The 81,182-nt window shown below is 63.5% G+C and carries 72 protein-coding genes and 2 rRNA genes; 25 read left to right on the forward strand and 49 right to left on the reverse strand.

Annotated features, from left to right (window positions below; translation table 11 throughout):
* Together FFS45_RS25985 and rrf are read left to right on the forward strand one after the other, a co-directional pair.
* Positions 1–2,334: ribosomal RNA gene (locus FFS45_RS25985) — 23S ribosomal RNA — on the forward strand; the annotation flags it as partial.
* Between the two features lie 198 nt (positions 2,335–2,532).
* Positions 2,533–2,646, forward strand: a 5S ribosomal RNA gene (gene rrf, locus FFS45_RS25990).
* Between the two features lie 96 nt (positions 2,647–2,742).
* Here rrf and FFS45_RS25995 read toward each other — a convergent pair.
* From FFS45_RS25995 to FFS45_RS26005, 3 genes are all read right to left on the reverse strand, one after another.
* Positions 2,743–3,393 (reverse strand): hypothetical protein, encoded by a 651-nt coding sequence (locus FFS45_RS25995; protein ID WP_137957505.1) that lies wholly within the window; start codon positions 3,391–3,393, stop codon positions 2,743–2,745.
* A 5-nt stretch (positions 3,394–3,398) separates the two neighbouring features.
* A complete protein-coding gene (locus tag FFS45_RS26000) occupies positions 3,399–4,793 on the reverse strand; it encodes a selenium-binding family protein (RefSeq protein ID WP_137957506.1) in 1,395 nt (464 codons plus the stop codon).
* 150 nt (positions 4,794–4,943) lie between these two features.
* Positions 4,944–5,984: a LysR family transcriptional regulator gene (locus FFS45_RS26005; protein WP_137957507.1), complete on the reverse strand. Its 1,041-nt coding sequence runs from the start codon at positions 5,982–5,984 to the stop codon at positions 4,944–4,946.
* 274 nt (positions 5,985–6,258) lie between these two features.
* Here FFS45_RS26005 and FFS45_RS26010 point away from each other — a divergent pair, with 274 nt between their 5' ends.
* From FFS45_RS26010 to FFS45_RS26020, 3 genes are all read left to right on the forward strand, one after another.
* A complete protein-coding gene (locus FFS45_RS26010) occupies positions 6,259–8,379 on the forward strand; it encodes an FUSC family protein (RefSeq protein WP_249362931.1) in 2,121 nt (706 codons plus the stop codon).
* 155 nt (positions 8,380–8,534) lie between these two features.
* Positions 8,535–8,765: a hypothetical protein gene (locus tag FFS45_RS26015; protein ID WP_137957509.1), complete on the forward strand. Its 231-nt coding sequence runs from the start codon at positions 8,535–8,537 to the stop codon at positions 8,763–8,765.
* A gap of 165 nt (positions 8,766–8,930) precedes the next feature.
* On the forward strand, positions 8,931–10,445 hold the full coding sequence (locus tag FFS45_RS26020; protein WP_137957568.1) for an acetyl-CoA hydrolase/transferase family protein: 1,515 nt from the start codon (positions 8,931–8,933) through the stop codon (positions 10,443–10,445).
* 83 nt (positions 10,446–10,528) lie between these two features.
* On the opposite strand, the gene FFS45_RS26025 is transcribed toward FFS45_RS26020, so the two are convergent.
* The 4 genes from FFS45_RS26025 to FFS45_RS26040 form a co-directional block, all read right to left on the reverse strand.
* Positions 10,529–10,783: a GlsB/YeaQ/YmgE family stress response membrane protein gene (locus FFS45_RS26025; protein ID WP_137957510.1), complete on the reverse strand. Its 255-nt coding sequence runs from the start codon at positions 10,781–10,783 to the stop codon at positions 10,529–10,531.
* A gap of 483 nt (positions 10,784–11,266) precedes the next feature.
* On the reverse strand, positions 11,267–11,974 hold the full coding sequence (locus FFS45_RS26030; protein ID WP_137957569.1) for an MgtC/SapB family protein: 708 nt from the start codon (positions 11,972–11,974) through the stop codon (positions 11,267–11,269).
* A 424-nt stretch (positions 11,975–12,398) separates the two neighbouring features.
* Complete coding sequence (locus FFS45_RS26035; RefSeq protein ID WP_137957570.1) at positions 12,399–14,813, reverse strand: glycoside hydrolase family 31 protein; 2,415 nt, start codon at positions 14,811–14,813, stop codon at positions 12,399–12,401.
* 43 nt (positions 14,814–14,856) lie between these two features.
* Positions 14,857–16,125, reverse strand: coding sequence for an MFS transporter (locus tag FFS45_RS26040; protein ID WP_137957511.1), 1,269 nt, complete (start codon positions 16,123–16,125; stop codon positions 14,857–14,859).
* Between the two features lie 575 nt (positions 16,126–16,700).
* Here FFS45_RS26040 and FFS45_RS26045 point away from each other — a divergent pair.
* Positions 16,701–17,207, forward strand: coding sequence for a copper-binding protein (locus FFS45_RS26045; protein WP_137957512.1), 507 nt, complete (start codon positions 16,701–16,703; stop codon positions 17,205–17,207).
* 4 nt (positions 17,208–17,211) lie between these two features.
* Here the strand turns inward: FFS45_RS26045 and FFS45_RS26050 are convergent, their stop codons facing one another.
* On the reverse strand, positions 17,212–18,375 hold the full coding sequence (locus FFS45_RS26050; RefSeq protein WP_137957513.1) for a metallophosphoesterase: 1,164 nt from the start codon (positions 18,373–18,375) through the stop codon (positions 17,212–17,214).
* 418 nt (positions 18,376–18,793) lie between these two features.
* Between FFS45_RS26050 and FFS45_RS26055 the strand changes: the two genes are divergently transcribed.
* Entirely contained in the window at positions 18,794–19,105 is a 312-nt protein-coding gene (locus FFS45_RS26055) for a hypothetical protein (RefSeq protein ID WP_137957514.1), read from the forward strand.
* Between the two features lie 22 nt (positions 19,106–19,127).
* Here the strand turns inward: FFS45_RS26055 and FFS45_RS26060 are convergent, their stop codons facing one another.
* Positions 19,128–19,712 carry a malonic semialdehyde reductase gene (locus tag FFS45_RS26060; protein ID WP_137957515.1) on the reverse strand — a complete coding sequence of 195 codons (585 nt, stop codon included), beginning with the start codon at positions 19,710–19,712 and terminating at the stop codon, positions 19,128–19,130.
* Positions 19,713–19,853: 141 nt separating this feature from the next.
* Here FFS45_RS26060 and FFS45_RS26065 point away from each other — a divergent pair, with 141 nt between their 5' ends.
* Entirely contained in the window at positions 19,854–20,444 is a 591-nt protein-coding gene (locus FFS45_RS26065; RefSeq protein WP_137957516.1) for an alpha-ketoglutarate-dependent dioxygenase AlkB, read from the forward strand.
* Between the two features lie 5 nt (positions 20,445–20,449).
* Here FFS45_RS26065 and FFS45_RS26070 read toward each other — a convergent pair whose 3' ends face one another.
* The 9 genes from FFS45_RS26070 to FFS45_RS26110 form a co-directional block, all read right to left on the reverse strand.
* The gene (locus FFS45_RS26070) at positions 20,450–20,884 is read right to left on the reverse strand and encodes a universal stress protein (protein WP_137957517.1); all 435 of its coding nucleotides are present in this window, start codon (positions 20,882–20,884) and stop codon (positions 20,450–20,452) included.
* A 479-nt stretch (positions 20,885–21,363) separates the two neighbouring features.
* Positions 21,364–22,302 carry a malonate decarboxylase subunit epsilon gene (gene mdcH / locus FFS45_RS26075; RefSeq protein WP_137957571.1) on the reverse strand — a complete coding sequence of 313 codons (939 nt, stop codon included), beginning with the start codon at positions 22,300–22,302 and terminating at the stop codon, positions 21,364–21,366.
* Positions 22,302–23,072 (reverse strand): malonate decarboxylase holo-ACP synthase, encoded by a 771-nt coding sequence (locus FFS45_RS26080; RefSeq protein ID WP_212745761.1) that lies wholly within the window; start codon positions 23,070–23,072, stop codon positions 22,302–22,304. Before FFS45_RS26080 ends, mdcH begins: the two co-directional genes overlap by 1 nt.
* A complete protein-coding gene (gene mdcE, locus FFS45_RS26085) occupies positions 23,072–23,887 on the reverse strand; it encodes a biotin-independent malonate decarboxylase subunit gamma (RefSeq protein WP_137957519.1) in 816 nt (271 codons plus the stop codon). The genes FFS45_RS26080 and mdcE overlap by 1 nt, the downstream gene beginning before the upstream one ends.
* Complete coding sequence (locus tag FFS45_RS26090) at positions 23,884–24,768, reverse strand: biotin-independent malonate decarboxylase subunit beta (RefSeq protein WP_137957520.1); 885 nt, start codon at positions 24,766–24,768, stop codon at positions 23,884–23,886. Before FFS45_RS26090 ends, mdcE begins: the two co-directional genes overlap by 4 nt.
* Positions 24,765–25,070, reverse strand: coding sequence for a malonate decarboxylase subunit delta (locus FFS45_RS26095; protein ID WP_137957521.1), 306 nt, complete (start codon positions 25,068–25,070; stop codon positions 24,765–24,767). The genes FFS45_RS26090 and FFS45_RS26095 overlap by 4 nt, the downstream gene beginning before the upstream one ends.
* Positions 25,058–26,128: a triphosphoribosyl-dephospho-CoA synthase gene (locus FFS45_RS26100; RefSeq protein ID WP_137957522.1), complete on the reverse strand. Its 1,071-nt coding sequence runs from the start codon at positions 26,126–26,128 to the stop codon at positions 25,058–25,060. The genes FFS45_RS26095 and FFS45_RS26100 overlap by 13 nt, the downstream gene beginning before the upstream one ends.
* 2 nt (positions 26,129–26,130) lie before the next feature.
* Positions 26,131–27,810, reverse strand: a complete 1,680-nt coding sequence (mdcA, locus tag FFS45_RS26105) for a malonate decarboxylase subunit alpha (RefSeq protein WP_137957523.1) — start codon at positions 27,808–27,810, stop codon at positions 26,131–26,133.
* A gap of 8 nt (positions 27,811–27,818) precedes the next feature.
* Complete coding sequence (locus FFS45_RS26110) at positions 27,819–28,598, reverse strand: GntR family transcriptional regulator (RefSeq protein ID WP_137957524.1); 780 nt, start codon at positions 28,596–28,598, stop codon at positions 27,819–27,821.
* Between the two features lie 82 nt (positions 28,599–28,680).
* Between FFS45_RS26110 and FFS45_RS26115 the strand changes: the two genes are divergently transcribed.
* The 4 genes from FFS45_RS26115 to FFS45_RS26130 are packed head-to-tail and all read left to right on the forward strand — an operon-like array spanning position 28,681 to position 30,830.
* Entirely contained in the window at positions 28,681–29,979 is a 1,299-nt protein-coding gene (locus tag FFS45_RS26115; protein ID WP_171029758.1) for an MFS transporter, read from the forward strand.
* A gap of 8 nt (positions 29,980–29,987) precedes the next feature.
* Positions 29,988–30,233 carry a hypothetical protein gene (locus FFS45_RS26120; RefSeq protein ID WP_137957526.1) on the forward strand — a complete coding sequence of 82 codons (246 nt, stop codon included), beginning with the start codon at positions 29,988–29,990 and terminating at the stop codon, positions 30,231–30,233.
* Between the two features lie 41 nt (positions 30,234–30,274).
* Positions 30,275–30,568, forward strand: a complete 294-nt coding sequence (locus FFS45_RS26125) for a type II toxin-antitoxin system prevent-host-death family antitoxin (protein ID WP_137957527.1) — start codon at positions 30,275–30,277, stop codon at positions 30,566–30,568.
* Entirely contained in the window at positions 30,525–30,830 is a 306-nt protein-coding gene (locus FFS45_RS26130; RefSeq protein WP_137957528.1) for a Txe/YoeB family addiction module toxin, read from the forward strand. The genes FFS45_RS26125 and FFS45_RS26130 overlap by 44 nt, the downstream gene beginning before the upstream one ends.
* Before the next feature lie 84 nt (positions 30,831–30,914).
* On the opposite strand, the gene FFS45_RS26135 is transcribed toward FFS45_RS26130, so the two are convergent.
* Positions 30,915–33,059, reverse strand: a complete 2,145-nt coding sequence (locus FFS45_RS26135; protein WP_137957529.1) for a TonB-dependent siderophore receptor — start codon at positions 33,057–33,059, stop codon at positions 30,915–30,917.
* 458 nt (positions 33,060–33,517) lie between these two features.
* Positions 33,518–34,441 carry a DMT family transporter gene (locus FFS45_RS26140; RefSeq protein WP_137957530.1) on the reverse strand — a complete coding sequence of 308 codons (924 nt, stop codon included), beginning with the start codon at positions 34,439–34,441 and terminating at the stop codon, positions 33,518–33,520.
* Positions 34,442–34,544: 103 nt separating this feature from the next.
* Here FFS45_RS26140 and FFS45_RS26145 point away from each other — a divergent pair, with 103 nt between their 5' ends.
* Positions 34,545–35,492 carry a LysR substrate-binding domain-containing protein gene (locus FFS45_RS26145; RefSeq protein ID WP_137957531.1) on the forward strand — a complete coding sequence of 316 codons (948 nt, stop codon included), beginning with the start codon at positions 34,545–34,547 and terminating at the stop codon, positions 35,490–35,492.
* Here the strand turns inward: FFS45_RS26145 and FFS45_RS26150 are convergent.
* The 6 genes from FFS45_RS26150 to FFS45_RS26175 form a co-directional block, all read right to left on the reverse strand.
* Positions 35,477–36,535: an ABC transporter ATP-binding protein gene (locus tag FFS45_RS26150; RefSeq protein ID WP_137957532.1), complete on the reverse strand. Its 1,059-nt coding sequence runs from the start codon at positions 36,533–36,535 to the stop codon at positions 35,477–35,479. The two genes, FFS45_RS26145 and FFS45_RS26150, sit on opposite strands and share 16 nt — an antisense overlap.
* Before the next feature lie 36 nt (positions 36,536–36,571).
* Positions 36,572–38,176: an iron ABC transporter permease gene (locus FFS45_RS26155; RefSeq protein ID WP_137957533.1), complete on the reverse strand. Its 1,605-nt coding sequence runs from the start codon at positions 38,174–38,176 to the stop codon at positions 36,572–36,574.
* A complete protein-coding gene (locus FFS45_RS26160) occupies positions 38,177–39,208 on the reverse strand; it encodes an iron ABC transporter substrate-binding protein (RefSeq protein WP_137957534.1) in 1,032 nt (343 codons plus the stop codon). It lies immediately after the preceding gene.
* Between the two features lie 165 nt (positions 39,209–39,373).
* Complete coding sequence (gene efeB, locus FFS45_RS26165; RefSeq protein ID WP_137957535.1) at positions 39,374–40,681, reverse strand: iron uptake transporter deferrochelatase/peroxidase subunit; 1,308 nt, start codon at positions 40,679–40,681, stop codon at positions 39,374–39,376.
* Positions 40,682–40,683: 2 nt separating this feature from the next.
* Positions 40,684–41,850 carry a hypothetical protein gene (locus FFS45_RS26170; RefSeq protein WP_137957536.1) on the reverse strand — a complete coding sequence of 389 codons (1,167 nt, stop codon included), beginning with the start codon at positions 41,848–41,850 and terminating at the stop codon, positions 40,684–40,686.
* A 77-nt stretch (positions 41,851–41,927) separates the two neighbouring features.
* Positions 41,928–43,463, reverse strand: coding sequence for a carbohydrate porin (locus FFS45_RS26175; protein WP_137957537.1), 1,536 nt, complete (start codon positions 43,461–43,463; stop codon positions 41,928–41,930).
* Between the two features lie 646 nt (positions 43,464–44,109).
* Here FFS45_RS26175 and FFS45_RS26180 point away from each other — a divergent pair.
* The 8 genes from FFS45_RS26180 to hutC (FFS45_RS26215) all read left to right on the forward strand — a co-directional run bounded on the left by FFS45_RS26180 (position 44,110) and on the right by hutC (FFS45_RS26215) (position 51,921).
* Positions 44,110–44,931, forward strand: coding sequence for an arylamine N-acetyltransferase (locus FFS45_RS26180; protein ID WP_137957572.1), 822 nt, complete (start codon positions 44,110–44,112; stop codon positions 44,929–44,931).
* A gap of 84 nt (positions 44,932–45,015) precedes the next feature.
* The gene (locus FFS45_RS26185; protein ID WP_137957538.1) at positions 45,016–45,693 is read left to right on the forward strand and encodes an isoprenylcysteine carboxylmethyltransferase family protein; all 678 of its coding nucleotides are present in this window, start codon (positions 45,016–45,018) and stop codon (positions 45,691–45,693) included.
* Positions 45,694–46,043: 350 nt separating this feature from the next.
* Positions 46,044–46,904: a transporter substrate-binding domain-containing protein gene (locus tag FFS45_RS26190; protein ID WP_137957539.1), complete on the forward strand. Its 861-nt coding sequence runs from the start codon at positions 46,044–46,046 to the stop codon at positions 46,902–46,904.
* Between the two features lie 180 nt (positions 46,905–47,084).
* Positions 47,085–47,807 carry an ABC transporter permease subunit gene (locus FFS45_RS26195; protein ID WP_137957540.1) on the forward strand — a complete coding sequence of 241 codons (723 nt, stop codon included), beginning with the start codon at positions 47,085–47,087 and terminating at the stop codon, positions 47,805–47,807.
* Positions 47,808–47,824: 17 nt separating this feature from the next.
* The gene (locus FFS45_RS26200; RefSeq protein ID WP_137957541.1) at positions 47,825–48,586 is read left to right on the forward strand and encodes an ABC transporter permease subunit; all 762 of its coding nucleotides are present in this window, start codon (positions 47,825–47,827) and stop codon (positions 48,584–48,586) included.
* Positions 48,587–48,620: 34 nt separating this feature from the next.
* Positions 48,621–49,412, forward strand: coding sequence for an ATP-binding cassette domain-containing protein (locus FFS45_RS26205; protein WP_137957542.1), 792 nt, complete (start codon positions 48,621–48,623; stop codon positions 49,410–49,412).
* A gap of 8 nt (positions 49,413–49,420) precedes the next feature.
* On the forward strand, positions 49,421–51,046 hold the full coding sequence (gene hutH / locus FFS45_RS26210) for a histidine ammonia-lyase (protein WP_137957543.1): 1,626 nt from the start codon (positions 49,421–49,423) through the stop codon (positions 51,044–51,046).
* Positions 51,047–51,135: 89 nt separating this feature from the next.
* The gene (gene hutC, locus FFS45_RS26215; RefSeq protein ID WP_137957573.1) at positions 51,136–51,921 is read left to right on the forward strand and encodes a histidine utilization repressor; all 786 of its coding nucleotides are present in this window, start codon (positions 51,136–51,138) and stop codon (positions 51,919–51,921) included.
* Between the two features lie 34 nt (positions 51,922–51,955).
* Here hutC (FFS45_RS26215) and hutC (FFS45_RS26220) read toward each other — a convergent pair whose 3' ends face one another.
* From hutC (FFS45_RS26220) to FFS45_RS26240, 5 genes are all read right to left on the reverse strand, one after another.
* Positions 51,956–52,831: a histidine utilization repressor gene (gene hutC, locus FFS45_RS26220; protein WP_249362930.1), complete on the reverse strand. Its 876-nt coding sequence runs from the start codon at positions 52,829–52,831 to the stop codon at positions 51,956–51,958.
* Entirely contained in the window at positions 52,828–53,694 is an 867-nt protein-coding gene (locus FFS45_RS26225; RefSeq protein WP_137957544.1) for an amino acid ABC transporter ATP-binding protein, read from the reverse strand. Before FFS45_RS26225 ends, hutC (FFS45_RS26220) begins: the two co-directional genes overlap by 4 nt.
* A gap of 19 nt (positions 53,695–53,713) precedes the next feature.
* Positions 53,714–54,376 (reverse strand): amino acid ABC transporter permease, encoded by a 663-nt coding sequence (locus FFS45_RS26230; RefSeq protein WP_137957545.1) that lies wholly within the window; start codon positions 54,374–54,376, stop codon positions 53,714–53,716.
* 23 nt (positions 54,377–54,399) lie between these two features.
* Positions 54,400–55,050: an amino acid ABC transporter permease gene (locus FFS45_RS26235; RefSeq protein WP_137957546.1), complete on the reverse strand. Its 651-nt coding sequence runs from the start codon at positions 55,048–55,050 to the stop codon at positions 54,400–54,402.
* 73 nt (positions 55,051–55,123) lie between these two features.
* Complete coding sequence (locus FFS45_RS26240; RefSeq protein ID WP_137957547.1) at positions 55,124–55,948, reverse strand: transporter substrate-binding domain-containing protein; 825 nt, start codon at positions 55,946–55,948, stop codon at positions 55,124–55,126.
* 300 nt (positions 55,949–56,248) lie between these two features.
* On the opposite strand from FFS45_RS26240, the gene FFS45_RS26245 reads away from it, so the two are divergent.
* The gene (locus tag FFS45_RS26245) at positions 56,249–57,232 is read left to right on the forward strand and encodes a 2-oxoglutarate and iron-dependent oxygenase domain-containing protein (protein ID WP_137957548.1); all 984 of its coding nucleotides are present in this window, start codon (positions 56,249–56,251) and stop codon (positions 57,230–57,232) included.
* Positions 57,229–58,641, forward strand: coding sequence for an FAD-binding oxidoreductase (locus tag FFS45_RS26250; protein WP_137957549.1), 1,413 nt, complete (start codon positions 57,229–57,231; stop codon positions 58,639–58,641). The genes FFS45_RS26245 and FFS45_RS26250 overlap by 4 nt, the downstream gene beginning before the upstream one ends.
* Here the strand turns inward: FFS45_RS26250 and FFS45_RS26255 are convergent.
* The 3 genes from FFS45_RS26255 to FFS45_RS26265 all read right to left on the reverse strand — a co-directional run bounded on the left by FFS45_RS26255 (position 58,631) and on the right by FFS45_RS26265 (position 63,973).
* On the reverse strand, positions 58,631–59,416 hold the full coding sequence (locus FFS45_RS26255) for a hypothetical protein (RefSeq protein ID WP_137957550.1): 786 nt from the start codon (positions 59,414–59,416) through the stop codon (positions 58,631–58,633). The genes FFS45_RS26250 and FFS45_RS26255 overlap by 11 nt on opposite strands.
* A 163-nt stretch (positions 59,417–59,579) precedes the next feature.
* Positions 59,580–63,002: a GMC family oxidoreductase N-terminal domain-containing protein gene (locus tag FFS45_RS26260; RefSeq protein ID WP_137957551.1), complete on the reverse strand. Its 3,423-nt coding sequence runs from the start codon at positions 63,000–63,002 to the stop codon at positions 59,580–59,582.
* A 179-nt stretch (positions 63,003–63,181) separates the two neighbouring features.
* Entirely contained in the window at positions 63,182–63,973 is a 792-nt protein-coding gene (locus FFS45_RS26265) for a hypothetical protein (protein WP_137957552.1), read from the reverse strand.
* A 368-nt stretch (positions 63,974–64,341) separates the two neighbouring features.
* On the opposite strand from FFS45_RS26265, the gene FFS45_RS26270 reads away from it, so the two are divergent.
* Positions 64,342–66,174: a hybrid sensor histidine kinase/response regulator gene (locus FFS45_RS26270; protein WP_137957553.1), complete on the forward strand. Its 1,833-nt coding sequence runs from the start codon at positions 64,342–64,344 to the stop codon at positions 66,172–66,174.
* Between the two features lie 13 nt (positions 66,175–66,187).
* Here FFS45_RS26270 and FFS45_RS26275 read toward each other — a convergent pair whose 3' ends face one another.
* The 9 genes from FFS45_RS26275 to FFS45_RS26310 all read right to left on the reverse strand — a co-directional run bounded on the left by FFS45_RS26275 (position 66,188) and on the right by FFS45_RS26310 (position 73,451).
* The gene (locus FFS45_RS26275) at positions 66,188–66,988 is read right to left on the reverse strand and encodes a response regulator transcription factor (protein ID WP_137957554.1); all 801 of its coding nucleotides are present in this window, start codon (positions 66,986–66,988) and stop codon (positions 66,188–66,190) included.
* Positions 66,989–67,372: 384 nt separating this feature from the next.
* Positions 67,373–67,549 (reverse strand): hypothetical protein, encoded by a 177-nt coding sequence (locus tag FFS45_RS41880; RefSeq protein ID WP_171029757.1) that lies wholly within the window; start codon positions 67,547–67,549, stop codon positions 67,373–67,375.
* Entirely contained in the window at positions 67,524–68,528 is a 1,005-nt protein-coding gene (cydB, locus tag FFS45_RS26280; RefSeq protein ID WP_137957555.1) for a cytochrome d ubiquinol oxidase subunit II, read from the reverse strand. The genes FFS45_RS41880 and cydB overlap by 26 nt, the downstream gene beginning before the upstream one ends.
* A gap of 26 nt (positions 68,529–68,554) precedes the next feature.
* A complete protein-coding gene (locus FFS45_RS26285; RefSeq protein ID WP_137957556.1) occupies positions 68,555–69,973 on the reverse strand; it encodes a cytochrome ubiquinol oxidase subunit I in 1,419 nt (472 codons plus the stop codon).
* A 355-nt stretch (positions 69,974–70,328) separates the two neighbouring features.
* A complete protein-coding gene (locus FFS45_RS26290; protein WP_137957557.1) occupies positions 70,329–70,616 on the reverse strand; it encodes a helix-turn-helix transcriptional regulator in 288 nt (95 codons plus the stop codon).
* Complete coding sequence (locus FFS45_RS26295; protein WP_137957558.1) at positions 70,603–70,935, reverse strand: type II toxin-antitoxin system RelE/ParE family toxin; 333 nt, start codon at positions 70,933–70,935, stop codon at positions 70,603–70,605. The genes FFS45_RS26290 and FFS45_RS26295 overlap by 14 nt, the downstream gene beginning before the upstream one ends.
* Before the next feature lie 487 nt (positions 70,936–71,422).
* Positions 71,423–71,614, reverse strand: coding sequence for a 4-oxalocrotonate tautomerase (locus FFS45_RS26300; protein WP_283204774.1), 192 nt, complete (start codon positions 71,612–71,614; stop codon positions 71,423–71,425).
* A 69-nt stretch (positions 71,615–71,683) separates the two neighbouring features.
* Positions 71,684–72,460, reverse strand: a complete 777-nt coding sequence (locus FFS45_RS26305) for a class II aldolase/adducin family protein (protein ID WP_137957560.1) — start codon at positions 72,458–72,460, stop codon at positions 71,684–71,686.
* A gap of 64 nt (positions 72,461–72,524) precedes the next feature.
* Positions 72,525–73,451 (reverse strand): urea transporter, encoded by a 927-nt coding sequence (locus FFS45_RS26310; RefSeq protein ID WP_137957561.1) that lies wholly within the window; start codon positions 73,449–73,451, stop codon positions 72,525–72,527.
* A 262-nt stretch (positions 73,452–73,713) separates the two neighbouring features.
* On the opposite strand from FFS45_RS26310, the gene FFS45_RS26315 reads away from it, so the two are divergent.
* Complete coding sequence (locus tag FFS45_RS26315) at positions 73,714–74,268, forward strand: putative glycolipid-binding domain-containing protein (RefSeq protein ID WP_137957562.1); 555 nt, start codon at positions 73,714–73,716, stop codon at positions 74,266–74,268.
* Here the strand turns inward: FFS45_RS26315 and FFS45_RS26320 are convergent.
* The 6 genes from FFS45_RS26320 to FFS45_RS26345 all read right to left on the reverse strand — a co-directional run bounded on the left by FFS45_RS26320 (position 74,243) and on the right by FFS45_RS26345 (position 81,060).
* Positions 74,243–75,196 (reverse strand): alpha/beta fold hydrolase, encoded by a 954-nt coding sequence (locus tag FFS45_RS26320; RefSeq protein WP_137957563.1) that lies wholly within the window; start codon positions 75,194–75,196, stop codon positions 74,243–74,245. The two genes, FFS45_RS26315 and FFS45_RS26320, sit on opposite strands and share 26 nt — an antisense overlap.
* Complete coding sequence (locus FFS45_RS26325) at positions 75,193–76,071, reverse strand: metal-dependent hydrolase (protein WP_137957564.1); 879 nt, start codon at positions 76,069–76,071, stop codon at positions 75,193–75,195. Before FFS45_RS26325 ends, FFS45_RS26320 begins: the two co-directional genes overlap by 4 nt.
* A 27-nt stretch (positions 76,072–76,098) precedes the next feature.
* Positions 76,099–77,022: an SDR family NAD(P)-dependent oxidoreductase gene (locus FFS45_RS26330; protein WP_137957565.1), complete on the reverse strand. Its 924-nt coding sequence runs from the start codon at positions 77,020–77,022 to the stop codon at positions 76,099–76,101.
* A 22-nt stretch (positions 77,023–77,044) separates the two neighbouring features.
* Positions 77,045–78,649 (reverse strand): NAD(P)/FAD-dependent oxidoreductase, encoded by a 1,605-nt coding sequence (locus tag FFS45_RS26335; protein WP_137957566.1) that lies wholly within the window; start codon positions 78,647–78,649, stop codon positions 77,045–77,047.
* 227 nt (positions 78,650–78,876) lie between these two features.
* Positions 78,877–79,776, reverse strand: coding sequence for a mechanosensitive ion channel domain-containing protein (locus tag FFS45_RS26340; RefSeq protein WP_137957567.1), 900 nt, complete (start codon positions 79,774–79,776; stop codon positions 78,877–78,879).
* A gap of 345 nt (positions 79,777–80,121) precedes the next feature.
* On the reverse strand, positions 80,122–81,060 hold the full coding sequence (locus tag FFS45_RS26345) for a sulfonate ABC transporter substrate-binding protein (RefSeq protein WP_249362932.1): 939 nt from the start codon (positions 81,058–81,060) through the stop codon (positions 80,122–80,124).
* Positions 81,061–81,182 lie beyond the last annotated feature (122 nt).

The raw sequence follows: 81,182 nt of genomic DNA on the forward strand, positions 1-81,182 counted from the left end.
GGGTGACGGCGTACCTTTTGTATAATGGGTCAGCGACTTACATTCAGTGGCAAGCTTAACCGATTAGGGCAGGCGTAGCGAAAGCGAGTCCGAACAGGGCGTCCAGTCGCTGGGTGTAGACCCGAAACCAGGTGATCTATCCATGGCCAGGATGAAGGTGCGGTAACACGTACTGGAGGTCCGAACCCACTAACGTTGAAAAGTTAGGGGATGAGCTGTGGATAGGGGTGAAAGGCTAAACAAACCTGGAAATAGCTGGTTCTCTCCGAAAACTATTTAGGTAGTGCCTCGTGTATCACCTTCGGGGGTAGAGCACTGTCATGGTTGAAGGGTCCATTGCGGATTACTTCGCCATAGCAAACTCCGAATACCGAAGAGTGCAATCACGGGAGACAGACATCGGGTGCTAACGTCCGGTGTCAAGAGGGAAACAACCCAGACCGCCAGCTAAGGTCCCCAAATATGGCTAAGTGGGAAACGAAGTGGGAAGGCTAAAACAGTCAGGAGGTTGGCTTAGAAGCAGCCATCCTTTAAAGAAAGCGTAATAGCTCACTGATCGAGTCGTCCTGCGCGGAAGATGTAACGGGGCTAAGCCATATACCGAAGCTGCGGATGCGAGCTAGTCTCGCATGGTAGGAGAGCGTTCCGTAAGCCTGCGAAGGTGCACTGGAAAGTGTGCTGGAGGTATCGGAAGTGCGAATGCTGACATGAGTAGCGATAAAGGGGGTGAAAGGCCCCCTCGCCGTAAGCCCAAGGTTTCCTACGCAACGTTCATCGGCGTAGGGTGAGTCGGCCCCTAAGGCGAGGCAGAAATGCGTAGCTGATGGGAAGCAGGTTAATATTCCTGCACCATTGTTGAATGCGATGGGGGGACGGATCGCGGAAGGTTGTCCGGGTGTTGGAAGTCCCGGTCCTTGCATTGGAGAAGGCGCCTTGGCAAATCCGGGCGCAGGATTCAAGGGTGCGAGGCCAGCAGCTTAGGCTGCGAAGCAATCGGAAGTGGTTCCAGGAAAAGCCTCTAAGCTTCAGTTCAACAAGACCGTACCGCAAACCGACACAGGTGGGCGAGATGAGTATTCTAAGGCGCTTGAGAGAACTCGGGAGAAGGAACTCGGCAAATTGGTACCGTAACTTCGGGATAAGGTACGCCCCTGTAGCTTGAGCCCCCTGCGGGGTGAGGGTGAAGGGGTTGCAATAAACTGGTGGCTGCGACTGTTTAATAAAAACACAGCACTCTGCAAACACGAAAGTGGACGTATAGGGTGTGACGCCTGCCCGGTGCCGGAAGATTAAATGATGGGGTGCAAGCTCTTGATTGAAGTCCCGGTAAACGGCGGCCGTAACTATAACGGTCCTAAGGTAGCGAAATTCCTTGTCGGGTAAGTTCCGACCTGCACGAATGGCGTAACGATGGCCACACTGTCTCCTCCCGAGACTCAGCGAAGTTGAAGTGTTTGTGATGATGCAATCTCCCCGCGGCTAGACGGAAAGACCCCATGAACCTTTACTGTAGCTTTGCATTGGACTTTGAACCGGTCTGTGTAGGATAGGTGGGAGGCTATGAAGCGTGGACGCCAGTCTGCGTGGAGCCATCCTTGAAATACCACCCTGGCTTGTTTGAGGTTCTAACCTTGGCCCGTGATCCGGGTCGGGGACAGTGCATGGTAGGCAGTTTGACTGGGGCGGTCTCCTCCCAAAGTGTAACGGAGGAGTACGAAGGTACGCTAGGTACGGTCGGAAATCGTGCTGATAGTGCAATGGCATAAGCGTGCTTAACTGCGAGACCGACAAGTCGAGCAGGTGCGAAAGCAGGTCATAGTGATCCGGTGGTTCTGTATGGAAGGGCCATCGCTCAACGGATAAAAGGTACTCTGGGGATAACAGGCTGATACCGCCCAAGAGTTCATATCGACGGCGGTGTTTGGCACCTCGATGTCGGCTCATCTCATCCTGGGGCTGTAGCCGGTCCCAAGGGTATGGCTGTTCGCCATTTAAAGAGGTACGTGAGCTGGGTTTAAAACGTCGTGAGACAGTTTGGTCCCTATCTGCCGTGGGCGCTGGATATTTGAAGGGGGCTGCTCCTAGTACGAGAGGACCGGAGTGGACGAACCTCTGGTGTACCGGTTGTCACGCCAGTGGCATCGCCGGGTAGCTATGTTCGGAAGAGATAACCGCTGAAAGCATCTAAGCGGGAAACTCGCCTTAAGATGAGATATCCCCGGGGCTTCGAGCCCCTTGAAGGGTCGTTCAAGACCAGGACGTTGATAGGTCAGGTGTGGAAGCGCAGTAATGCGTTAAGCTAACTGATACTAATTGCCCGTAAGGCTTGATCCTATAACCGGTGTGTTTTGCGATGACCGTTGGTGCTTCAGCACTTATGGGCATCCCACCCCCGCAGGGGGTAAAGGACACGCAGACGGTTGAGTGATCAGTGTTGTGCCAGAAACAACACAACCCAGCGAGAGGCATCCTCTCAGCTACTTCTTCCAGATTGGCTGTGCTGTCCCAAAGACGCCACAGCAACCAGTCATGCCTGATGACCATAGCGAGTCGGTCCCACCCCTTCCCATCCCGAACAGGACCGTGAAACGACTCCACGCCGATGATAGTGCGGATTACCCGTGTGAAAGTAGGTAATCGTCAGGCTCCCTAGCAGCAACAGAAACCCCACCCCAACCGGTGGGGTTTCTGCGTTTACGCGTCCGGAAAACGCACCAGCGGGTTTCGCCTCATCAACACTCCTCACAGCGACAACTGCATCACCCCACACGCTGCCAGCGTCCCGGTCCATAGCAGATCAAAGTTCAGCCATCTGGTACGCAGACCGCCGACGCCGAAGTGATCGTACACAGCCACGGCGATCACACCTGTCGTCAGCAGCATGGCCGCACTGTGCAAGCACAGCGCGATTGCCGCGATCGTCGCGGTGGGCCCGGCATCGAGCGCTGACGCACCCGACACGTGAGACAACGCACTGCATATCGGCATCAGCGCCGGAATCAACATAAGCCCCGCGCCGTGCGAACCCGCCATCGCAAACGACCACACCGTCAGCCCGGCATAGCCCGTCTGCATGCCCACGCGCGGTCGCATTCGATGGCCGCGGACTACATGCCATCCCGCCCAACCGATCAGCAGTCCGCCACACACGCGATTCAAGACGGAATGGTCGATTACCATCCCGAGCGATAGCCCGGCGATCAACATGCTGCCGGCCGCCAATGCATGTCCGAGTGCGATTGGTAACAGCGAGAGCAAAACCACTCGGCGGCTGCGTCGGTACATTCCTAACGCAACCGCGAACAGCCAGCCCATCGCCGGGTTGATCCCGTGGAAAATTCCGAGCCCGGCAACCGCGAGCCATGTCCACCAGGAAGAGGTCGATGGGCTCATACCCGTCACGGATAGCAGTACGAATCCGACGAACAGTCACCGCCTTGCAGACGGATCTGATGCGGCCGATGACCTTCCGGCCACGCCAGAAAGAACTTCTCATCGAACGACAGGCCGCCTTCCTGACCCGTATCGAGCTTGACCATCCATCCGTCAATGCCATCGGGGTAGAACTGCGGATCGACGGCGCCGTACAGCGAGTTCGTAAAGTAGATCCGCTTGCCGTCACGGCTCACTTCCACCATCTGAGGGCCGCCATTCAGGGCGCCGTTCGATGCGCCCGGATGGCTTGCCCGCGAGACGATGCCGCCAATGCGCACTTTCCCCGTCAGCTTCGGCGCAAACGGATCGGACACGTCGTATTGCAGCAGGTCGCCCGTGCCCCAGCAGGACACGTAGAGAAAGCGGTCGTCGAGCGACAGGGCGATGTCGGTCACGAGCGGCGGCACCGCGCCGAACGATTTGAGCACCGGCGGAAGCAGCGCCGGGTCGGCGGGCTCGGCGGGAATGTCGATGATCTTGCGGACCGCCCACTTGTCCTTGTCGCGATACCAGGTCCAGATAGACGACGACAAATCCTTCAGGCTAATCACGCAATTGACGAATCCATGCGCTTTGGTGGGATCGTGTGCCGGACGCAGCTCGAAAACAAGCTGATATTCCGGCCCGAAATCGATCTCCTGCAGATGCTTGCGGCGCGTGAAATCCCAGAAGTGCAGGCGACGACCGTAACGCGCACCCAGCAATATCTCGGGAATCAGGCCATTCTCGAAGGTATCAGGCGTACCCCATTCGCTGGTCACGAGCGTGTCGTAGCCGAGGTGCCACCAGCCATCGTAGGCGAGTTGCTGCGGCCCGCGCTCCACCTCCCAGCGCCCGAGAGGCTCGAAGCTTTCCGGATCCAGCAGGAAAATCCCGCCGGGTGCGCCGCCCTCCGCATTGCCGAGCGCACTCACATAGATGCCGCCTGGCCCGCAATGCACGGTGTGCGGCCGGCTATAGCCGGTGCGGCTCGCGATCGTCGCCGGCTCGATCACCTTGGCGATAACCGGATTGCGCGGATCGGGCTTGGTATCGAGGATATAGATGCGCGACGAGCGCAAGCCCGGCACGACGAGGTAGCGCCGCTCGGTATGCGGATGCGGTGCGTTAGGGCAAAGGCAGGACGAGCACGCATTCCAGCCGAAGTGGTGCAGTTCGTCGCCGGCATGCGACATGGCCAGATTGCCGACGATGCTTGCGTAATCCGGCGAGGCCGGGTCCACGTCGACCACCGCGATCTCATCCGGCCGCGTGCGATCAGGATCGAACGCGGCCACATAAGCGAGCTTTTCTGCCGGCGCTTGCGCAGCCTGGCCAGGTGACGGGTAAAAGCTCGGGTCCGGCTTCCAGATGCCCATGGTGCTCCCCCTCCGTATCAATGCCACTCGGGACGACACAACCAGTCATCAGGAACTTTACTTGTTTTAACCCGGGCCCAAAGCTCGATAAGGAATAAGCAAATTCTTTGCAGTAATAGGGCGAAAGGGGGAAGGCGTGCCGGCCTCGCCTCAATGCTCCAGTTGCCGACCGGGATGAGCGGGATGAGCCGGATGAGCCGGATGAGCTGAATCGGCGACAGATCCCGGATGCGCCGGCAAAATTGTCTCGAGCGGATCGATCAGCCCCATCTCGGCGAGCAGTGCTTCATCGCGAGCAATGACCTTCGGCATATGCGTGCGCAGGAACTCGACCCATGTGCGGGTTTTGGCGTCGATGAATTTGCGCGACGGATACAGCGCGTAAATATTCATGCGCTGGAGCGTATGTTGCGGCAGAACCCGCACCAGCGAGCCGTCGCGCAGTCCGTCGATCGCAGCGTAGAGCGGCAACATGCCGATCCCCATGCCTTCGCGAATCGCCACCACCAGCGACTCCGCAATATTGACCTGCACAGGCCCGCTGACCTGCATCAGCTCGCTGCCGTTGGGGCCTTCGAGCAGCCAGTCGTTGGTCGGGAACGCGGGCGTCTGCAAGATCAGGCACTCGTGATGGGCGAGATCGCGTGGTTGCTGCGGTGCGCCATGGGTGCGCAGATAAGCGGGGGATGCGCACAGGATGTTGAACGTAGCGCCCAACAGCAGCGAAACCAGATCCGAGTTAGGCAAGCTCGACGCCGTGACCACGGCCACGTCGCTGCTGCCTTCGAACAGGTCCGGCATGCGCTGCGACAGGGTCAGTTCGACTGTCACCTCGGGGTAGAGCGCGCGATAACGCGAGATGGCAGGCAATACGTAATGTTGCCCGATGCTGGCGAAGCTATGCATGCGCAATGCGCCGCTGGGCCGTTCGTGCGCGCAACTGGCTTCCTCTTCCGCCGTGCCGACGTCAGCCAGAATCTGCTGGCACCGTTTCAGATAGCGTTCACCCGCCGTTGTGAGCGCGAGGCGCCGCGTGGAGCGGTTCATCAAGCGGGTCCGCAGGTGGGTTTCGAGCTCGGAAACCGCCCGCGACATCGCGCCGGTCGTCGAATTGAGCGATTGCGCTGCGGCCGTGAAGCTGCCGGCTTCCACCACGCGGACGAACACCCGCATGTTCTGTAATGTATCCATCAGACTTTCTTGTTCGACGTATTCGAGAGAGAACCCATATTGTCCGCCTGTCCGGCATCCCGATTGTTGTTCGATCTGGAAGAAATGTTCCCGGCCCGGCGCATTAATCGATGCCTGCGCGGCTTCTACAATCGGCCCCTTGCCAGCCGGTGCGCGCAGTGCGGCCTCCGGCGCCTTCCAGCATTCGAGTCACCATCCGGGGCGCGGTTTTCTTTCCATGAAACACCAGCATCTGATCCAACGCAGGTCCGATTTTCGTCGGCGCCGGGGTGTGATGCTGAGTGCAATGGCTGCGGCCGGCCGAGACTGGGTGACGAGCGACGGCCTCGTCTGGCTGCATCTGTTCAAAACCGTGACGGCGGCGTTGCTCGCACTGGGCATCGCCATGCTGCTCGATCTGCAGCAGCCTCGCACTGCCATGACCACGGTGTTCGTGCTGATGCAGCCGCTCAGCGGCATGGTGCTCGCGAAAAGCTTCTACCGGATCATCGGGACCCTGGTGGGGACGCTGGCCGCGCTCCTGCTGGGGGCCGTGTTCGTCCAGCAGGCCGAGCTCTATATGCTTGGGCTGACATGCTGGGTGGGCGCCTGTATTGCCGCCGCAGTCCGGTACCGGCATTTCCGCTGGTATGGCTTTGTGCTGGCGGGATATACCGCAGCCCTGATCGGCGTTCCGGCCGTCATGGAGCCGAACACGCTGTTCCTCGCGGCGCTGACTCGCGCCTCGGAGGTCGCGCTTGGCATCGTATGCTCGAGCGCCGTGAGTGCCTTGATCGTGCCGCAGAGGTCGAGCCTCGCGCTGCAACAGGAGCTGCGCAAACGATATGCCGATTTTGCAGCGTTCGCCGCGCAGGTGTTGGTGGGCCAGATCGAGCGCGGCGCGTTCGAAGCGCGTTTTGCCGACCTGGTGGATGGGATTGTCGGCTTCGAGGCGACCCGTACGTTTGCCGCCTTCGAAGACCCGGGCACGCGTTCGCGCAGCCGGCGCCTCGCTCGCCTGAACAGCGAGTTCATGGACGCCTGCGCCCGTCTGCATGCGCTGCGCCAACTCATCAGGCGGCTGCAGGCGGGCGGCCTGAACGCGGTCATGCAAGCAATCACGCCGTATTTTGAAGAGCTGTCGCGCCTCCTGGTCCGGCAGACGGCTCAGACTCGCGACATCACGCATGCGGCGCGCGTGGCTGTCGAACTGCGCGCTTTTCAGGCGGTGCTGCCGCGCCGTGTGCGCGAGATACGCCGCCCGCTCGAAACGGTGGCGCCAGACCTGCTGGCCGATTTCGATACGTCGGCTGAGCTGCTGTATCGCTTCGTGGACGAATTTATCCGCTATACGGACACCTACACATCGCTAGAGCAGGGCAAGCCTGTCAGGGAGCGGCAGGTCGTGCGCTACGTCAGCAAAACGAACCGGTATGTGGTCGGCCTCACGTTTTTGCGTACGGTGGTTGTGATGGCGATGGTCGGCGCCTTCTGGATCGAAACCGACTGGCCGAGTGGCGGGCTCGCCGTAATCGGAGCGGCGCTTGCGTGTGCACTGACCTCGACGGCACCCAACGCCTCGAAACTGACCTTGCAACTTGCCGTTGGCGCGGTCTTTGCCACGGTGACGGGCTATCTGTTCAGTTGCTACGTCTATCCGAACATTGACGGCTTTCCACTGCTCTGCGCAACACTCGTGCCGGTGCTGGCATTGGGCGCTTTCCTCGCGATGCGTCCCAGTGTCTCCGGTTATGGTGTGGGCTTTTCGGTGTTCTTCTGTTTGCTCGCGGCCCCGGATAACGTGGTGATTTACCAGCCCGACCTGATGATCAATAACGGCATCGCGATTGTGGCGGCGATGCTTTTGGCCTCGCTTGCATTTGCCGTGATTTTCCCGGCGCAGATGCCATGGCTGATCGGCAAAATCAAAGGCAGTCTGCGGGCACAGGTGGTACTGGCATGCAACGGCGAACTGCGTGGCCTGAATCAATATTTTCAATCGAGCACCCACGATCTGATGGGGCAATTGCGCGTGCTGTTGACGAAACGTTCGCGTCAGCATCGCGACGCGTTGCGCTGGATGCTGGTCACACTCGAAGTGGGGCACGCCGTCATCGACCTGCGCAATGAAGCCGCTCATGCGGCCTACGCCGGGACTCTGCATCCACACTGGCGCACCTGCCTCGAGCGAATGCATGCGGATATCTCAGCACTATTCGAGCAACCGGGAGCACGTTCTCTGGCGCGTGCGCTGGCGTCGGTGGGCTTGACCCTCGACACCGTGCAGATGGTTCTGCAAATGGTCCATGCCGATCGTGAGCGGCGCCACGACATGCAGCGAATACTCGGCTGTCTGCATTTCATTCGTACGGCCTTGCTCGATAAAGATGCGCCATTCAATGCGAATGCGCGCTAATCGAAATCGCATGGCAGATCTTTCTGCCAGATGGAAAGATCACTTCCAGGTGCAGCCATTTATCCGCGTGTAGGCGGGTCATATAGTTTGATCACTGCCTCGCAGTCCCAATAGGACTTCCTGCGGAGCCGTAATTGCAAGCACCGGAGAAATAGATGAAAGCGTTGAAGGTAGTTCTGATTGCCTGTTCCTTGTCCGCCGCTGCCGCTGCCGCTGCAGCTCATGCGCAGACCACAGCGCCTGCCGCGGATGGACAACAGATTGCACAAGCCAATGAGCAGCGCGTGAACCGCGCGCCTGAGCAAAGCCGCATGAGCGCGCCGGTGAAGAAAGCCGCCGAGTGCGTCGGCCCCATCAGCTACTGTAATATTTTCTTCGGTAGCTAAATACAGCGCTAACCCGTCGCGGCTGATTGCGTGACGCATGCCCCGCAGCGGTGCTCTCTATCCCGAGACGCCGCTTGAGGTGCGACAACCCGACTGCTGATCTAGCCGCGCCGAAGACGTGTGCAACGGTAGACTGGACGGTTGATCATGGAGAGACCTGGTAGCATGTACGAAGACCGGATTCGCTGTGCCGCGGTGCGCGGCAAAGTCACCACGGCCGCTGCGGCGGCCCTGCTGATTCAGGATGGCATGCGCGTCGGCGCGAGCGGCTTTACTCGCGCGGGCGACGCGAAGGCGGTGCCGGTGGCGCTCGCCGAACGCGCGCGCCACGAAGACAAGCCTTTGCGTATCACGTTGATGACCGGCGCATCGCTTGGCCACGACGTCGACCGCACACTGACCGAAGCGGGGGTGCTGGCCCGCCGCTTGCCGTTTCAGGTCGACAAGACCTTGCGCGACGCGATCAACCGTGGCGAAGTGATGTTCGTCGACCAGCACTTGTCCGAAACGGTCGAAATGCTGCGTGCCAATCAGCTCGGCAAGCTCGATATCGCCATTATCGAAGCGGTGGCGATTACCGAAACCGGCGGCATTGTGCCGAGCACCTCGGTAGGCAATTCGGCAAGCTTTGCGATCCTCGCCGACAAGGTGATTGTGGAGATCAACCTTGCGCAACCGCTTGCGCTCGAAGGCTTGCACGACATCTGGATTCCTGGCCGCCGTCCCAATCGCGAACCGTTGCCGATCGTCAGTCCGCGCGACCGGGTCGGCACACCGGCCATCGAGATTCCACCTGAGAAGATTGCCGCCATCGTCATTACGAACATGCCGGATAGCGCTTCAACGGTTCTACCCGCGGACGAGGACACCGCGCTCATCGCCAGCCATCTGATCGGGTTTCTGCAGCACGAAGTATCGCGCGGACGCATGCCGGCTCGTCTGCCGCCGTTGCAGGCCGGTATCGGCACGATCGCCAACGCTGTGCTGGCGGGTTTCGTAACGTCGCCTTTCGATGCCTTCGAAATCTATTCAGAAGTGCTGCAGGACTCGACCTTCGACCTGATGGATGCCGGCAAGGTGACATTCGCCTCGGGCGCCTCGATCACGCTTTCGGCGGCGCGCCATGCGCAGGTATTCGGCGAGCTGGACCGTTACCGGGACCGCCTGGTGTTGCGCCCGCAAGAGGTCAGCAATCATCCCGAAGTGATTCGACGCCTCGGTCTGATCGCGTTGAATACCGCATTGGAATTCGACCTCTACGGCAATGTCAATTCAACGCATGTGGGCGGCACGCACATGATGAACGGCATTGGCGGCTCGGGCGATTTCTCGCGCAACGCGTCGTGCGCGATCTTCGCGACGAAGTCGATTGCGAAGGATGGGCGGATTTCAAGCGTTGTGCCGATGGTGCCGCATTGCGATCACAACGAACACGACGTGGATGTGGTCGTCACGGAGCAGGGCCTTGCGGATCTGCGCGGGCTCGCGCCGCGCGAGCGGGCCGTGTCGATCATCGAGAAGTGTGTGCATCCGCTGTATCGCGACATGCTGCGCGACTACTACCAGGACGCCTTGAAGCATGGCGGGCAAACGCCTCACCGTCTGGAGAAAGCATTCTCCTGGCATATCCGGCTAAATGAAACCGGCTCTATGCTGGAGCAGACCGCCGCGCGGACTTGATGGCCCACGCAGCGTTCGGGTGATTCGGCTAATACAGCACGCGTCAGGCAAGCGGGGCCGCCTGACGCTCGATGCTTGAGGTGCTAGGCGCCTCGCTTGAACAGCCGGATGATAAACAGCAGAATCACCGCGCCGATCACTGCCGTGATGATCGAGCCGATCCAGCCGCCGCCGAGCGAGATGTGCAGAACGCCCGAGAGCCAACCGCCAATGAACGCGCCGACGATCCCGACAATGATGTCGACGATCAGCCCGAAACCGCCGCCCTTGACGAGTACACCCGCCAGCCAGCCGGCGATCGCGCCAATGATGAGCCATGCAATGATGCCGTGTTCCATAATCAAGACTCCATGGTTGAGCGTGAAAAATTCACGGTGACAGAGCTTAGTCCAACGGATTAGTGCAGTCCATATTCGGGATATGGATTTAACAATGTCTGAATGTATTGCGGCGGGGCCAGCCACGAGGCCGGCGAGAGGGCGGGACAGGGCGCATGGCGGCGGCCGCCATGGCGGATAGGCAGGGACATCCAACGCGCAGTCGCTCGGTTCATTTCGTTCTCGGTCTCGGGCTGCACAGGCACACGGTTCATCGGCCTACACGGCACACTCTACCACTGCTGCCTGGAAACGCCGGCCGATGTTTCGTCTAGGGTTGTTATAGATGAAGCCGCCGCCGGGTGCAAGCCGTGCACTTGCCGCTATGCGGTTTGGGCCGCCCAGGCGGGCTCGGGTGGGCACTGGGTGTGGCCCGATGCTCACGTGCTCCGGCGCAGCCGGCCGCACCGGAGCCCACGCCCGCGCGCTGCCGTCTGAAGGCCGTTACTCGGGCGTCGGTTCTGCTTCTTTGGCGATCCAGCTTACGCTGGAGACAGTCGTTTCCATGCTGATGCGGCTTGCCATCAATTCGAGCTTCGACTGATCCTTGGGATGCAGTTTCAGGGTTGCCGTCACGCGAATGCGGCCCGGCTGCTCCGGCACGTCTTCACTTGTAAGGCTCTGAAACGAGAGGGGCGTGGAGTACATCGAATTCGATAACGCCGTGCGGATATGAATCTCATCGTCCTCGCGGCAGACCACGGTGAGCACGTATTCGCGCACGAGGTCGGCATTTGAAACCGGTGTCGCGTTGATGGTGCGGCTGACTTCGCGCAACACGGTATTCGTCAGCAGCACGATGCCCGTGCCGGCCAGCGCGGGTCCATAGTGTCCCGCACCGCACAACACGCCTACTGCCGCCGAACACCACAGGGTCGCGGCCGTATTGATCCCCTGGATAGAACCTTTGTCGCGCATGATGACGCCGCCGCCTAGGAAGCCGACACCGGACACCACGTACGCGGCAATCTGCGTGACACCAGCCGTGCCGTTGCCGGTCAGCACGCCTAGCGTGACAAACAGGCAGGCGCCGCTTGCAACCAGCGTGATGGTGCGCAGGCCGGCCGTGCGCTGGCGCATCTGCCGTTCGATGCCAATTGCGACACCGCAGGAAAAAGCGGCAAGGAGCCGCCATACAAATTCAAGCGTCATTAGATTAATAGTCAAGGCGTGCTCAGACGCATAGTTTGAACCATACGCGTGACAGCATCGCTAATGATCCGCGAGGGCCGACGCGTGACGACGCGCGCGGGCTATTGCTCGCGGCGCGAATGCTACGGCTGCTGCAAGGTTTCGAGCCTGGCAGCGGCGCGTTACTACGGACAAGTGCACGGGGACGACTACGGCGCGCACCGTCTGGCCGGATGGCAAGACGGCGGCAGGGATTAGACTGGCGCGGCGAGCTTGCCGATCAGGCGATTGAGGCAATCGAAGATCGATAACTGCTACTGTCCAAGATGGGTATTCCGGTTAGACGTGTGGACGGATTTTAGGCAATGGCATGACCCGAAGTCAACCGCTGGGTCATGCCGTTGGGTCATGCCGCTGGATCATGCGGATATGTCATGCCTGCCAGTCACGCCGCGGGCAAATCGAGAACCAGCCGGGTCCAGGCTTGAGCGCGTACCTCGCTGCGAAGCGTCGCGTTGCTCACGGCAATGCGGCGGGCATCGGCGGCGGGCAGCAACACTTCCACGGAGTCGAACGGCCGGCGCCAGTCTCCCGACCAGTCCACCGCGACGGTAAGCGTTGCCGCATCGCTCGCGACGCTGACCTTCCAGCAACCGTACGCGCCGCTGCGCCAGGCCTCCGATTCGCCGTCGTCCTCGAAGCATTCGCCTTGCGCGATGCCCGCGCCGCGATACGGCGCCACCATGAAGCCGCGCTGCTCAGCGGGCCGCGCGAAGTGTTGAGACGCGACGTTAAGCGGTACGACGCTGCCTTCGCGAATCAGCATGACGGGTTGCTCCCACGGTGCCGGCAGTGTCACTGACTGACCGCCTGCGAATGTTTCGCCGCTCCAGTACGAGACCCATCCCGCGTCCGCCGGAAGCCACACTTCGCGCTCTGTTTGCCCCGGCTCGACAACCGGCGCAAACAGCAGAGATGCGCCGAGCATCATGTCGTCGCCATCGGCATAACATGCCGGATCGTTGGGGAACTCGGCAAAAGTGGGGCGCAACACGGGCTCGTAGCGCTGTGTCGAGTCCCACAGCAGATGGTACAGATACGGCAGCAGGCGATAGCGCAGCTTGATCAGGTCAGAGACCTGACGGGTGGCTTGCGGATGCATCCACGGTTCGTTGACCGTGCCGTCGTCGTTCCAGGAGTGGATGCTGAAGCGCGGCATCAGGATACCGAACTGAATCCAGCGCACAAACAGTTCGGCTTCGGGCGCCGGACCCGAAAAGCCGCCGATATCGTGCCCGATGTTCGACACGCCCGATAACGCGAGTCCCAATCCCATCTTCAGGTTATAGCGCAGCGTTTCCCACGACGTGTAGTTGTCTCCCGACCAGGTCTGCACATAGCGATGCATGCCGACCCCGCCCGAACGCGAGACGAGAAACGGCCGCTGTTCCGGCGCATACGCGCGTTGGGCATCACGCGAGGCGCGCATCATCAGCATGGTCTGCAGTACCTTCGCTTCGCGGGCGGGGTAGGGCTTGCCGAAGCCGTGAGCGATGGCGTCCGGGCTCCAGATTTCGAATTCGTTGTTGTCGTTCCACGTCGACGCAATGCCATAGCGCAGCAGCGCATCCGTTACGTGCGCGCGCCACCATGCAATCGTGTCCGGGTTCGTGAAGTCCAGATAGGCGCCCACTTCGTCCCAGAACTGCACCCACGCGGGCCCGCCGTCGCGAGCGCGGATCAGCAGCCGGTCGCGCGCCACCTGTTCGAACTCCGGATGGTCGCGCAGCAAGCACGGCTTGATGTTGGCGCACAGGCGCACGCCCTGTTCGAGATAGCCCTGCACGAAGCCGTCGATGTCGGGGAACTTGTCGTGGTTCCAGTTGAACACGTAACGCTTCGGACCGATCGACGTATAGCCTGACGAGAGGTGGAACGAGTCGCACAGGATGTCGTGTTCGCGGCAGCGCTCAATGAATTCGCCCATGCGTTGCTGGGCATCGGGTGCGTCGGTGTAGCTCATCGTCGAGCCGGAGTAGCCGAGCCCCCACTTGGGCATCAGGGCCGGGCGGCCGGTGAGCCACGTGAAGCGCCGTACGGCGGCGAGCGGCGTGGCGGGTGAAGCGATGAAGTAGTAGTCGAGGTCGCCATGCTCGGCAATGAAATGGCGATAGTGGCCGTGATAGTTGTCGAGCTCGCGGCCCATGTCGAACGTGCAGTCGGCCAGGGTGTCGTAGAAAAGGCCGAAGCCGAGCGCCGCCTCGCGCTGCCACGTGAGGTAGAAGGGGATGTGCTTGTAAAGGGGATCCGTGCTCTTCGCGCTGTAGCCCATCGCATCGATGTTGATCATCTCGTAGCGCTGATTGGCGCGATCGAGCGATCCGGCGCGTTCGCCGAGACCGAGGTACATCTCGCCCGCCTCGCGGCGCACGTAGTGATAGACGCGCTCGTCCCACCAGCCGAAGTTATACGCCTGCGTGGCGCGGTCCTGCAGCACCCGGCGCCAGCCTTCGCCGCTGCGCAGTTCCCATGTGCAGAAACCGCCTTGCAGCGTGACGGTGAGCCTGATCTGCGTGGTTTCGATGCGCAGTTGCACGCCGTCCGAGTGCTGGCTGAAGGGCGGCAGGCGATAGCCCGAGAGGTCGAGGCGATCGCGGCCTTCGATGGCGACGTCGTCGAGCCCCGGCGCGATCGCCCAGGTGCGCGGGCCGCGAGCCTTGCCATCGGGCAGCACACGCACGCGCACGATATCGTCTTCCAGCACGAAGATTTCGATCACAGCGCCCGCGGCGCTGTTCAGGCGCACGAGATTGCCCGACGGCTCGGCGGGTTCGAAAACGGGGGGATGCAACAGCGACATCATCGGACTTCCTCAGTTTGAATAGGTGGCCGCATCCGGCGGCTCAGGCATGCGCCAGCTTGCGTTCGCTTTTCGATTGGCCGCGTATCAGCACGACGAGCAGCGCGGCGCCGATCAGATCGAAGGCGCCGAGGCAGGCGAATAGCGGTCCATAGCCGACCGTATCGGCCAGCGCGCCGACCACCAGCGAAAAGCTCAGGCCGCCGATCCACGCGGCCATGCCCGCGAATCCGCTGGCGGTGCCCACTTCATCCGAATCGAACACATCGGCGCTCAGTGTATTGACGAGTGCGGAGATCATCTGATGGGCAAAGCCGCCCACGCAGAATAGCGCGATCGCCTCATACGGCGACGCGACGAGGCCGATACAGGCCGGTCCGATCATCATGAACGCACCGAGGATCACCCCCGCCACGCGTGACCAGACCAGCGGAATGCGGAAATAGCGAATCAGGAACGGCGACAGATAACCGCCGAAGATGCCGCCGAGGTCGGCCGCCAGAAACGGCAGCCAGGCGAAGATGGCGATCTGTTTGAGATCCATGTGACGCACGGTCACGAGATAGAGCGGGATCCAGAAGCTGAAGGTCTGCCAGGCCGGTTCGGCGAAAAAGCGCGGCAACGCGATTGCCCAGAAGCGGCGCGAGCCGAGAATCTCGCGAACCGGGCGTTGGCTGACCGGCCCGAACTGGGTCTGGCCGTCCTGGATCAAGGCGAGCTCTTTGCGGGACACGCGCGGATGCTCGGCCGGCGAGCGATACAGGGCATACCAGAGCGCGGCCCAGACGAAACCGAAAGCCCCGGTTGCCATGAAGGCGGCCTGCCAGCCGAAGCGCAGCGACAGGAAGATGACGACGGGTGGCGCGAGCAAGGCGCCTAGCGAGGTGCCGGCATTGAAATAGCCGACCGCGACCGACTTTTCCTTGTCGGGGAACCATTCTGCGACCGCCTTCATGCCGGAAGGAATCGCGGCTGCTTCGAACAGACCGAGGGCGCCACGCATCGCACCGAGCGACAGCCAGCCGGTGGCAAAACCGTGCAGCATGCCGGTGAACGACCACAGCGCGGCGAACAGCGCAAACCCGAGCCGCAGGCCGATCATGTCGACAATCAGCCCGCACACCGGTTGCATGATCGTATAACCGATCTGGAACGCGCCTACCACGTACGAATATTGCTTCGTCGTGAGCGCAAATACGTGCTTCAACTCCGGCGCGAGGACGGCCAGGGAATTGCGCGCGAGATAGTTCATGATCGTGCCGAGACACACCAGCACGATGATCCACCAACGTAAGCCTTTGATCGTTTTCAACGCTGTCTCCATCCTGTCTGATATCTGTTTTGGGGCGGCGTGCCGGTCGGCCTGCCGGCCCGGTTCTTGATGCCGGGCTCTGCTGTCGATCTGATAGGTCATCGCATGACTTTATATCGGATCGGTTGGTCAGCGAAGGCAATTTATACCAAAAAGTGGTAAAAACTGCCGCTATCTGCCGGTTAAAGTCATATGACAACCGATGTCAAGGCCGCTTAGTCGCATCCTATGTTCGCAAACGAGCGCCGTCAAGAGCCATGCTGTTCGTTTGAACACAAAATGAACAAATTGACGTTTCCGGTCCCATTCGGTCTGATATGACGCAGTTTGGGCACTGTGCTATCTCAAATCATCATCTCAAATTAAATTTGGAGTCCGAACCTTGACAGGGTCCATCCCGGAAAACACACTTGTTTGCGCCCTGAATCAAGTCATGTAACCCACACGCATGGGGCGAGCGAGGCGGGTGCCCTCCCATATAAGCCGGCGTGAACGCTCCTGGTGACCGGGGGGCGGTCCTTACGCGCCAGCCCGCAGCTTGATTCTCTTTTCCTGATTACCTGATTGAGGATTGTATGAACAAGAAAGTCCTCGGCGTCGTTGCCGGTGCATTGATCGCGGCAACGCCGCTTGTTTCGTTCGCGGCCGACTCACTGCCCGTCGCGTTCGAAGGCAGCAGCGTGTTGCAGGCCGACGGCGTCGTGAAGAGCGTGGACGAGGCGCATCATGCCGTCACCGTGATCGACGCGCATGGCGGCGAGGCATCGTTCACTGTGACGGATGCGAGCGGCCTTGCCCATATTCAGCCCGGCAGCAAGGTCCACGTCCGCATGACTCGTAGCGCGCTTGTCAGCCCGTCACGCGGCGCTGTTGCGTCCCAGTCGTCGTTGCAAAACGTCACGGCCGAGGTCGTAGCTGTCGACCGTGCTTCCGGCGTGGTCGAACTGAAGGGTGCGAATGGCGCCGTGTTCCATATCCAGGGGAGCGATCCGCTGAAGCTCGCCAACCTGCAACCGGGTATGCATGTCGACGTGGCCTATGCTCCGCAAGTAAGCGTGGCAGTGGCGCCCGCCGCGCAGTGAAACCTCAGCCTGCCTCACCCGGCACCAGACGCAGCCGGGTGATCTCCGAAGGCGCGCCAAGCCGTTTGGGCGGTCCCCAATAGCCGGTGCCGCGGCTCGTATAAACCCACAGTCCGTTTAGCCGTGCGAGTCCTGCCGTGAACGGCTGCTGGAAGCGCACGAAAAAATTCCACGGAAAGAACTGGCCACCGTGCGTGTGGCCCGACAACTGCAGCGTGAATCCGGCTTCGGCGGCGGCTTCGGCCGAACGCGGCTGATGCGCCAGCAGTACTTTAATAAGCACGTCGCCAGGCGCACCCGCGAGCGCAGCGACTGGGTCGCTGCGATGGGCGGGGTCGAAATGAGCCGCGGAATAATCGGTGACGCCTGCGATAACCGCTCGCGCACCCTCGTGTTCCAGCACCACGTGCTCGTTGAGCAGCACGCGCAAGCCCAACTGGCGGAATTCATCAATCCACGCATCGGCGCCGGCGTAGTACTCGTGATTGCCGGTGACCAGATAGGCGCCATGCCGTGCGCTCAGGCGCGAGAGCGGCCGCGTGTGGTCGCGCAACTGCGGCACGCTGCCGTCGACCACGTCGCCGGTCACGGCGATCAGATCCGGTTTGAGGCGGTTCACCGCATCGACAATCGCGTCCACGTAACGGCGCTTGATGGTCGGTCCGACGTGAATGTCGCTGATCTGGACGATGGTGAAGCCGTCCAGCGCTTGCGGCAGATCGTCGATCGGCACGTCGATCGTGACAACCCGCGCACGGCGCCGCGCATTGATGAGCCCCACTGTTGTTGAGAGCAGCGCGAGGAGCGGCACAGCCGCCGCGGAACCGGTGCGCCAGCTCGCCATCGGAATGGTGCGCGGCCAGATCGCATCGACCGTCACAAGCGACGCCAGCGCCAGATCGCGTGCGAGGGTCAACACCAGCAATGACGAAAAGAAGCCCATTGCCAGCAGGCCGACCCACGCGAGCCGGTCAGCCAGCGGCTGCTGTTCGATGGTTCGCGCCAGCATGCCGAGCGGGATCAGCAGAACAGACAGCACGAGCCAGAGCGCCGCCAGCCATCGCCCGATCGGGTCGACGGGCAGGTCCGGAATGATTCGCAAACCGACGTAGATGTGCAGCAGGACGCCAATGCCAATAAAGCGAACAAGAAACGATGAGCGGCGCATAGAGAGGGATGGGGCAGAAGGGGCCGGACGCACGCGCAAACGCGGGGCGCGTCTGGTGCAGCTTGGCCGGCGTGGCAGATCATTCTACCGGCATGTCATCACGCCTGCCGGAGTGGCCCACGGTCCGTTGTTCTGGCCCGGCCGGGATCTAAAACCAGGGTGCAAGACGATTCGAAGCCGGCGTCGGATTGCAGCGAGCAAGGCCGTCCCGCTGCTCCCGGATACCCAGGAAAGATCTAATTAAACATCTTTTGAATTGTTCCTGCGCGTGGACTATTCTCAAAGTGAACCGTGCTGCAACCGGTCCCGCGACTGCCCCGTGCCTCGTGTGCAGATTTGCTGCAGATCGCCTGGCACAACGGTTGCACCGCGTGGTTCGTTCTATCGCCCGTTGAGAGCGCGATGCAGGAGACGCATCATGAAACTGACCAGACCAGGCCACCATCCACACCACGTTGGCTATGAGGGAAGTCATGTGATGTTGCCGATGGTGGGGTTGTCGCTGATGGCAATCGGCTTGTACTACGGCGTGCGCGGTCTCGACATTTCCGAACTGGGCCGCGATGCGCTATTCGACGTGGTGATGGTGTTCGTGGCGCTCGGCATTGCGGGGCTCTTCGGCGTCGCCGCGGCATGGTTGCGCTCGCGAGGCGACGAGGCCGAAGAGGGATTCTGCTTTGTCGGCGCGCTGATCGGCGCCGTCGTGTTTTACGTGGCGCTTTTCGCCTGAAACCGGCGGCGCGCCTGATGCATCAGAGAATCTGTGCGGCTTCGTCGAAGCTAAAACGCGGGCTGCGCGCGAACAGTTTAGACGGGTCGCCATAACCGAGGTTGATGAGGAAGTTGGACTTCACCGTGGTGCCCGCGAAGAACGCCTCGTCAACCTTGGCCGTATCGAAACCCGACATCGCACCGGTGTCGAGTCCAAGCGCGCGTGCCGCCATGATCAGATAGCCGCCTTGCAGCGTGGCATTGCGAAAAGCGGTGTCGGCGATGGCTTTTTCGTTGCCGGCAAACCAGCTACGCGCATCGGCATGCGGAAACAGCTTCGGCAGGTGCTCGTAGAAAGCCATATCCATACCGACAATCACCGTAACCGGCGCAGCCATGGTCTTCTCGAGATTGCCTGCGGAGAGGGCGGGGCGCAGCTTTTCCTTGGCTTGTGCGGACTTCACGAACACAAAGCGCCCGGGGCTCGAGTTGGCCGAGGTCGGTCCGAGCAGGACGAGATCGATCAACTGCTTGAGAAGAGCGTCGTCGACCGGTTTGGCTTGCCAGCCGTTGTGCGTGCGTGCGGTGCGAAACAGTTGATCGAGTGCGTCGTCGGAGAGCGTCATGATGGTAAATCCGCTGGAGAGAAAAATTCGGAGACGATAGAACGAGAGCGCAAGGCTGTTGCGTGGCCTGCCGTTGCAGTTCGCTTCATAATAGCCAGGCTCGTTTCTATCCGCGCGCAGGCGCATGCAACATGCTATCTCATGAACGATCTGTTCGACGATCTTCCCACCCCCGAGGTTGATTGGTATCCCGACTGGCTTGCGCCAGAGACGGCCCGGCAAGCCTTGGCGCAACTCATCGACGAGGTCGCGTGGAAGCAGGAGTCGATGGGCACGCCAGGCGGCCGCGTGCCATTTCCGCGTCTAACCGCCTGGCAGGGAGAGGCAGATGCGGTCTACGTTTACTCGGGGATTCGCAATGTGCCGCAAGCGTGGACGCCGACGGTGGCCGAACTAAGGGCGAGTGTCGAAGCGACCTGCGACTGCCACTTCAATAGCGTGCTGATCAACCGCTATCGCAACGGCATGGACAGCATGGGCTGGCACGCCGACCACGAGCGTGAACTGGGCGCGCAACCCGTGATTGCGTCGGTGAGTCTGGGCGTGGCCCGGACTTTCGATCTGCGGCACAACAGGACGGGGGTGGTGCAGTCGTATCAGCTCAAGGGCGGCAGCCTGCTCGTCATGCGCGGTAACACGCAGGCGCAATGGCGCCACCGGGTGCCGAAGAACCCTCGCGTCACCGGCGAGCGGATCAATCTGACGTTTCGCTGGGTGATGGCAGGACGCTAGCGGCGTCAGTTGACGGCGGTGACCGGTACCCGGGAGATACTCACCAGGCGGTCGAGCACGCTGCGGTTCACGAGCCGCGCGACGGCGTGAAACAGGTCCCTGCGGGGCGCCGAGACGACGATTTCGTCGCAGTCGTTTTGTTCTGCGCAATTTGCGATGGTCGGCACCAGCGGGCCAACCCTGACTTCCACCGAATATTTGACGCCTGCGTCTTCGAGAATTCCCTTGGCGCGGGTGAGTGCGGCCTCGGCATAGGCATCTTCAAGGGCGCGCAATCGGGAGAGGGGGTAGAAGGCTTCAAGACGCGTCGATTCGAGCGGGGGCTGCACATTCACCAGGACGATTTCGGACGCACATCGTTCGTTGTAGAGGAACGCAGCGTGCCGGACGGCTTGCAGCGAGCGCGCCGACTGGCTTACGGGAACCAGTAGTTTTAGCATGATCGGTTGTCCATCAGTTGACCGTGGGATCTGTCTGCGGGAGCGCAGCAGGATCAATTACAGCGTAGCGACTACCGCGTACCGGTCATCTAAAGAGTGCGGGAAAACGCATAAAAATCACATCAAAACGTGGCTCGAAATGGGGGCTGGAAACCCTCGGCTTGTGGTGGATATGCCTAATGAGTTGGCAGGGGTGCTGGTTTTATATCGAAATTGACATATGGAGTGGCGCAGCCGGAGGCAGTGCATAAGAGAAATAAAAAATATAACTTTATGCGCATAACTTCCGACCCAAGCGCGTTGCTCCGCGTGTGATTGATCCAAGGCTATTTGTCACGTCATGGCGTGATAGCTTTGCGTCCAATTTGATTCAAATTTGATTAGCACTGCTGTGCAAATGGCGCAATAAAGGCGGCTTGCTGAACGAAGCACTGCCATTGCGCGCGGCGCCGCAGAAAATTTTCGTGGCGTAGCGCGCCTCAGCGCCCGCCCGCCGCAAGCCTGCGCCGTACGGTTGCAACCCATTGCTCGGGCGCGATATTGCTGGTGGCAATAGCGATTGTCTCCGGCCAGCTCTCGCGCACAAGGTCGGTCAGCACCTGGCCCGGCGGTGCTTCAACCACGACCGTTGCGCCCATTTCGAGCGTGACAGCCAGCGCGTCGAACCAGCGAACCGTGTAGCGCATGTTGGTGGCAAGATCGTCGCGAATGGCCTGCGCGTCATACAGCGCCCGGCCGCGGCGATTGCCGACATAGATACCGCGCGGTGTGTGAAAGGGTATGTCGCGGGCGTAGTCAGTCAACTGGTCCGCGGCATCTGCAAGCAATTCGCAGTGTGACGGCACGCTCACGGCTAAACGCGTGGCTTTGCGCGCACCGCTGGCAAGCGCTCGTTCGATCAATGCCTCAAGGGCGGCGTCCGCTCCGGCCATGACAATCTGTCGCGGCGCATTGACGTTGCCGATATACACACGCGGCAGCCCTTCTTTGGCCTGCTGGGCAGCGAGCTCTTCCACTTGCGGCTCGGTCAGGCCGGAAATGGCAGCAAGGCCATAACCGGCCGGATACGCTGCCTCCATCAACTCGGCCCGTTTGCGCACCATGCGCAGGGCGTCCGCGAAACCAAGCGCTCCGCAACTGACCGCCGCGGCGTAAGCGCCCACGGAGAGTCCCGCACTGATGTCGGCCACGAGCCCGGCATCGGCAAGCACGCGCACCATGACCACGCCTGCCACCAGAAGGCCGGTCTGGACCGCAACCGTGGAGCGTAGCGCATCGGGTGTGTCGAGTGCCAGCACTTCGGTGCCGAGCACTTGCGAAGCTTCGTCGAGCGTCTCGCTTACCACAGGGTGCTGCGGCAAGCGATGCAGGTAGCCGGTCGATTGGGCACCCTGGCCCGGGAACTGACAGGCGAGCATCATGCTTGCGCAGGCGCTTCAAATGCCGCTTGAAGCGACGCTTGCGCAGCCGACGAGGCCCACGGATCTGCGAGCAATTGCGGTCCTTGCGCATGGCGTGCCATCACGCGTGTTTTGCCCGCGGCCCACTCGGCGAGGGCGATTCCTCCGGCAGGGGTTTCGAGCTGAGCATCAACCCGGATACCGGCACGCTGAGCATGCGCTGTGAGTTCGGACAGCATCTGCACGGCGTTCTCCCGGGAGAGCTTCTGGGGCGAGCGAATCAGCAGGTCCAGATCGCTTGTCATCGTGACGATGGGTGTGCCGGTCGCGAGTTCGAATCCCACGCTGCCCGTGGGGCCCCATGAAAACGCGCAGAGCGATCGCGCGTCGCGGCGCAAGGCGGCGAGCAGGGCGAACGCGGGCAGGGCGCAGCGCGTGAGGTCCACAGGTGTGCCGGCGGTGAGCTCCTCAGGGCGGATTGCGGCTTCGATATCGGCGGTGTCGGCCCATGTGCCGTAGCGTTGGGCGCGGCCGCTGCCGCGTACACCGACGGCGATGAACCCAGGCGCGGCCACGGCCCGCCTGACTACCGCGAAAGGCGCGCGGGCGAAGGCGGCGCGGACCCAGTCCGGCTCGCCGTCGAACGAGGGCAAGCGCAAGAGGCGCAGCAAGTCATGCGCCTCCCAGTGGCTGCTCTCCCGGCACCCGGAAACGATGCCGGCCGCAGTGCCAACCGGCCGGTCCGATGCCACTGAAACAGACCCGGCAAACGCCGCGGCCGCGCACATCACGCCGCGTCCCATTGTTCCGCGAGCCGCCGCCGTACTTCGACCGAAGCCGCGCGGGTCTTCTTCGCGGTGTCGGACTGCAGCCGATGCGCGAGACCAGGTTTGTCCGTGCGTGCGCTACGCACCGAGTCGCTGAGCACTCGTCGCACCTGCTCGATCTGGCCAGCGCTCGGGGCATCGGCGTCGATGCCCTCGATCAGCTCGTCGAGCAGTCCGAGTTTGGCGAACGAGGCCATCGAATACGACATCGGCACAATGGTCTCGCTGAGCGCCTCAAGTGCTTCAACCGTACGGCGCGTGACGCGGGCGGCGGCCTCCTTGCCCATCGCATGCACCATCGTGCCGGGGGCGTCGAGTGCGACGATGCGGTTGGCCTGATAGCCGTGCGCGAGGAACGCACCGGACATCGCCGGCCCGACGATCAGCGCGACCACCGGATGGCCGGCGTCGCGTGCCGATGCGTATGCATCGACGGCTGCCGCGCAGGCCAGATGAATGCCGAGCGTCTCTTCCCGGTAGCCGTAGGCCTGGCTTTTCACATCGACGATGGCCACGATCGGGCGGCGTGTTGCGCTCTGCGCATCTGCGGCGATAACCTCGCGCACGGCACGCGCGAGCTGCCAGCCTTGTTCGAGGCCGACGACATTGTCGGTGGCGCGCGGAAAGCGGTTTTGCGGATCGGGCACGACCGTGATGAAGCGAGCGGTCTCATCGCCGAGCAGCGCGTCGCCGCTCCACACCGGCGCTGCACTGGCAGGCTCGCCGGCAAGTGCGCGGAACCAGCGGGCGCCACGGGTCAGGGAGGTATCGTTCATGCTTCCTCCGTTGAGGATTGCAGCGCGGCGTTTGCAAGAAACACGCTGCGCATGGTTTCAGGGGTGACGTTGGCGGGATCGGTTTGCGCGAGCCGCTCGAGGTAGGCCGCGACCTGCTCGGTGCGGTGTGCCGCCGGCACGCCCTGCACGAACGCGCGCTGCACCGCCGCGCGCAGCGCATGCGGCTCGTCTTCGACGAGGGCGTCCGCGAAGCCGGTGAGAGCACGCTGTTCACCGCCGATCAGTTGCCACACATGACGACGGTCGCTCGAATCGAGTTCGTCGATACCGGCTTCCTGTTCGATCACTTCCGGCCCGTTCATGCCGAGCCGACCCTGCTTCGTGACGACCAGGTACGAGCACAGCGCGGCGGCGAGCGACATGCCGCCGAAGCAGCCCACCATTCCCGAGATCACGCCGACCACCGGCACATGCCGGCGCAGCGCGACGATCGCAGCCTGGATCTCGGCGATCACGGCGAGGCCCAGATTGGCTTCCTGCAGGCGCACACCGCCGGTTTCGAACAGCACCACGGGGCGGACTGGTTTGCCGCGTTCGCAATCACGCAAGGCGAGCTCGAGCGCCGCGGCGATCTTGCTGCCGGACACCTCACCGATACTGCCGCCCTGAAACGCCGACTCGATCGCTGCAACCACAGCCGGTTCGCCGTCGATCGTGCCGCGGGCGATCACGCAGCCGTCGTCGGCCTGGCAGACAATGCCCTGGAGCGGCAGCCACGGAGACTCGATCCGGTCGAACGGTCCGAGCAGTTCGCGAAAGGTGCCGGGGTCGAGCAACGCACGGGCGCGTTCGCGGGCTGACAACTCAATAAAGCTGTCATGCAGCACGGGTGCCGCCTGAGAAATCGCAACCGTGCTCATGCCTGATCTCCCTGTTCGGCTTCCTCTAGTGCTTCGGCAAGCCGCAATGCCACTACACCGGGCGTGGCGCCGAAATCGTTCATCTCGATCTGCGCCGCGCCGTCATAGCGTGTGAAAAAGCGGTCGAGCACGCTCTTCCAGATATGGCTGTAGCCATCGACGCTGGTGCGCACGACCACGTGCGCGGCCATCGTATCCGCCGGCGACAACAGCACTTCGAGGTCGCCCGAGCCGACCACGCCGACATGCGCACGGGTCGTGACGGCGCGTTGCGCCGGGTAATCGAATGTCAGATGTTCCATGAGGCTTGGCTCCCGCCGGTGCGCTGATGCACCAGCATGTCGATAAAGAGGGTAGCGGCGAGCAGATCGGCTGCGCCGCCGGGGGATGCGTTGAGGGCGAGCAGCGCGCGGTCGAGCTCGGCAAGCGCGCTACGGCCCGCGGCGCTGGCGCTGCCGCCGAGTTCGAGCACGCGGCGCGCACCCTGCTGGCCGGCGTGCAAACCGGGCAGGCCGGCGCGGTGCAGCAGACAGGTGTCGTCGAGCGAACTCATGATGGCGAGCAGCGCGTCGAGGCGGGCGGCGTTTTCGTCGCTGCCGCTGGCGCGCGCCGCGAGCAGTGCCGGGAAACCGGTGGCGATCACGTGCGGAAAGCCGTCCTGCGCTTCGCGGCGCGCGCCGCCGACCTGATAGCGCTGTCGCGCGCGTTCGCCGTTGCTGTCCGGGGCGGCGGCGAAGCGATCCGGAAAGCAGGCAATCTGCGCGGCCAGCGTGCAGACCTTTGCGGCAAGCGCTATGCGCGATGCTGCGGGCTCGCGTGCCTGAGCGGCGTAGCCCCCGGCGTTTGAGCAGCGGGCGACGGTCCGGGCGTCGTCGTCGCGACGCGCCAGCGCCGCACCTGCCACCAGCAGCCCGACGATCCAGATCGCGCCGCGATGCGCATTGCTGCCGCCGGTGGCGCGCATCATTTCGTGCTCGCCGGCACGGCCGATCTGCGCGAGCTCCGCGCGCAGGGTGGCGGACGGCGCGCTGCGGCGCGCGGCACGAGCCAGCGCGACGAAAGTGGCTTCGAGCGCATGCGCGGAGCGCAGCATGGTGGCGAGATCGAGATCGCGATGGGCGCCACTGCCGCGCCGGTCCACCAACGCGGGCTTCGGCGTGAGTTGCGCTTCTTCGATCAGCGCGGTAACGGCGAGTTGCGCGAGCCATGCATCGTCGGCGCCGCTTTCCCGCCAGGATTCCACCGCATGGGCCGATCGCACTTCCTTCGATGTGTCGCCCGGCGGCGTCTGCGCCAGTGCGGATACCGAAGCGCTCGACCCTCGTGTGGCCATGAATGGCACAAGCGCGGGTGTGGCCATGATTACCAGCTCCGGAATTGTGCCGGCGGCGCATACAGGCCGCCCGACCAGGTGACGAGGTCGTCGATACTCCGCGCGGCCAGCAGCGAACGTTTCGCTTCGCCGCGCCGGATACCGAGATCTTCCGGATACGCGACAATGCCGCGCCGGCGCAATTCAGCGGTCTTTTCCGGCTTCGCGCGCAGGCCGATCGGCGTGACGCCGGCCACAGCGGCAAGCGCCGCGCGCCGTTCCTCGATGCCCTCGGCCTTGTGCAGATGCGCGATGCCTTCTTCGGTGACCACATGACTGACGTCGTCGCCGTAGATCATCACCGGCGCGACCGCCATGCCGCTCTTCGCGCCTACTGCCACGGCGTCGAGTTCGTCGACGAAGGTGGGTTCGCCGCCTTTCTTGTACGTCTCGGCGAGTTGCACTACCAGCTTCTGCCCGCGTGAAACCGGCCCTTGATCCTTCAGCAGCTTGAGCCAGGCTTCGCTCGAATGACGCCGGCCGCGCGGATCGTGTCCCATGTTCGGCGCACCGCCGAAGCCGGCCAGCCGCCCGCGCGTGACCGTCGACGAATTGGCGTCCGCGTCGAGCTGCAGCGTCGAACCGATAAAGAGATCCACACCGTACTGCCCGGCCAGCTGGCACAGCACGCGGTTCGAGCGCAGGCTGCCATCGCTGCCGGTAAAGAACACATCGGGACGCGCCTCGATGTAGCGTTCCATGCCCACTTCGCTGCCGAAGCAATGCACGCTGTCGACCCAGCCCGATTCGATGGCGGGAATCAAGGTGGGATGCGGATTGAGCGTCCAGTTGCGGCAAATCTTGCCCTTCAGGCCGAGCGCCTCGCCATACGTCGGCAGCAGCAGTTCGATGGCCGCGGTATCGAAGCCGATGCCGTGGTTAAGCGAGGTCACGCCGTACGCTTCATAAATGCCGCGAATCACCATCATCGCGGTCAGCACCTGCAGATCGCCGATATGACGCGGATCGCGCGTGAAGAGCGGTTCGACCGCGAACGGCCGGTCGGCCTGAACGACCACGTCGACCCACGAACCCGGAATGTCGACACGCGGAAGTTCGTCGACGATTTCGTTGACCTGAACGATCACGATGCCATGCCTGAACGCAGCCGCTTCGGCGATGGTGGGCGTGTCTTCGGTATTCGGGCCGGTGTACAGATTGCCGTGCCGGTCTGCCTTATCGGCGCACAGCAGCGCGACATGCGGCGTCAGGTCGACGAACATCCGCGCGTACAACTCGACGTAGGTATAAATCGCGCCGATTTCCAGTTGCCCGTCTTCCAGCAGTTGCGCCACACGCAAGCTCTGCGGGCCGGCGAACGCGAAGTCGACCTTGTGGGTGATGCCACGCTCGAACAGCGTCAGATGCTCGGGGCGGCTGATGCTGGAGATCAGCAGATGGACGTCGTGGATTTTTTGCGGATCGACCTTGGCGAACGAGCGCGACAGAAAATCGGCCTGCTTCTGGTTGTCGCCTTCAAGGGCGACGCGGTCGCCGGGGCGGATCAGTGTTTCCAGCGCTTCGACGATGCGCTCCGTGCGCAGCACGCCGTCTTCCAGCCAGGGCGCGATGGCGGCGAGCCGCCTTGCCTTCTCGTCGCGCAGTGTGGTCCAGGAACGTGCGGGGGGTGTGCCGGCGGATTGGCGGGATGGTTCGGCTTGGGGATTCATCGACGGATTCAGCTCCCTGAAGGTGGGGTACGCGTGCGCTTCGCACGCGGCTTGCGGCCGTTGGCGTGCGCGGCTTCTGCCTGCGCGCGCTCGGTCAGGAAACGGTGCAGCAGATCGCCGGTGCTGAGCAGATGCTCGGTGACCAGCGAACGTGCCGCGGGGATGTCGCCGCGGCGCACGGCATCGAGCAGCGCGGCGTGTTCGTGATCGGACTCGTCCTTGTACAAGGGCAGGCCGAACTTGAGGCGCAGATAACGCTCGCCGCGACGATGCAGCGTGGCAATCATCTCTTCGAGCTGGGGCCGCGCAGCGGGCGCATACAGGCTCATATGAAAGGCCTCGTTGCGGGCGACATAGAGCGAAGAGTCCAGCTCGCTCTCGGCGGCACGGCACAGCTTTTCTGCCTCGTCCAGCGTGGCCGCGGTGTGCCGCGGAATGGCGAGGCCGATGGCCAGACTCTCGAGCGCCGAGCGAATCTCGTAGATTTCGCGCGCTTCGTCCGCCGACAACGGCGCGACCGTTGCGCCTTTGTGAACGGCGACCTTCGCCCAGCCTTCGCCTTCCAGTTGGCGTAACGCTTCACGCACCGGAATCGCGCTGACCGAGAAGTGGCGGGCGATCGCATCCTGCCGCAAGGGCGCGCCGGGGGCCAGCGTGCCTTCGATAATCGCGGCCCTGAGGGCGTCTGCGATCACGCGTGACGTGCTGGCCCGCGGCTCGGCCGCTACGGGCAAAAAGGGGACGCGCGCTGCGCTGTCCAGGGGAAAACCATCGGTTGCATCGTTCATAAGTTCAAATATTATATATGAAATGACGCGTATTGCACGGGGAAATACATACACATTCCAACCGCAGGGCCGGAGGAGCATGATGAATTCGATTACGGACCGCGCGCATGCCGCGCGGCATCGCACGCCGCTTAACCGCTCGCAGATTGCGGGCTTCTGGGGCGCATGGGCGGGCTGGACCCTCGACGGGATGGATTCGTTCATCTACGCACTCGTCCTCACGCCCGCGCTGACTGAACTCCTGCCGCGTTCGGGTTATGCGGCGACACCAGCCAACGTCGGCCTGGCCGGCTCGATCCTGTTTGCGCTGTTTCTGATCGGCTGGGGACTGTCGTTCATCTGGGGGCCGTTGGCCGACCGCTTCGGGCGCACCAAGGTGCTGGCAGGCACGATCTTCACGTTCGCAATCTTTACCGGACTCTCGGCCACCGCCCACAACGTCTGGGAACTGGCTATCTTCCGTTTCATTGCGGGGGTGGGGATAGGCGGCGAATGGGCGCTGGCGGGCACCTATGTGGCCGAGGCCTGGCCGGAGGACCGCCGCAAGATGGGCGCAGGTTATCTGCAGACCGGCTACTACGCCGGCTTTTTTCTCGCGGCGGCACTCAACTACACGATCGGCGTGCACTACGGCTGGCGCGCCATGTTCCTGACCGGCGCGGTGCCGGTGGTCGTCGCGATCCTGATTCTGCTGCGCGTGAAGGAGCCGGAGAAGTGGCAGAAGGCGGAGGCAAACACGGTGCGCAGCAAGCCGTTGCGCGAGATTCTTGGTCCCGTGTATCGCCGCCGCACCTGGGTCGCGTGCGCCTTGTTGACGATTGCGATCATCGGACTGTGGGCCGGAGCGGTGTATGAGCCGTCGGCGGTGATCCAGCTTGCGACGCGTGCGGGGATGGCCAGGCCCGATGCAATCCGGACCGCGTCGATTGCTACGGGCTTGCTGTCTATCTCAACCGTGCTCGGTTGCCTCGCGCTGCCGCCGCTTGCTGAGCGAATCGGCCGTAAGAAGACCTTGGCGATCTACTTCGCGGGCATGGCGGTGGCGATCACCGGCAGCTTCGGCTGGTCGTTTTACATGCCCAACGGGCTCGTGCCGTTTATTGCCTGGCTGTGCGTGCTGGGGTTCTTTGGCGGAAATTTCGCGCTGTTCAGCTTGTGGCTGCCGGAACAGTTCGAAACCCGCGTGCGGGCGACGGCGTTTGCGTTTTGCACTTCGTTCGGGCGCTTTGTCGGCGCGGGTGTGAACTTCCTGTTGGGAGCGGCGGTGCTGAATATGCATACGCTCGGGATACCGGTTGCACTCACGGCGCTCGCGTTCGTGGTCGGGCTTTTTATCATTCCGTTGGCGCCGGAGACGAAGGGGGAAGTGTTGCCGCAGTGAAGGAGAGCGTGCAGTGGCCGTTCATGGGCGTGGATTTCTGGCCAATCGGCCAGGTGGTTTCCGGCCGCGATACGAGGCATGCTTTGTTCTGGTTTGCGGCTCTATCCCGTCGCGCTGGATTGCTTGATGTGTTGTACGAAATTCTGTACAATGATGCTCGCACCATGATGATGTATCCATGGTGTAACAGCGGACCCGGCCCGATTTGTCAGTGGGCTTTGTTCGCCACGGGACATACCGCAAACTTTTTATGAGGAGCGGCCAGAGGGCATACCTTCGGGCCGGGAATCCAGACATGAACGTCCTTACTTACAGCGAGGCCCGTGCCGGCTTTAAGCAAGCGATGGACGACGTATGCCGCGACCACACGCCTATGCTGATTACCCGTCAGGGCGGCGAGCACGTGGTAATGCTTTCGCTCGAGGACTTCAGCGCGATGCAGGAAACCCTGTATCTGCTGAGCTCTCCGAAGAATGCCGAGCGGCTGGCACGTTCTGTCGCCCAGATCAATGCACGCAAGGGTACGCCGCGCAAACTGCTAAAAGATGAGTCAACAGAAAGCCCGCAACAAGGAGGCCGTCAGGTCTGACAGTGCCTTCGTCTTCACGGATGAGGCTTGGGAAGACTATCTGCATTGGCAGAAGGCCGATCCCAAGGTTTTGCGGAAGATCAACGATTTACTTGAAGAGTGCAGGCGTGATCCTTTCAGGGGTTCCGGCAAGCCGGAGCCCCTGGTGGGAAGCCTGATGGGGTTCTGGTCACGCCGCGTCAGCCATGCGTATCGCCTGGTGTATCTGCCGCAGGACGGATTGACTTACGTCGCGGCCTGTCGTTTTCACTACGACGATTAGAGCAGGGTCGGTGGCACTCCCGGTCCTCCAGGCTGATCCCCGGTGTAGCTAATCTGCCGGGATGTGCCGCCCAACTCAACGCCATCACATATGCCAGCGCGCCGTCACGGTCAACGTGCGCGGTGCTCCCGGCATGTTGTACATATCCGCATTGCCGTGCGCCGCGATGAAATACTTGCGGTCGAACAGGTTATCCAGCGTCAGCGTCAAATCCACCTTCTTGCCGTGGTAGCCGGTGCCCAGATCGAACGTCACATACGCAGGCAGCGTCACCTGATCGCTCGCCGAGGTATAACGCGCCGACTGGAATTGCGCTCCCGCAGCCGCATAGAACCCGTACTTCAGATCGCGCTTGATCCACAGGCTCGCGCTATGCCGCGGCATCAGCCCAGGTGTGTTGTCCTGCAGCACGAGGCCTGCTGAGGTAGCCTGCGGCGAACCGTCGACTGAGCCGTTCAGGTACGCATACCCCGCATAGACCGACCACTTCGGCGCAATCTCGCCCGTCATCGAAAGCTCCAGTCCACGTGAGCGCTGCGTGCCGATCGGCAGTGCATAGGTCGGGTTGGCCGGATCGGCGATCTGCTGGTTGGTCTGCTTCATGTCGAACAACGCAACGCTTGCGCTCGCGCTGCCACCCAGGTCGAACTTCGAGCCGATCTCGTAGCTCGTGGTCTTCTGCGGTGCGAGCGCGGACCCGTTGGCGAACGCCCCGCTGCTGATCAGCGTGTCCGCCAGAGGAGAAAACGACTGGCTATACGACGCATACAGTGTGACCCAGTCGAGCGGCTCGTAGATCAGCCCGACGCGCGGACTCCACGCACGGTCGATGCGGTCGAGGTTCACATGCGCTGCCGTGTAGTCGTTGCGCGTCTGCGTCAGATAGTCGAAGCGCACGCCGGCCAGCACCTTCCAATGCTCGGTGAGCGAGATCAGATCCTGCGTGTACACGCCGGCGAGGCCAAGCACGGTCGCCGCGTTGGTCTTGGCCGGCGAACCCGGCTTGACGCCGGGCAGATCGATCAGTTGCGGATTGTAGAGGCTGTAGGTGGCGACCTTGTTGGTCGAATAAATTGTGTCGAACTTCTGCTGTTGCGACAACTCGACGCCATACAGCAGTTCATGTTTCATGCCAAACAGCGTGGTTTTCTGGGTCAGTTCGAACATGCCGTCAACGCCGTGATCCTCGCGAAAACGGGTCGACTGGTCGAGCGTCACAACCGGATTCGGGGCAATCTTGATCGGCTCGTAGGTGACGTAGTTCTTGCGTTCCAGCGAAAAGTCGTAGGCACGCACCGCGGCATGATAGGACAGCGAATCATTGAAGCGGTGATCGAGCGAGGCGCTCGCGCTTTTGGCATCGACGTCGTTGTATGAGGTATTCTCGGCGTTTGCCGAGCCATAGTATGTGTTGATCGGCACGTTCACCGGCCGGCCGAGGTAGGCCGGCAGGCCCTGATCCGAGGTGCGGCGATCGTGCAGGTAGTCGGCTTCCAGATTGAGCGTCGTGTCGGCATCGAAGCGAAGCTGCGCGGACGGCGCGATGGCCTGGCGATTCAACTGAAACTGGTCGCGAAAGCTGTTCGAGTTTTCCGCCGCGCCGGTCAGGCGAAAGCGTGCCGCATCGTTGGCGTTCCAGCCAAGATCGAATTCTCCGCGGCGCTCGCCTTCGGTGCCGAGCGAGACGCCCACCGTCTGCACCGGATCGGCTTGCGGCTTCTTCAGTACACGGTTGATCAGCCCGCCCGCCGAGCCGCGTCCGTAGAGCACCGCGGCCGGTCCCTTCAGGACATCGACGCGCTCGACATTCGAGAGGTCGCGGTAGTAGAGCGCGTCGTCGCGGATGCCGTCCACGTACTGATCGGTGATGGTGCTAAAGCCGCGCAGGGTGACCTGGTCGCGCTGGCCGTCGCCGACCGAGAAGCCGACACCCGGCACATTGCGCAGCGCATCCTGCAACGAGGTCGCGTTCTGATCCTCGATGAGCGAACGCGGGATCACATTGACCGTCTGCGGCACATCCATCAGCGACATGCTGGTTTTGGTCGCCGTGTTCGAGCGGCTCGTGTCATATGAGGTGTGCTCGCTTGCGGCATTGACGGCGATCGCCGGGAGCGTGCCGTCGGCAGGCGTGGAGGCGGCCTGCGCCGTTTGAGCCAGCACGGGGCGGGCACTGGCGAGCGAGGTGGCGATGATTAGCGCGTGGCAAGTCTTCTTATTGATGTTCATGACAGCTTCGGTGATGAAAAAACGGTGTAGGTCTGACAGATCGAACGGTCGCGAGTGAGCCGCGCGTGGAGTGCGGCAGGCAATGCACAGTTACGCGCGCGCAAAGCAGCAGCGGGCTGCGCCGGCAGCCGGGTAGAGAAGCTGTGTGGTGAATCCCCTGTGAGTCGAAATCAGTCGAACCGGCCGGGGCGCCGTGAATCGCCTCGCTTGATGCGCGGGCGTGACATCGGCTGCCGCGGTCGGCATGTCGATGTGGGGATGGGAGCCTGGATGCGACCGACGCTGCCTGTATGCAGCGCTCAGTCGCTACGGCTGGATCGTGCGTCCAGCCTGTAATATTTCGAAATTATAACGAGAATTATTCTCGATTAGGCAAAACGCATGGTTTTTGTGTGGTTTTTGTATTTATTCTGCGAGGCCTAATGTAAGCATGGCGCCCGGCGCGGGCCGGGCGCCGCTCAATCTGCGGGATGCCGCGCCTGCGCATCGCGCCGCAGCAACGACACCAGCGGCCAGCCGAGGTTGACGCCGAGGCTTGCCAGCACGATCAGCACCATGCCGGCGAGTTGCGGCGCGGACAGCGCCCGCCCATACACCACGGCATCGACGACGATGGCCGTGAGCGGGTAGACGAACAGCAGCACGGCGATGATGGGCGTGGTCAGCTTGGGCAGCGCGCCGTAGATCAGCACGTAGGAGAGGCCTGTGTGCAGCACGCCCATGCCGATCAGCCAGAACCACTGGGTCGGCCCAATGTGTCCTACCGAAGCGAGCGGCGCGATAAACCCCAGGCACACCACGCCGACCAGGCACTGCGCGAGCGTCAGCAGATGCGGGCGCAACTGGCCGAGGCTCTTGGCGATCAGCGTCACGCTCGCATACAGCACCGAGCCGGCCAGCGCCTCGCCGATCCCGATCAGATAGCTGGCGTGCCCTTGCAGGTTTTCATTGGCTGCCACGCCCGAGGCCAGCACCAGCCCGATAAACGCGGTTGCAATCCAGCCGAGCCGGTCTCCGCCCAGCCGCTCATGAAAGATCGCCGCGCCCATCAGCACGACCCAGAACGGCTGCACATGAAACACCACGGTGGCGACCGCGATGCTGGTGCGGTGAATGGCATCGAAGAACCAGACCCACTGCGTCACCATCAACACGCCGGAGAGCACTGCGAGCAGCACCATACGCGGCGTAAAACGCTGTGCCTTGAAGAAGCCCTTCCACGCGCAATAGCCGGCCAGCGCCAGAAAGCCGAACAGGCAGCGAAAGAACACCATCGTCATCGCGTCGAGCCGCGCTTCCTCGACGAAGATGCCGATCGTCCCCATCAGCAAACCGCCGCTGGCGAGGGTGATGGCGCCCTGTTGACGTGTGGTGAGTGACATGCAAAAACGCTCCGTGACTGAGATCCCTGTCGAGTATCGGAGACTTGCGGGACGGCGGCAAACGAATAAAATTGAGAAATTCGATAAGCCAGGCTTATAAATCATGCACCCTGAATTCGACGTCGACCTGTTGCGCAGCTTCGTCGCCGTGGTCGAGGCGGGCAGTTTCACGAAGGCGGCAGCGACCGTGCATCGCTCGCAGGCGGCGGTCAGCATGCAGATCAAGCGGCTCGAGGGCATGCTCGGCACAACGCTGTTCGTCCGCGATACCCGCAATCTGTCGCTGACGCGGCCGGGCAATACGCTGCTCGAATACGCGCGGCGCGTGATCGATCTGCATGAGGAAGCGTGGTCGGCGATCGTGCGGCCGGAGGTGACCGGGCGCGTCGTGCTGGGGGCGCCGGACGATTATGTGTCGTCGTTGCTCTCGCCTGTGCTGCGGCGTTTTTCGAACTTGTACCCGCATGTCGAGATCGAGATTGTCTGCGCGCAGAGCACGGCGCTTGCGCCCATGCTGGCCGATAACAAGATCGACCTCGCGTTCGTCACGCGCGACCGCAAGCTGCGCGGCGAATATGTGCGCAGCGAGCCGATGGTGTGGGTAGGGGCGTCGGAGGATACGCCGGTGCTGGCGGCCTCGCCGTTGCCGGTGGGTCTATACGAGCCGGGTTGCGTGGCCCGTGCCCATACGCTCGCCGCGCTCGACGCGGCGCGGATCCGCTACCGCGCGGCCTATAGCAGCGCCAGTCTGCTCGGCCTCGTGGCTACCGTGGATGCGGGGCTGGCGGTGATTGCGCTGACGCGTTGCAGCGTGCCGTCGCGACTTGCGATCCTCGGCGATGCGCAGGGCTTGCCGAAGATCGAGCCGCTGGAGATCGTGGTCGCGCGCAGCGCCAAATCGGATCGCCCGACCTGCGACTACCTTGCTGCCCAGATGATTCAGGATTTGTCGGTACGTGCGCAGCCGCGTGCCTCGGCGGCGGCTTCTTCTTCCGCCGCCTTGTCCGTGCCGCGCGACGAGCGCGCGTCCGACGTTCAGGCGCGCGCGTAAGCCGTCACGTCACCATCGATTGCGAGCCTGACGCGCTCACCCGGTTGCGGTGTGCGATAGCCGGGCACGCGGGCCCGCACCACCGTCTGCGCGGCCGACTGCAATTGCAGCGCGACGCCCGCGTCCTGCCCCTGGAAGATCACGTCCTGTACGACCGCTTCGAACGAGGCGGTGCCGTCCGGGGTGGTTTCGTCGGCGCGCCACAGGCGGATCTGTTCAGGACGCACCATCACGTCGACGGCGCCGTCCCGCGTGGGCGCCGAGAGAGTCAGCTCACCCAGTTCGCAGCTCACGCGGTTGCGTGCGGCCACGCCTTGCAGCAGCACCGCTTCGCCAATGAACGACGCGAGTTCGCGCGTGACCGGCCGCCGGTAGATCATCTCCGGCGTGGCGGTCTGGATCAGCTTGCCTTGCCACAGCACCGCGACTTCATGACCGAGCGAGAGCGCTTCCGACTGGTCGTGCGTCACCAGCACCGCAGTGGCGCCGGCCGCGGCGAGCGCGCTCGCCACTGCCTGACGTGTTTCGAGGCGCAGCGCCGCGTCGAGGGACGAGAACGGTTCATCGAGCATCACGAGCGTGGGCGAAGGCGCCAGCGCCCGTGCCAATGCCACCCGTTGCTGCTGGCCGCCGGAAAGCTGCTGCGGCGCGCGCTCCGCGAAGGACGCCGGCAAGCCGACCAGTTCGAGCAGTTCGGCGACACGATGCCGTGCGCGCCGTTGCGTGCGCGGCAGACCAAAGACAATGTTGTCCGCCACCGACAGATGCGGAAACAGCGCGCCTTCCTGCGGCACATAACCGATGCGGCGACGCTCCGAGGGCACATGCAGCGCATCGCCGGCGACGCGCTGGCCGTCTATTTCCACCGTGCCGCGGTCGGCGCGTTCGAAGCCGCACAACACGCGCAGCAAGGTGGTTTTGCCGCTGCCGGACGGACCGAGCAGGGCGAGCAGCGTGCCGCGCTCGACGGACAGATCGATGCCGTGCAGCACCGGGTTGCCGTCGAACGATTTATGCAGGCCGCAGATACGAAGTTCGCTCATGAGAATCGATGGGGATGGCGGTAAGTTCGACGCAGTCTAGCTGCGCTCGCCAAGCAGCGCTGAGCGGCCGAGCAGCGTGAACAGCAGGCCCGAGGCGCACAGCGAGATGCCCGTGAGCAGCGCCGCGTACGGTGCGGCGGCGGCAAATGCCATGGTCGACGTGTCGGCCCAGACCTGGGTGGCGAGCGTCTGGGTGCCGGCGGGGGAGAGCAGCAGCGTGGCGTTGAGTTCGGTGACAACCGAGATGAACACCATCGAGGCCGCCGCGCCCAGGCCCGGCCCGGCAAGCGGCAGCAGCACGCGCACGAGCGTCTGGCCCCACCCCAGGCCGAGCGCCCGCGCGGTCTCTTCGAGACGCGGCTGCGCCTGCATCAGCGCAGCGCGCACGCTGACCAGAGCGAGCGGCAGGAACAGGATCGAGTAGGCGATGATCAGCAGCGTGGTGCTCTGATAGAGCGGCTGCAGGGCATGTACGGCGAGCGAGACGATCGCCAGCGCGATCACGAGACCGGGGATGCCTTGGGCCAGAAACACGGTGCGCTCGAACAGCGTCGCAAGCCGTCCCGGATAGCGCACCAGCAGGAACGCGAGCGGCACGATCAGCACCGTGGTCAGGACGGCGGCGCCGAGCCCGAAGCCGAGCGAGGTGAGCGTCGCGTCGAACAGCAGTTCGGGCGAAACGTCGGCTGGCGTGACGGCGGCCGCGCCCGGCTGCGTGAGCCAGTAGCCGATCATGCCGAGCGGCACGCCGAGCGTGGCGATAGTCACCGCGGCAAAGCCCGCGACCACCAGCCAGCGCCATAGACCCAGGTCATAACGCAGCACCGCGCGGCGCGCGCCACGATCGACACGTTCATAACGCGCCGCACCGCGCACGCGGAATTCGAATGCCAGCACGACGAGGCACATCAGGATCAACAGGCAGGCGAGCAGCGACGCGCCCGGACCATCGAAGCTGGTGCGGTATTCGGCGTAGATTTCGGTCGTGAAGGTATGAAAACGCAGCAGCGTGAATGCGCCGAATTCGGCCATCACGCCGAGTGCGACCAGCAGCATGCCGCCCAGCAACGCGGGGCGCAGTTGCGGCAGGATCACGCGCACAAAGGTGCTCCAGCGGCCGCAGCCGAGCGAGCGGGCGCTTTCTTCGAGCGCCGGGTCCATGCTGCGCAACGCAGCGGCCACCGGCAGATAGACCAGCGGGAAATACGAAGACGTAATGACAAGCAAGGCGCCGTTGAAGTCCTGCAGGTCCAGACTGAACGACACCCAGGCATAGCTCGTGATGAACGGCGGCATCGCGAGCGGGGCGGCCATTGCGACGGCCCAGAAGCGGCGGCCGGGCAGATGGGTGCGTTCGACGAACCAGGCCGCCGCCGTGCCCAGCACAGCCGAGGCGAGCGTGGCCGACACCGTGATGGTCAGCGTGTTGACGAGCAGCTCGCCGACCAGCGGCCGGAACACCAGTTCGACCGCCTCGGCCAGACCGAAGCTCGCTGCGCGCCACACCGTGAAGGCGAGCGGCAGCAACACCAGTAGAGCACTTACCGCGGCAGCCGCGAACAGACCACCCGGTGCGCGCTTGCGGGCGCGCGCCGGTTCAGAGGCAACAGCCGGCGCCGCGGCTGACACGGCATCGCTCATTTACAGCAGTCCAGCCTGACGCAGCAGCTTGCCGGCCTGGCTGTCGTCACCGAGTTGCTGCACCGTCAGTGCCGGCGGGTTCAGTTCGTTGAACGGCTTGAGGATCGGGTCCGGTGCGACGCCGCTATGCAGCGGGTACTCGAAGTCCACATGGCCCTTCGCCATCAGCGACTGGGCGCGTTCGCTGACCAGGTAGGCCAGGAACTTCTGCGCGCCGCTTTCGTTGTGCGCGGACTTCAGCACGGCTGCGCCCGACACGTTCACGAGTGCGCCGGCATCGCCGTTGCTGAAGTGGTAGAGCGCGCTGCGGGTGGCCTTGTCGCCGATTTCGGCATGCAGACGCGCCCAGTAGTAGTTGTTGATGATGCCGGTTTCGACCGCGCCGCGGTTGACCGCAGCCACCACGCCTTCGTCGTCGTCGAAGATCTGCGAGTTGGCCTTCAGGCCCTTCAGCCACTCGAGCGTTTGTGCTTCGCCCTTCAGTGCGATCACGGCGCTCACGAGCGGCAGGAAGTCGCCGTCGCTCGGCGCAATACCGAGCTTGCCCTTCCATTCCGGCTTGGCCAGATCGAACAGCGATTGCGGCAACTGTGCCGGCTGGACCTTGGCCGTGTTGTAGGCCAGCACGTTTTCACGCGCGGTCACGCCAACCCACACGCCGCTCGGCGAATCGAAGCGTGCCGGGACGGCTGCCAGCGTTGCTGCATCGACCTTGCCGAGCAGACCTTTTTCTTCCAGCAGCATCAGTTCCGGCGAGTTTTCCGTGAAGTACACGTCAGCGGGCGACGCCGCGCCTTCCGCGACGAGCTGGGCGGCCAGTGCCGGGCCTTCGCCGGTACGGATCTTCACCGAGATGCCGGTTTGATTCTGGAAGTCCTTCGCGAGCGCGTTGACGACCTGCTCGTGCTGCGCGCTATAGAGCGTGATCGATTCAGCGTGTGCGGCTAGCGGGGCGGTGCCCAGCGTCGCCAGCAGGAGAGCGGCCGCGCCGCTGATTGCGCGGACACGGTTGCCAAGCCAGGAATGAGTCATGATGCGGAATTCCTTTTGTGATGGTATCGATCTATTTCACGCGCGGCTCGCCACGAGCGGCACCGTGTGGGTGCCGGTCGCGGCGCTGTGGTGGTGCGGTCTCCGCGCGTCCAGCCAAACCTGCCTGTTGACGAGCACCACATGCGCTACATGCGGCGCCCGGCCTTAGGTCTCGAACAGCTCCGCGCCGATATACGAACCCGGCTTCGCGCCCGGCGGGCAGGCAAACACCGCGCTGCCGACGTGCGTCGTGAACTGGTTCATCATGTCGAACTTCGAGAGCTTCTCGTTGATGGGGATGAAACCGGTGCGCGGGTCGCCCTGGTAGGCGATGAAAATCAGCCCCGCGTCGTACTCGGTTTCCTGGCGCCATGGCGGCCAGCGCTCGATGTAGAAATTCGAGCCGTCGTTATACGAGTACGAGCGGCGCAGAATCTGCGCGCCGTTGTTGGTCGCCTGGTTCGACAGCCGGACGTGCGAATTTTCCGGAATCACCGGATTGCCGTCCTTGTCCTGCGCGTCGAGATCGAGCGGGTCGAATTCATTCTTCTTGCCGATCGGCGCGCCGCTGTACTTGTGCCGGCCGAACACCTGTTCCTGGAAATCGGCCTCGGTCATGTCCCAGTGTTCGAGCGTGATACGGATGCGGCGCACGACGCTATACGAGCCGCCTTGCATCCACGGCGCGTCCGCACCGTTGGCCCAGACGAACTGGTTCATCAACTCGGGCTTTTTGGTCGACGGGTTGTTGGTGCCGTCCTTGAAGCCCATCAGGTTGCGCGGCGTCTGACCACGCGGACCCGAGACGAAGCCGGCCTGGCCCCAGCGCATGGTCGCCACGCCGTAGCTCTGGCGCACCAGTTGGCGCACGGCGTGGAAGGCGACTTGCGCGTCGTTCGCACAGGCCTGGATGAAGAGATCACCACCGGTTTTTTCCGGCAGCAACTGGTCGCCGTTAAAGCGCGGCAGATCGACGAGCGCGGCCGGGCGGCGATTGGCGATGCCGTAGCGGTCCTTGCCTTCCGACGTGAACAGACCCGGGCCGAAGCCGAAGGTCACCGTCAGGCCGGCCGGGCCGAGGCCGAGCACGTCGCCGGAGTCCGGCGCGGCCTTGCCGTCGGGGCCGGGCAGCGCACCGGCGGGCTGGCCCTGGGTCATGCGCGCGGCGGCGTCGGTCCAGGTGCGCAGCAGGCCGATCACGTCGTCGCGCTTCGTCGTGGTCAGATCGAGCGCGGCCACGTAAATGTGCGATTGCTGCGCCGTGACGATGCCGCTCTGATGCTCGCCGAAGAACGGTTCGACCGCGAGGTACGGATCCTGATGCGGATCGCCGGCATGCCCCTGCGGCTTGCTGAGCGCGGCCTGGGCGACGCCGGTCGCGCCGAGGCTCGCGCCTGCAGCGACCGCCGCACCTCCCGCCTTCAGAAAGCCGCGCCGGGCAGGCCGCGTGGGGGGATTGTCATCGGTTGTCATGATTACTTCGCCAACACCAAAGTGTTTACGTCGTCTTCCACGTAGTAAAAGCCATCGCCTGCGGGCGTCATGACGATGCCGAACAGGTCGCCGTTACCGGGGGGCGACTGAGCCTTGTCGGTATCGATCCAGCGTGCGTAGATCTGCTTGCCGTTCGCCGGGTCGATCTCGACCACCTGGCCGTTCAGCGCATTGGTCACCAGCAGGTGGCCGTTGGGCGCCATGACCATGGCCAGCGGGCGATGCAGCAGGCCGTCGGCGGTGAGCTGGCGGCCAACACCCGCGCTGATGTCGCGCGTCATCGGGTCTTCGATCACGCTGACGCGGTTACCGATCGCGTCCGAAACATACAGGATTTTCTGGTCCGGCGACAGGGCGAGACCGGTCGGTCCGATCAGGAACACGCCCTTGTCGGCCTGAGCGCCGAAGCCGCTGCCCACGACCGTTTCCTTCTTCACGACCGGCGGCTTGCCGTCCGGAATGTCGAGATCCAGACGCAGCACGGTGGCCTGCTTGTAGACCGGCGGTTCGCCGTCTACACCGACTGCGGTTGCCGGGCCAACGCCGAAGCCGGCGTTGCTGACAAACAGCGTGGCGCTATTGCCGTTGTCGACGACCGCCATATTGCCCCACGGGTCGTTGATGTTCGGGCTGCTGATGGCCGAGGCGATCTTGCCCTGCGAATCCAGCACGATCAGGCAGCCCGCCCCTTTCGTGCCCGTGGTGCCGTCATTGCTCGGCGTGCTGCCGACGATCACCCAGCCCGATTTCAGCATGGTCATCGCGGTCGACAGACCGACGCCGCCCGGGCACTCCTTCAGGTCGCGCGGAATCGACGCGAACAGCGTCATCTGCTTCGTGTCCGGGTGGTAGTCCACGATCGTGGTGCCCGTGCCTTGCAGGTTGGTCGAGTTGTTGAAGTTGTCGACGAGGACGTCGTCTTTCTTCACGCTGCCGGCCGAGACCGGCGCCACGACGATCGCGTACGGGTTCTGGTCGCCGTTGTCGGGCACCGTGTTGATGAGCGTGGTGTGCTTATGTACCGTCTCGAGAAAACCTTTCGGATCGGCGTACGCGGTGCCGGCCGCGACGAGGGCGGCGGCGCTTGCCGCTGCTGCCATCAGTGCCCGCGTAGCGCGCGGCAAAGACTTGCGCTTGGGGTAATTCATGATTGAGCCTCCGTGCCTGCGCACAAAGCGGTGAATGCGGTCATGATCGAAAGCATCGGTCCGGGATTAAGAAAAGGTCAGAAGGTAATGTTGGTCCGCACGCCGACGACGAAGGTATCGTGCATGGTCTGCGTCTGGTTGTTCGGATTTTGTCCCGCGCCCGGATTGAACGTATATTGGAGATCGCCCTGAATTTGCCACCACGGGTTGACCTGATACTGGTAGGTCGCTTCAAGCACGGTTTCGCTGCCACGGATGACGTACGGTACACCGTTGTAGGTGAACTGATCCTGATCGAGCCCGGCTGCGTAGGGGCTGACCTTGATGTATGCCAGGCCGAGCCCGGCGCTGTCGTTATCGCGGCCGGCGAACGGCGCTTTCAGCACGATACCCACGTTGGCGCTGGCGGTGACTTCATTACGGTCACCCGGCGCACCCATTACGCGTGCGAACACGCCGAGGCTGCGCGGTTCGTCCGGGTCCGGGCGCCAGATCATCTGGTCTGCGACCGCATAGATGCTGTAGTCGCCGTGATGTTGCGCGGCAATCCCGGTCGTCGCGGGGTTGGCAAGCGAGAGGCCGGTGTTGTCGTAACGCTGGTCGGCAAAGCTCTCGTTGTTGTACCAGACACCGATCTTGTAGGTGCCGGGCAGCGCGTTGCTGCTCATGCCGACCATCTCGCCCTCGGCGGGCTGATTGATCGAGTACTGCAGTTCGCCGATGAACAGCGCGCCGTTGTGCAGGTTGAAGTTGGTGCCGCTCAGATTGTTCGGATTGTTGCCGAGCGGATCGCCGTCGAACACGCCCGCGAGGGCCGTCAACGAAGGCGTGATCTGCCCGCGCACGCGCACGCCGAGCGCCGACAGCGGATAGGCGGGGCCGCCCGACGGCATGTCGTACGAGGGCAGGCCGGGCCAGCCGAACATCGTATTGACGAACAGGCCAGCGTACTGGCTGACGATAAATTCCTGGTCGATACTCTGCTGACCGACCTTGATGTCGAGCTTGTTATTCAGCAGGGCCTGCTGGTACCAGAGTTCCCACAGACGCGTCGTATCCTGAGCTTCGATGCCGCTCGCGGTATTCAGCGTGCCGAGATAGTACTGGCTCAGATCGCGCCCGTGAATGTTCAGTGCGCTGACATTGAACGTGCCGCCGTAGAGACCGAAGGCCTTTTGCGTATCGAGGCCGACGCTCATTTCCGTCAGGCCGTCGTAGGTCGCTCCGCGGGCGAGACCGCCACGCACGTTGCCGAGCACTTCACTGATTTCGCTGAGGCCAAACGTAATACCGTACTTGTTCAGCCACGGACGCAGCCCATAGATGTCGCCGAGCAGATTCCCGCGTGCCCAGGTGCCGGTCCACTGATTGGTGGGTTGCGCCTGGATGCTCAGGTCGGCTTCGGGCGCATCGTTCGGAGTGGCATCGGGGTTGGTGATGACAGTGCCTGCCATCGCCGTGCCGGCCGTCAGCGAGGCCCATGCGAATGCCGTATAAAGCACCACGCTGCGAATCGAGGGCAAACGTAGCGAGCGAGCGGCGCGACCGCGCGGTGTAGCATTCTTCAGTGGACGCACGGCTGACGCGAGTCCTTTGGACTGGGCGAACTTCATCGAAATCCTTATTGTGTTGTATCGACTGTTCCGGCTATCTGCGCTCAACGGCGATAGGCGGACTTCCCGCGTGTTGCTGCTGCGGTTCGCGACGCCTCAGACAGCAATGCCGAGATCGTACGCATGCGGAATAGGTGCGTCAATACAAATGAGAACGATTCGCAACAATATTACTGAGGTGTAATTGCGAATTTTACGTCAGCCAGTCATTATTTAGTTGTGCGTTATTTAAACGTAAAATAAACGTAATTTAATAGTATGGTTAAGGATGCGCTTGTTGGTGATTGCCAGTCACCAGGGCCAGCGAAGGGTGAGCTTTTCCGGGAGACTCGTATCGTCTGATTGTGTCTGATGGTCCTGCCAGTCAAAGCACGTATGAGCAATGAGGCGAACCGGCGCCGGGATATGCGGTCGAACCGCTCGAATGTATCGAAAGCTTATTGTCAGGATTGATCTGCATGAATCTGCGTGCCCTATGGCTTTCGTTGCTGACTGGCGCCGAGGCGGCTGTCAGCAACGTGTCTTACGCGCAACTCAATCTGTCGCATGCTGGCGGGCCGCGCCGTGGCCGGTTTTCACCAGGCCCTGCATGAGAAGGCCGTCCCCGCTATCACGCTCGCTCCGGGAATCACTCACTTTTATGCCTATGTCAGACACACTCGACCTCGATCTGTACTTCGCCCGCATCGGCTATCAAGGCCCGCGCGCCGCCACGCTCGCGGTGCTCGGCGAACTGCATCGCCTGCATCCGCTCGCCATTCCGTTTGAAAATCTCGATCCGCTGACCGGGCGCACCGTGTCGCTGGAGCTGCCCGCCATCGTCGACAAGCTGGTCGTCCGCCGTCGCGGGGGCTATTGCTTCGAGCAAAACACGCTGTTAGCGCATGTGCTGATGCAGTTGGGGTTTCGCGTGACGCCGCTGATCGCACGCGTGTTGTGGGGCGCCGACGCGGGGGCGGTCACCGCGCGTAGCCATATGGTGCTGCGCGTCGAGGCCGACGACACCGCATGGTTCGCCGACGTCGGTTTCGGCAGCGTGACGCTGACTACACCCTTGCGCCTCGAGGCGGGCATGCCGCAACGCACGCCGCTGGAAGCGTTTCGCTTTGCCGATGCGTCGCATGGCGCGCTTGATCTGGAGGTCCAGTCGCGCGATAGCTGGGCGAAGGTCTACCGCTTCGATCTGCGGCGCGTCGAATGGATCGACTATGAGGTGTCGAACTGGTACACGTCCACCTGGCCGCAGTCGAAGTTCGTCAACAATCTGATTGTGTGCCGCGTCCTGCCGCACGGGCGCCTTGTGTTGCATAACCGGCGTCTGATCGAGCGCGCGGCGAATGGCGAGGTCGTCAGCGAGCATGTGCTGGACGATGCCGGCGAGCTCGCACTGTGCCTCGGCGAGCGGTTTGGCCTGGCGGTAGGCGAGCTGGATCTGCCGGGCCTGTTCGAGCGCCTGCCCCAGCAGTAACGGGACAAGCTGGCGGCACGCAAGCACATTGGTGTGCGCTTTAAGGTGTGCGCTTGAGGGATCACTTTTTCGGAGCCTGAAGGAATGATTACGCGACTCGTCGTGCAAATCACGGCTTGGCTCGCCTTCATGGCAGTCCTGCTGTTCGGCGCGGCCGGTACGCTGCATTGGGCTGGCGGCTGGTGGTTTCTGCTCGAACTGGGGGTGCTGGGGCTGTGGGTTGGCCTGTGGCTCGCGCGCACCGATCCCGCCTTGCTCGCCGAGCGTCTCAAGCCGATCGTCCAGCGGCAACAGAGCCGCTGGGACCGTCGCTTCATGGCCTATACCGGCGTGGTCTGGGTTAGCTGGATGGTCCTGATGGGGATCGATGCTGGGCGCTTTCACTGGTCAACCGTGCCGGTCTGGCTGAGCGTAACCGGCGCACTCGGTATTTTTCTTTGCCACTACGGCTGCCTCCATGTGTTTCGCGCCAACAGCTTTGCGGCGCCGGTCGTCAAGATCCAGTCCGAGCGCGGTCACACGGTCAGCGACGCCGGCCCCTACGCGTACGTGCGGCATCCCATGTACGCGGCGGCGATCCTGTTTCTCGCCGGCACGCCGCTGCTGCTCGGCTCGTGGTGGGGACTCGTCTGCGTGCCGTTGCTGATTGCCGGCCTTGGCTATCGCGCCGTGCGGGAAGAGCGCGTGCTCGCCGAGCAACTTGAAGGCTATGCCGGGTATGCGGCGCGGGTGCGTTACCGGTTCGTGCCTTATATCTGGTAGCGCTGCGATTCACCGCGTAACCACGCGGGCGGTCCTCGCCCCCCAACTTCACCTCACGTCACCTCCGGATGCTCTTGCACCAGCACGAGGCATTGCGCCTTGTTCTGTGAACCTGTCTAGACAAAATGCACCAAAGCGGCGTAACCGTAAGGTGCTTTCACGCTTGATCCAATCATCGAAACTCTCCTGAAAGCCTTGATTCATAGGGCTTACCCGGAGATTTATGCGAAATCTCACATTTCCGCTTGCGACGATTTTTTTACTCATGCAGACTTGTCTAGTCAATTTAGGCGAGTGAATGGATCGCTCGGCTAGCTGGATGGTGTTTCCTCAATCAAAGGAGTTTCGACGTGAAGGTAAACCGCACTACGTTGGCTAAAGCATTGATTGGCGCCGTCCTCGGCGCAGCGACCGTTCTCGCGGCGCCCGTGCAGGCGAAAGAATGGAAGTCCGTGACCATCGCGCTGGAAGGCGGCTATGCCCCGTGGAATCTGACGCTGCCGGGCGGCAAGCTGGGCGGCTTCGAGCCGGAGCTGGTGGCGAATCTGTGCGCGCGCATCCAGTTGCAGTGCAATCTGGTTGCGCAAGACTGGGACGGCATGATCCCGGGTCTGCAAGCGGGCAAGTTCGACGTCCTGATGGACGCGATCTCCATCACGCCGGAACGCGAGAAGATCATCGCTTTCTCGCGTCCTTACGCCGCCACGCCGGCTACCTTTGCGGTGACCGACACCAAGGTGCTGCCGAAGGCGAGCGCAACCAGCGCCGTGCTCAAGCTGACGGGCGACCCGAAGACCGACCAGTCTACGGTCGACGCGCTGCGTAAAGAGCTGAAGGGCAAGACCATTGGCATTCAGTCCGGCACCGTCTATACCAAGTTCATCAACGACGGCTTCAAGGACGTTGCCACCATCCGCGTCTACAAGACTTCGCCGGAGCGCGATCTCGACCTGGCGAACGGCCGCATCGACGCTTCGTTCGACGACGTGACCTACTACGCGGCCAATACCGACAAGAAAGAGACCGCATCGATCGTGATGGCCGGACCGAAGATCGGCGGCCCGATCTGGGGCCCGGGAGAAGGCCTGGCGTTCCGCAAGCAGGACGCTGATCTGAAGACCAAGTTTGACACCGCGATTGCCGCAGCGCTGGCCGACGGCACCGTGAAGAAGCTCTCCGAGAAGTGGTTCAAGACTGACGTTACGCCCTGATCTGAGCGGCAATGAGGCGCTTGCCGGCGCGAGGCGGCCTGGCCGCTTTGCGTCGCTATGCGAACCCTGCGAGGTGTTTGCTCGGGGTCTGCATGGCAGCAGTACTTGATGTACCAGCACGCGTAGCGGCACTCGCGCGTGCCGGCTGATTGATCCAACGGATTGGACGAGGGGTAGGGTATGGCTCTGATCGGGATGCTCGGCTTCGGGCCGGATGGCTGGGGCGGCGTGGTGCTGCTGGCGGCCCTGATGACTGTCGCGCTGACGCTCGCGGCACTCGCTGTCGGCGCGGTGTTCGGCGCCCTGGTGGCGGCGGCCAAGCTGTCGCGCTTTCGCAGCTTGCGCATCATCGGCGACTTCTACACGACGGTGTTTCGCGGTGTGCCCGAACTGCTTGTGATCTATCTGTTTTACTTCGGCGGCTCGACGCTGGTGACGACAATCGGCCAGTGGTTCGGCGCCGACGGCTTCGTCGGCGTGCCGCCCTTCGTGATTGGCGCGCTCGCGGTGGGGATGATCTCCGGCGCGTACCAGGCCGAGGTGTACCGCGCGGCCGTGCTGGCGGTTTCGCGCGGCGAGCTGGAAGCGGCCCGTTCGATCGGCATGCCCACGCTGACGATGGCGCGCCGCATCCTGATTCCGCAGGTGCTGCGCTTCGCCTTGCCGGGTATCGGCAACGTCTGGCAACTGAGCCTCAAGGACTCCGCACTGATTTCGGTCACGGGTCTCGCCGAACTGCTGCGCGTGAGCCAGGTGGCCGCAGGATCGACCCACCAGTATTTCACCTTCTTCGTCGTGGGCGGCGCGCTGTATCTGCTGATGACAAGCATCTCCAACCGGGTCTTCAATCACGCGGAAGCGCGTGTAGGCCGGTCCTTCCGCCGCAATTTCGCGCGTAACTGACGAGGTATCCGGTCATCATGCATATCGACTTCGATTTCCTGCTCGACACGCTGCGCCAGTTGCTCGCCGCCGTGCCGACCACGCTCGGGCTATTCTTTTCTTCGCTGGTGCTGGGTGGACTGCTCTCGCTCGTGATCGTCACGATGCGCGTCTCGCCGCACTGGCTGCCCAATCGCTTCGCACGCGCTTACATTCTCGTGTTTCGCGGCTCGCCACTGCTGATCCAGATGTTTCTCGTCTACTACGGACTCGGTCAGTTCGGCGTGATCCGCGAGAGCTTCCTGTGGCCGGTGCTGCGCGAACCGTATATGTGCGCGGTGCTTTCGCTTGCGCTGTGCACCGCCGGATATACCGCCGAGATTATCCGCGGCGGCCTGATGGCCGTGCCGGTCGGACAGATTGAAGCGGGCTATTCGATCGGCCTGTCGGGCTTCGCATTGCTGCGCCGTGTGATCGGGCCGATTGCGCTGCGCCAGTGCCTGCCGGCTTATTCGACCGAAGCCGTCTTGCTGGTCAAGTCGACGGCGCTCGCCAGTCTCGTCACCGTATGGGAAGTCACCGGTGTCGCACAGCAGATCATCCAGCAGACCTATCGGACTACTGAAGTGTTTATCTGCGCCGCGCTGATCTACCTGTTCCTGAATTTCGTCATCGTGCGCCTGCTGGGCCTGCTCGAAGTGCGTTTGTCGCGCCATCTGCGCGCCGCACCCACCCAGCCCAAAGCGCGCCCGGTTTCCACCGCTACCGAAGCACGCGAACCTCGCCGGGCCGCCCCCTGAACGGCCGCTCATCCTGGACAGTCTGGAGAATCACATGAACGCTACGGCACCCGTTGCATTGTCGGTCAAGAACATACACAAATCGTTCGGCGACCATCACGTTCTGAAGGGCATCTCGCTCGACGCGCATCAAGGCGACGTGATCTCGATCCTCGGCGCGAGCGGTTCCGGCAAGAGCACGTTTCTGCGCTGCCTGAACCTGCTGGAGACGCCCGATGACGGCTCGGTCGCGCTGGCCGGCGAAGAACTGAAAATGAAGCGCCGCGGCGACGGCAAGCTGCAGCCGAGCGACCGCCGCCAGGTGGATCGTATCCGCTCGCAACTCGGCATGGTGTTTCAGAACTTCAACCTCTGGTCGCATATGACCGTGCTTGAAAACCTGCTCGAAGGGCCGATGCGCGTGCAAAAGCGCAGCCGCGCCGAAGCGCTCGAAGAGGCCGAAGCACTGCTCGCCAAAGTGGGGCTCGCGGAAAAGCGCGGCCACTATCCTGCGCACCTCTCGGGCGGCCAGCAGCAGCGCGTGGCGATTGCCCGGGCGCTGGCGATGCATCCGAAGGTCATGCTGTTCGACGAACCGACCTCGGCGCTCGACCCGGAACTGGTCGGCGAGGTCTTGCGCGTGATGCGTTCGCTGGCGGAAGAAGGCCGCACCATGCTGGTCGTCACGCACGAAATGGGCTTTGCGCGCCATGTGTCGAATCGCGTGATGTTCCTGCATCAAGGCGAAGTCGAAGCGGACGGCACGCCCGACGAGGTGTTCGGTGAAACCAAGTCTGAGCGCTTCAGGCAATTCGTCTCGAGCCACCATCACCGTACTGCTAACTGAGCATCGCCATGGCTGTCATCCGTTCCGATCGTCCTCTCGACTGGCGTCAGATTGCGGCGGTGGCCGCGGGCGCGCCACTCGAGCTTTCCGCCGATGCGCGGGCGCGCATCGCCGCGGCGCATGTCCTCGTCGAACAGATTGTCGAGCACGGGATTCGCGCCTATGGCGTGAACACCGGCGTAGGCGCGCTGTGCGATGTGATCGTCTCGCCGTCCCAACAGCGCAGCTTGTCGCGCAATATCCTGATGAGCCATGCGGTGGGCGTGGGCACGCCGCTCGGCGCCACCGAAACGCGCGCGATCATCGCCGCGGCGCTCAATAATTTCGCCCACGGCCATTCGGGCATCCGGCTCGCGGTCGCCGAGCAACTGGTGGCGCTGCTCGATGCCGATTGCCTGCCCGAAGTGCCGGCGTTCGGCTCGGTCGGCTATCTGAGCCATATGGCGCATATCGCGCTGGTGTGCATCGGCGAGGGCCATGCGCGCTATCGCGGCGAGCGCATCAGCGGCCGTGAGGCGTTGCAGCGGCTCGGCCTCGAACCGCTCGTGCTCGACGCCAAGGAGGGGCTCAGTCTCGTCAACGGTACGCCTTGTGTGACCGGGCTTGCGGCGCTTGCGCTGGCGCGCGCCGAGCGGCTGCTCGACTGGACCGACGCGGTTGCCGCCATGAGCTTCGAAAACCTGCGCGGCCAGCTGGCGGCGTTCGATGCCGAATCGCTGGCTCTGCGAATCTCGCCGGGTCTGAATCGGGTTGGCGAAAGAATGCGCGGCGCGCTCGCCGAGAGCGGCATCCTTGCTGCGGTGGTCGGCCAGCGCACGCAGGATCCGCTTAGCATGCGGACCATTCCCCACGTGCACGGCGCGGCCCGCGACGTGCTCAGCGCGACGGCGGACGTCGTCAACCGTGAACTGGCGTCGATCACCGACAATCCGATCGTCGCCGGTACGCCCGAAGCGCCGCGCGTCTATTCGCAGGCTCACGCGGTGGGCGCTTCGATTGCACTGGCGATGGACGGCCTCTCCACTGCGATTGCCCAGGTCGCGGCGATGGCTGAGCGGCGCCTCGACCGCCTCGTCAACCCGCTGGTAAGCGGCTTGCCGGCCTTCCTCGCGGAACCGGGCGGCACCTGTTCCGGCTTCATGATTGCGCAGTACACGGCCGCTTCGCTGGTGGCGCAGAACCGGCGCCTCGCGGTGCCCGCGAGCCTGGACGGCGGCATCACCTCCGGCTTGCAGGAAGATCATCTGTGCCATGCGACGCCCGCGGCGCTCAAGGCGCTGGAGATCATCGACAATGCCGGCCGGATTGTCGCCATCGAACTGCTGGCGGCTGCCCAGGCTTACGACCTGCAAACGCTCGATGCAGCACGCGCGCCGTACACTGATTCTCTGTGGCGGGACGTGCGCAGGACCGTGCCGACGTATCGCGACGACCGGCCGCTCGCCGAGGACATGGCGCTGGCGTTTCGCATGATCGCCGATAGCGCGCCGCCGCCGCTGCCGAACCCTGGTAAGATGCGGCCTGCGGTCGCCAGTGCCGGAGCGGACGCCGGTTCTGAACCGGACGCCGGCGCGAATCCTACAGCATCCACTACGCCTGGTGTCGCCGCCCGCGACCTGCGATCGGCGGCATGACAGGGTCGATCGACCCTCCAGCCGGTGCGGCCGGCCTACCCGCCGGGCGCATTGGCGTATTGCGTACCACCCACGAGGTCGACGTGAATATGAATATAAGCAACACGCCATTCGAAACTGCCGAGGACCGTGCCGGCCACGCCGGCGAAGCGATCGCGAAGGAGCCGGCAACAAGGGAGCCGGCCAAGGCGACGCCTGCCTACGAGCAGATCAAACGCTATGTGGTCAAGCGGATCGCCGAAGGGGACTGGAAACCGGGCGGATTGATTCCATCGGAAACTGAACTGGTCAAGGAGTTCGGCGTGGCGCGCATGACGGTGTCGCGCGCGCTGCGCGAGCTGACTGCCGAACGGGTGCTGACGCGCGTGCAAGGCTCCGGCACCTTCGTCGCGCCACAGCGCTACGAATCGACGGTGCTCGAAATTCGCAATATCGCCGACGAGATCGCCGCGCGTGGCCATCGCCACATGGCGCACGTGCTGGCGCTCGAACCGAGCGAGGATCCGCAGGCGCTCGACGCGCTGGGTCTTGCCGCCGGGCCGGCATTTCACTCGCGCATCGTGCATAGCGAAGAAGGCGAGCCGATCCAGTACGAGGACCGCTACGTCAATCCCAAGGTGTTCCCCGAGTATCTGCAACAGGACTTCACGGTCGAAACGCCGAATCACTACATGGTGCGGCTGGCGCCGATCCAGCGGGCGGAGTTTCGCATCTACGCGCAAAAGCCCGACGCCCATGTGCGCCGGCATTTGCTGATGGAGATCGGCGAGCCGTGTTTGCTGCTATGGCGCCGCACGTGGGTCGGCGAAGCGGTGGCGACTTCGGTGCAGTTGTGGCATCCCGCTTCGCGCTTCCATCTGGCGGGCAACGTCTGATTGCGGCGCGGGCCCGACGCACGGGCCGCTACACTCAGCCCTGGCGTTGCGACATGTCCGGTGTGAACCGGCAGCCCAGCCGGTAGCGCGAGCCCGGATGCACGAAGCGGGCGAACGTTACCGCCACGCCGCTGGTCCAGGTCCGGCGCACCAGCGTCAGGCACGGCTCCTCCGGGCGGATTTCCAGTAGAGCGGCTTCAGCGGGCGTCGGCAGCCCGGCGTCGACGACGTGTTCGACATCGTGGGCCGGCACGACGTTGTAGAGATACTCGGACGGCCGGATCGCCGCGAAGTCCTGCTGCAGAAATTCCGGTGCGGTAGCGGGATTCACGTAGCGGTCTTCGAGCTGTACCGGCAAGCCGTTTTCGCGGTGCACGCAGATCACATGAAACACCGAGGCGCCAGGCGCGAGACCCAAGGCGTTCGATACCACCACCGGCGCGGTCTCGCGTTGCTTGAGCAGCGTTTCATAGCTGTATTCGTGGCCGCGCGAGCGGATCTCGTCGCCGATATGGGCGATCATCAGCAAGGTGGATTGCGGCTTGGCTTCGGCGACGAAGGTGCCCACGCCCGAGACTCGCGTCAGCAATCCTTCTTCGGCGAGTTCGCGCAATGCCCGGTTGACGGTCATGCGTGACACGCCGAGCTCCGCTACCAGGTCCAGCTCCGAGGGAATGCGGTCGCCGGGCTGCCGCGCGCCTGATTCGATGGTCCTGCGGATGTGGCTCTTGACCTGTTCGTAGCGTGTGGTGGGATGGTCGGGAATGTCGAGCGCGTTGAGCGCCGCGCTGGCTGTTTCGCGCGTTGCAGCACGAGTCACGGCGCGAGTTGCGGCACGGGTAGCTGCGCGGGTCGCCGCGGCGCGCGTTGCCGGCCGGGGGGCCATGCCGCGGGCGACGCGCGGGCTCATGCCGGGCCCACCTCGTCGGCGCCCTGGGTCCAGAAGGCGTTGCGGTCGAAGTAGTTCTGCAGGAACTGGCGCAGGCGCGGCTGGCCGGCATCGTGAAAGACCTCGCGCGGTTTGCCCGTTACGGCGATGCGGCCCTGATCGATAAACACCACCTTGTCGGCCACTTGCGCAGCGAAGCCCATTTCATGCGTGACCACCGCCATCGTCATGCCATCGCGCGCCAGTTGTTTCATCACCTGCAGCACCTCGCCGACCAGTTCGGGGTCGAGCGCCGAGGTGGGTTCGTCGAACAGCATGATGTGCGGCTCCATGGCGAGCGCCCGCGCAATCGCCACGCGTTGCTGCTGGCCGCCCGAAAGCTTCACCGGATACGCGTCCGCCTTGTGAGCCAGACCGACCGTTTCGAGCATCGCATGAGCGCGGCGGCGCGCTTCGTCGCGCGACAGATGCCGCACCCGCAGCAATGCCTCCATCACGTTGCCGAGCGCGCTCATATGCGGCCACAGGTTGAACTGCTGGAACACCATGCCGACATTGCGCCGCACGCGGTTGATTTCGCCCTGCGAGGCGCGCACGCGGCGGCCGTTGCGCTCCGTGTAGCCGAGCAGTTCGCCTTCGATGCGCACGTCGCCTTGATCGTAGGTTTCGAGCGCGGCGAGACAACGCAGCAGTGTGCTTTTGCCGGACCCCGACGGCCCGATGATGCAGACCACTTCGGAGCGGGCAATCTGCAGATCGATGCCGCGCAGCACTTCGACTTCGCCGAAGCGCTTGCGCAGGTCGCGTACCTCGATCAGCGGCGTGCCGCGATCCGGGGCTGCGGTGGTGGGAGCGGAGGTCGGCATGTCGGCTAGGGCGTTCATCGATAGATCCGGAGGGTGTTCATGCCATGAAGCGCGCGATCCGGGCTTCGGCCCACATGCCGGCACGCGAGGTGAGCTCGACGAGCGCGAGGTAGCACGCGCACAGCGCCAGCAGCGTTTCGACAAAGGCAAAGGTAGCCGAGCCGATGCCGGTCAGCACGAAGGTGAGTTCGGGCACCGTGACGATCGACAGCACAGCCGTTTCCTTGCTGAGCACGATGATCAGGTTGGTCAACGCCGGGACGATCAGCACCAGCATTTGCGGCACCTGGATGCGCAGCACCGCTTGCCAGCGCGAAAGACCGAGACACGAGGCTGCTTCGAGGTGGCCGGGTGGCACCGACTGGAAGCCCGAGCGAAACGCCTCGGCAAAATAGGCGCTGCCGTACAGCCCCAGTCCGAGGACACCGGCGGTCATCGGTTCGAGCGTGAGGCCGAACGAAGGGCCGCCGTAGTAGAGCAGGAATAGCTGCACCAGAAACGGCGTGCCGCGAAAGAGTTCGATATAGAAACGCAGCAGCCCCCGCACCCAGCGCCCGCAAAAGAGTTGCAGCACCGCAATCAGAAAGCCGATCAGCATGCCGATGACGACGCCCGCCGCCCACGTGCCGACGGTCGTGGCGAGACCCGCCGCAATCGGCTGCAGGTTGTGAGTAATGACGGTGGGGTCGAATTGCTGCATGACTGAGATCTCGGCTCGGGCCTTCAGGCCTGCTGCAAACGGTGCTCGGCGCCGTGAGCGACCAGCGCGAGTGCACCGCAGATGACGAAATAAATCAGCCCGGCGGCGAGATACGCTTCGAGCGGACGATAGGTGCTGGCGGCGATGTTCTGCGCGGTGCGCGTCAGCTCCGCCACGCCGACCACCGAGATCAGCGACGAAGCCTTGATCAGCAGCACCATTTCGTTGACGAGCGAGGGCAGTGTGAGGCGGAAGGCCTGCGGCACCTGAATCCGGCGCAGCATGTCGAACGGCGACATGCCGAGCATGCGCGCGGCTTCGATGTGCCCCGGTGGAATGCTCAGAAAGCCGCCGCGCAGAATCTCGGCGATATAGGACGCGGAGCACAGCGACACCGCGCTGATGGCCGCGACGAGCGGTGAGACGTTGATGCCGGCAAACGGCAGCAGGTAATACACGAGCAGCAGTTGCACCAGCATCGGCACGCCGCGAAAGAAGAACACATAGGCGCCGCCGAACATGCGCGCCGCGCGATGCGCCGAGAGCCGCGCCGAGCACACGCCGATTGCCACAAAGAAACCGATCACGAGCCCGGTGAGCGAAATGCCGACCGTCGCCACGGCCGCGTGCAGCAGCAGCGGCAGACCCTGTAGAAAGACCGTCAGGCTGAACATGTGTCGGGCACCCGCTGGAAGACAGGGCAACGCGCGGCCGCGGAGTCAGGCCGGCCGCGCGCCGCCCGACTGATCAATAGTTCGGTGCAGGCATCGTGGTCGGGGCATCCATTGCAACGCCGAACCACTTCTTCTGCAAGGCGGCAAGGCGTCCGTCATTGTGCATCTTGACCAGCGCGGCGTTGAACGCATCGTCGAGCGACTGGCTGTCCGCGTCCTTGCGCATGCAATAAGCGAAGTAGACCTTGGCGCCGAACGGCGGCTGCACGACCGCGAAGGTCTCGGGCCGCTGCTTCGCCACGTAGGCGATGTTCGTCATCGAGTTGGCGACCGCGGCGATGCGGCCTGCGGCGAGGTCGGCATAGGCCTGGTTGTTGTCGACGTATTCGCGGACTTCAGGCGGTTTCGGCAGCGTGGCGATATACGACTTCAACTGGTCGAGCTGCGCTGAGCCCTTGCCCGCGCCGACCGTCTTGCCGGAGATATCGGACGATTGCTTGAGCGAGCTGTCGCTGGCGCGTTTGAGCAGTGCGTCGGTGGCGTCGGCGATCGGCAGCGTGTAGGTGTAGCGCTCCATGCGCGCTTTCGTCACCGTGAGCGGGCCGCCGACCATGTCGAACTTGCCGGCTTCGAGACCGGGCAGCACGCTCGGCCAGGGCAGGTCGATGAAGCGCACCTTCACGCCCAGTTCCTTGCCGATCTCGGCGAACAGGTCCTTGTTGAAACCGGCCTGCTGACCGTTCTCAAGGAAGTCGAACGGTGCAAACTGCATTTCGGTACCCACTACCAGCTCGCCGGCCTGCTTGACCTTGGCAAGCTGATCGGCATGCGCGGCGACGCTCGCCGTACACAACGCCAACATCACTAAACGACACTTCCAGCCTGCAAGGATGCTCATACGATTCTCCGGTTGGCAAAGCGGTGTCGCGCAGAATCGAGCCAGGGCGCGCGGTATGCGAGGCAGTATATACCGCAGTTTTTGCGCGAAATAAATAATCGTGTTGTGCGCTGCAAGGCGCATTGCCGGTACATGATGAGTCACTGAAACGTCCCTTGCGAAGGGGCTTTTGGCGGTATATACAACTGGGAACGCGTGTGGGCCGCCAGGCATTTTGCAAGGTGTTCGAAGTATCGGCGGCGCACGTATTCCTCTGCTCATTGATGAGTCTGGTCCGCTACGCCTTTCAGGAGTATTGCGATGCCGCCGGTTACCCGCATTCCACTCATTGACCTTGCCGGCGTGCGAGCCGGCGATCCCGGCGCGATGGCGCGGGTCGGCCGTGAGATTCACGACGCCTGCACGACGCTCGGCTTTTTCTACATCGTCAATCACGGTGTGCCGCAGGCGGTGATCGACGCGGCCGAGCAGGCGGCCCGCCGGTTCTTTGCGTTTCCCGTGGAGACCAAACGGCGCGCGAAGGTGAATCAGCGGCATCGCGGTTTCAATGCGCTGGGCGACGCCACCATGTATCAGGCGAAACGTCCCGACTACAAGGAGTTTTTCAGCATCGGCCTTGAGCTGCCGGAGGACGACCCGGATGTGCTGGCCGGCCAGGCGCTGCGCGGCCCGAATAACTGGCCGGACTTCATGCCTGAGTTGCGCCCGGCGCTGTATGGCTACTACGAAGAGGTGGCACGGTGCGGCGCCGATCTGTTGCGCGCGGTGGCGGTCAGTCTCGGCGTCGACGAGCAGTTCTTCGCGCCGCGCTATACCAAGCGGATGCAGCGCACCCAGATGGTCTACTACCCGCCGCAGCCGCCGCAGTCGGATGCCGACCAGTTCGGCGTGGCGCCGCATACCGACTATGGCTGCATTACGCTGCTGTGGCAGGACCAGGTGGGCGGCCTGCAGGTGCGCGAGATTGCCAACGACACATGGGTCGAAGCGCCGCCCATCCCCGGCAGCTTTGTCGTCAATGTCGGCGACCTGCTCGCGCGCTGGACCAACGACCGCTTTCGCTCGACGCTGCATCGCGTCATCAACGCGTCCGGTCGTGAGCGTTATTCGATTGCGACGTTCTATGATCCGACCTACGGCGCGTTGGTCGATCCGCGTGAGCTTGGCGCCAGCGAGGCCGAAATCAAGTATCAACCGGTCGCAGCCGGCGACTACATTCTTGGGCGGATCAACGATTCGATGGGTTATCGAAAGAAGCAGGCGGCGCAGGGGACGACAGTATGACGGGCGTGACTCCCGCTGCAATTGCCACGACGCTGGCAGCCCTGCGCGAGGCGTTGGGCGATGACGCGGTGCGCGTAGGCGCGCAGATCGGCGAACGCTCGATGACCGACTGGACGCGTCACGAGCCGACACGCGCGGCGGCCTTGCTATTGCCGCGCACCACCGAACAGGTCGCACAGGCGCTGGCGATCTGTCACGCCGCGTATCAACCGGTGGTGCCGCAGGGCGGCATGACCGGGCTTGCGGGCGGGGCGATTCCGCGTGCCGCCGATATCGCCTTGTCGCTCGAACGGTTAAGCGGCATCGAGGAAATCGACCCGGCGTCCGCCACGCTGACGGTACGCGCCGGCACCACCTTGCAGGCCGCTCAGGAGGCGGCTGCGCAAGCGGGCTTCGAACTCGCACTCGATCTTGGCGCACGCGGTTCGTGCCAGATTGGCGGCAATCTCGCCACCAACGCCGGCGGTAATCGGGTCATCCAGTCGGGTACCGCACGCGACCAGGTGCTCGGGCTGGAGGTCGTGCTGGCGAACGGCGCGGTCCTGAGCTCGCTCGGCAAGATGGTCAAGAACAATACCGGCTATGACCTGAAGCACTGGTTTATCGGCTCGGAAGGCACGCTCGGCGTGATCACGCGGGCGGTGTTGCGGCTGCATCCGCAGCGCGCCGCCCGGCATACGGCGCTGGTCGCGCTGGATCACTACGATGCCGCGGTCAACCTGCTACGGCGGCTGTCGACGCGCTTTGGCAACGACATTGGCGCGTTCGAGATCATGTGGCCGGATTTCTACGACTTCGGCGTTGCCTTGACCGGCGCACGCTCGCCGTTTGCGGAGGCGCACCCGCTTTACGCGTTGATCGAACACGCCAGCTTCGATGCAGCCGACGAAGGCGAACGTTTTGCGGCCGCGTTGACCGAAGCCCTCGGCGCGCATGCCATTCGCGATGCGGTGATTGCGCAGTCGCTCGCCGACGCGCGGGCCTTATGGGCGGTGCGCGAATGCACTGCCGAATTTCCCGTGCGGCTCGACCCGATCAACTTCGATGTGAGTTTGCCGATAGGGGAGATCGGCACGTTTGTCGAGCGCTGCCGCGCGGCGCTCGACCGCCAATGGCCGGGCAACCGCTCGTACTTTTTTGGCCATATCGGCGACTCGAATCTGCATCTCACCGTGGATGGACATTCGGTGCCCGGCGTCGGGCATCACGCGGTGTATGCGTTTGTCTATGAGATGCTCGGACCGCTGCGCGGCTCGGTTTCGGCGGAACACGGCATCGGCTTGCTTAAGCGCGAGTTCCTGCCGATTTCGCGCTCGTCAGAGGAGCTGGCGGCGATGGCCGCGATCAAGCAGGCGCTCGACCCGCATGGAATCCTGAATCCGGGCAAGCTGTTCCATGTCAGCTCGTGACGTGCCGCAGCAATTCGTTCGCGTAACGCCGGTAAAGCCAGGAGAGGACCGAGGCAGCGAGCACCATGAACAGCGCGTTGACGAATGCGAGCCCGATTGCAAACGCGGGAGAGCCATGCGTGCCGGCTATCAGCGCTCTCCGGCCGAACACCTCAAGCGCAGCGATCCAGACGATCATCAGCGGCAGATAGGCAACGACCCCGATGCCGACCATGCTCCAGAAGTGCCCCCGACTGTCTTTCCACGCCGCGCTCAATGTCAGGCGGCTGCCCAATGAGAGGGCGGGGTAGAGCAGACTGAGACGGATGATTACGAACATATAGGCAAAAAACGCCAGCATTGCGATCAGGGCGGCACCCCCGGTCCCGGCCCCGGCCCCGTGCATGCCCAGCACCAGCACGAGCATGAGCGCGATCATGCTCACCACGAGGCCGACTGAGATCAGCGCGTAGCGCCCGAGCGGTTTGCCGCCGAGCGGCAGCAAGGGGTGGATGCCTTCGCCGAGCAGCACGAACCGGTTGACCTTGATGGTCACGCAGCCGTAGACAACGAGCTGCAGCACCGAGAACGCCCCGGTGAGGAACGTGTGGCCGATCTTTGCCGCCACGTCGAGATCGGCGTCCTGGGACGGCAGATGCTGAAAGGGACCCGTCAGCACGCTTGTGCAGGCCAGGATGGCAAATGCGCCAAGGAAAAGTCCCGGCATCCGGGCAATGGCCTGCCATGTACTGATCCAGCTATTCTTGACACAGGTACCGAAACTCAGTTGTTCCATAGGATGGCTTGAAAGGCTTATTGTGGTTTTATACCGGCGGAATTGAGCGCGGGATGGTCAGGATAATAAATCAAGTTGCCGGGTGAATTGTCAACTCAGTTGCCAACCGAGTTGCCGGTATTCGCGTTTCACCGTGTCCTGAGCAAGCGCAGCGAATCCTGCCTCAATGCGCATCCAGATACTGCACCATCACCGGAAACACATCTCTTGCCGCATTTTTGCCGAAAATGCAGTCGAGATGTCCATAGCCCGGAATCACATGCCGCTCGTAGTTCGCCGCGCCGAAACGCTCCACCAGCAGGTTGAAGGTGGTCTCCGTGCTCACCGGCAAATAGCACTGGTTCTCGGCGCCGTGAATAAAGCCGATCGGCAGGTTCATGGCGTCGAGGTTGGGCAGATAGACGTTTTCTCCTTGCGCATCCACCACATGGCCCGCGCGCACCATCGCAGCCAGCTGGCTGAAAAGCTCGACGTCGTGCACGCCGAACAGTTCCTGCAGGTTGGCATGCAACTGCTCACCGAGTTGTCCGTGTTGATAAAGCAAGCCGTAAAGGAAGGTGGCCCGATGGCAAAGCGCGTTGCCGCAACCCTGCTCATGTCCGACCGGGTAGACGCGTAGCGCCTCGTCGAGCAGGTTGTGCGGCCAGTCGTCGGCCCGTGTGAGTACGGTCAGGTCCTTCACACCGAGATGCCCGAGCATCTCCGGCAGATGCAAGCCGGCCTTGATCCGTTGCAGCGCAGCTGGAACGGGATGCGCGGAGACCTGCGAAAGCAGCGCCGAGCGCACGCCCTTGAGCCCCGACAGCAAGGACATCGTCACGGCTACCGCGCCGAAGCAGTGCGCAACCACCTGGATCTGCTCGGCGCCCGTCATCAGCCGGACCTGCTCGACGGCGGCCGGGATGTCCTCGCGGGCGATCAGATCCGCGGTGGTCGGCTCGAGTGCGCTCGGCAATTCGATACTCACGCGCAGATCGACCAGCCACACGTCGTAACCGGCGGCGCACAGAAACTCGACCAGATTGGTGTCGATCAGGTCCGTCGCGAAGATGCGGCTCGACACGCCCGAACCATGCACCAGCAGCACCGGGCCTTTGTCGCCCGCGTGATAGCGCGTGAGCTTCAGGATCTTGCTGTCGGGGCCGGCCGTCCTGAACCAGGTCAGTTCGGGGGCCGGCGCGCGCAGCGAGCGCTTCACGCGCGGCGCGGCGGCGTCCGAATTGAGAAACTGCAACGGCGCCGCCACGCCGCCGTATTCGGTGAACAGCACGCCACCGAAGAACTTGCCGAATTTCAGCGTCCATTCGAGCCGTGTCTCGAGATCGGGCGCGTTGGTCACCTCGATCGTGCGCATCTGCTTGAGGAAGTTTTCGGGTGTGATGATGAGCGTGGCCTTGCCGATGACCGGCGCATCTTCTGCCTCGGAAGCGCGAATCTGCGCGTACAGCGTATTGGTTTGCGGCCACAGTTCGAGCAGCGATGAACGGGTGATGATTTTCTGGCCGAACAGGAAATAGCGGATGCCTTCCACCGATTCGAGCGTCATCCGGTAGTTCATGTTGCGCCGGTCGACCTGGGTCTGGTCGATCACGAACAGATTGAAACTCCCAGCGGCGATGGTCATGGGCTGCGCAGATAGCGCCGGGCAGGTCAGCGTGCCGACGGTGCGCGCGGCGTGCTGGGGACTGCTGAGCATGTCGGCGAGGTCGTCGCACTCTACCGTGAGCGTGAAGCTGATCGCGCTGGCGTCCGGGCTTGCGTCCGGGTTCGCATCCTGAGACGCGCCCTCCGGCGGCGTGCCCGGCTGATAGCGGCCGACCATGGTCTCGGTGAAGCGCAGGCCGATCTTTGGCGGCGCCGGCGGTGCGGCATCGCCCGGCGACGTGTAGTCGATCTGCCAGCCGTGTGCCGCCGCAAGCTGTGCGCAGTTGCGCTCGGCCAGCGCCGAGATGGTCAGGAGCGGATTCACGCCGAGCGAGATCGGCATGACTGCACCGTCCATCACGTATAGGCCGTCATGCACCGCGCTCCCTTCTGTGCCCGAAAACACGCACCCGGCCTGATCGACGACGCCGCTTTCAGCCGCGTCGGCCATTGCGCAACCGCCTAGCGGGTGCACCGTCACCAGCCGGTCGCCGAGCAATCTGGCGGAGATCGGATCGCGCAGGTACTCGCCGCCCAGCGCAACGGTGGCTGCTTCGAGCGTTTTTTCGACAGCGGCGTAGATCGGCTGCTCACCGGCGTTGGGCCAACTGATGCGCGGCCGGCCCTGCTCGACGCTAATCTGTCCGGCTTCGTCGTCGTGCGCCATCACGAGGTAAGTCTGCGTGTGGTTCATGGCGCCGTGATAAGGGCCGCGCAGCAGGCTTTCGAGAATGCGCGCATCGGCATCCAGCGAGCGCGCCGGCGAGGGCGGCTCGGGCATCTGCACCCCTTCGGCCGGCGCGGCAATACCCAGCACGCCCATCATGCCGATGCCCACCGCCCCGGCGAGCGAGCCTTCCTCGATCACGAAACCGTCCCTGACATCGGGCGTATCGCGATGATCGATCAGGCCGCAGATGGTCGGCCCAACCGGGGGAATCTCGCCACACTTGTGCGGCCCCCAGCCGATGCCGTTGATCGGCTCATCCGTGTTGAAGGCAAACGCGAGCACGTCGCCGTTGCCGGTGAAGCGCTGGCCGAGCTGAGCGGAGACCGGGAGTCCGGCATCGCGCGAGCGCAGCAGGATAGCGGTCGAACCGAGCGTGCCCGCCGCGAGGATCACGATATCCGCCGTGACAACCAGATCCGGTGCATCGTAGATGTCCCGCCCGAGATCCACCGGCTGATAGCGCACCAGCCATTGCTGGGTCGCCGCGTCGCGCACCACCGAATGCACCGCGACGCCCGTGAAAATCTGCGCGCCATGCGCCACGGCGTCGGGCAGATAGTTCATGTGGGTGGAGTTTTTCGCCTCATGGTTGCAACCCGAGTTGCAATCGCCACAGCCGACGCAGCGCTTCTGCTCGACTCCGGCCGCATTCGGGCCATCTTCGAAGGTGACCGTGATCGGCGGGCGCGAAAAGCGCTGCGCCATGCCGAGCGCCTGCGCCGAGCGGGCCAGCGCATTGAGCTTGGGCAGCGGCGGGAAGTCGGCGGGCACCGGCGAGGGCTGCAGCATCGCCTCGGCGCGCGCATAGCCGGCAGCAAGGCCGGCTGTGTCGTCCCGCACGGCGGCCGGCCAGCGCGGGTCCTGCCACAGCCGGGGATCGGGCTTGAGCGCCACGTTGGCGTTGATCAGCGAGGTGCCGCCCAGGCCGCAGCCCACCACCGCGTTGACCTCTGCATTGACATGCACCTCCAGCAGCGCAAGCGGCGAGCCGAGCTGGCCGAGGCTGGTGTTGTACTGCACCTGGCTCGCGCCTTCGAACTGGGTGGAGGGAAATTCCCCGGCCATGAATTCGCGGCCGCGTTCGAGCAGGCAGACCTGGCGGCCCGCCCGCGCCATCCGGCTCGCCGCAATGGCGCCGCCGTAGCCGGAACCGACCACGACGATTTCGTAATGCGGCTGCATTGCCTGAAGGGCGCTGGATAAGCGGTTCATCATGGACACCTGTTGACTGGAATGTGACCAGGGCGGGGGAGCCCTGGCTCGTGAGGATGACTGAGCGCTGCGCGGCCTACCTATCGTAGGCGGTGCGGGGCGGCAAACAAAGGTGGATCGCCGGTGAGTCGTGGCGGGCGTCGTCGGGCATGACGCCGCGCCTGGATGGCGGCGCTCAGTTAGGCGGCCGCTTCATTCATCTCGCTGTCGCCCGATTCCGCGGCGAGCAGGTTGAGCGCGATCAGAATCGCCGCGCGGTTTTCGACCTCGATCTCGATACCGAGCACGTCGATCAGCCAGCGGCCGATCTTCGTATTGGAAAAATCGCTGGCGTCGCCCGTCTTTTTCATCGTGACGCCGAGTTTGACCGCGCGATAGTGATACGAGGGGACGCGATGCTGTGCCGCCACGGCCGAGAGGCCGCCTTTGCATTCGGAGCACCAGCCGAGACTGCCGGCCAGCACGATGCGCTCGGGTTCGTCGAGACCGTCGATAAAGGTGCGCGCAGCGGCGCGCACGCGCGCTTCGCTCAGGCCGTATTGCAGCAGCACGCTGTGCACCGGGTCTTCGAGCGCGTGGGCATGCAGGTCGATTTCCTGTTCCATGCCTTCGTTTTCCATCGACACATTGCGCTGGTGTCCGGCGCTGCGCAGGCAGTCGATCAGGTAGCGGCGGAAGTAGGCACACAGCGCGTAGCCGTTGGACGGCGCGCTTTCCGCGCAGGCATGCGTGTCGGAATGGCCGGGGGCGAGGCGCAGCACCCGCGCAAAAATGAACTGCGCGACCAGCTCCTCCTTGTCCTCGCCGAGCGCTTGCAGCTCGAGCGGGTGGTAGGTTCGCAACGCCCGCTTCACGAGGTCCACCATCGACACCATTTCGTCACCTGACAACTGTGTGCGGCGGCGCCACAGATCGGGAAGGATCGCGTTATCGAGGTTGCGGATGAAGTCGCGGCTGGGTACGGCGCCCATGGAAGCCTCCGTCGAAAGGTGGGGCAGGGAGCGCGCTCAACCCCGGAGCGGGGCGGCGGTGGCCGTCCGAGAGGATTTTGGTCGCGCTGGAAAGTGAAGCCAGTATGGTTTTTGCGCGCGCCTTCGCCTATATGGATTAAGTGATAGCTGACAGGTAAACTGCCGGGTAAACCGTCGTCAGCTATCACGTGCACCATTTTGGTCATTGCAGGCGGCGCGCAGCACGCCTCGCTTCTCGCACCGCAGCATTACGCCATCGAAACTGCCGGACCCGACCGCAACAATCCTGCATGGAACCGGAGTAACGCGCCAGGGCGCTAAAGCTCGAACTCCGGCCGACAGCAACTATTTGCATGGGAGACCGCACGATGCGGGCCGATCCTATCCAGCGAGCGATCGACGAAGACCTGGTGCGCGTGCTGTACGCGCAGAACCCCATAGCCTTCTTCACGCACTGGTTTTCGATCGTGGTGCTGGTGTCGATCTACTGGGTCGACATGCCGTATCCCGATCTGTTCGCGGCGTGCTTCGGGTTTTATGCGTTGGCGAATTTCGCCTCGCTGGGACTGTGGTTCTGCCGGCACCGCTGGCCGGATGCGCTGACGGCGCGCAGCTGGATCAGGCTGCACGCCCTGCGCGGGGCGCTGCTGTATAGCGCGCCAGGGTTGGCCGTGTGGTTCGCGTTTCACAGCCACCAGGCCGATTTACCCATATTGCATACGGTCATGCTGGTGACGCTGGCGGCGGGCGTGTTCATGTCGAACGGCTTCGACGTGCTGAATTTCTCGACCGGCATCACTTTTCTGCTGCTGCCGGCCATCGTGCTGCTGTTCGGCAGCCACACGCTGGACCGCACCATTCTCGCCATCGTCCTCGCCTTCTTCTTTTGCGCGATCAATATATACGCGATGAGCTACCGCAAGCTGTTCCAGCGCGTCGTGCATGCGCGGGTCGACCAGCAGCATCTGGCGGAGTCGCTCGCCGAGCAGAAGCAGGTGGCGGAAGAGGCGAGTCTCGCCAAGACGCGCTTTTTTGCTGCCGCGAGCCATGATCTGCGCCAGCCCTTGCACGCTATCGGCTTGCTGGCGGCTTCGCTCAACGATGCGTCGGTGACGCCCCAGCAGCATGCCAAGACCGCCGATCACATCGTCCGCAACGTCGAAGCGCTCAACCAGTTGTTCAACCAGGTGCTCGATCTGGCGCGCATGGAGAGCGGCGTCACCCAGGTGATCCGGCTGCACTTCCGGCTCGGCGAGCTGTTCGAGCGGGTCGGCAACCAGTACCGGCCGCAAGCGGCGGCGAAGGGGCTGGCGCTGCGCATCGCGCCCACTACGCTGGTGGTCTACGACGATCCCGTGCTGCTCGAACGGGTGCTGAGCAATCTGCTCTCGAATGCAGTGCGTTATACGGAGGAAGGCGCGATCTGGATGGGTTTGCGGCGCGCGGGGCGGCGCACCGGCGGGTATATCGAGGTGCGCGATTCCGGCATCGGAATTCCCGTCGAGGAACAGGTGCGCATCTTCGAGGAGTTCTATCAGGTAGCCAATCCTCTGCGCGACGCGCGCCAGGGGCACGGGCTAGGTTTGCCGACGGTCAAACGCCTCGTCGACCTGCTGGGCGGCGAATTGCACCTGCGCTCGGCGCCGGGACGCGGCTCCGTGTTTCGCTTCATGGTCCAGGCGGGTGAACCCGGCGCAATCGTGGCAAGTCTCAGGGACACGGTGGCAAGCGGCCCCTCGGCCCAGGGGCGGCGGGTGCTCTGCATCGACGACGATCCTTCGATTCTCGAAGGCCTGACGAGCCTGCTGGGCCGTTGGGGCTGTGTGGCGCGCGGCGTGCGCGACGAGGCGCTGGCGCTGCAGGCGCTGCACGACGGTTTTGTCCCGGACGCGGTGCTGTGCGATTACCAGCTTGCGAACCACCACACCGGTGCGCAGGTACTCTCCGCGGTGCGCGACACGCTGCAGCGCGTCGGGCACGAGGGTGCGGTGATGCTGCTGATTACCGGCGACATGGCCTCGAGCGAACTGGCGACGCTTGCCACCCGAGGCATTCCGGTGCTGCATAAGCCGGTGACGCCAGCGCGCCTGCGGCGCACGCTGGAGATGTTGTGGCAGCAGGCGGAGCTCGATGGCGTCCGCATGGCCCCGGCCGGCGAGACGGCCGGGCCGGCGATCGACGCGCAGCGCAAGGTGTCGTGATGGGGGACGGCTGCTAAAGCGTTTTCCCGGCTTCCAGCCAGCCGTTGATCACCGCAATCGCGGTAGAGCGGTTGTGGACTCCCAGCGCCCGGAAAATCACCGACAGATGCACCTTCACGGTTCCCTCGGCCACGCCGAGTTCGCGGGCGATCATCTTGTTGGTCCAGCCGCGGTGCACGAGGCGCATGATGTCCTGTTGCCGCGGCGAGAGGTTTTCCAGCAGATGCTGCTGATGCGGCTGCAGCGCGGTGACCTGGGCAATCGGCTCGGTCAGCGCGGCTTGCGCACTGGCTGTTGCGGCTGCTCCAGCCGGGGTGGCGGCGTCGGCAGCGTCTGTATTGCCCATGGCGCTTGCCGTACCGCCCGTAGTAGCCGCAGCCCCGGCGCTCGCGCCAGGCGCCGCTTCGCGCGTGCCGAGCAGGCTGAGCGCTTCCATCGGCACATACGCGCCGCCCGAGAGCACCAGCTCGATTGCCTTCAGCATGACGCTGGCCGGCTGGCGCTTCGGCACGAAGCCGAGCGCACCCGCCGCAAGGACGGCGCGCATTTCGTCGGGCGATTCCTCCGCGGAAAGCACGACCACCGGCAAGGCCGGATTCGCTTTCAGCAGCTTGTCGAGGGACCCTGCGCCGTTCATGCCCGGCATGTGCAGGTCGACAATCGCCAGATCGTGATCGGCATCGGGCCGCGCGGCGGCGGCCAGCGTTTCCCAGCTATCTGCTTCGTCGAACTGGGCTTGCGGATCGAGTCCGCGTAATAGTCCTTTGACGCCCTGGCGGATCAGTTCATGGTCGTCGGCCACTAGAAACTTCATGATGTCTCCGCGTATCGGCACTGCGCGTTGGTAGTTTCCACGTTTGTTCCGCCGATGCCGGACGCGGATGGCGCCCCCCAGGATGCGCCATCCGTCCCGTCAGGCCGCCTGTGCCAGCGCGGCCGCGTCTACTGCCTGCCTCTTCCAGAGAGAGGCTTATGCTGGATTGCTGATGCTGCTGCACCTCATGCTGCGATCATATGCTTGATCGGCGGCACCAGGTGTTTCTCTCAGATGCACTGCAATACGCCGGACAACTGCTCGGACTGCGGCCTGCTACATAGACGTGCAAGGCCGCGGGATTTTGAAGGGCCGCATGCGTGGCCCAATCCTCAGGGCACGGCCGCCTCTGCAGGAGCGACTGGCGAGGCGGTCTTCGCGCATTCACTTGACGGCGAACAGCGTCAGATTCATCAGAACCTTGAACGCGAAGCCAAGCGACATCGCGCCGCCCACGCCGGCGCACCACAGCGCGATAAACCAGACCCAGCCCGGCAGCGCACGCCGCACGGGGGCAGCGGGCGGCGCCGTCCGCCTAGTGATAGTGATGTTGATCGTCATGGCGCACCTTGCCGCGAAATACCCAGTAACCCATCGTCGTATAGCTGAGGATGATCGGAATGATCACCGCGGCGCCGACCAGCGTGAACATCTGGCTCGAACGCGGCGCGGCAGCTTCCCACAGAGTCATGCTCGACGGGATGGCGTACGGCCACAGGCTGACCAGCAAGCCGAGATAGCCGATCAGCACGAGCGCCAGCGCCAGCACGAAGGGCGTCTTGTGATGCCGGTCGCGTACGGCCTTATGCATGAGGAATGCACAGATCGCGACAAGGAACGGCACCGGCAGCAAGCGGTAGAACAGTCCTGACGCAAACCAGCGCTGCGCGATATTCGGGTCTTGCAGCGGCGTCCACAGACTGACCAGGGCGATAAAGCCGAGCAGGATGATCGTCAGCGGCCACACGACGCGATGCAGGCGCCGTTGCAGATCGCCCTCGGTTTTGGCAACCAGCCAGCAGCAGCCAAGCAGCGCATAGGTAACGACGAGGCCGAGGCCTGTCAGCAGGCTGAACGGCGTCAGCCAGCCGAACGCCGCACCCGCATAGCTGCCGTCGACGACCGGAATGCCTTGCAGGAACGCTCCCAGCACGATGCCCTGAAAGAAGGCCGCACCGGTGGAGCCGCCGATAAACGCCAGATCCCACAGATGCCTCGTGCGGTTCGCCTTGGCGCGCAACTCGAACGATACGCCGCGGAAAATCAGGCACGCGAGCATAAAAATCAGCGGCAGGTACAGTGCCGACAGCACGGTCGAATAGACCACCGGGAACACCGCGAACAGTCCCGCGCCGCCGAGCACGAGCCACGTTTCGTTGCCGTCCCAGACGGGCGCGACGGTGTTCATCATCAGGTTGCGCTCTTTCTCATCGGGAAAGAACGGAAACACGATGCCGATGCCCAGGTCGAAGCCGTCGAGCACCACATACATGAAGAGGCCCAGCGCGATGATCGCGGCCCACACTACGGTGACATCCATTTTTCTTAACCTCGATACGGTGTGATTCAGGCTGCGTCGATCAAGTGCCGCGCGGCCGGCAAGGGGTGGTCCGCGCCGCGGCCGGGTACTCCATCGGGCGCGCCGTGCGGCGTGTGGCCGGGCAGCGCCGGACCCGAGCGCATCAGCTTGAGCATGTAGTAGATGCCGGTGCCGAATACGAGGAAGTAGACGATCACGAAAGCCATCAGCGAGATGCCCACTTGCTGCGTGGTGAGCGGCGACACCGCTTGCGAGGTGCGCATGACGCCATACACGACCCATGGCTGGCGTCCGGCTTCCGTTGTGACCCAGCCAGCCAGCAAGGTAATGAAGCCGCTCGGCCCCATCGCCACGGCGAGTTTCTGGAACCACCTGGCGTCATACAGCTTGCCGCGGCGGCGCAGCACCCAGGCGGCGATCGACATGGCGATCATCAGCATGCCGAGCCCTGCCATGACACGGAAGCTCCAGAACACGATGGTGGAATTCGGCCGGTCCTCAGGCGGGAATTCCTTCAGGCCGCGAATTTCGCCATCCCAGCTATGCGTGAGAATCACGCTGCCCAGGTGCGGAATCGACAAGGCGTAGCGGGTGGTCTCCGCCTTCATGTCAGGGATGCCGAACAGGTTGAGCGCCGTGCCGCCTTTTTCGGTGTCCCACAGACCCTCGATGGCGGCGATCTTGGCCGGCTGATACTTGCGTGTGTTCAGGCCGTGCTGGTCGCCGACGAAGGCCTGGATCGGCGTGAGGATCAACAGCAGCCACAGCGCCATCGAGAACATCTTCTTCACGGCCGGGTCGCGCCGGCCCTTAAGCAGATGCCATGCGCCGACCGCCGCCACCACCAGCGCCGCGACGATAAAGGCGGCGAGCGCCATATGCGCGAGCCGGTACGGGAACGACGGATTGAAGACGATCTTGAACCAGTCGAGCGGCACGACATGGCCGTTTTCGACTGCGAAGCCCTGCGGCGTCTGCATCCAGCTATTGGAGGCGAGAATCCAGAAGGTTGAAATCAGTGTGCCGATGGCGACCATCAGCGTTGCGCCGAAGTGAGCGCGCGGGCTCACGCGCTGCCAGCCGAACAGCATGATGCCGAGAAAACCCGCTTCGAGGAAAAACGCGGTCATGACCTCGTACATCAGCAGCGGGCCGGTGATCGGGCCGGCGAAACTGGAGAAGCCCGACCAGTTGGTGCCGAACTCGTAGCTCATCACGACGCCGGAGACCACGCCCATGCCGAAAGCCACTGCAAAGATCTTCGACCAGAACAGACACAGATCTTTGTAGTAGGCCTTACCGGTCTTGAGCCAGCGCCATTCGAGCACGGCGATGAAACTGGCGAGCCCGATGCTCAATGCGGGAAAGACGATATGAAACGAGACCGTGAACGCGAACTGGATGCGCGCCAGGTCGAAGGCGGAAATTGCGGATGCGGGGTTCATAGCTCTTGATGCCGGAAACAAGCTACGCGCGTCGACCGCTGTCGGCGCGCACTGCGGTTTGCAGATGGCGCAAGAGTAGGGGAATGTGAGGTATTTTGCTGCGTTGCGCCGTGCGTCGAAAAGACGCGTTGAAAACTGGCCCGCAGTTATTTTGAGATGCTAGGTCGTTGATCCGAATCAAGTTTTTATCGAACGCCCGTTCGGCTCGATGCGGCTCCTGACGTAAAAACTGCGTCAATACACCGCGCTGCAACAGCGCAGTGGCGACAGCGATGATGAGTGTGGTGGTGACGCCCGCGAGTCTCGTTGATGAAGCGCGGCTGCCGGACGGCAGCCGCTGCCACGCATCCTTCAATCATGCGATAGAAATAACCAGCTTCTTGCCGCACGCAGCGGCATATTTGCGCAAGGTGTCGATAGAGGGCGAATGCTGCCCCGAGGCGAGCGCCCGCTCGAGGCGCGTGACCGCCGGCGCCTGGGTGCCCATGCGCTCGGCCACTTGCGCCTGGCTCAAGCCGGCGGCGTGACGCGCCGCGAGCATCTGATCGAGCAGGGCGAATTCCTCGCGATTCAGCCGTTCATATTCCGCGCGGACTTCGGGGTCCGCGAGCGCTACCTTCCGCAGTTCCTTATACGTTGCCACGTTTGACCTCCTGCAGTCTTTGACGAGCCACTTCCAGCTCGCTTCGAGGCGTGTCGTTCGACTTCTTCACGAAAGAGTGAAGCATGACGATCCGACACTCGACGACCGAGCAAAAGAATACTCTGGCAATGCCCTCCGCTCCCTTCAGACGCATTTCGAAGAGACCGCCGCCCATGGCTTGGGTATGCGGTGCCCCGAGATTCGGCCCATATTGCTCCATACGGTCGGCCAGCGCGATAAAGCGGGCCAGCAGTGTCTTGGGCAGCGAAGCAACTTCGATCTTGACCTTCTCGCTATAGAAATCGATCAGAAAAGCCATTGGTCTCCATCATAACAAATATGTTATCTCAAAACAAGCGCCACCCGGCTCGATCCACAGGATCGCGATGGTGTCGGCGCCACATGAAAACATCAGGATAACGGAGGGATTTCGGGAGCAACATCGGCCGGATGGCCTGGTCTCTGGTCAGATGGAAGCGTAAGAAGTGTTTGAATCTGTAAATTGACAATTCGCGCTGACGCTATGGACGAAATGTCAAATGTCCGTGCGGCGCGGAAGCCGCTGAGGCGGGTTTTCTGCAGACGTAACAGCTACCTGCCGGCGCGTTACAAACGAAAATTTTTCGTCTTGAAGCGCGTCTACGCGATGGCTATTGTGGAGACTCTCGTGTGATCGACCCCGACATGCGAGTGTGGTCTTAGCGGCGTCCCGCATCCAAGGCGGTGACGCCGTCTTTTTGTCTGCCTGGTTTGATATGCGTGCTGCCGCAGGGTGCGTGTTGGCACCGCACCGTAGAGCGCAGACGTTACGCTTCGCTCCAGAGCTTGCCGCCTGTAGCCCAGTTTTCGCGTTTCACGTCGGTCAGGATGATATCCACCGAATTCGGCTCGACCCCGAGCGACTCGCAGGTCGCTTTCGTAATGGCTTCGACGAACTGGCGTTTCTGCTCGAGCGTGCGGCCTTCGAACAGTTCGATGTGAAACGTGGGCATGTCAATTCTCCGTGAGTAAAAACCTGATGATCTGAAAACGCGGCTACGCTCGCAGTGAGTGCCTCAACCAGCCACTCAGTCGCGAAACGAGCGGTCGATACGGTCCAGCTTGCGCAGCAGCGCCGGCCATTCCAGCACGCCTTCTATCGCGCCGCCGTCGAGCAGTTGTTCTGCCGTGCGCGCCGCCACTGCAGCGGCCGGCAGCACCAGTTCCATGCCGCCGGCCTGTGCCTGAAGCTGGATTTCGCAGGCCTTGATGAGCGTCGCCATCAGCACGTAGGCCTCGGCGACCGTGCGGCCCGCCGTCAGCGTGCCATGATTGCGCAGCAGCATCGCAGGCTTGTCGCCGAGATGGGCGACAAGCCGCTCCGCTTCGCTGGGCGTGAACGCCAGTCCCTCATACTCGTGATAAGCGAGCTGGCCATGAAAGCGCAGCGCATGCTGCGACGCCGGCAACAATCCCGCCGGCTGCAGCGATATCGCAATCCCCGCGGTGTTGTGCAGATGCATGACGCAGACCGCGTCGGCGCGCGCCGCGTGGACGGCCGCATGAATCGCGAAGCCGGTGGCGTTGACCGGATGCTCGCTGGCTCCGACGATATTGCCTTGAATATCGATCTTGACGAGGTTGGAAGCGCAGACTTCCTCGAATCCGAGACCGAACGGATTGATCAGAAAATGGCCGGGCTCGTCGGGGACGCTCGCCGAAATATGCGTGTAGACGAGGTCATCCCACCCGTTTAGCGCGGCAAGCCGGTAAGCGGCGGCCAGATCGATGCGGGTCTGCAGTTCCGCTGCCGAGCAAGGGCCGCTTGCGGCAACGCGCCCGGTGGGCGTGTGGGTGAACGACATGAGGGTCTCCTGCGTATCTGTCTACTGGTCCGGTGGCCCCGGTCTCGCGCCTGAGCGGCGCACCTCAGAGCGCGCGGCGCAGGGCGGCTCGCTTGCCGGTAGCGCCTGGCGAGCCGGTGCGACGCCACCGCCGCAGGCTCTGCACACTCCATGTGGCGAGCACGAACGGCGCGGTCATCGCAGGCAATCCGTAGTGCTCTGCAATCTGTTGCAGGGCCACCGACAGCAGGATACCGCCAAGCGCAGCCAGCCAACCGCATTCCCCGAGCGCGAGCGCCGTCAGTGCGCCGTTGAATCCTAACAGGCCGGCATCGAATGAGGTGAGGCTGGCGCCGAGCAGCACGTGCACCGCACTGGCGACGCCGGCTCCCGCCAGCGCCCAGGCTGCGTGCCGCAGCGAAGACGCGCCGATTCCCAACAGCACCAGCAAGCCAGGCACCGCACCCGACGCAAAACCCGTTTGCGCGAGCCCAGCGAGTACGCCGTCCGGAATCTGCGCGAAGCCTGCGAGGTGCATTGGCGTAAGCGTCGCAGCAGTCGCTGCAGTCGCTGCGGCATGAGGCATGACCAGCGGCAGCCAAAGCCATGTGACGATCAGGCAAGGACTCGAATAGACGCCAAGGCCGCGCACGCGCAGCCGGCGCGACCACGGCCCAAGCCCCCATGCAGTGGCCATCCCGGCGAGAATCGCGACTGCGGCGGCCGTGCCGGCGTCGCCAATCCATGTGAATGCCGCGAGGCCGGCCAGGGCGCCGTTGAAGCCATGCAAGCCGTCACGCGTGCCGGCTTCGTCGTAGCCGGCCAGCACGGCCCCGATGTTCGCCGAGACCGCACCGGTGAGCGCCGCGCAGGCGAGACGCGGGTCGAACGCGAGCCAGGCCGCGAGCAGGCAGGCGCCGGTGATGGCGTTGGGCTGCAGGACAATTTGGCCGAGGCTGCGCAGCAGCGTGCGCAGCGCGGTGGATTCTGCTTCGTTAGATGCGGCGTGCATGATGGCGGGGCGAGATGTAGGGCGTGCGAGGCGAGGGCGCCGCGCCCGGTCCTTGGTGAATTGCGAGCATAGGGCACCTGTGCCGCGCTGGGCATCCCGGCGCGATGATAGTGGCTATTTGTCCGCAGATCGGCGCGGGCGCGGTACCGGCAGACGCCGCGCACTCTTGCTACGATAGAACGCCGAATGGCGGAGCGAGGCGAGGCGCCGGGCAGGCGCGGGCCAACCCGCGAGCCGCCCATCTCTACAAGGAGGCAAGGCCATGCGTGAAGTACGTTGGGCATCGGAGGAAGGCGATGGCGTCGAACATCTCGCGTTCGATGCGCGCGACGACGGTTTCTTCGTCGAAAGCGCCGTCGTCGGACAGCGCTATGGAAAGAGCTACGGGCTTTACTACAAGCTGCTGTGCGATCCGCGCTGGCGCGTCACCTATGCGTACCTGAAAATCATGGGTGGCGGCGATCTGGAGTTGCGTGGCGACGGCGAGGGACATTGGCGCGACGGCAATGGCCAGGTGCTCAACGGCATCGACGGTTGTATCGACATCGATATTGCCGCCACACCCTTCACCAACACCTTGCCGATTCGCCGCCTGCAACTGGCCGAGGGCGAGCGCAGGCCGATCACCGTGGCGTATATTTCGACGCCCGACCTGCAGGTCACACGCGTCGAGCAGGCCTACTCCTGCATCGCGTTAAACCGCGAATACCGCTATGAAGGGATCTTTCGCAACTTCAGCGCCAACATGCTGGTCGATGAAGACGGTCTCGTGATCGACTATCCGACGCTCTTCACACGCTTGCCACGAACGCGCTGACGCCGTTCACCCGGCTCAGCGCGGGATGCTGGGCGGCAAAGCGGTCGATTCTTTCGGCAATCCCGGCGCAATCGCGCAGCACGACCCAGTGCCCGGCGTCGATCGTGTCGCGCGTGTAGTCGCCTAGCCATCCTTCAAGACCCAGCGAAAGTGCCGGCCCCACATAAAGATCGCGCAGCGGTGCGATGAACTGCACCGGCGCATGCGCCGCGCGCTCGCGTGGACGAAGCAGCCGGTCGATGAAATTGGCGCGGTACAGGTTCAGGCCATTGACCCCGTTGCGCAGTTGGGCGGGGTCGTGAGCAGGGCGGACGCGTTCGGTGAGCCGCAGCCACAGCGGCCATGCCCGTGCGCCGCCGCAGCGCCAGACCAGCTCCGGCAAGAGCGGCAGATGAAAGAAGAAGATGTACCAGGACTTGAGGGCCTGGCGTAGCGCGCTTGCGGACGGTCTTGCGGAACTTTGCGCGGCGGTTTTGACGGCGGCGTGTCCGCGCTGGCCTTTGACGCCGCGCAGGCCCAGCGCTGCATGGTCGAGGCAGGGCCCCGAGATTGACGTAAACGATGCGATGCTGCCTTCGAATGCCGCGCCCGTCACAGCTTCCCAACTCTGGATCGATCCCCAGTCATGCCCAACCAGATGAAACGCCTGTCCGCCGCAGGTGGCCTCCGCGACCGCGGCCAGATCGGACGCCAGCCGCTCCAGACGATAGCCGTCCCGCCCTGCGGGTGCGTCCGAGGCGCCGGCGCCGCGCACGTCGTAGGCAATCACGCGATAACGGCCGTCCAGTCGCGCCCGCACCGGCTCCCACACCGCGGCCGAATCCGGATAGCCGTGCACCAGCACTAGCGGCGGCGCTTCGCGCGGTCCGCTGACGTACACCGCAAGGCGTACGTCGCCGGCGTCGACGACGAGCGTGTCGCGAATCACGCGGCCGCCCGCACGCCGCGCCGGCTGGCCTTGAGCGCAACGGGATTGGCGGCATTGGCCGACTCGACCGCGGCGACCAGCCCGTCGATCCGCGCCAGTTGCGCGCGGTTGTCGTAATCCCACGGATGGAAGCTGGGTTTGAAAAAGCGCAGCCATTCCAGCGCAATGCCCGGAAACACGCCGTGCTTCGGTCCGTACAGAAACTTGACGACCCGCCACATGCCGCGCAGATGGCCGCCGCGCTTGCGGTCGGCGATCAGAAGCCGCACGTGGTAGTCGAACACGATCAGCCAGAACACCGCCGTCACGGTCAGCATGGTGCCGGTGCGCAGCAGATAGCGCGCGGGGCCAGGCTTTATCGCGGTGTTCCAGACGTCGAACGAGACGGCCTTGTGTTCGGTTTCTTCGAGCGCATGCCAGGTCCACATCTGCACATAGCCTTCGACCGATCCGCCCACTCGCGTTTCGTCCTCCAGCAGCAGCCCGGCGAGCATCGCCGTGTAGTGTTCGAGCGCGACGGTCATCGCAAGCTGGAACGACTTCGGCATCTTGCGATTGAGGTTGAGAAACATCGTCAGGCGCCGGTCGAGCATATGCGCGGGAAGCCCAGCGGCGTTGAGCAGATCGTTGTATTCGATATGCTCGCGCGTGTGCATGGCTTCCTGGCCGATAAAACCGAGCACCTGCTTTTTCAGCACCGGATCGGCAATGCAGTCGCGGTAGTTGCGCACGCTGTCCATGAAGAAGCGCTCGCCCGCGGGGAACAGCAAAGACAGTGCGTTGAAGAAGTGCGTCACATGCGAGCCTTGCTGGTGCCAGTCGCAGGCGCGCTCAGGCGGTAAGGCAAAACGAAGGTCGCGGCGAATGGGCATCATGGCTTTTCTCCTTATGATCCTGAGGGTTCAGGCGCGCTTTCCGGTGGACTGGGCGCGCTGCGCGGCCTGGGTGACCGAGGCGCGCTTGTGCGCGAGCCGCTGCATGCGGCGCGTCTGCATCACCACGAGCGCCTGGTAGGCCGCGGGCAGGGTCCGGGCGAGCCAGTCGGCGGCACGCGCGTCGCGGCCGATCAGCACGCGCCGCTTGTTGTGGCGCACGCCGTCGAGAATGACGCGCGCCGCTTCATCGGCTGTGGTGATGAAGAACTTTTCGAAGTCGTCCTTGCCCTGCTGTTCGCTCTCCAGCATGAAGCCCACCATGTTCGGGGCGATCCGGCTCGATTGGGCGATGCTGGTGCGGATGCCGCCTGGATGCACGCTGGTGGCCGAGACGCCGCATTTCATCAGGTCGAGCTCCTGGCGCAGCGCTTCGGTGAAACCACGCACGGCAAACTTGGTGGCGTTGTAGCCGCTCATGCCTGGTTGTGCGAACAGACCAAACACGCTCGACGTATTGACGATATGCCCGGCGCCCGACGCCTTCAGATGCGGCAGGAACGCCTTGGTCCCATGCACCACGCCCCAGAAGTTGATACCGACGATCCACTCCAGATCGGCGTAGTCCATGCCGTCGATCGTGCTGGAGAGTGCGACGCCCGCGTTGTTGAAAACGAGATTCACGCGCTCGTGCTGAGCCACGGTTTCAGCGGCCCAGTCGTACATGGCCGCGCGATCCGCCACATCGAGCACCCGTGTCGTCACCCGCAGCGGCGCGCCGGTCACTTGCGGCGCCTGCGCCTGGGCGAGCCGCGCGGTTTCGGCGAGGCCGCTTGGATTGCGATCGGCAAGTGCCAAGTGACAGCCTTCGCGCGCCAGCTGGATAGCCAGCGAGCGGCCCATACCCGAGCCCGCGCCGGTGATGGCGGCAACCCGGTCAGTGAAATTCTTCATCGCGTCTCTCCTGTATTTTCTTTTAAGTCGCTTCGGCCGAAGCACTGGAAGAAGCGGCAGCCGAAGCGACCCCTCGTATCGAAGCGAGGTGCTGCACGTCCGGCACGGTGTGCGGCTGAGCGGCAGGCGCGGGCGCATAGGCAAAGTAATCGTCCATGCTGAACGTGCTGGTCGCCTGGCGAAAGCGGAACGCGAAACCCGGCCACAGCGTGGTGTTCTTGCCGGTCTTCGGATCGAGGTACCAGCTCTTGCAGCCCCCGGTGGACCAGATGGCGCGGCCGAGTTTCTGCTGGATCTGCTCGTTGTAGGCGCGTTCCACCTGGGGCCGTACTTCGATCGCAGCGGCGCGTTCGCTGTGCATGGTCTGCAGCGCGCGCAGGATGTATTCGACCTGCGACTCGATCATATACACCATCGAGTTGTGGCCGAGCCCCGTGTTCGGGCCGACGATCATGAAGAAGTTCGGATAGCCAGGCAGTGCGGTGCCCAGGTAAGCATGGGCGCCGTCGCGCCAGGTATCGACGATATCGACACCGCCTTTGCCGCGCACCACGCCACGCGGGAACGGGTCCGCTACCTGGAAGCCGGTGCCGAAGATCACGCAGTCGGCCGGATGGCGCACGCCGTCGGCGGTGACCACAGCGTCTTCTTCGATGCGCGCAATGCCGTTCGTCACCACCGAAACATTCTGGCGCGACAGGGCGGGGAAGTAGTCGTTCGAAATCAGAATGCGCTTGCAGCCCATCGTGTAGTTGGGCGTGAGCGTGGCGCGCAGTTGCGGATCGGCCACCTGGCGGTGCAGATGGCGCACTGCGACTTTCTGCGCCGTCTTCATTAGCGAAGGATGAATCGCGAAGCCGAAGGCACGTGACTCCAGCATGCAGTAGAGACCCGCGCGCAGGATTTTTTGCGTGAAGGGCAGGTGGCGGAACAGCCATTGCTCGAACGGTTTCACCGCGCGGTCGGCCTTCGGCATGATCCACGGCGGGGTGCGCTGAAACAGGTTCAGTTGTGCGACGCGCGGCGCGATCTGCGGCACGAACTGGATCGCGCTCGCACCCGTGCCGATCACGGCGACGCGCTTGCCTTCGAGCGCATAGCTGTGGTCCCAGTTCTGCGAGTGGAAGGTCTTGCCCCTGAAGCTGTCGAGCCCTGGAATATCCGGCAGCGCCGCCCGCGACAGGCCGCCCATGCCCGACACCAGCACGCGCGCCGACCAGCGCTGGCCGTTGGCGAACACCATTTGCCAACGGTGGCTGGCTTCGTCGTAGGTGGCGCTCAGCAGTTCGTGGCCGAAGCGAAGGTGCTTCGCCACGCCGAAACGCTGGGTGCATTGCTCCAGATACGCACGGATTTCCGGCTGGCGCGCGAACATGCGGCTCCAGCGGGGATTCGGCGCGAACGAGAACGAGTAGACGTGCGATTGCACGTCGCAGGCGCAGCCGGGGTAGTGGTTGTCGCGCCAGGTGCCGCCGACCGAATCGGCCTTTTCGGCGACCATGAAGTCGGTCATGCCGGCTTGCCGGAGCCGGATTGCCATGCCGAGACCGGCAAAGCCCGAACCGATGATCGCGATATCGGTTTCGAGGGGCGCCAAGGCGTCGGGGGGCATCGTACGAGCGTTCATCCGATCCGTCTCCTTTTTATTCACTCTTAACTGTGACATTGAGTGATGTAACAATAGGGGCTGAGATCGAATCCCGCAAGGGGTGGTTTAGATTGCGGACTCTATGGGGGACGGCGAGGATCTGGCGAGAAGTGGGGGCAAAGCGGGGAATGAGGCGGGTACAACGCGCGGCTACAACGCGGGGAGAAGCGAAGCGGCCAGCCGCGGCTGGCCGCTGACGGGCTTACTTATTGCGTAACCACTCGCGATACAGCCGCGCCACGACCCGCTACCGGCTCGCTCGCGTCGCTGTTCTGCACGATATGCAATTCCCGCGTGCGTACCGGCAAGCCGCATTGCGCGGCGTTGAGCGTCTGGCGCACCTGGCGGGCGAGATCCCAGCGCATGTCCCAGAACACGTCGATATTGGCCCAGACGCGAATATTCAGCACCACGGTACTGTCGTCGAAGCGGCTCACCATCACTTGCGGCGCTGGACTTTGCAGGGCGCGCGGGTCGGAGGCGGCGAGGGCGCGCAGTGCGGCGAGCGCGTGATCCACATCGTCGCGCACGGAGATTTCCACTTCCAGATCGAGGCGGCGGGTCGGATTGCGGTTGTAGTTGCGGATCGAGTTGCTCCACAGCGCGCTATTCGGCACGTATTCGCAGATTCCATCGGCCTTGGTGAGGCGTGTGGTGAACAGGCTGATTTCTTCGACCGTGCCCGCGACGGTGCCCGTGCCGGCTTCAATCGAGTCGCCCACCTTGAACGGGCGCAGCAGCAACAGCATGATGCCGGCCGCGATGTTCTGCATCGTGCCTTGCAGCGCGAGGCCGATGGCCAGTCCGGCGGCGCCCAGTACGGCGACGATGCTCGCAGTCTGAATGCCCAGTTGCGACAGCGCGCCGATGATGGCGACCACGCGAATGCCCCACAGGCTGGTGTCGCAGAGAATCGGGCGCAGCGTGGCGTCCATGCGTGTCTGACGGGAGAGCAGGCGGTTGAGCGAGCGCGAGACGCGGCGGGCGACCCACCAGCCGACCACGAGGATCAGCGCGGCGGCGCACAGGTGCATGGAGATGGTGGAGAGCGCATCCCAGAGAAAGCTCCACCGGCTCGGATGGATCTGGGCAAGAAGGTTCTGCATGGCCTTGACGGTCCTTGTTTTCAGGCGGCGGCGAGCGAGCGCCGGCGCGATGGTTCATAAGAGGCAGTGGGTGCAGACGCGCCCGCGCGAGGCGGGCGTCAATCGGCAAGAGCCAGCCAGAGCGTGCGCGAGAGCACGCAATGGTCCGCAAGAGCGGGGCAACCCGAAGAACGACGCTTGAGAAGCGTACGTAGGAGGGACCGAGGGGGGAAGGGAAAGTTCTACTGCTACAACGTTTTTGACAATTTGTGATTGGGCGACGAGAGCGGGGTGAGTGCGGGATGAGTGCGGGAGGACAGGGGAGCAACGGCGGGACAGGCGCCTCGCGCCCACCCCGCGATCCGCTTACTTCTCGGCGAGACTCGCCGTCACATCGCGGTTTTGCCAGACATTGTCGCGCACGGTGATTTTCTGCGGAATCAGATGCGCGCCGTAGAACGCGTCGGCGACACTTTGCTGCGACTGGACGATTTCGTCGGTGACCGCCGTGGTGCCGTACGGGTAGCGGCGCACCCATGTCTGGACCAGCTTGATGTCGAGACCGACCTTCGGCGCAATCAGCGCGGCGGTTTCGTCGGGATGCTGGTTGACCCACTGGCCGGTCGTGCGCAACTGTCCCAGCAGCGCGCCAATCACATCAGGATGCTGCTGGGCGAAGCCGCGGGTCGCCTCATAGAAGCTGTACGCGGTGTTGACGTTCGAATAGTCGGCCAGCGTGCGCGCCTTCAGCGTGTCCTGGGCCGCTGCATAGTAAGGATCCCAAATGACCCAGGCGTCGACGTCGCCGTTCTCGAAGGCCGCACGGGCGTCGGCCGGCGCCAGGTAGACCGGGTGGATGTCCTCGAAGCGCAGCCCCGCTTTCTGCAGCACTTCGAGCAGCAGAAAGTTCGAACTCGAGCCCTTTTGCAGCGCGACGCGTTTGCCCTTCAGCCCGGCGACCGTCTGCAGCGGCGAATCGGGCTTGACGATGACCGCTTCGCTATGACGGCCCTGAGGCTCCGCGCCCACGTAGACGAAGCCGGCCCCTGCGGCCTGGGCGAACACCGGCGGCGGCGCGCCCGTGTAGCCGAAGTCGATGCTGTTGGCGTTCAGTGCTTCGAGCAGTTGCGGCCCGGCCGGAAACTCGAACCACTTCACGCTATAGCCGAGCGGCTTGAGCTTTTGCTCCAGCGAGCCTTGCGCTTTCAGGATCGCGAGCAAGCCGGACTTCTGAAAGCCGATGCGCAGAACCTTGTCCGTGGCATGGCCGGTGTCCTGGGCGAAGGCTTCGGCGGGCGCCAGCAGGGCTGCTGAGCCCAGCGTGGCAAATGCGGCGCATGCCGTAAGCGCGCCGAGGATCGTGCGTCTCGCGAATGCGGCAGGGGGCGATGCGGGCCGAGGGGCGGGGCGGTTCGATTGGCTTGCCA

It is taken from the genome of Burkholderia sp. 4M9327F10, assembly GCF_005503145.1.
In the GTDB taxonomy this organism is placed as follows: Bacteria; Pseudomonadota; Gammaproteobacteria; order Burkholderiales; family Burkholderiaceae; genus Paraburkholderia.

Excerpts from the sequence above, each read along its gene's own strand:
- FFS45_RS26055 (WP_137957514.1), top strand. The coding sequence starts at position 18,794 with ATGAAACTGACCAGACCAGGCCACCATCCACACCACGTTGGCTATGAG.
- FFS45_RS26340 (WP_137957567.1), bottom strand. The coding sequence starts at position 79,776 with ATGCAGAACCTTCTTGCCCAGATCCATCCGAGCCGGTGGAGCTTTCTC.
- FFS45_RS26260 (WP_137957551.1), bottom strand. The coding sequence starts at position 63,002 with ATGAACCGCTTATCCAGCGCCCTTCAGGCAATGCAGCCGCATTACGAA.
- hutH (WP_137957543.1), top strand. The coding sequence starts at position 49,421 with ATGGCTGTCATCCGTTCCGATCGTCCTCTCGACTGGCGTCAGATTGCG.
- FFS45_RS26080 (WP_212745761.1), bottom strand. The coding sequence starts at position 23,072 with ATGTGCGCGGCCGCGGCGTTTGCCGGGTCTGTTTCAGTGGCATCGGAC.
- FFS45_RS26170 (WP_137957536.1), bottom strand. The coding sequence starts at position 41,850 with ATGAATTACCCCAAGCGCAAGTCTTTGCCGCGCGCTACGCGGGCACTG.
- FFS45_RS26025 (WP_137957510.1), bottom strand. The coding sequence starts at position 10,783 with ATGGAACACGGCATCATTGCATGGCTCATCATTGGCGCGATCGCCGGC.
- FFS45_RS26145 (WP_137957531.1), top strand. The coding sequence starts at position 34,545 with ATGCACCCTGAATTCGACGTCGACCTGTTGCGCAGCTTCGTCGCCGTG.
- FFS45_RS26005 (WP_137957507.1), bottom strand. The coding sequence starts at position 5,984 with ATGGATACATTACAGAACATGCGGGTGTTCGTCCGCGTGGTGGAAGCC.
- FFS45_RS26030 (WP_137957569.1), bottom strand. The coding sequence starts at position 11,974 with ATGACGCTTGAATTTGTATGGCGGCTCCTTGCCGCTTTTTCCTGCGGT.
- FFS45_RS26185 (WP_137957538.1), top strand. The coding sequence starts at position 45,016 with ATGATTACGCGACTCGTCGTGCAAATCACGGCTTGGCTCGCCTTCATG.
- mdcH (WP_137957571.1), bottom strand. The coding sequence starts at position 22,302 with ATGCTCGCCTGTCAGTTCCCGGGCCAGGGTGCCCAATCGACCGGCTAC.
- FFS45_RS26335 (WP_137957566.1), bottom strand. The coding sequence starts at position 78,649 with ATGAACGCTCGTACGATGCCCCCCGACGCCTTGGCGCCCCTCGAAACC.
- FFS45_RS26155 (WP_137957533.1), bottom strand. The coding sequence starts at position 38,176 with ATGAGCGATGCCGTGTCAGCCGCGGCGCCGGCTGTTGCCTCTGAACCG.
- FFS45_RS26135 (WP_137957529.1), bottom strand. The coding sequence starts at position 33,059 with ATGAACATCAATAAGAAGACTTGCCACGCGCTAATCATCGCCACCTCG.
- FFS45_RS26060 (WP_137957515.1), bottom strand. The coding sequence starts at position 19,712 with ATGACGCTCTCCGACGACGCACTCGATCAACTGTTTCGCACCGCACGC.
- FFS45_RS26000 (WP_137957506.1), bottom strand. The coding sequence starts at position 4,793 with ATGGGCATCTGGAAGCCGGACCCGAGCTTTTACCCGTCACCTGGCCAG.
- efeB (WP_137957535.1), bottom strand. The coding sequence starts at position 40,681 with ATGACAACCGATGACAATCCCCCCACGCGGCCTGCCCGGCGCGGCTTT.
- FFS45_RS26130 (WP_137957528.1), top strand. The coding sequence starts at position 30,525 with ATGAGTCAACAGAAAGCCCGCAACAAGGAGGCCGTCAGGTCTGACAGT.
- FFS45_RS26115 (WP_171029758.1), top strand. The coding sequence starts at position 28,681 with ATGAATTCGATTACGGACCGCGCGCATGCCGCGCGGCATCGCACGCCG.
- FFS45_RS26310 (WP_137957561.1), bottom strand. The coding sequence starts at position 73,451 with ATGCACGCCGCATCTAACGAAGCAGAATCCACCGCGCTGCGCACGCTG.
- FFS45_RS26240 (WP_137957547.1), bottom strand. The coding sequence starts at position 55,948 with ATGAGCATCCTTGCAGGCTGGAAGTGTCGTTTAGTGATGTTGGCGTTG.
- FFS45_RS26125 (WP_137957527.1), top strand. The coding sequence starts at position 30,275 with ATGAACGTCCTTACTTACAGCGAGGCCCGTGCCGGCTTTAAGCAAGCG.
- FFS45_RS26110 (WP_137957524.1), bottom strand. The coding sequence starts at position 28,598 with ATGAACGATGCAACCGATGGTTTTCCCCTGGACAGCGCAGCGCGCGTC.
- FFS45_RS26330 (WP_137957565.1), bottom strand. The coding sequence starts at position 77,022 with ATGAAGAATTTCACTGACCGGGTTGCCGCCATCACCGGCGCGGGCTCG.
- FFS45_RS26195 (WP_137957540.1), top strand. The coding sequence starts at position 47,085 with ATGGCTCTGATCGGGATGCTCGGCTTCGGGCCGGATGGCTGGGGCGGC.
- FFS45_RS26090 (WP_137957520.1), bottom strand. The coding sequence starts at position 24,768 with ATGAGCACGGTTGCGATTTCTCAGGCGGCACCCGTGCTGCATGACAGC.
- FFS45_RS25995 (WP_137957505.1), bottom strand. The coding sequence starts at position 3,393 with ATGAGCCCATCGACCTCTTCCTGGTGGACATGGCTCGCGGTTGCCGGG.
- FFS45_RS26265 (WP_137957552.1), bottom strand. The coding sequence starts at position 63,973 with ATGGGCGCCGTACCCAGCCGCGACTTCATCCGCAACCTCGATAACGCG.
- FFS45_RS26150 (WP_137957532.1), bottom strand. The coding sequence starts at position 36,535 with ATGAGCGAACTTCGTATCTGCGGCCTGCATAAATCGTTCGACGGCAAC.
- FFS45_RS26045 (WP_137957512.1), top strand. The coding sequence starts at position 16,701 with ATGAACAAGAAAGTCCTCGGCGTCGTTGCCGGTGCATTGATCGCGGCA.
- FFS45_RS26250 (WP_137957549.1), top strand. The coding sequence starts at position 57,229 with ATGACGGGCGTGACTCCCGCTGCAATTGCCACGACGCTGGCAGCCCTG.
- FFS45_RS26095 (WP_137957521.1), bottom strand. The coding sequence starts at position 25,070 with ATGGAACATCTGACATTCGATTACCCGGCGCAACGCGCCGTCACGACC.
- FFS45_RS26315 (WP_137957562.1), top strand. The coding sequence starts at position 73,714 with ATGCGTGAAGTACGTTGGGCATCGGAGGAAGGCGATGGCGTCGAACAT.
- FFS45_RS26235 (WP_137957546.1), bottom strand. The coding sequence starts at position 55,050 with ATGTTCAGCCTGACGGTCTTTCTACAGGGTCTGCCGCTGCTGCTGCAC.
- FFS45_RS26205 (WP_137957542.1), top strand. The coding sequence starts at position 48,621 with ATGAACGCTACGGCACCCGTTGCATTGTCGGTCAAGAACATACACAAA.
- FFS45_RS26065 (WP_137957516.1), top strand. The coding sequence starts at position 19,854 with ATGAACGATCTGTTCGACGATCTTCCCACCCCCGAGGTTGATTGGTAT.
- FFS45_RS26035 (WP_137957570.1), bottom strand. The coding sequence starts at position 14,813 with ATGTCGCTGTTGCATCCCCCCGTTTTCGAACCCGCCGAGCCGTCGGGC.
- FFS45_RS26255 (WP_137957550.1), bottom strand. The coding sequence starts at position 59,416 with ATGGAACAACTGAGTTTCGGTACCTGTGTCAAGAATAGCTGGATCAGT.
- FFS45_RS26160 (WP_137957534.1), bottom strand. The coding sequence starts at position 39,208 with ATGACTCATTCCTGGCTTGGCAACCGTGTCCGCGCAATCAGCGGCGCG.
- FFS45_RS26140 (WP_137957530.1), bottom strand. The coding sequence starts at position 34,441 with ATGTCACTCACCACACGTCAACAGGGCGCCATCACCCTCGCCAGCGGC.
- FFS45_RS26200 (WP_137957541.1), top strand. The coding sequence starts at position 47,825 with ATGCATATCGACTTCGATTTCCTGCTCGACACGCTGCGCCAGTTGCTC.
- FFS45_RS26245 (WP_137957548.1), top strand. The coding sequence starts at position 56,249 with ATGCCGCCGGTTACCCGCATTCCACTCATTGACCTTGCCGGCGTGCGA.
- FFS45_RS26295 (WP_137957558.1), bottom strand. The coding sequence starts at position 70,935 with ATGGCTTTTCTGATCGATTTCTATAGCGAGAAGGTCAAGATCGAAGTT.
- FFS45_RS26010 (WP_249362931.1), top strand. The coding sequence starts at position 6,259 with ATGCTGAGTGCAATGGCTGCGGCCGGCCGAGACTGGGTGACGAGCGAC.
- FFS45_RS26175 (WP_137957537.1), bottom strand. The coding sequence starts at position 43,463 with ATGAAGTTCGCCCAGTCCAAAGGACTCGCGTCAGCCGTGCGTCCACTG.
- hutC (WP_249362930.1), bottom strand. The coding sequence starts at position 52,831 with ATGAGCCCGCGCGTCGCCCGCGGCATGGCCCCCCGGCCGGCAACGCGC.
- FFS45_RS26230 (WP_137957545.1), bottom strand. The coding sequence starts at position 54,376 with ATGCAGCAATTCGACCCCACCGTCATTACTCACAACCTGCAGCCGATT.
- FFS45_RS26275 (WP_137957554.1), bottom strand. The coding sequence starts at position 66,988 with ATGAAGTTTCTAGTGGCCGACGACCATGAACTGATCCGCCAGGGCGTC.
- mdcE (WP_137957519.1), bottom strand. The coding sequence starts at position 23,887 with ATGAACGATACCTCCCTGACCCGTGGCGCCCGCTGGTTCCGCGCACTT.
- FFS45_RS26305 (WP_137957560.1), bottom strand. The coding sequence starts at position 72,460 with ATGTCGTTCACCCACACGCCCACCGGGCGCGTTGCCGCAAGCGGCCCT.
- cydB (WP_137957555.1), bottom strand. The coding sequence starts at position 68,528 with ATGGATGTCACCGTAGTGTGGGCCGCGATCATCGCGCTGGGCCTCTTC.
- FFS45_RS26100 (WP_137957522.1), bottom strand. The coding sequence starts at position 26,128 with ATGGCCACACCCGCGCTTGTGCCATTCATGGCCACACGAGGGTCGAGC.
- FFS45_RS26225 (WP_137957544.1), bottom strand. The coding sequence starts at position 53,694 with ATGAACGCCCTAGCCGACATGCCGACCTCCGCTCCCACCACCGCAGCC.
- FFS45_RS26020 (WP_137957568.1), top strand. The coding sequence starts at position 8,931 with ATGTACGAAGACCGGATTCGCTGTGCCGCGGTGCGCGGCAAAGTCACC.
- FFS45_RS26325 (WP_137957564.1), bottom strand. The coding sequence starts at position 76,071 with ATGATGCCCATTCGCCGCGACCTTCGTTTTGCCTTACCGCCTGAGCGC.
- hutC (WP_137957573.1), top strand. The coding sequence starts at position 51,136 with ATGAATATAAGCAACACGCCATTCGAAACTGCCGAGGACCGTGCCGGC.
- mdcA (WP_137957523.1), bottom strand. The coding sequence starts at position 27,810 with ATGAATCCCCAAGCCGAACCATCCCGCCAATCCGCCGGCACACCCCCC.
- FFS45_RS26070 (WP_137957517.1), bottom strand. The coding sequence starts at position 20,884 with ATGCTAAAACTACTGGTTCCCGTAAGCCAGTCGGCGCGCTCGCTGCAA.
- FFS45_RS26015 (WP_137957509.1), top strand. The coding sequence starts at position 8,535 with ATGAAAGCGTTGAAGGTAGTTCTGATTGCCTGTTCCTTGTCCGCCGCT.
- FFS45_RS26285 (WP_137957556.1), bottom strand. The coding sequence starts at position 69,973 with ATGAACCCCGCATCCGCAATTTCCGCCTTCGACCTGGCGCGCATCCAG.
- FFS45_RS26270 (WP_137957553.1), top strand. The coding sequence starts at position 64,342 with ATGCGGGCCGATCCTATCCAGCGAGCGATCGACGAAGACCTGGTGCGC.
- FFS45_RS41880 (WP_171029757.1), bottom strand. The coding sequence starts at position 67,549 with ATGACGATCAACATCACTATCACTAGGCGGACGGCGCCGCCCGCTGCC.
- FFS45_RS26050 (WP_137957513.1), bottom strand. The coding sequence starts at position 18,375 with ATGCGCCGCTCATCGTTTCTTGTTCGCTTTATTGGCATTGGCGTCCTG.
- FFS45_RS26180 (WP_137957572.1), top strand. The coding sequence starts at position 44,110 with ATGTCAGACACACTCGACCTCGATCTGTACTTCGCCCGCATCGGCTAT.